This is a genomic window from Pseudomonas sp. 1D4 (assembly GCF_001728925.1).
GTDB lineage: Bacteria > Pseudomonadota > Gammaproteobacteria > Pseudomonadales > Pseudomonadaceae > Metapseudomonas > Metapseudomonas otitidis.
Genome location: NZ_LXJQ01000023.1, coordinates 1 through 86,608 on the forward strand (window position 1 = coordinate 1; position 86,608 = coordinate 86,608).

84 protein-coding genes, 2 tRNA genes and 3 pseudogenes are annotated in these 86,608 nt (G+C 65.6%); 52 read left to right on the forward strand and 37 right to left on the reverse strand.

The features are described from left to right. Positions 1–267 precede the first annotated feature (267 nt). Together typA and thiI are read right to left on the reverse strand one after the other, a co-directional pair. Positions 268–2,085 carry a translational GTPase TypA gene (gene typA / locus A7D27_RS13365; RefSeq protein ID WP_044405428.1) on the reverse strand — a complete coding sequence of 606 codons (1,818 nt, stop codon included), beginning with the start codon at positions 2,083–2,085 and terminating at the stop codon, positions 268–270. A gap of 129 nt (positions 2,086–2,214) precedes the next feature. After that, complete coding sequence (thiI, locus tag A7D27_RS13370) at positions 2,215–3,669, reverse strand: tRNA uracil 4-sulfurtransferase ThiI (protein WP_069559946.1); 1,455 nt, start codon at positions 3,667–3,669, stop codon at positions 2,215–2,217. Between the two features lie 331 nt (positions 3,670–4,000). Here thiI and glnA point away from each other — a divergent pair, with 331 nt between their 5' ends. The 5 genes from glnA to ntrC all read left to right on the forward strand — a co-directional run bounded on the left by glnA (position 4,001) and on the right by ntrC (position 9,477). After that, complete coding sequence (gene glnA / locus A7D27_RS13375; protein WP_044405511.1) at positions 4,001–5,404, forward strand: glutamate--ammonia ligase; 1,404 nt, start codon at positions 4,001–4,003, stop codon at positions 5,402–5,404. A 198-nt stretch (positions 5,405–5,602) separates the two neighbouring features. Then, positions 5,603–6,142, forward strand: coding sequence for a DUF4124 domain-containing protein (locus A7D27_RS13380; protein WP_069565172.1), 540 nt, complete (start codon positions 5,603–5,605; stop codon positions 6,140–6,142). 9 nt (positions 6,143–6,151) lie between these two features. Then, positions 6,152–6,769, forward strand: a complete 618-nt coding sequence (locus tag A7D27_RS13385) for a DUF4124 domain-containing protein (RefSeq protein WP_069565173.1) — start codon at positions 6,152–6,154, stop codon at positions 6,767–6,769. Positions 6,770–6,958: 189 nt separating this feature from the next. After that, on the forward strand, positions 6,959–8,044 hold the full coding sequence (gene glnL, locus A7D27_RS13390; RefSeq protein ID WP_069565174.1) for a nitrogen regulation protein NR(II): 1,086 nt from the start codon (positions 6,959–6,961) through the stop codon (positions 8,042–8,044). Then, complete coding sequence (gene ntrC / locus A7D27_RS13395) at positions 8,041–9,477, forward strand: nitrogen regulation protein NR(I) (protein ID WP_069559950.1); 1,437 nt, start codon at positions 8,041–8,043, stop codon at positions 9,475–9,477. Before glnL ends, ntrC begins: the two co-directional genes overlap by 4 nt. A gap of 615 nt (positions 9,478–10,092) precedes the next feature. On the opposite strand, the gene A7D27_RS13400 is transcribed toward ntrC, so the two are convergent. Continuing rightward, positions 10,093–10,467, reverse strand: coding sequence for a hypothetical protein (locus A7D27_RS13400; RefSeq protein ID WP_240920368.1), 375 nt, complete (start codon positions 10,465–10,467; stop codon positions 10,093–10,095). Positions 10,468–10,531: 64 nt separating this feature from the next. Between A7D27_RS13400 and A7D27_RS13405 the strand changes: the two genes are divergently transcribed. Continuing rightward, positions 10,532–10,993: a tRNA (cytidine(34)-2'-O)-methyltransferase gene (locus tag A7D27_RS13405; RefSeq protein ID WP_069559952.1), complete on the forward strand. Its 462-nt coding sequence runs from the start codon at positions 10,532–10,534 to the stop codon at positions 10,991–10,993. A 66-nt stretch (positions 10,994–11,059) separates the two neighbouring features. On the opposite strand, the gene secB is transcribed toward A7D27_RS13405, so the two are convergent. From secB to A7D27_RS13420, 3 genes are read right to left on the reverse strand one after another with little or no spacing between them, the layout of a single operon-like run. Further along, positions 11,060–11,530 (reverse strand): protein-export chaperone SecB, encoded by a 471-nt coding sequence (gene secB, locus A7D27_RS13410; RefSeq protein ID WP_044405414.1) that lies wholly within the window; start codon positions 11,528–11,530, stop codon positions 11,060–11,062. 36 nt (positions 11,531–11,566) lie between these two features. Next, positions 11,567–11,821, reverse strand: coding sequence for a glutaredoxin 3 (gene grxC, locus A7D27_RS13415; protein ID WP_044405413.1), 255 nt, complete (start codon positions 11,819–11,821; stop codon positions 11,567–11,569). 1 nt (position 11,822) lies between these two features. Continuing rightward, the gene (locus A7D27_RS13420) at positions 11,823–12,236 is read right to left on the reverse strand and encodes a rhodanese-like domain-containing protein (RefSeq protein ID WP_069559953.1); all 414 of its coding nucleotides are present in this window, start codon (positions 12,234–12,236) and stop codon (positions 11,823–11,825) included. A gap of 143 nt (positions 12,237–12,379) precedes the next feature. Between A7D27_RS13420 and gpmI the strand changes: the two genes are divergently transcribed. The 5 genes from gpmI (at position 12,380) to A7D27_RS13445 (ending at position 19,207) form a co-directional block, all read left to right on the forward strand. Further along, entirely contained in the window at positions 12,380–13,915 is a 1,536-nt protein-coding gene (gene gpmI / locus A7D27_RS13425; RefSeq protein WP_069565175.1) for a 2,3-bisphosphoglycerate-independent phosphoglycerate mutase, read from the forward strand. 126 nt (positions 13,916–14,041) lie between these two features. After that, the gene (locus A7D27_RS13430) at positions 14,042–15,304 is read left to right on the forward strand and encodes a murein hydrolase activator EnvC (RefSeq protein ID WP_069559955.1); all 1,263 of its coding nucleotides are present in this window, start codon (positions 14,042–14,044) and stop codon (positions 15,302–15,304) included. Between the two features lie 31 nt (positions 15,305–15,335). Continuing rightward, on the forward strand, positions 15,336–16,670 hold the full coding sequence (locus tag A7D27_RS13435; protein WP_069559956.1) for a S41 family peptidase: 1,335 nt from the start codon (positions 15,336–15,338) through the stop codon (positions 16,668–16,670). Between the two features lies 1 nt (position 16,671). Further along, positions 16,672–17,646 (forward strand): divergent polysaccharide deacetylase family protein, encoded by a 975-nt coding sequence (locus A7D27_RS13440; RefSeq protein WP_083265628.1) that lies wholly within the window; start codon positions 16,672–16,674, stop codon positions 17,644–17,646. Positions 17,647–17,710: 64 nt separating this feature from the next. Beyond that, positions 17,711–19,207 carry a hypothetical protein gene (locus A7D27_RS13445; protein ID WP_069565176.1) on the forward strand — a complete coding sequence of 499 codons (1,497 nt, stop codon included), beginning with the start codon at positions 17,711–17,713 and terminating at the stop codon, positions 19,205–19,207. Between the two features lie 49 nt (positions 19,208–19,256). Here the strand turns inward: A7D27_RS13445 and A7D27_RS13450 are convergent, their stop codons facing one another. The 8 genes from A7D27_RS13450 to A7D27_RS13485 all read right to left on the reverse strand — a co-directional run bounded on the left by A7D27_RS13450 (position 19,257) and on the right by A7D27_RS13485 (position 25,916). Then, positions 19,257–20,012: an ABC transporter substrate-binding protein gene (locus A7D27_RS13450; protein WP_069565177.1), complete on the reverse strand. Its 756-nt coding sequence runs from the start codon at positions 20,010–20,012 to the stop codon at positions 19,257–19,259. A gap of 134 nt (positions 20,013–20,146) precedes the next feature. Next, positions 20,147–20,902, reverse strand: a complete 756-nt coding sequence (locus A7D27_RS13455; RefSeq protein WP_069559959.1) for an ABC transporter substrate-binding protein — start codon at positions 20,900–20,902, stop codon at positions 20,147–20,149. A gap of 133 nt (positions 20,903–21,035) precedes the next feature. Beyond that, positions 21,036–21,806, reverse strand: coding sequence for an imidazole glycerol phosphate synthase subunit HisF (hisF, locus tag A7D27_RS13460; protein ID WP_044405405.1), 771 nt, complete (start codon positions 21,804–21,806; stop codon positions 21,036–21,038). Between the two features lie 48 nt (positions 21,807–21,854). Beyond that, positions 21,855–22,592 (reverse strand): 1-(5-phosphoribosyl)-5-[(5-phosphoribosylamino)methylideneamino]imidazole-4-carboxamide isomerase, encoded by a 738-nt coding sequence (gene hisA / locus A7D27_RS13465; protein WP_016495212.1) that lies wholly within the window; start codon positions 22,590–22,592, stop codon positions 21,855–21,857. 40 nt (positions 22,593–22,632) lie between these two features. Next, on the reverse strand, positions 22,633–22,890 hold the full coding sequence (locus A7D27_RS13470; protein ID WP_044405403.1) for a DUF2164 domain-containing protein: 258 nt from the start codon (positions 22,888–22,890) through the stop codon (positions 22,633–22,635). 4 nt (positions 22,891–22,894) lie between these two features. Next, positions 22,895–23,533, reverse strand: coding sequence for an imidazole glycerol phosphate synthase subunit HisH (gene hisH / locus A7D27_RS13475; RefSeq protein WP_069565178.1), 639 nt, complete (start codon positions 23,531–23,533; stop codon positions 22,895–22,897). Beyond that, a complete protein-coding gene (gene hisB, locus A7D27_RS13480) occupies positions 23,533–24,126 on the reverse strand; it encodes an imidazoleglycerol-phosphate dehydratase HisB (RefSeq protein ID WP_069559962.1) in 594 nt (197 codons plus the stop codon). The genes hisH and hisB overlap by 1 nt, the downstream gene beginning before the upstream one ends. A 131-nt stretch (positions 24,127–24,257) precedes the next feature. Continuing rightward, positions 24,258–25,916 (reverse strand): OFA family MFS transporter, encoded by a 1,659-nt coding sequence (locus tag A7D27_RS13485; protein ID WP_069559963.1) that lies wholly within the window; start codon positions 25,914–25,916, stop codon positions 24,258–24,260. A 170-nt stretch (positions 25,917–26,086) separates the two neighbouring features. Here A7D27_RS13485 and A7D27_RS13490 point away from each other — a divergent pair, with 170 nt between their 5' ends. Further along, positions 26,087–26,488: an acetyl-CoA sensor PanZ family protein gene (locus tag A7D27_RS13490; RefSeq protein WP_069565179.1), complete on the forward strand. Its 402-nt coding sequence runs from the start codon at positions 26,087–26,089 to the stop codon at positions 26,486–26,488. On the opposite strand, the gene A7D27_RS28945 is transcribed toward A7D27_RS13490, so the two are convergent. Next, entirely contained in the window at positions 26,485–27,699 is a 1,215-nt protein-coding gene (locus A7D27_RS28945; protein ID WP_069565180.1) for a sterol desaturase family protein, read from the reverse strand. The genes A7D27_RS13490 and A7D27_RS28945 overlap by 4 nt on opposite strands. Before the next feature lie 195 nt (positions 27,700–27,894). On the opposite strand from A7D27_RS28945, the gene A7D27_RS13500 reads away from it, so the two are divergent. The 6 genes and pseudogenes from A7D27_RS13500 to A7D27_RS29125 all read left to right on the forward strand — a co-directional run bounded on the left by A7D27_RS13500 (position 27,895) and on the right by A7D27_RS29125 (position 32,495). Next, on the forward strand, positions 27,895–30,105 hold the full coding sequence (locus A7D27_RS13500) for an AsmA family protein (RefSeq protein WP_069565181.1): 2,211 nt from the start codon (positions 27,895–27,897) through the stop codon (positions 30,103–30,105). Further along, entirely contained in the window at positions 30,102–31,169 is a 1,068-nt protein-coding gene (gene mutY / locus A7D27_RS13505; protein WP_069565182.1) for an A/G-specific adenine glycosylase, read from the forward strand. Before A7D27_RS13500 ends, mutY begins: the two co-directional genes overlap by 4 nt. Beyond that, the gene (locus A7D27_RS13510) at positions 31,166–31,438 is read left to right on the forward strand and encodes an oxidative damage protection protein (RefSeq protein ID WP_069565183.1); all 273 of its coding nucleotides are present in this window, start codon (positions 31,166–31,168) and stop codon (positions 31,436–31,438) included. The genes mutY and A7D27_RS13510 overlap by 4 nt, the downstream gene beginning before the upstream one ends. Positions 31,439–31,515: 77 nt before the next feature. Further along, a tRNA-Phe gene (locus tag A7D27_RS13515) sits at positions 31,516–31,591 on the forward strand. A 204-nt stretch (positions 31,592–31,795) separates the two neighbouring features. After that, a pseudogene (locus tag A7D27_RS13520) lies at positions 31,796–32,302 on the forward strand (thermostable hemolysin); the annotation flags it as partial. A gap of 94 nt (positions 32,303–32,396) precedes the next feature. Beyond that, positions 32,397–32,495 carry a hypothetical protein gene (locus A7D27_RS29125; RefSeq protein WP_338148800.1) on the forward strand — a complete coding sequence of 33 codons (99 nt, stop codon included), beginning with the start codon at positions 32,397–32,399 and terminating at the stop codon, positions 32,493–32,495. Positions 32,496–32,501: 6 nt separating this feature from the next. Here A7D27_RS29125 and A7D27_RS13525 read toward each other — a convergent pair whose 3' ends face one another. The 4 genes from A7D27_RS13525 to A7D27_RS13540 are packed head-to-tail and all read right to left on the reverse strand — an operon-like array spanning position 32,502 to position 38,552. Beyond that, positions 32,502–33,686 carry a hybrid sensor histidine kinase/response regulator gene (locus tag A7D27_RS13525; protein WP_069565185.1) on the reverse strand — a complete coding sequence of 395 codons (1,185 nt, stop codon included), beginning with the start codon at positions 33,684–33,686 and terminating at the stop codon, positions 32,502–32,504. After that, on the reverse strand, positions 33,676–34,260 hold the full coding sequence (locus A7D27_RS13530) for a chemotaxis protein CheB (RefSeq protein ID WP_069559979.1): 585 nt from the start codon (positions 34,258–34,260) through the stop codon (positions 33,676–33,678). Before A7D27_RS13530 ends, A7D27_RS13525 begins: the two co-directional genes overlap by 11 nt. Beyond that, positions 34,257–35,075, reverse strand: coding sequence for a protein-glutamate O-methyltransferase CheR (locus A7D27_RS13535; RefSeq protein WP_044405374.1), 819 nt, complete (start codon positions 35,073–35,075; stop codon positions 34,257–34,259). The genes A7D27_RS13530 and A7D27_RS13535 overlap by 4 nt, the downstream gene beginning before the upstream one ends. Beyond that, complete coding sequence (locus A7D27_RS13540) at positions 35,076–38,552, reverse strand: response regulator (protein ID WP_069565186.1); 3,477 nt, start codon at positions 38,550–38,552, stop codon at positions 35,076–35,078. A gap of 342 nt (positions 38,553–38,894) precedes the next feature. On the opposite strand from A7D27_RS13540, the gene A7D27_RS13545 reads away from it, so the two are divergent. From A7D27_RS13545 to trfA, 11 genes are all read left to right on the forward strand, one after another. Further along, complete coding sequence (locus A7D27_RS13545; RefSeq protein ID WP_256557166.1) at positions 38,895–39,302, forward strand: response regulator; 408 nt, start codon at positions 38,895–38,897, stop codon at positions 39,300–39,302. 239 nt (positions 39,303–39,541) lie between these two features. Next, complete coding sequence (locus tag A7D27_RS13550; RefSeq protein ID WP_044405371.1) at positions 39,542–40,315, forward strand: ABC transporter ATP-binding protein; 774 nt, start codon at positions 39,542–39,544, stop codon at positions 40,313–40,315. Positions 40,316–40,333: 18 nt separating this feature from the next. After that, positions 40,334–41,086 (forward strand): ABC transporter substrate-binding protein, encoded by a 753-nt coding sequence (locus A7D27_RS13555; RefSeq protein WP_069559982.1) that lies wholly within the window; start codon positions 40,334–40,336, stop codon positions 41,084–41,086. A gap of 56 nt (positions 41,087–41,142) precedes the next feature. After that, positions 41,143–41,838, forward strand: coding sequence for an ABC transporter permease (locus A7D27_RS13560; protein ID WP_069559983.1), 696 nt, complete (start codon positions 41,143–41,145; stop codon positions 41,836–41,838). Further along, the gene (locus A7D27_RS13565) at positions 41,835–42,524 is read left to right on the forward strand and encodes an ABC transporter permease (protein ID WP_069559984.1); all 690 of its coding nucleotides are present in this window, start codon (positions 41,835–41,837) and stop codon (positions 42,522–42,524) included. The genes A7D27_RS13560 and A7D27_RS13565 overlap by 4 nt, the downstream gene beginning before the upstream one ends. Before the next feature lie 69 nt (positions 42,525–42,593). Next, positions 42,594–43,853, forward strand: coding sequence for a methyltransferase (locus tag A7D27_RS13570; RefSeq protein WP_069565187.1), 1,260 nt, complete (start codon positions 42,594–42,596; stop codon positions 43,851–43,853). Between the two features lie 234 nt (positions 43,854–44,087). Continuing rightward, positions 44,088–44,163: transfer RNA gene (locus A7D27_RS13575), tRNA-Thr, on the forward strand. Between the two features lie 168 nt (positions 44,164–44,331). Further along, positions 44,332–45,549: a tyrosine-type recombinase/integrase gene (locus A7D27_RS13580; protein ID WP_069565188.1), complete on the forward strand. Its 1,218-nt coding sequence runs from the start codon at positions 44,332–44,334 to the stop codon at positions 45,547–45,549. Continuing rightward, complete coding sequence (locus A7D27_RS27865; protein WP_139134094.1) at positions 45,546–46,280, forward strand: hypothetical protein; 735 nt, start codon at positions 45,546–45,548, stop codon at positions 46,278–46,280. The genes A7D27_RS13580 and A7D27_RS27865 overlap by 4 nt, the downstream gene beginning before the upstream one ends. A gap of 131 nt (positions 46,281–46,411) precedes the next feature. Continuing rightward, a complete protein-coding gene (locus A7D27_RS27200) occupies positions 46,412–46,615 on the forward strand; it encodes an AlpA family transcriptional regulator (protein WP_083265630.1) in 204 nt (67 codons plus the stop codon). A gap of 14 nt (positions 46,616–46,629) precedes the next feature. Beyond that, positions 46,630–47,496, forward strand: coding sequence for a plasmid replication initiator TrfA (gene trfA / locus A7D27_RS27205; protein ID WP_240923016.1), 867 nt, complete (start codon positions 46,630–46,632; stop codon positions 47,494–47,496). 278 nt (positions 47,497–47,774) lie between these two features. On the opposite strand, the gene A7D27_RS13585 is transcribed toward trfA, so the two are convergent. Continuing rightward, positions 47,775–48,203, reverse strand: a complete 429-nt coding sequence (locus tag A7D27_RS13585; protein ID WP_069565189.1) for a hypothetical protein — start codon at positions 48,201–48,203, stop codon at positions 47,775–47,777. 96 nt (positions 48,204–48,299) lie between these two features. Then, positions 48,300–49,223 carry a phage integrase N-terminal domain-containing protein gene (locus tag A7D27_RS13590; RefSeq protein ID WP_069565190.1) on the reverse strand — a complete coding sequence of 308 codons (924 nt, stop codon included), beginning with the start codon at positions 49,221–49,223 and terminating at the stop codon, positions 48,300–48,302. 978 nt (positions 49,224–50,201) lie between these two features. On the opposite strand from A7D27_RS13590, the gene A7D27_RS13595 reads away from it, so the two are divergent. The 4 genes from A7D27_RS13595 (at position 50,202) to A7D27_RS13610 (ending at position 54,156) form a co-directional block, all read left to right on the forward strand. Beyond that, the gene (locus A7D27_RS13595; RefSeq protein ID WP_069565191.1) at positions 50,202–50,525 is read left to right on the forward strand and encodes a hypothetical protein; all 324 of its coding nucleotides are present in this window, start codon (positions 50,202–50,204) and stop codon (positions 50,523–50,525) included. Next, positions 50,525–52,441, forward strand: a complete 1,917-nt coding sequence (locus tag A7D27_RS13600) for a hypothetical protein (RefSeq protein WP_069565192.1) — start codon at positions 50,525–50,527, stop codon at positions 52,439–52,441. The genes A7D27_RS13595 and A7D27_RS13600 overlap by 1 nt, the downstream gene beginning before the upstream one ends. 604 nt (positions 52,442–53,045) lie before the next feature. Then, on the forward strand, positions 53,046–53,267 hold the full coding sequence (locus A7D27_RS13605) for a hypothetical protein (RefSeq protein ID WP_069565193.1): 222 nt from the start codon (positions 53,046–53,048) through the stop codon (positions 53,265–53,267). Positions 53,268–53,340: 73 nt separating this feature from the next. After that, positions 53,341–54,156, forward strand: coding sequence for a hypothetical protein (locus A7D27_RS13610; RefSeq protein ID WP_069565194.1), 816 nt, complete (start codon positions 53,341–53,343; stop codon positions 54,154–54,156). Positions 54,157–54,216: 60 nt separating this feature from the next. Here the strand turns inward: A7D27_RS13610 and A7D27_RS28745 are convergent, their stop codons facing one another. From A7D27_RS28745 to A7D27_RS13620, 4 genes are all read right to left on the reverse strand, one after another. Further along, positions 54,217–54,339 (reverse strand): hypothetical protein, encoded by a 123-nt coding sequence (locus A7D27_RS28745; protein ID WP_256557167.1) that lies wholly within the window; start codon positions 54,337–54,339, stop codon positions 54,217–54,219. 305 nt (positions 54,340–54,644) lie between these two features. Then, positions 54,645–54,854 carry a hypothetical protein gene (locus A7D27_RS28750; RefSeq protein ID WP_083265633.1) on the reverse strand — a complete coding sequence of 70 codons (210 nt, stop codon included), beginning with the start codon at positions 54,852–54,854 and terminating at the stop codon, positions 54,645–54,647. 40 nt (positions 54,855–54,894) lie between these two features. Further along, positions 54,895–55,191: a hypothetical protein gene (locus A7D27_RS13615; protein WP_069565195.1), complete on the reverse strand. Its 297-nt coding sequence runs from the start codon at positions 55,189–55,191 to the stop codon at positions 54,895–54,897. Between the two features lie 33 nt (positions 55,192–55,224). Next, positions 55,225–55,509, reverse strand: coding sequence for a hypothetical protein (locus A7D27_RS13620; protein ID WP_069565196.1), 285 nt, complete (start codon positions 55,507–55,509; stop codon positions 55,225–55,227). A gap of 284 nt (positions 55,510–55,793) precedes the next feature. Between A7D27_RS13620 and A7D27_RS13625 the strand changes: the two genes are divergently transcribed. Next, a complete protein-coding gene (locus A7D27_RS13625; RefSeq protein ID WP_069565197.1) occupies positions 55,794–56,315 on the forward strand; it encodes a hypothetical protein in 522 nt (173 codons plus the stop codon). A gap of 63 nt (positions 56,316–56,378) precedes the next feature. Here A7D27_RS13625 and A7D27_RS13630 read toward each other — a convergent pair whose 3' ends face one another. Both A7D27_RS13630 and A7D27_RS13635 read right to left on the reverse strand, forming a co-directional pair. Further along, positions 56,379–56,699, reverse strand: coding sequence for a type II toxin-antitoxin system YafQ family toxin (locus tag A7D27_RS13630; RefSeq protein ID WP_069565198.1), 321 nt, complete (start codon positions 56,697–56,699; stop codon positions 56,379–56,381). Then, positions 56,626–56,955: a type II toxin-antitoxin system RelB/DinJ family antitoxin gene (locus A7D27_RS13635; RefSeq protein WP_069565199.1), complete on the reverse strand. Its 330-nt coding sequence runs from the start codon at positions 56,953–56,955 to the stop codon at positions 56,626–56,628. Before A7D27_RS13635 ends, A7D27_RS13630 begins: the two co-directional genes overlap by 74 nt. A gap of 451 nt (positions 56,956–57,406) precedes the next feature. On the opposite strand from A7D27_RS13635, the gene rfbB reads away from it, so the two are divergent. The 6 genes from rfbB to dctD are packed head-to-tail and all read left to right on the forward strand — an operon-like array spanning position 57,407 to position 63,980. Further along, positions 57,407–58,471, forward strand: a complete 1,065-nt coding sequence (gene rfbB / locus A7D27_RS13640; RefSeq protein ID WP_069565200.1) for a dTDP-glucose 4,6-dehydratase — start codon at positions 57,407–57,409, stop codon at positions 58,469–58,471. After that, entirely contained in the window at positions 58,468–59,340 is an 873-nt protein-coding gene (gene rfbA / locus A7D27_RS13645) for a glucose-1-phosphate thymidylyltransferase RfbA (RefSeq protein ID WP_069565201.1), read from the forward strand. The genes rfbB and rfbA overlap by 4 nt, the downstream gene beginning before the upstream one ends. Further along, entirely contained in the window at positions 59,337–59,882 is a 546-nt protein-coding gene (gene rfbC, locus A7D27_RS13650) for a dTDP-4-dehydrorhamnose 3,5-epimerase (RefSeq protein ID WP_069565202.1), read from the forward strand. The genes rfbA and rfbC overlap by 4 nt, the downstream gene beginning before the upstream one ends. Beyond that, the gene (gene rfbD, locus A7D27_RS13655; RefSeq protein ID WP_069565203.1) at positions 59,879–60,745 is read left to right on the forward strand and encodes a dTDP-4-dehydrorhamnose reductase; all 867 of its coding nucleotides are present in this window, start codon (positions 59,879–59,881) and stop codon (positions 60,743–60,745) included. The genes rfbC and rfbD overlap by 4 nt, the downstream gene beginning before the upstream one ends. Before the next feature lie 47 nt (positions 60,746–60,792). Beyond that, positions 60,793–62,607, forward strand: coding sequence for a sensor histidine kinase (locus A7D27_RS13660; protein WP_069565204.1), 1,815 nt, complete (start codon positions 60,793–60,795; stop codon positions 62,605–62,607). Then, positions 62,604–63,980 carry a two-component system response regulator DctD gene (gene dctD, locus A7D27_RS13665; RefSeq protein ID WP_069565205.1) on the forward strand — a complete coding sequence of 459 codons (1,377 nt, stop codon included), beginning with the start codon at positions 62,604–62,606 and terminating at the stop codon, positions 63,978–63,980. Before A7D27_RS13660 ends, dctD begins: the two co-directional genes overlap by 4 nt. A gap of 270 nt (positions 63,981–64,250) precedes the next feature. Here the strand turns inward: dctD and A7D27_RS13670 are convergent, their stop codons facing one another. Beyond that, entirely contained in the window at positions 64,251–64,616 is a 366-nt protein-coding gene (locus tag A7D27_RS13670) for a DUF5064 family protein (RefSeq protein WP_069565206.1), read from the reverse strand. A 372-nt stretch (positions 64,617–64,988) separates the two neighbouring features. On the opposite strand from A7D27_RS13670, the gene arcD reads away from it, so the two are divergent. The 5 genes from arcD to A7D27_RS13695 all read left to right on the forward strand — a co-directional run bounded on the left by arcD (position 64,989) and on the right by A7D27_RS13695 (position 72,066). Then, positions 64,989–66,416 (forward strand): arginine-ornithine antiporter, encoded by a 1,428-nt coding sequence (gene arcD / locus A7D27_RS13675; protein WP_069559993.1) that lies wholly within the window; start codon positions 64,989–64,991, stop codon positions 66,414–66,416. Positions 66,417–66,434: 18 nt separating this feature from the next. Then, on the forward strand, positions 66,435–67,685 hold the full coding sequence (gene arcA, locus A7D27_RS13680; RefSeq protein WP_069559994.1) for an arginine deiminase: 1,251 nt from the start codon (positions 66,435–66,437) through the stop codon (positions 67,683–67,685). A gap of 101 nt (positions 67,686–67,786) precedes the next feature. Next, positions 67,787–68,797, forward strand: coding sequence for an ornithine carbamoyltransferase (locus A7D27_RS13685; protein ID WP_069565207.1), 1,011 nt, complete (start codon positions 67,787–67,789; stop codon positions 68,795–68,797). Between the two features lie 184 nt (positions 68,798–68,981). After that, entirely contained in the window at positions 68,982–69,908 is a 927-nt protein-coding gene (arcC, locus tag A7D27_RS13690) for a carbamate kinase (RefSeq protein WP_044405343.1), read from the forward strand. 253 nt (positions 69,909–70,161) lie between these two features. Next, positions 70,162–72,066, forward strand: a complete 1,905-nt coding sequence (locus tag A7D27_RS13695) for a beta-ketoacyl synthase (protein WP_069565208.1) — start codon at positions 70,162–70,164, stop codon at positions 72,064–72,066. A 60-nt stretch (positions 72,067–72,126) separates the two neighbouring features. Here A7D27_RS13695 and cysQ read toward each other — a convergent pair whose 3' ends face one another. Together cysQ and nudE are read right to left on the reverse strand one after the other, a co-directional pair. Further along, positions 72,127–72,948, reverse strand: a complete 822-nt coding sequence (cysQ, locus tag A7D27_RS13700) for a 3'(2'),5'-bisphosphate nucleotidase CysQ (protein ID WP_069565209.1) — start codon at positions 72,946–72,948, stop codon at positions 72,127–72,129. Continuing rightward, positions 72,945–73,511 carry an ADP compounds hydrolase NudE gene (nudE, locus tag A7D27_RS13705; RefSeq protein ID WP_069559999.1) on the reverse strand — a complete coding sequence of 189 codons (567 nt, stop codon included), beginning with the start codon at positions 73,509–73,511 and terminating at the stop codon, positions 72,945–72,947. The genes cysQ and nudE overlap by 4 nt, the downstream gene beginning before the upstream one ends. 130 nt (positions 73,512–73,641) lie before the next feature. On the opposite strand from nudE, the gene yrfG reads away from it, so the two are divergent. From yrfG to A7D27_RS13735, 6 genes are all read left to right on the forward strand, one after another. Next, positions 73,642–74,304, forward strand: a complete 663-nt coding sequence (gene yrfG, locus A7D27_RS13710) for a GMP/IMP nucleotidase (protein WP_069565210.1) — start codon at positions 73,642–73,644, stop codon at positions 74,302–74,304. An 11-nt stretch (positions 74,305–74,315) separates the two neighbouring features. After that, positions 74,316–75,203 carry a LysR family transcriptional regulator gene (locus A7D27_RS13715; protein WP_069560001.1) on the forward strand — a complete coding sequence of 296 codons (888 nt, stop codon included), beginning with the start codon at positions 74,316–74,318 and terminating at the stop codon, positions 75,201–75,203. 129 nt (positions 75,204–75,332) lie between these two features. Continuing rightward, positions 75,333–76,181: a formate dehydrogenase accessory sulfurtransferase FdhD gene (gene fdhD, locus A7D27_RS13720; RefSeq protein ID WP_069565211.1), complete on the forward strand. Its 849-nt coding sequence runs from the start codon at positions 75,333–75,335 to the stop codon at positions 76,179–76,181. After that, the gene (locus A7D27_RS13725; RefSeq protein ID WP_069565212.1) at positions 76,178–78,499 is read left to right on the forward strand and encodes an FdhF/YdeP family oxidoreductase; all 2,322 of its coding nucleotides are present in this window, start codon (positions 76,178–76,180) and stop codon (positions 78,497–78,499) included. The genes fdhD and A7D27_RS13725 overlap by 4 nt, the downstream gene beginning before the upstream one ends. A gap of 99 nt (positions 78,500–78,598) precedes the next feature. After that, a complete protein-coding gene (locus A7D27_RS13730; RefSeq protein WP_069565213.1) occupies positions 78,599–79,306 on the forward strand; it encodes a nucleotidyltransferase family protein in 708 nt (235 codons plus the stop codon). Then, entirely contained in the window at positions 79,282–80,154 is an 873-nt protein-coding gene (locus A7D27_RS13735; protein ID WP_069565214.1) for an ABC transporter substrate-binding protein, read from the forward strand. The genes A7D27_RS13730 and A7D27_RS13735 overlap by 25 nt, the downstream gene beginning before the upstream one ends. A 20-nt stretch (positions 80,155–80,174) precedes the next feature. Here the strand turns inward: A7D27_RS13735 and sstT are convergent, their stop codons facing one another. The 5 genes and pseudogenes from sstT to A7D27_RS13760 form a co-directional block, all read right to left on the reverse strand. After that, the gene (sstT, locus tag A7D27_RS13740) at positions 80,175–81,422 is read right to left on the reverse strand and encodes a serine/threonine transporter SstT (RefSeq protein WP_069565215.1); all 1,248 of its coding nucleotides are present in this window, start codon (positions 81,420–81,422) and stop codon (positions 80,175–80,177) included. Between the two features lie 307 nt (positions 81,423–81,729). After that, positions 81,730–82,167: a thioesterase family protein gene (locus A7D27_RS13745; RefSeq protein ID WP_069560006.1), complete on the reverse strand. Its 438-nt coding sequence runs from the start codon at positions 82,165–82,167 to the stop codon at positions 81,730–81,732. Positions 82,168–82,178: 11 nt separating this feature from the next. Continuing rightward, positions 82,179–83,345 (reverse strand): iron-containing alcohol dehydrogenase, encoded by a 1,167-nt coding sequence (locus A7D27_RS13750; RefSeq protein ID WP_069565216.1) that lies wholly within the window; start codon positions 83,343–83,345, stop codon positions 82,179–82,181. A gap of 116 nt (positions 83,346–83,461) precedes the next feature. Further along, positions 83,462–83,581, reverse strand: a pseudogene (locus A7D27_RS27215) (acyl-CoA dehydrogenase N-terminal domain-containing protein); the annotation flags it as partial. A gap of 1 nt (position 83,582) precedes the next feature. Continuing rightward, a complete protein-coding gene (locus A7D27_RS13760) occupies positions 83,583–84,821 on the reverse strand; it encodes a 3-hydroxyacyl-CoA dehydrogenase (RefSeq protein ID WP_069560009.1) in 1,239 nt (412 codons plus the stop codon). Between the two features lie 110 nt (positions 84,822–84,931). Between A7D27_RS13760 and A7D27_RS13765 the strand changes: the two genes are divergently transcribed. Then, positions 84,932–85,831: a LysR family transcriptional regulator gene (locus A7D27_RS13765; RefSeq protein ID WP_069565220.1), complete on the forward strand. Its 900-nt coding sequence runs from the start codon at positions 84,932–84,934 to the stop codon at positions 85,829–85,831. A 60-nt stretch (positions 85,832–85,891) separates the two neighbouring features. Here the strand turns inward: A7D27_RS13765 and rmf are convergent, their stop codons facing one another. Both rmf and A7D27_RS28350 read right to left on the reverse strand, forming a co-directional pair. Beyond that, positions 85,892–86,107 carry a ribosome modulation factor gene (gene rmf, locus A7D27_RS13770; RefSeq protein ID WP_069565218.1) on the reverse strand — a complete coding sequence of 72 codons (216 nt, stop codon included), beginning with the start codon at positions 86,105–86,107 and terminating at the stop codon, positions 85,892–85,894. 175 nt (positions 86,108–86,282) lie between these two features. Continuing rightward, a pseudogene (locus tag A7D27_RS28350) lies at positions 86,283–86,608 on the reverse strand (hypothetical protein); the annotation flags it as partial.

Genomic DNA, 86,608 nt, shown 5'->3' on the forward strand with positions numbered 1-86,608 from the left:
GGGGGACGGCACCACGGGATCGGCAGCGAAGGCAACCTGCAAGGGCCACCAACATCCCCACAAGAAGGGAAATAATGTCCAACTCCGCACGCCGTGCCGCTCCTGAACGATTGAATGATCGAGAGCGGCAATGAAAACAGCAGGCAAAGTGCCGGCAAACAGCACGACGTCCGAGCAGACCTATGGAAATTTCCGTATCTGGCAGCCGATAACAAAAAGCCCCCGCCGGATCGCTCCGGCGGGGGCTTTTCAGTCACTGACCGAGGGTCAGACCTTGCTGCGCTCGTAGCGCTTGCGGTCGTTCTCGTTCAGCATTTTCTTGCGCAGGCGGATGGACTTCGGCGTCACTTCCACCAGCTCGTCGTCGGCGATGAATTCCAGCGCCTGTTCCAGGGTGAACTTGATCGGCGGAACCAGGGCGATGACTTCGTCCTTGCCGGAAGCGCGCATGTTGTCGAGCTTCTTGCCCTTGGTGGGGTTGATCACCAGGTCGTTGTCACGGCTGTTGATGCCGCACAGCTGGCCTTCGTAGATCTCGTCGCCGGGGGCGAGGAACAGCTTGCCGCGGCTCTGCAGGGTTTCCAGCGAGTAGGTCAGGGCGGTGCCGGTGGCCATGGAGACCAGTACGCCGTTCTGACGGTTGGTGACTTCGCCGGCCTTGATCGGGCCGTAGTGGCTGAAGGTCGAGGTCAGGATGCCGGTGCCCGAGGTCAGGGTCAGGAAGTTGTTGCGGAAGCCGATCAGGCCGCGTGCCGGGATGGTGTACTCCAGGCGGACGCGACCCTTGCCGTCGGGGATCATGTTGGTCAGATCGCCCTTGCGCAGGCCCATCTGCTCCATCACCGAGCCCTGGTGCTGCTCTTCGATGTCGATGGTGACGTTCTCGTAGGGCTCCTGCTTCTCGCCGTCCTTCTCGATGATCACCACTTCCGGACGGCCTACGCCCATCTCGAAGCCTTCACGGCGCATGGTTTCGATCAGTACGGACAGGTGCAGCTCACCACGACCGGAGACCTTGAACTTCTCGGCGGAGTCGCCCGCTTCGACGCGCAGGGCGACGTTGTGCAGCAGCTCCTTCTCCAGACGGTCCTTGATGTTGCGGCTGGTGACGAACTTGCCTTCCTTGCCGGCGAAGGGCGAGTCGTTGACCTGGAAGGTCATGCTCACGGTGGGCTGGTCGACGGTCAGCGGCGGCAGGGCTTCGACGTTCTGCGGGTCGCACAGGGTGTCGGAGATGAACAGTTCGTCCATGCCGCTGACGCAGACGATGTCACCGGCTTCGGCTTCGGCGACTTCGACGCGCTGCAGGCCGGAGTGACCCATGATCTTCAGCACGCGGCCGTTGCGCTTGCTGCCATCGTCGCTGACGGCCACCACCGGGGTGTTGGTCTTGATCTTGCCGCGGGCGATGCGGCCGATGCCGATCACGCCGAGGAAGCTGTTGTAGTCCAGCTGGGAGATCTGCATCTGGAACGGGCCTTCGGTGTCCACCACCGGGGCCGGGACGTGGTCGATGATCGCCTGGAACAGGGCGTCCATGTTGTCGTCCATCTTCTCGTGGTCGAGGCCGGCGATGCCGTTCAGGGCGCTGGCGTAGACGATCGGGAAGTCGAGTTGCTCGTCGGTGGCGCCGAGGTTGTCGAACAGGTCGAAGATCTGGTCGATGACCCAGTCAGGACGAGCGCCCGGACGGTCGATCTTGTTGACCACGACGATCGGACGCAGGCCGGCCTTGAAGGCTTTCTGGGTCACGAAGCGGGTCTGCGGCATGGGGCCGTCCTGGGCGTCGACCACCAGCAGCACGGAGTCCACCATGGACATCACGCGCTCCACCTCGCCACCGAAGTCGGCGTGGCCGGGGGTGTCGACGATGTTGATGTTGTAGCCGTTCCACTTGATGGCGGTGTTCTTCGCCAGGATGGTGATGCCGCGCTCTTTCTCCTGGTCGTTGGAGTCCATCACGCGCTCGGATTCCGCTTCTTTGCGGTCGAGGGTGCCGGAGAGCTTCAGCAGTTTGTCTACCAGGGTGGTCTTGCCATGGTCGACGTGGGCGATGATGGCGATGTTGCGCAGTTTTTCGATCACGGGTGTATCTCGATCAGGGGATTCGGTGTGCCGCTGAGTCTAGGCGGCCTGTATGAAGATCAGTCGATTCGGCGCGGCCGCCGGTCGGGGGGGCGGTGACGGATGCTGCCGCCGTAGAGCCCGGGCTGTTTAAGCCGGGCGATAAACGCGCACATTCGTATGCCCCTCGCTGAGCAGGTGGTGGGCATGGAGGCGGCTCATGACGCCCTTGTCGCAGTACAGGAGGTACTGACGGTTGGCGTCCAGGTCCTTGAAGCGGCTGTTGATCGCGTAGAAGGGCAGCGTTTGCACGTCGATGCCTTCCAGCGCCAGGGGTTCGTCTTCCTGGGCATCGGGGTGGCGGATGTCGAGGACGATCTGCCCCGGCAGGGCCTCGCGCACTTCCTCCACCTGCAGGTCCTGACCCATCTCGTCGATCACGCGGTCGATGGCCACCAGGCGGGCGCGCTCCAGGGCGCGCTCCAGCACGGCCATGTCGAACTGCTCTTCCTCGTGCTCGATGCGGCCCGGCTTGGCGCGGGTGGTGGGGTTCACCGAGATCACGCCGCAGTATTCGGGCATGTGCTTGGCGAACTCGGCGGTGCCGATGCGGGTGGCGGTGTCGATGATGTCCTGCTTGTGGCTGGCGATCAGCGGGCGCAGCACCAGCATGTCGGTGGCCGAGTCGATCACCGAGAGGTTGGGCAGGGTCTGGCTGGACACCTGGGAGATGGCCTCGCCTGTCACCAGGGCGTCGATGTGCAGCTTCTTCGCCATGTGGGTGGCGGCGCGCAGCATCATGCGCTTGAGCACCACGCCCATCTGGCTGTTGTCGACCTTGCCGAGGATCTCGCCGACCACTTCCTCGAAGGGCACGCTGATGAACAGCACGCGCTGGGAACGCCCGTACTTCTCCCACAGGTAGTGGGCCACTTCCATCACACCCACTTCATGGGCACGGCCGCCGAGGTTGAAGAAGCAGAAGTGGGTCATCAGGCCGCGGCGCATCATCTGGAAGGCGGCGACGGTGGAGTCGAACCCGCCGGACATCAGCACCAGGGTCTGCTCCAGCGAGCCCAGCGGGTAGCCGCCGAGGCCTTCGTGCTGGTGGTGGATGACGAACAGGCGCTGATCGCGCACTTCCATCCGCACTTCCACTTCCGGGTTCTTCAGCGAGATGCCGGCGGCACCGCACTCGCGACGCAGGCGGCTGCCGACGTGGCGCTCCAGTTCCATGGAACTGAAGCTGTGCTTGCCGGCACGCTTGCAGCGCACGGCGAAGATCTTGCCGGGCAGCTGGTCGGCGTAGTGCAGCTTGCACTTCTCGAAGACGTCGTCGAAATCACCCAGCGGGTATTCGTTGATTTCCAGGAAATGGGTGATGCCCGGCGTGCAGCTCAGGCGCTCGATCATCTCGGCCAGCAGCTTGGGCTCGGTGCACTGGGTCACCAGCTCCAGGTTGTCCCAGACGCCGGTCACCTCGACATCCGGGTCGAGGTCGCGCAGCACGGACCGGATGTTCTTCGCGAGCTGGCGGATGAAGTGCTTGCGCACCGGCCGGCTCTTGATGGTGATTTCTGGGAAGACCTTGATGATGAGTTTCATGGAAAAACTGCGCCCGCAAAGGCGACGGAAAAAGAGGGGCGCGGATTATAGCGGAAATTGTTCAAGCTTTGACCAAAATCAATCACGCACCATAACAGCGCACCAATAGGGTGCATTCGACGCGAAACCAGCACGTTAATGGTGCGCAAAACTGTGCACAAACCGGCCGCAGTCCCCGCCCCGCCTGAGCTGCGCGGCTCCGGCCCATTCCTGGGCACTGGCACGCAAATTGCTCCCTTGTGAGGCAGGTCGCCCTGGCGGACTATCCCGCCCCGGCTTCACCTTTATTGGGGGTCGCATGAATGCCGCCCTCATCCACCTGGAGGACAACATGTCGAAGTCGCTTCAACTGATTAAAGAACACGACGTGAAGTGGATTGATCTGCGCTTCACCGACACCAAAGGCAAGCAGCAGCACGTGACCATGCCGGCCCGTGACGCCGACGACGATTTCTTCGAGCACGGCAAGATGTTCGACGGTTCGTCCATCGCCGGCTGGAAAGGTATCGAAGCCTCCGACATGATCCTGCTGCCGGATGACAGCACCGCCGTCCTGGACCCCTTCACCGAAGAGCCGACCCTGATCCTGGTCTGCGACATCATCGAGCCGAGCACCATGCAAGGCTACGACCGCGACCCGCGCGCCATCGCCCGTCGCGCCGAGGAATACCTGAAGTCCACCGGTATCGGTGACACCGTATTCGTCGGTCCGGAGCCCGAGTTCTTCATCTTCGACGAAGTGAAGTTCAAGTCCGACATCTCCGGCTCCATGTTCAAGATCTTCTCCGAGCAGGCTTCCTGGAACACCGACGCCGACATCGAAGGCGGCAACAAGGGCCACCGTCCGGGCGTGAAGGGCGGCTACTTCCCGGTACCGCCGGTCGACCACGACCACGAAATCCGTACCGCCATGTGCAACGCCCTGGAAGAAATGGGCCTGGTGGTCGAAGTTCACCACCACGAAGTGGCCACCGCCGGCCAGAACGAGATCGGTGTGAAGTTCAACACCCTCGTTGCCAAGGCTGACGAAGTCCAGACCCTGAAGTACTGCGTGCACAACGTCGCCGACGCCTACGGCAAGACCGTGACCTTCATGCCGAAGCCGCTGTACGGCGACAACGGCTCGGGCATGCACGTTCACATGTCCATCTCCAAGGATGGCAAGAACACCTTCGCTGGCGAAGGCTATGCCGGCCTGTCCGATACCGCCCTGTACTTCATCGGCGGCATCATCAAGCACGGCAAGGCGCTGAACGGCTTCACCAACCCGTCCACCAACTCCTACAAGCGTCTGGTGCCCGGCTTCGAAGCCCCGGTCATGCTGGCCTACTCCGCCCGCAACCGTTCCGCCTCGATCCGCATCCCGTACGTCAACAGCCCGAAAGCCCGCCGCATCGAAGCGCGCTTCCCGGACCCGGCTGCCAACCCCTACCTGTGCTTCGCAGCCCTGCTGATGGCCGGCCTGGACGGCATCCAGAACAAGATCCACCCCGGCGATGCCGCCGACAAGAACCTGTACGACCTGCCGCCGGAAGAGGCGAAAGAGATCCCGCAGGTCTGCGGCAGCCTGAAGGAAGCCCTGGAAGAGCTGGACAAGGGCCGTGCCTTCCTGACCAAGGGCGGCGTGTTCTCCGACGACTTCATCGATGCCTACATCGAGCTGAAGAGCGAAGAAGAGATCAAGGTGCGCACCTTCGTGCACCCGCTGGAATACGACCTGTACTACAGCGTCTGATCCAGTCGCCTGCCCAGGCAGCGTGCCGCACCAGCGGCACGTTTCGAGAGGCCTCCTTCGGGAGGCCTTTTTTTCATCCCCGCAACCCCGTTCCCGGCCCGGGTTTTCAGCGACACCGCACAGCACCGGCAGCCCGAACTTGCCAGCATCGCCTACCGGTGCAAGGCTTAGCGCCATTCCCACCCGGAGAGACCGGCCATGCGCCCCATGCTCGCCTGCCTGCTGCTGACGCTCGCCCTGCCCGCCAGCGCGCAGATCTACAAGTACACCGACGCCAACGGCCACACCGTGTTCACCAACCAGCCGCCGGAAGGGGGCAAGGTCGAAACCGTCGAGCTACCGCCCACCAACACCGTCGAAGCCCAGAAGCCCATCGCCCCGCCGCCGGCCGAACCGGAGAAGAAGGTCAGCGCCGCCTACGAGCAACTGAGCCTGGTGTTGCCCAGCGACGAAGCCCTGCGTGCCAACAACGGCTCGTTCACCCTCGATGTGCGCATCAAGCCGCGCCTGCAGCCCGGCCACAGCCTGCGCCTGGTAATGGATGGCCAGCCCTACGGCAGCCCGGCCAATGTCCCGCGCCTGCAGGTCACCAATGCCAGCCGTGGCGAGCACAGCGTGTCCGTTCAGGTGCTGCAAGGCGAGAAGGTGGTGCAGCAGAGCGAAACCCAGACCTTCACCCTGCAGCGGGTCGATACCAACAGCCCGGCCATGCGCCCGAAACCCACGCCGAGAACCTAGCCACAACCCATGCGCACGCTTCTGTTCTGCCTGCTTCTCGCCAGCCTGCCCGCCGTCGCCCAGGTCTACACCTACGTCGACGAGGAGGGGAACCGCGTCTTCACCGACCAGCCCAAGCCCGGCAATGCCAAGCGCATCGAACTGGCGCCCTCCAATGCCATGACCCCGCAGCGCGGCGCGCCGCTGGTGGCACCGCCCGCCCCCATCCCCCGGGAGCAGGGCTACCAGGTGCTGCGCATCCTGATCCCAGAGCCTGACGCCACCATCAGCGGCGACGGCAGCCTGATCGTCACCGCCACCAGCGACCCGGTGCTGCGCGATGGCCACAACTACCGCCTGCTACTCGACGGCAACGTCCAGGGCGAGCCCGGCCGCAGCCCGGTCTTCCCGCTCAGCAACCTGGACCGGGGCACCCACCAGTTGGCGGTGGAAATCATCGACCCGCAGGGCCGCGTGGTGGAGCGCACCCCCAACCAGCCTGTTCACGTCAAACGCATCTCCCTCGACCAGAAGCGCCGCGTGAACCCCTGCAAGAAAGCCGACTGGGGCGTGCGCCCCGAATGCCCGCTGAAGGACAAGCCGAAGGAGCCGGACAAGGGCATCATCGGCATCCTGCCCTTCCTCTGATCGCGACTCGCACCATTTCGGTGCGAGAAGGCGCACCACTTTCTATACTCTCCCCATTTTGGTTCGCCCACTGCGCCCCGGCATGCGCCGTCGCGTGGCCGGGCCCCGTTGTGGGCGGCATTCCGCGCGTCTTTTCAGGGCTTGGTTTGCTTCTTGCATTTTCCCGCGCATCGCCGAGATGACCGACCCATGACCATCAACGACGCCCTGCACCGACTGCTGCTCGACAACCTGACCACCGCGGTGATCCTGCTCAACGCCGACCTGCGCCTTGAGTACATGAACCCGGCGGCGGAGATGCTCCTGGCCGTCAGCGGCCAACGCAGCCACGGCCAGTTCATCAGCGAGCTGTTCACCGAATCCCCCGAAGCCCTGGCGTCCCTGCGCCAGGCCGTGGAACAGGCCCACCCCTTCACCAAGCGCGAGGCCATGCTGACCTCGCTCTCCGGGCAGACCATCACCGTGGACTACGCGGTGACACCCATCCTCAGCAAGGGCGAAACCCTGCTGCTGCTGGAAGTGCACCCCCGCGACCGCCTGCTGCGCATCACCAAGGAAGAGGCTCAGCTCTCCAAGCAGGAGACCACCAAGTTGCTGGTGCGCGGCCTCGCCCACGAGATCAAGAACCCCCTGGGCGGCATCCGTGGCGCTGCCCAGTTGCTGGCCCGGGAGCTGCCCGAGGAAAGCCTGAAGGACTACACCAACGTCATCATCGAAGAGGCCGACCGGCTGCGAAACCTGGTGGACCGCATGCTCGGCTCTAACAAGCTGCCGCAGTTGGCCATGACCAACGTCCACGAAGTGCTGGAGCGCGTCTGCAGCCTGGTGGAGGCCGAGAGCCAGGGCGGCGTCAACCTGGTGCGCGACTACGACCCGAGCATCCCGGACGTGTTCATCGACAAGGAGCAGATGATCCAGGCCGTGCTCAATATCGTGCGCAACGCCATGCAGGCGCTGTCCGGCCAGAACGACCTGCGCCTGGGCCGCATCACCCTGCGCACCCGCACCCTGCGCCAGTTCACCATCGGCCACACCCGCCATCGTCTGGTGGCCAAGGTGGAGATCATCGACAACGGCCCGGGCATCCCCCCCGAGCTGCAGGACACCATCTTCTACCCCATGGTCAGCGGGCGCCCGGACGGCACCGGCCTCGGCCTGGCCATCGCCCAGAACATCATCAGCCAGCACCAGGGCCTGATCGAGTGTGAGAGCCACCCCGGCCACACCGTCTTCTCGCTCTTCCTGCCGCTGGAACAAGGAGCCGCATCCTCATGACCCGAAGTGAAACCGTCTGGATCGTCGACGACGACCGCTCCATCCGCTGGGTGCTGGAAAAGGCCCTGCAGCAGGAAGGCATGACCACCCAGAGCTTCGACAGCGCCGACAGCGTGCTCAGCCGCCTGACCCGGCAGCAGCCGGACGTGATCATCTCCGACATCCGCATGCCCGGAGCCAGTGGCCTGGACCTGCTTGCACGCATCCGCGAGATGCACCCGCGCCTGCCGGTGATCATCATGACCGCCCATTCCGACCTGGACAGCGCGGTGGCCTCCTACCAGGGCGGCGCCTTCGAGTACCTGCCCAAGCCGTTCGACGTCGACGAGGCCGTCTCTCTGGTCAAGCGCGCCTTCCAGCACGCCCAGGAACAGCAGAACCTGGTGGCCCCGGCCAACCAGCCACGCACCCCGGAAATCATCGGCGAAGCACCGGCGATGCAGGAGGTGTTCCGCGCCATCGGCCGCCTCAGCCACTCCAACATCACCGTGCTGATCAATGGCGAATCCGGTACCGGCAAGGAGCTGGTGGCCCACGCGCTGCACCGCCACAGCCCACGCGCCGCCTCACCCTTCATCGCCCTGAACATGGCGGCGATCCCCAAGGACCTGATGGAATCCGAACTGTTCGGCCATGAAAAAGGCGCCTTCACCGGCGCGGCCAACCAGCGTCGCGGCCGCTTCGAGCAGGCCGACGGCGGCACCCTGTTCCTCGACGAGATCGGCGACATGCCCGCCGACACCCAGACCCGCCTGCTGCGGGTGCTGGCCGATGGCGAGTTCTACCGCGTGGGCGGCCATACCCCGGTGAAGGTGGACGTGCGCATCATCGCCGCCACCCACCAGAACCTGGAAAACCTGGTGCAGGCCGGCAAGTTCCGCGAGGACCTGTTCCACCGCCTCAACGTCATCCGCATCCACATCCCTCGGCTGTCCGACCGCCGCGAGGACATCCCCGCGCTGGCCCGCCACTTCCTTGCCCGCGCGGCGCAGGAACTGGCCGTGGAGCCCAAGCTGCTCAAACCGGAGACCGAGGAATACCTGAAGAACCTGCCCTGGCCGGGCAACGTGCGCCAACTGGAGAACACCTGCCGCTGGATCACCGTGATGGCCTCGGGCCGCGAAGTGCATGTCGACGACCTGCCGCCGGAACTGCTGATCCAGCCCCAGGACGCCGCCCCGGTCACCAACTGGGAGCAGGCCCTGCGCCAGTGGGCCGACCAGGCCCTGGGCCGCGGCCAGTCCAGCCTGCTGGACACCGCCGTACCCGCGTTCGAGCGGATCATGATCGAGACTGCCCTGAAGCACACCGCCGGCCGCCGACGCGACGCCGCCGTGCTGCTGGGTTGGGGGCGCAACACCCTGACCCGCAAGATCAAGGAACTGGGCATGAAAGTGGACGGTGCCGACGAGGACGACGACGGCGACGCCTGACCCCTCCCCGCCCTCCAAGGCCGCCTGCGGGCGGCCTTTTCATTGGCAATCGCTCTGCAGCAGGTCTTTCAGCGCAGCACGCCCCTGCCCCGCACCTGTGCAACGCTTCGATCAGATGCCCCAGCCCTGTGCCGAAGCGCCTACCCGTCAGAGCCCCTTCCCCCCTCCGCAGACGCGCTGCCTGAAAGGCTGCAGACCGCTTATTCACTGGCTTGCAGCGTTATCCACAGCCGACAGAACCACGCCTGAACGCAACTTGGCACAGCCTCTGCATTGACCCTGATACGTACAGTTTCAGGGGCCCCTGGTACAGGCAGGCCGGGAAGCCCCCTCTTTATATGCACCACCCGCTGCCCAGTTCGCGTCGAGCCCCGCTCCGCGACCAAACAGCGGCGAACCCTTTCGGGGGCCCAGGTACAGGCAGGCCGGGGATTCCCCTTTCTTACAACCGCTCGCCGCCGTCGCCCCAGGCACGGCAACGGGCAAGACCCTTTCGGGGACCCTGGTACAGGCAGGCTGGGGAATCCCCTTTCTTGCAACGCTCCAGCCACGCACCGTGGCGAGCAGCCTTCAGGGGCTTCGGGTACAGGCAGGCCCGGAGCCCTTTTCTTTTTCCTACCCTTCGTGCAGGTCGATGGACAGGCGCCACTGGCCGTCCACCCAAGCCCCCTGCCACTCGCCCTTCAACGGGCGCGTGGCCACGAAGTGCAGCACTGCCCCGGCGGGCGTCTTCTGCAGTCGCCAGTTCACCGGTCGGCCTGCCAGTTGCAGACGGCCCTGGGTCGCCTCGACACGCGCATCGAACACGAAAGCCAACGCGCCATCGCGGTGCTCGGCGGTCTGCTGGGGCGCCCGATTGAACCACAACACCAGCCGGTCTCCCTGCGCCTCGACGCGCTCCAACTGGGTCACCTCCGGCTTGAACGCGCGGCCAAGCGTCAACCCCAGCAGCAAGCCGAGAATTGCCAGCGAACCAATGAAGCGCGGCAACAGACGCCTACGGATATCCGTTTCAGCGCTAGAATGCCGCCCTGTTTCGGGCTCGGGGCCTTGCATGTTCCACGTCATCCTCTTTCAACCGGAAATCCCGCCAAACACGGGCAACATTATCAGGCTGTGTGCCAACTCGGGCTGCGACCTGCACCTGATCGAGCCCCTGGGCTTCGAGCTGGACGACAAGCGCCTACGCCGTGCCGGGCTGGACTACCACGAGTACGCCACCCTGCGGCGTCATCCCGACCTGGACAGCTGCCTGACCAGCCTTGGCCATCCCCGGGTGTTCGCCTTCACCACCAAGGGCAGCCGGCTGTTCCACGATGTCGCCTTCGAGAAGGGCGACGCATTTCTCTTCGGCCCGGAGAGCCGCGGCCTGCCGGACGAGGTGCGCAACGCGCTGCCCGAATCCCAGCGCCTGCGCCTGCCGATGCGCCCGGGCTGCCGCAGCCTGAACCTGTCCAACAGCGTCGCCGTGGCGGTCTACGAGGCCTGGCGCCAGCACGGCTTCTGCCTGGACTAACGCCAGGTCGATCACCGCCAACGAAAAAGCGCCCCGAGGGGCGCTTTTCCATGGAGCCGGAACGGCTCAGGCCTGGGCTTCACCACCCTGGATACGCGCCATTTCCTGGGCGTACAGGGCATCGAAGTTGACCGGGGAGAGCATCAGCGCCGGGAAGGAGCCGCGCACCACCAGGCTGTCCAGGGTTTCGCGAGCGTAGGGGAACAGGATGTTCGGGCAGAAGGCGCCCAGGGTGTGGCTCATGGAGGCCGCATCCAGGCCCTTGATCAGGAAGATGCCGGCCTGCTGCACTTCCGCGATGAAGGCGGTTTCCTCGCCGTTCTTCACGGTCACGGACAGGGTCAGCACGACTTCGTAGAAGTCGCCGTCCAGGTTCTTCTGGCGGGTGTTCAGGTCCAGCGCGACGCTGGGGGACCACTCCTGGCGGAAGATCTCGGGGCTCTTGGGGGCCTCGAAGGACAGGTCACGCACGTAGATGCGCTGCAGGGAGAATTGCGGTGCGGCTTCCTGGGAAGCGCCGTTTGCTTGTTCAGTCATTTGGCAGAACCTTCTTGTTCGTCCGTTACCGGAGGGTCAAGCCTCGAGCAGGGCATCCAGCTTCCCGGCCCGCTCCAGGGCATAGAGGTCGTCACAGCCGCCCACATGGGTCGGGCCGATCCAGATCTGGGGCACCGAGGTGCGGCCCGCCTTGCGGGTCATCTCGGCGCGTACATCGGGCTTCCCGTCCACCTTGATCTCTTCGTACTGGACGCCCTTGCTCTGCAGCAACTGCTTGGCTCGCATGCAGTAGGGGCACCAGTCGCTGGAATAGATGACGACGTTCGGCATTTCACTTCACCAGGGGCAGGTTTTCGCCGCGCCAGCTGCCGATACCGCCGGACAGCTTGAGCGCATTGAAACCGGCCTTCTTCAGGTCACGGCAAACGGTGCCAGCGTGCTGGCCCATGGTATCGACCACGATGATGGCCTTGTCCTTGTGCTTTTCCAGCTCGGCCATGCGGGCGGCGAGCTTCTCGAAGGGGATGTTCAGGGCGTCGACGATGTGGCCGGCGCCGAAGTCCTTCACCGAGCGCACGTCCAGCACCAGGCCCTCGCCGGAGTTGACCAGCGCGGTCAGCTCGCGGGGGCTGACGGCACGACCGCTGCGGCGCAGTTCATGGACGATCAGCAACACCAGCAGGACGACGAAGATAGCGCTCAGCACATAGTGGTTAGTGGCAAATTCAATCAGGTGGGCAAGCATCGACGGGTCCCGGGGCGGTAAAATGCCGGCCAGTATACACAGCGCCACAGGTCCACCAAACCCCGGCCAGCGGTGACGTACAAGGAACTTGTACGTAAAATGCCGCTCCCTTTTTGCTCACGCCCCCTTGCGAGTCGGACGCCATGACAGCCACGCCCAAACCCCTGGTCCTGATCATCCTGGACGGCTTCGGTCACAGTGACAGCCCGGACTACAACGCCATCCACGCCGCCCGCACCCCGGTCTACGACCACCTGCGCGCGACCCAGCCCAACGGGCTGATCTCCGGCTCCGGCATGGACGTGGGCCTGCCCGACGGGCAGATGGGCAACTCCGAGGTGGGCCACATGAACCTGGGCGCCGGCCGCGTCGTGTACCAGGACTTCACCCGCGTCACCAAGGCCATCCGCGACGGCGAGTTCTTCACCAACCCGGAGATCGTCGACGCCGTGGACAAGGCCGTCGCCGCCGGCAAGGCCGTGCACTTCATGGGCCTGCTTTCCGACGGCGGCGTGCACAGCCACCAGGACCACCTGGTCGCCATGGCTGAACTGGCCGCCCAACGCGGCGCCGAGCAGATCTACCTGCACGCCTTCCTCGACGGCCGCGACACCCCGCCCAAGAGCGCCCAGCCCTCCATCGAGCTGCTCGACGCCGCCTTCTCCCGCCTCGGCAAGGGTCGTATCGCCAGCCTGATCGGCCGCTACTACGCCATGGACCGCGACAACCGCTGGGACCGCGTCGAAGCCGCCTACAACCTGATCACCGAAGGCCGTGGCGAGTTCGCCGCCGCCACCGCCGCCGAAGGCCTGGCCGCCGCCTATGAGCGCGGCGAGAGCGACGAGTTCGTCAAGGCCACCACCATCGGCGCGCCGGTGCGGGTGGAAGACGGCGATGCCGTGGTGTTCATGAACTTCCGCGCCGACCGCGCCCGCGAGCTGTCCCGCGCCTTCGTCGAGCCCGGCTTCAAGGAATTCGCCCGCGCCCGCGAAATCGCTCTGGCCGGCTACGTGATGCTGACCCAGTACGCCGCCAGCATCCCGGCCCCCAGCGCGTTCAAGCCCGAATCCCTGAACAACGTGCTCGGCGAATACCTGGCCAACAACGGCAAGACCCAGCTGCGCATCGCCGAGACCGAGAAGTACGCCCACGTCACCTTCTTCTTCTCCGGCGGCCGCGAAGAGCCGTTCGCCGGCGAAGAGCGCATCCTGATCCCTTCGCCCAAGGTCGCCACCTACGACCTGCAGCCGGAGATGAGCGCCCCCGAGGTGACCGACCGCATCGTCGACGCCATCGAGCAGCAACGCTACGACGTGATCATCGTCAACTACGCCAACGGCGACATGGTCGGCCACACCGGCGTGTTCGAAGCCGCGGTCAAGGCCGTCGAGTGCCTGGACACCTGCCTGGGCCGCATCACCGCCGCCCTCGACAAGGTCGGCGGCGAAGCGCTGATCACCGCCGACCACGGCAACGTCGAGCAGATGGAAGACGAAGCCACCGGCCAAGCCCACACCGCACACACCTGTGAGCCGGTGCCCTTCATCTACTACGGCAAGCGCCCCGCCCGCATCCGCGAAGGTGGCGTCCTCGCCGACGTGGCACCCACCGTGCTGACCCTGATGGGCCTGCCGGTGCCGCCCGAGATGACCGGCACCCCGATCGTCGAGCTGAAATGACCCCGGGGCCGACCGCCGGCCCCTCGGATTGGTCCGAATGCCCCGGTGCGCAGGCCCCGGGGCGTTTTTTTTACAGAGCGTGACGGGCATACTAGGCCGGTCCTCCCGCCTGGTGACGCACCCCTCATGTTCCGCGCCTTCACGTTCCTCCTCTGCGCCTGCCTCCTGGCACCGGCCTTCGCCGACGAACGCGCCCAGACCCAGCAACAGCTGGACCAGGCCGCCAAGGACGTCGCCGAGCTGAAGAAGCTGCTCAAGCAGCTGCAGGAGGAGAAATCCGGTGTCCAGGCCGACCTGAAGAAGACCGAGTCCGACATGGGCCAGCTGGAGAAGCAGGTCAAGGAACTCCAGCAGGAGCTGGACAAGGGCGAAGGCGAGATCAAGCGCCTGGATCAGGAGAAAAAAAAACTCCAGGGCGCGCGCGCTGAACAGCAGCGGCTGATCGGCATCCAGGCCCGCGCTGCCTACCAGAGCGGTCAGCAGGAGTACCTCAAGCTGCTGCTCAACCAGCAGAACCCCGAGAAGTTCGCCCGCACCCTCACCTACTACGACTACCTCAGCCAGGCGCGCATGGAGCAACTGGCCACGTTCAACGAGACCCTGCGCCAGCTGGCCAACGTAGAACGCGACATCGCCACCCAGCAGGCCGCCCTCGTCGAGCAGAAAAGCGCACTGGACAGCCGCCGTGAGCAGCTCGCCGGCCTGCGCAAGGAACGCCAGCTGGCCCTGGCCAAGCTCAACCGAGACGTCAGCGACCGCGACCGCAAGCTCAAGGCCCGCCAACAGGAACAGGCCGAACTCGGCCGCGTGCTCAAGACCATCGAGGAAACCCTGGCCCGCCAGGCCCGCGAAGCCGAGGAAGCGCGCAAGCGCGAACTGGCCGAGCGCCAGCGCCAGGAAGAGGCCCTCAAGCGCAGCCCCGGCACCCCGCCGCGCACCGTCGAAGGCCCGCTGGTCTCCAGCATCGGCACCTCCTACGGTGGCCCGTTTTCCAGCGCCCGGGGCAAGCTGCCCTGGCCGGTGAATGGCCGTCTGGTGGCGAGATTTGGAACTCCGCGCGGCGAAGACGAACGAACCAAGTGGGACGGCGTGCTCATCGGAGCGGCCGCCGGCAGCCAGGTGCGCGCCATCCATGGCGGGCGCGTGGTGTTCGCCGATTGGTTGCGCGGCGCCGGGCTGCTGGTCATCCTCGACCACGGCAACGGCTACCTGAGCCTGTATGGCCACAACCAGAGCCTGTTGAAGAACGCCGGCGACGTCGTCAAAGCCGGTGAGTCCATCGCCACCGTCGGCACCACCGGCGGCCAGGACACACCCGCGCTGTATTTCGCCATCCGCCAGCAGGGGCGCCCCAGCGACCCCACGCAGTGGTGCCGAGCGCAAGGATAAGCGCCACCCAATCCCGTAGGAGTTGATACGCATGCCGCATCTGTCCCGCCTTACCCCCCTGGCCATGGCCCTGGCGCTGCTCGTGGGCTCGCCCCTCATCCACGCCGCCCAGGAGTCCAAAGCCGCCGAGTCCGCTGCAGCCGCAACGGCCACGGCCTCCGGCAAGGCGCCCCTGCCCCTCGACGAGCTGCGCACCTTCGCCGAGGTGCTCGACCGTATCAAATCGGCCTATGTCGAGCCGGTGGACGACAAGACCCTGCTGGAGAACGCCATCAAGGGCATGCTCAGCAACCTCGACCCGCACTCCGCCTACCTCGAGCCCGAGGCCTTCCAGGAACTGCAGGAAAGCACCAGCGGTGAATTCGGCGGCCTGGGCATCGAAGTGGGCACCGAGGACGGCTTCATCAAGGTCGTCTCGCCCATCGACGACACCCCTGCCTCCAAGGCCGGCATCCAGCCGGGCGACCTGATCGTCAAGATCGACGGCCAGCCCACCAAGGGCCTGTCGATGATGGAAGCCGTGGACAAGATGCGCGGCAAGGCCGGCAGCCCCATCGTCCTGACCCTGGTACGCGAGGGCGGCCAGCCCTTCGACGTCGAGCTCAAGCGCGCGGTGATCAAGGTCAAGAGCGTCAAGAGCCAGTTGCTGGACAAGAACTACGGCTACATCCGCATCACCCAGTTCCAGGTCAACACCGGCGAGGAAGTGGGCAAGGCTCTGGCCAAACTGCGCAAGGACAACGGCGACAAGAAGCTCGCCGGCCTCGTGCTGGACCTGCGCAACAACCCCGGCGGCGTGCTCCAGGCGGCCGTGGAAGTGGCGGACCACTTCCTCACCAAGGGCCTGATCGTCTACACCAAAGGCCGCATCGCCAACTCCGAGCTGCGCTTCTCCGCCGACCCGGCCGACGCCAGCGAAGGCGTGCCGCTGGTGGTGCTGATCAACGGCGGCAGCGCCTCGGCGGCGGAGATCGTCGCCGGCGCCCTGCAGGATCAGAAGCGTGGCGTGCTGATGGGCACCGACAGCTTCGGCAAGGGCTCGGTGCAAACCGTGCTGCCGCTGAACAACGACCGCGCCCTGAAGCTCACCACCGCGCTCTACTTCACCCCCAACGGCCGCTCCATCCAGGCCCAGGGCATCGTCCCGGACGTGGAAGTGGCACGCGCCAAGGTGACCCGCGAGCAGGACACCGAGAACTTCAAGGAAGCGGACCTGGCCGGCCACCTCGGCAACGGCAACGGCGGTGCCGACCGCCCCAGCTCCAGCAAGGGCAAGGCCGCCGCCGCGCGCCCGCAGGACGACGACTTCCAACTGAACCAGGCCCTCAACCTGCTCAAAGGGCTCAACGTCACCCGCGGAGAGTAGGATGCGCCGTCGTGCCTGGCTGCTTGCGCTGCTGTTCGCCGCGCCGGCGGCCGAGGCCCGCGAGCCGTTGCCACCCCTGCCCCGGCTGCCCCTGGCGACGGAGCAGGCACCGGCGGTCCAGCCGGATCCGATCAGGCCGGGCCCGCTGGTCCTCACCCCACGCGCACCCGCTGGCGGTGCCTCACCGGCGCCCGACCACACCCCTGCCCCGGGCCACACACAACCCGCGCCGCCTGCGGTACCTCCCTCGGCCAAACCCACCGCACCGGCCAGCCAGCCACGCCCCCGCCTGGCGCTGATCATCGACGACCTGGGGCAGACCCCCGAACGCGACCGCCGCGTCCTCGCCCTGCCGGCCACCGTCGCCCTGGCGATCATCCCCGAAACACCTCACGCCACCGACCTGGCCCGGCGCGCCCATGACGCCCGCCGCACGGTGATGCTGCACCTGCCGATGGACCCCGCCGGCGGCCCCTTCGCCTGGCACCCCGACCTGCCGGAGGCCGAGCTGGCCCGGCGGCTGGATGCGGCCTTCGCCGCCGTGCCCTACAGCCAGGGCGTGAACAACCACATGGGCAGCCGCATGACCGCCCAGCCCGAGGCCATGGCCTGGCTGATGAGGCGCCTGCAGGCCGACCACCGCTTCTTCGTCGACAGCCGCACCAGTGCGGCCACCGTCGCCGCTGCCGAAGCGCAGAAGGCTGGGCTTGCCAGTCTCTCCCGGGATGTGTTCCTCGATGACGACCAGCACCCCGAGGCCATCGCCCGGCAGTTCGAGGCCGCCCTCAGCCTGGCGCGCAAGCAGGGCACCGCCGTGATGATCGGCCACCCTCACCCGGCCACCCTCGCCCTGCTCGAACGCGAACTGCCACGCCTGGCAGAGCGCGGTTTCGAGCTGGTGAGCGTGCCGCAGATGATCGCCCTGCGCAGCAACCGCGCCATGGCCGCCCACGGCAAGGGCGGCCAGTACCGCTAGCCGGCCTGTGCGAGCGCACGCCTGGGCTATAGGCTGGACGCCCCACCCTGAACGGAAGCCCGCCATGCCCCTTCGCCGCCCTCTCATCGTTCCGCTCGCCGCCGTGGCCCTTGCTGCCGTGGTGCCCCTCGGTTTCATCTGGATCATCACCAGCGCCAAGCTGGAACTGGGCGGGGCTAGCCCCGACGAGGCTGTGGTCGGCAGCGTCGAGCGCATCGGGCAACGCGCCATGGAGCAGTACTGCACCGGCGTCGTGGCCACTCCGCGTAACACCTGGCTGGTGGGGCGCATGGAAGGCGACAGCTCCGAGGGCGAAGCGGTCGGCCAGGACCTCGGCCTGCTGATCCGTGGCGAGAAAAAAACCGACGATGAGGAAGAGCACTCCTTTGCCCCTTTCTCCAGCGGTTTCACCCAGGAAGCCCAGGCCACCTACCTGTCGCGGCTGGATGACCAGGGCCGCTTCGTCCAGGTCGCCCACCTGGACGAGACCGCCTGCCTGGTGGCCAACGCCGACGGCAGCAGCCTGTTCCTGCTGACCGGCGTGGACCGCCCCGGCAAGGACCCGCTGGAGGGACTCCAGCAGACCGTGGTGCTGCGCAGCGACGACCAGGGCGCCAGTTGGCAGGTGCTGCCGGACGGCTTCTTCCCCGAGGCCGACGATCTGGCCTGGTCCCTCAAGCCCTACTTCCACGATGCCGACCAGGTCTGGGCCTGGGCCACCCTGCCGCAGAGCGCCACCCCCAGCGCCGGGTACGGCTACGAGCCCGACACCACCGTCGACAACCGTGCCGGCCTCTACTACTCCCCGGATCGCGGGCGCACCCGCCAGGCCCTGGCCGCTTCGGAGAACCTGCTGGTGAGCCTGGACGAGATCCGCAAACGCGCGCCCGCCGACGCCGAGTGGGGCGACAGCGCCGGGACCTTCGGCACCATCACCCCGCACGTCTGGCAATACGACGACGACCATGCGGCGCTGTGGATCGGGCAGTCCTTCCTCTATGGCAAGCCGGGTGGCGACTACCTCGACACACCGCTGTTCGTCACCACCCGCGCGGAGCTGGTCCGCGAAGGCGGGCAATGGCGCATCGGCCCGCTGAAGCGGGATACCGGCGTGCTGGTGGAGCACCTGGTAGGCACCGGCCAAGGCCAGGTGTACGGCGTGATCAGCCGGGAGGGCACGCACGCCACGGAAGTGGCCGAATGGCAGCGGGAGAGCGCCAGTTGGCAGGTCAACGGGGAATTACCCTCACCCTTCTGGCCGCTTCAGGCCTTCACCGGACTGAGGCTGTTCCTGGCGGGGGATGGCGTGCTGCTGGCCAATACCGACAGTCGCTACCACGTACCCCAGTGGCTGTCGCTCAAGAAGAACGGCGAGTCGTCGCGCATCTCGGCGGATGCAGTGTTCTATTCCCGCGACGGCGGCCGCTCCTGGTCGCGCCTGGCCATCGCCGGCTACCTGGGCGTGCTCGGGCTGGACCGCAATCAGGACCAGGTGTTCTGGGCCGATGGCAATTGGTACGACAGCGACGACCGGCGCATCTATCGCTACGGCCTGAAATGAAACACAGCCGGCGCCCCCTTATGGGGGGCCGGCTGCGAGGGGCGGGGGCTCAGAGGTAGTTCTTGGTCGCTTCTTCAACGAAGCCTTCGGCGCGCATCTGGTCCAGGGCCTTCTGCAGTCGCTCGATCACCTCGTCGGGGGTGTCCTTGTTGAAGGCCAGGTACAGCTCGACTTCATTGAAACGCAGCACGGTCTGCAGGCCGGTCACGCCCTCCTGCTTGGCCAGGTAACGGCCTACCGGGTCGGTGGTGGCCCATAGGTCGATCTGGCCCTTTTCCAGCTTCTTCACGTTCTCCTGGTCACGCAGGGCGTTCTGCGGGCTCAGGCCCTGGGTCTCCAGGTATTGGCTGACAGCGTCGTTCTTGTAGGCACCGATGCGGTACTGCCCGGCGCTCTTGAGGTCCTTCACGCTCAGCGTGCTGCCCGGAGCAGCCAGCAACACCCAGCCACTCTTGGCCAGCGGGCCGACCCACTTGAACTGCGGCTTGCGCTCTTCGGTGTAGGTGGTGGAGAACAGGCCGTAGTTGGGCTTCTCCTGGGTCAGGCGGTAGAGGCGGTCCCACGGGAAGCGCAGGGTCAGGTTGTAGGAGATGCCGGCGCGCTTGAACATCTCGCGGACGATATCGGTGCTGATGCCGTCGATGCCGTCGTCACGGGCGAAGTTCTTGTCGTCGACCGCCATGTTGAAGGGCGGGAAGTTCTCGGTGAGCAAGACCACCTTGTAGTCGGCCGGCAGCTCGGCGCGAACCGCCAGGGAGAGGGTGATCAGGCCGAGGGCCAGAAGAGGTCTGAATAGCTTGTGCATCGTTCTACCGCTCGCGTTGGTGTTGTGATTATGGCCAGCGGCATCCCTGCGTGGGCACGGTCCCACAGACGTTCACTCAGCCCGTCCCGCCATCCAATGGCAAGCGACCGGCTTCAGGGCCGGTCGCGAGGTTCTTACAGGTAGCTGTTGATGGTCTTGTCCACGAAGCCTTCGCTGCGCAGTTGCTCCAGGGCGTCCTGGAGCTTCTTGACCACCTCGTCCGGCACGTTCTTGTTCAGCGCCAGGTAGAGCGGGGTCTGGTTGAAACGCAGCACGGTCTTCAGACCGGTGATGCCTTCCTGCTTGGCCAGGTAGCGGCCAGCGGGGTCGCCGGTGGCCCAGAGGTCGATCTGGCCCTTCTCCAGCTTCTTGGCGTTTTCCTGGTCGCGCAGGGAGGTCAGTGCCTCGATGCCCTTCTCGGTCAGGGCCTGATGGATGGCATCGCCCTTGTAGGCGCCAACCTTGTACTGCTTGGCCTGCTCCAGGCTAGTGACGCTGATGGTGCTGTCGCCACGGGCCAGCAGGACCCAGTCGTCCGGGCCGATGGGGCCGACCCACTTGAAGGCGGCCTCGCGCTCCGGCAGGCGGGCGGTGACGAAGATGCCGTAGTCGGCCTTCTCCTGCGCCAGCTTGTAGATGCGGTCCCAGGGGAAGCGCAGGGTCATGTTGTACTTGACCCCGGCGCGCTTGAACATTTCCTGCACGATGTCGACGGCAATCCCGTCGATGTTGTCTTCCTGGGCGAAGTTCTTCCCGTTGATCGCCATGTTGTAAGGCGGGAAGTTCTCCGTCAGGAGCACCACCGTGTAGTTCTCGTCCACTTCGGCGCGAACGGTCCCGGCCAGCACCAGGAGAGTGCTCGCCAGGGCGAGCAGGAGGCGTTTCGACATATGCAACTACCTTGTAAGGAGGATGGGTAAAACCAACGGGCCTGACCCGGGTACAGGTTATCGGCCTCGGCTGCCCAGGCTGCGAACCGGATCACGGTTGCAGCCAAAGCATAAATGAAGGCAAGAATCGTGCTCAGCGCACCACGATGCCCCGGCTGGCCAAGTAGGCCTTTGCCTCCGGAACAGTGTATTCGCCGAAATGGAAAATGCTCGCGGCCAGCACCGCATCGGCCTTGCCGTCGAGGATGCCGGCGGCCAGGTGCTCGAGATTGCCGACCCCGCCGGAGGCGATCACCGGGATACGCACACGCTCGCTGATGGCGCGGGTAACGCCCAGGTCGTAACCGCTCTTCACGCCGTCCTGGTCCATGCTGGTCAGGAGGATTTCCCCGGCACCCAGCTCTTCCATCTTCGCCGCCCAGGCCACTGCATCCAGCCCGGTGGGCTTGCGACCGCCGTGGGTGAAGATTTCCCAGCGCGGCGTCTCGCCCGGCGCGGAGACCCGCTTGGCGTCGATGGCGACGACGATGCACTGAGAGCCGAAACGCGAGGCCGCCTCGCCGACGAACTCGGGGTTGAACACCGCGGCGGTGTTGATGGAAACCTTGTCGGCACCGGCGTTGAGCAGGTTGCGGATGTCCTGCACGGTGCGCACGCCGCCGCCCACGGTGAGCGGGATGAACACCTGGCTGGCCATGCGCTCGACGGTGTGCAGGGTGGTGTCGCGGCCATCGACGCTGGCGGTGATGTCGAGGAAGGTGATCTCGTCGGCCCCCTGCTCGTCGTAGCGGCGGGCGATCTCCACCGGGTCACCGGCGTCGCGGATATTCTCGAACTTGACGCCCTTCACCACGCGGCCGTTGTCCACGTCGAGGCAGGGGATGATGCGTTTAGCCAAAGCCATACAGGAACCCTCTGGTGCCGGCTGCGCCGCGCGCGCCGTTGCGCGTGATTAACCCTTGTAGCTGTCGCAGAAGGCCTGGGCCTCGGCGACGTCCAGGGTGCCTTCGTAGATGGCGCGACCGGTGATGGCACCGATGATGCCGGGCGCCTTGGCGGCCAGCAGCTTCTCGATGTCGCCCAGGTTGTGGATGCCGCCGGAGGCGATCACCGGGATGCGGCTGGCAGCGGCCAGGGCCGCCGTGGCCTCGACGTTGCAGCCCTGCATCATCCCGTCCTTGGCGATGTCGGTGTAGACGATGGCGGAGACGCCATCGGCCTCGAAGCGGCGGGCCAGGTCCACGGCCTGCACGCTGCTCACCTCGGCCCAGCCGTCGGTGGCGACGAACCCGTCCTTGGCGTCCAGGCCGACGATCACCTTGCCGGGGAAGGCCTTGCAGGCCTCGGTGACAAACTCGGGCTCCTTCACCGCCTTGGTGCCGATGATCACGTAGCTCACGCCGGCCTTGACGTAGTGCTCGATGGTTTCCAGGGAGCGGATGCCGCCGCCGATCTGGATCGGCAGGTTCGGGTAGCGCTTGGCGATGGCGGTGACCACCTCGCCGTTCACCGGCTTGCCTTCGAAGGCGCCGTTGAGGTCCACCAGGTGCAGGCGGCGGCAGCCCCCTTCCACCCACTTGGCGGCCATGCTCACCGGGTCGTCGGAGAACACCGTGGAGTCTTCCATGCGGCCCTGGCGCAGGCGCACGCAGGCACCGTCCTTCAGATCGATAGCGGGGATAATCAGCATCGGTTCAACCTGTTCGAAGTCAGTGGAGTCGGCGGTGCGCTCAGGCTTTCTCGAGCGCCCACAAGTCGCTCTCGATGCTGTCGAACCTGTCTTTCAGGTGCGCCTGCACGTCGGAGATCGCCTTGTTGTAGAAATGCGGAGCGAATTCGCGGGCGAAGAAGTCCAGGACTTCCTCGGCCTCGAAGGAACCCAGCTCCAGTTCGAAGCGGTCGGCCATGAAACGCTTGATGGCCAGTACGGCGTCCTGGGTCTGGGTCGCGTCGAGTTGCAGGCTGGGGGCCTTCTTCCCGCGGCTCATGGGCTTACCAGCGGCCGTCCCAGGCGGCGAAGTTCTGCAGCAACTGCAGGCCGTGGGTGTGGCTCTTCTCCGGGTGGAACTGCACGGCGAAGCGCGAGCCCTCGGCCAGCGCGGCGGCGAAGTCCTTGCCGTAATGGCCGCGACCGACCACCTGCTTGGGGTTGCCGGCCTCGATGTAGTAGCTGTGCACGAAATAGAAGCGCGCCAGGTCCGGGATGTTGTGCCAGAGCGGGTGGGCCACGCTCTGCTGCACCTCGTTCCAGCCCATGTGCGGCACCTTAAGCGGCTCGCCGGCTTCGGCCAGGTCCTTGCCGAAGAAGCGCACCTGGCCCGGGAACAGGCCGATGCAGTCGACCCCGTCGTTCTCCTCGCTGTGTTCCAGCAGCGCCTGCATGCCGACGCAGATGCCGAGGAACGGGCGGTCCTTGCTGACCTCGGCCACCAGGCTGTCGAAGCCCAGGCGGCGGATCTCGGCCATGCAATCGCGGATCGCCCCCACGCCGGGGAACACCACGCGGTCCGCCTCGCGGATCACGCTGGCCTCACGGGTGACCAGCACCCGACCGGCGCCGACGTGTTCCAGAGCCTTGGCAACCGAGTGCAGGTTGCCCATGCCGTAATCGATGACTGCGACGGTCTGCATCAGAGCACGCCCTTGGTAGACGGCATCTGGCCGGCCATGCGCGGGTCAAGCTCGATGGCCATGCGCAGGGCGCGGCCGAAGGCCTTGAAGACGGTCTCGATCTGGTGGTGGGTGTTGTGGCCACGCAGGGTGTCGATGTGCAGGGTCACCAGAGCGTGGTTGACGAACCCCTGGAAGAACTCCTGGAACAGGTCCACATCGAAGCCGCCGACGGTGGCACGGGTGAAGGGGACGTGCATCTGCAGGCCGGGGCGGCCGGAGAAGTCGATGACCACGCGGGACAGCGCCTCGTCCAGCGGGACATAGGCATGGCCGTAGCGGACGATGCCCTTCTTGTCGCCGATGGCCTGGGCGAAGGCCTGGCCGACGGTGATGCCGACGTCTTCCACGGTGTGGTGGTCGTCGATGTGCAGATCACCCTTGCACTCGATGTCGAGGTCGATCAGGCCATGGCGGGCGATCTGGTCGAGCATGTGCTCGAGGAAGGGCACGCCGATGTCGAAGCGGGCCTTGCCAGTGCCGTCCAGGTTGATCGAGACCTTGACCTGGGTCTCCAGAGTGTTGCGCTCAACGGATGCCTTACGTTCGGCCATCACCAACTCCGCAAAATCATTGGGCGAAAGGGGCGACATTATAGGCCGAGTTTTCCACAGGCTTGAAGCCGATCGGCGGAGGAAGCCGGGCGATGCCGGCAAGACGCCGATATCGCCCGGTGCAGGGACGATCAGCCGAACAGCGCGGCGGTCTTCTGCAGGGTGATCCACACACCCCAGGCCAGCGGCAGGCCGACGGCCAGCCAGGCGGCGATCACCAGCGGGCGGCTGGACGGGTCGGCCGACCACTCCAGCACCTGGGCGCCCTGGCTGGCGTCATGACCGATGGCGCGCTCGGCGGCCAGCTCGGCGTCGGTCATGAAGTACTTCGGCGCCACCGGGCGCACCAGCAGGTTGCACAGGAAGCCCAGCACCAACAGGCCAGCGAGGATGTACAGGGTGATGTCATACGCCGCAGCGCGCTCGACCCCCACGCTCAACTGGTACTCGCGGATGTAGTTCACCAGCACCGGGCCGAGGATGCCGGCGAAGGCCCAGGCGGTCAGCAGGCGGCCGTGGATGGCGCCGACCATCTGGGTGCCGAACAGGTCCGCCAGGTAGGCCGGCACGGTGGCGAAGCCACCGCCGTACATGGACAGGATCAGGCAGAAGCAGAAGACGAAGAACGCCACGCTGCCCAGGTGGCCGGTCCAGGGCACCAGTGCGTAGAGCAGGAAGCCCAGGGCGAAGAACACGAAGTAGGTCGCCTTGCGGCCGATCAGGTCGGAGAAGGACGCCCAGAAGAAGCGACCACCGATGTTGAACAGACTCAGCAAGCCGGTGAAGCCGGCCGCGATGGCGGCGATCTGCGCCAACTGCGAGGCGTCCAGCTCATTGAAACTCAGGTGGTTGCCGATCAGCTTGCCGCCGAACACTTCCTGCAGCAGGGGCGAGGCCATGCCGATGATGCCGATGCCGGCAGAGACGTTCAGGCACAGCACGGCCCAGACCAGCCAGAACTGCGGGGTCTTCCATGCGGTGTTCACGTGGACGTGGCCCTTGGTGATCATCGCGTTGCTGGCCTTCTTCACCGGCGCGGTCCAGCCCTCGGGCTTCCAGCCGGTCGGCGGCACGCGGTACGCCAGGGCACCGCCCACCATGAAGATGAAATAGACCACCGCCATCACCACGAAGCTCTGCCACACGCCCACGGACTCAGCCGAGGCGAAGTGGTTCATCAGCTCGGCCGCCAGCGGAGCGCCGACCATGGCGCCACCGCCGAAGCCCATGATGGCCATGCCGGTCGCCATGCCGCGCTTGTCCGGGAACCACTTGATCAGCGTCGAGACGGGCGAGATGTAGCCCAGGCCCAGGCCGATGCCGCCAATCACCCCCAGGCCGATCCACATCAGCCAGATCTGGTGGATGTAGACGCCGAAGGCCGAGATCAGCAGGCCACCGCACCAGCAGAAGGCCGAGACCAGACCAGCTTTGCGCGGGCCGGCATGTTCCAGCCAGCCACCCCAGATGGCGGCCGAGCAGCCGAGAAAGATGAAGAACAGGGTGTAGATCCAGCCCAGCATGGAGATCGGCCAGTCACAGTCGCTGGCGAACACCTGGGCGATGAAGCCCATCTCCGGGGAGCAGGCCACCGGCGCGGTGATGCCGATGGCCTTGGACAGCGGCAGCCAGAACACCGAGAAGCCATAGGCCATGCCGATGCACAGGTGAATGGCCAGGGCAGCCGGCGGCACCAGCCAGCGGTTGAAGCCCGGTCGGGCGATGGTGCGTTCCTTGGAAAGGAACGCGGGCCGGGCGGCATCGCCGCCCAAGCTCAGGGTACTGCTCATTGTGTCGTTATCCTGTTTTTTTGATATGCACGCAGGTGGGTCGGGCGGTGCGCACAGTCTCCCCACGCACCGCCCAAAAACTCACACGAGCAGGCGAAATAATCCCACGATGATTCAGCCTGCGGCGCGTATTATCCGGACCCCACCCCCTGGCCTCAATAAGGACACCCATGCCTGTCATCGTCGAACGCCCCGCCCAGCTCAGCGAACAGGACCGTACCGACCTGGGCCGCATCTACGCCGACGCCCCGGCCTGGCTGCTGCCGCCCTACGCCGACGCCGGAGACCTGGTGGCACAGGGCCTGGCAGAGGGCAGGCTGCTGACCGGCCGCTTCAACGACCGCCTGCTGGGCGCCGCCCTGCTGCGCTGCGAAAACGACGCCTGGCGGATCTCCCACCTGTGCATACGCAGCGTCACCCGCCGCCGAGGCGTGGCCCGTCGGCTGCTGGACGAGGCCACCCGGCTGGCCCGCGAGGCCGGCTGCGAACTGCGCCTGCAGGGCCCCCAGGACCATCTGGAAGCCCAGGCCCTGGCCGCCCGGCTGCACCTGCCCCTCGACCCAGCCGGCTAGGCCGGCACCACCAACGGACGCTCCCGCAGCAGCCAGCCGAGCCAGAGCAAACTGGCCAGGTGGAACCCCGCCAGCACCCAGCCGACCCAGGCCGGGCCGCCCGCCCACAGCGCCCAGCCCATCGCCAGAGCGGCCAGCCCCATCTGCCGCGTGCCCTCCAGCCGGGGTGCCAGACGCTGCCCGTCGAACAGCAGCCCCAGGCTTACGCAGCCCCAGAGGATCGCCAGCACCAGCAGCCAGGGCTCCCAGGCCAGGGCCTGGCGCACGCTGAGCAGAAACGCCAGCGCCAGCAGGTTGATCGCCAGGAACTGCGCCAGCGCATACCCCGTCAGGCTCGCCCCGTGGCGCGGTTCATGGCGGGGCTCGTCCATCGACGGCCAGGGATGCTGGCGCACGTCCGCCGGGCGCCAGCCGGTGGGCATCCACCACAGCCGCAGCTTGTCCCACCAGGAACGGGTCGCCCGCGCATCGGCCCACAGCAGGCGCCACCAGCTGAACTGCAGGCGCAGCGGGTCGAAGGTGCGCACCGGCGTGGTCACCCCGTACACCACCGGCTCGTCCTCCTCCTGCCAGGTGCCGAACAGCCGGTCCCAGAGGATGAACACCCCACCGTGGTTACGGTCGATGTAGCGCGGGTTCTGCCCGTGGTGCACCCGGTGCAGGGACGGCGTCACCAGCACCTTCTCCAGCCAGCCGAGGCGGCCGATGTGCTGGCTGTGGATCCAGAACTGGTAGGCCAACTGCACCCCGAGCAGCACCAGGAACAGCGGCAACGGCAGCCCCAGCAGCGCCAGGGGCAGGTAGAAGGGCCAATCGAAGGCGGTCTGGAACGCCCCCTTGCGCAGCGCCGTCGACAGGTTGAAATCCTCGCTGGAGTGGTGCGGCTGGTGCGCACCCCACAGCAGGTTGTAGCGGTGCAGGGTGCGATGCGCCCAATAGAAGCAGAAGTCCACCGCCACGAAGCCCCCCAGCCACACCCAGGGCGAGGTGGGGTCCAGCTCCAGCAGGCGCGCGTGCTCATAGAGCCAGGCGTAGGGCAGCACCAGCAGCAGGCGCAGCGGCCCCTCCAGCAACACCCGCAGCACGGCGGTGTTGACGCTGGTAGCCGCGTCGGCCAGGCGGTAGGTGGAGCGCCCGCTGTACCGCTCGTAGGCCAACTCCAGCAGGATCAGCAGGATGTACAGCGGAAAAGCCAGCACCGCCACGCTCATGGCGCATCTCCCGTTCTTGTCGTTGTGCAGCGCAGCCTAGACCAGCCGCCGTACCCGTCACGCGACGGCACGCGCCAGTGCAGCGGGCCGCAGGCGCCAGTCCGGTGAACCGTCGCCGCGTTTGGCCATCAAACAGCACAACCGCTGGCGCTATACTCGCGCCCCTCCCCCGGCACTCATCACAAGGACTCGTCCATGAAATCCATCGGCAAACTCCTGGGCCTGCTGCTCCTCGGGCTGTTGCTGATCATCGTGGCCCTGGGCTTCGCCCTGACCCACCTGTTCGATCCCAACGACTACAAGGATGAAATCCGCCAGATCGCCCGCGACAAGGCCAACCTCGAGCTGGACCTCAAGGGCGACATCGGCTGGAGCCTGTTCCCCTGGCTCGGCCTGGAGCTGCACGACACCACCCTGGCCAGCGCCGCCAGCCCCGACAAACCCTTCGCCAACCTGGCCCTGCTCGGCCTCTCCGTGCGCGTCATGCCGCTGCTGCGCAAGGAAGTGCAGATGAGCGACATCCGCGTCGAAGGCCTCAACCTGACCCTGGCCCGTGACGAGAAAGGCCGTGGCAACTGGGAAGACATCGGCCGCCCGGCCCAGGCCGCCAGCACGCCTGCACCAGCCGCCGAAGGCGCCCCCGCAGCGGCGGAACAGCCCAAGCCCGCCGGCAACGAGCGCCCACTGAAGCTGGACATCGACAGCCTCACCGTCAGCAACGCCCGCGTGGACTACACCGACGCCAAGACCGGCCAGCAGTACACCGCCGAAGGCATCGAACTGAGCACCGGCGCCATCCGCGAAGGCGCCGCCATCCCCTTCAAGCTCAGCGCCTTCTTCGGCACCAACCAGCCGGTGCTGCGCGCCAAGAGCGAACTCACCGCCAGCCTGCGCTTCGACCGCGCCCTCAAGCGCTACCAACTGGAAGACGCCAAGCTCGCCGGCGAAGCCTCGGGCGAGCCGTTCAAGGGCAAGACCCTCACCTTCAGCGCCCAGGGCCAGTTGCTGGCCGACCTCGGTGCCAACATCGCCGAGTGGAACGGCCTCAAGCTCTCTGCCAACCAACTGCGCGCCCTGGGTGAACTGAAGGTCCACGGTCTGGACAAGACCCCGCGCCTGGAAGGCGGCCTGTCCATCGCCCAGCTCGACTTGCGTGAATTCCTCAGCGGCCTCGGCGTCGAACTGCCGGCCATGCAGGACGCAAACACCCTCAAGCACTTCGAGCTGGTCACCCAGCTCAAGGGCAGCCCCCGCGACATCGCCCTGGAACAACTGACCCTCAAGCTCGACGACAGCAGCTTCAGCGGCCGCCTGGCGGTGGCCGACATCGAGCGCCAGGCCCTGCGTGCCCAGCTCAAGGCCGACAAGCTCGACCTCGACCGCTACCTGCCGCCGAAGAAGAAGGACGACGCCAGCGCCCGCCAGGCCGAAATCCAGGGCACCGTCGCCAGTGCCGGCCAGGGCACCACCCCGCTGCCCGAGAAACCCACCCAGCAGGCCTGGAGCGAAGCCCCGCTGCTGCCCATCGACAGCCTGCGCAAGCTCGACCTGGAGGCCGACCTGGCCTTCGGCCAACTGACGCTGGACAAGCTGCCGATCACCGACGCCCGCCTCAAGGCCCGCGGCAAGGCCGGCCAGATCACCCTGGAGCAACTGCGCGGCGGCCTCTATGGCGGCGAGTTCGACGCCAGCGCCCAGCTCGACGTGCGCAGCGACGTGCCCCAGCTCAGCGCCCGCAAGCGCATCAGCCACGTGCCGGTGGAGAAGATCCTCAAGGCCCTCGAGCAGAAGCCGCCGGTTCGCGGCGCCCTGGACCTCAACGCCGACCTGCGCACCCGTGGCAACAGCGAAAAGGCCTGGATCGACGCCCTCAACGGCACCGCCAGCTTCGTCCTCAACGACGGCGCCCTGCTCGACGCCAACCTGGAGCAGCAGCTCTGCCAGGGCATCGCCCTGCTCAATCGCAAGACCCTGAGCACCCAGTACGAAGGCAAGGAAACCCCCTTCAAGGAACTGCGCGGCAGCCTCACCGTCACCAACGGCGTAGCCAGCAACCCCGATCTCAAGGCGCGCATCCCCGGCCTGACCCTCAACGGCAATGGCGACGTCGACCTGCGCGTGCTGGGCATGGACTACCGCGCCGGCATCGTCATCGAAGGCGACAAGGGCGCCATGGCCGACCCGGCCTGCCAGGTCAATGAGCGCTATGTCGGCCTGGAATGGCCGCTGCTCTGCCGCGGCCCGCTGGAGATCGGCGCCAAGGCCTGCCGCCTGGACAAGGACGGCATCGGCAAGATCGCCGCCAAGCTGGCCGGCGACAAGCTCAGCGAGAAGCTCGAAGAGAAGCTCGGTGACAAGGTCAGCCCGGAACTCAAGGACGCACTGAAGGGGCTGTTCAAACGATGACACCCGAGCAGTTCTCCAGCGCCGTACTCGCCTGGTACGACCTCCACGGCCGCCACGACCTGCCCTGGCAACAGGGCATCACCCCGTACCGGGTATGGGTCTCGGAAATCATGCTGCAGCAGACCCAGGTCAACACCGTGCTCGGCTACTTCGACCGCTTCATGGCCGCCCTGCCCACCGTGCGCGACCTGGCCGAAGCCCCCGAGGACGAAGTGCTGCACCTGTGGACCGGGCTCGGCTACTACACCCGCGCACGCAACCTGCAGAAGACCGCAAAGATCGTCATGGAACGCCACGGCGGCGAATTCCCCCGCGACGTCGAGCAGCTCGCCGAGCTGCCCGGCATCGGCCGTTCCACTGCCGGCGCCATCGCCAGCCTGTCCATGGGCCTGCGCGCCCCGATCCTCGACGGCAACGTCAAACGTGTCCTGGCCCGCTACGTCGCCCAGGAGGGCTACCCCGGCGAGCCCAAGGTGGCCAGGCAACTGTGGGCCGTCGCCGAGCGCTTCACCCCCCTTGAGCGGGTCAATCACTACACCCAGGCGATGATGGACCTGGGCGCCACCCTCTGCACCCGCAGCAAGCCGAGCTGCCTGCTCTGCCCCCTGCGCGAAGGCTGCCAGGCCCACCTGCTGGGGCTGGAGATCCGCTACCCGGTGCCCAAGCCACGCAAGGCCCTGCCGCAGAAGCGCACCCTGATGCCGATCCTGGCCAACCGCGACGGCGCCATCCTGCTCTACCGGCGCCCCTCCAGCGGCCTCTGGGGCGGCCTGTGGAGCCTGCCCGAGCTGGACCACCTCGACGCCCTCGCCCCCCTCGCCACGCAGCACGCCCTGCAGCTCGGCCAGGCCCGCGAGCTGCCCGGCCTGACCCACACCTTCAGCCACTTCCAGCTCGCCATCGAACCCTGGCTGGTGCCCGTCGAGGGCAGCCACCGCGAAATGGCCGATGCCGACTGGCTCTGGTATAACCTCGCCACCCCGCCGCGCCTGGGCCTGGCCGCTCCGGTCAAGAAGCTGCTCAAGCGCGCCGCCGACGTATTGAATGCAGGAGATTCGCCATGACCCGTACCGTCCAGTGCCGCAAGTACCACAAGGAACTGCCCGGCCTCGACAAACCGCCCTACCCCGGCGCCAAGGGCGAAGACATCTTCAACAACGTCTCGAAGAAAGCCTGGGAAGAGTGGCAGAAGCACCAGACCATGCTGATCAACGAGCGTCGCCTGAACATGATGAACGCCGAGGATCGCAAGTTCCTCCAGGCCGAGATGGACAAGTTCCTCTCCGGCGAGGAATACGCCCAGGCCGAAGGCTATGTCCCCCCGAGCGCGTAAGCGCCCGTAAAGGCTGAAAAAATTTTTCAGGACACGCTTGACTCCCCCCTTCGAAATCCGTTTAATAGCGCCCCGTTGCCCAGGTAGCTCAGTTGGTAGAGCAGGGGATTGAAAATCCCCGTGTCGGCGGTTCGATTCCGTCCCTGGGCACCACCATTCAGTTCCAGGTGGTGCCAAGCATCATCAGGAACACACAGAAAACCGGCCCTAGCGCCGGTTTTTTGTTGCCTGCGTTTTGGCCGGGCAACCCATTCCCCGCCCTCGAAAAAACTTTTTCCAGCCTTAAGCCACCTTAAGACTGCCTTCAGAATCCCTGCCGATACTGCGCACCATCCAACGAACCGATGGGTGCGCCACATGACTGAGCTGGAATGGAATGCCCTGTTCCCCCTTCACTTCGGGTTGGGCGAGCGCCGCTACAGCCTGACCCTGCACCAGGCCGACGACCCGGCCCGTGCCGAACTGGAAGCCTTCGTCCACGACCGTTTCGAGCAGGCCCACGATGCCGACGTGCACCACTTCCTGCCCGAGCTGCTGGCCCTGCGTGACGCCACCGGCCAACTGACCGCCGTGGCCGGCATGCGCGTCGCCGCCAGCGGGCCGCTGTTTCTCGAGCGCTACCTGGATGCGTCCCTGGAGCAATCCGTGGCCCAGGCCGTCGGCCGCCCGATCGACCGCGTCGAACTGGTTGAGGTGGGCAACCTCAGCTCGCTCAACGCCGGCAACGCTCGCCTGATCATCATCGCCGTCACCTGGTTGCTGGCCGCCCGCGACCTGCGCTGGGTCTCCTTCACCGGGGCCGCCGGGCTGATCAACAGCTTCCGCCGCCTCGGCCTGGAGCCGGTGCAACTGGCCGAAGCCGACCCGGAGCGCCTGGGTGGCGACGGCGCCAACTGGGGCAGCTACTACGCCCTGCAGCCACGGCGCCGGCCTCGGCCTACCCATCGTGGCGATGATCATGGAGCGCCTGGGCGGCAGCGCCCGCCTGCACAACAAGCCGGAAGGCGGCCTGGTAGCGACCCTGCACCTGCCCCTGGCGCGGCCGCTGGCGGCCTGAACCGCCTCAGGCAGTCGGCAGCAGCAGGCTGAAGGTGGAACCCACCCCCGGCGTGCTGCACAGCTCGATGCGGCCGCCGTGGGCGAGCATGATCTGCTCGGAAATGAACAACCCCAGCCCCAGCCCCGCCACCTTGTCGGCGCCGCCGGCCCGTTCGAACTGCTGGAAGATGCGCTTCTGGTCCTCGGCGCAGATGCCGATGCCCTGGTCGCGCACCGCCACCCGCGCCCATTCGCCATCACGCCGCACCACCACCTGCACCGGGTTGCCGGTGCCGTAGCGCAGGGCGTTGCTGAACAGGTTGCTGACCACCTGTTCGATGCGGAAGGCATCCCACACGCCGGTGACGCCGTCCTCCACCTGCAGGTCCAGCGCGCAGTCGGCGGCCTCCATCTGCGCGGCGAAGTTCTCCGCCACATGGCGCACCAGTTGCCCCAGCTCGCAGGGCTCGGGGCGGATGGAGAGTTTGCCGGTGCGGATGCGGGAGACGTCGAGCATGTCCTCAATCAGCCGGACCAGGCTGCGGATCTGCCGTTCGTCCCGGTCGAACAGGGTGCGCAGGCGGGCCTCGGTGAACACCGCGACGTTGCCTTTGGCCAGGTGGTTCTGACGCAGCTGGGTGTCGAGCATCAGGCCGTTGAGCGGGGTGCGCAGCTCGTGGGAGACGATGGACATGAAGTCGTCGCGCATCTGCACCGCGCGCTGCAGCTCGGCCTGGGTGGCGCGCAGCTCGGCCAGCAGGGTGTCCTGCTCGCGGCGCGCCGCCTCCAGGGCGTCCAGTTGCTGGGCCATCAGCTTGCGCTGGCGGTTCAGTTCGACGAACACCGCCACCTTGCTGCGCACGGCGTGGGCGTCCAGCGGCTTGTAGAGGAAGTCCACCGCGCCGCTCTCGTAGCCCTTGAAGGCGTAGTTCAGCTCGCGGCCGGCGGCGCTGACGAAGACGATGGGGATGTGCTTGGTCTTCTCCGTGCCGCGCATCAGCTCGGCCAGCTCGAAGCCGTTCATGCCCGGCATCTGCACGTCGAGGATGGCCAGGGCGAACTCGTGCTCCAGCAGCAGGGCCAGGGCCTCATCGGCGGAGGCGGCCTGGTGCACCTCGCGGCCGTCCTCCTTGATCAGGGCTTCCAGGGCCAGCAGGTTCTCCGGCAGGTCGTCGACGATCAGCAGCTTGCTTGGTGGATTACTCGGCATGGGATGGGTCCAGTCGTGCCAGGAGGTCGCGGATGCCCCGCAACGGGAGGATGTGGTCGGGATGGTGGGTGGCCAGCGCGGCCTCGGGCATGGTCGGCACCTGGGCGTCGTGCGGGTCCTGCACGACGCTGAGGCCGCCCTGTTGCTGGATGTAGGCCAGCCCGCGGGCACCGTCTTCGTTGGCGCCGGTCAGCAGCACCCCCACCAGGCGCTCGCCGTAGCAGTCGGCGGCGGACTCGAAGAGGATGTCGATGGAAGGCCGGGAGAAGTGCAGCGGCTCCTCGCGGCTGAGGGAGAAGCTGGCGTCACGCTCGATGGAGAGGTGGTAGCCCGGCGGGGCGACGTAGAGGGTGCCGGGGGCCAGGCTCTCCTTGTCCCGGGCCTCGCGCACGCGCACCGCCAGGCGCCGGGCGAACAGGTCGGCCAGCAGGCTCTCGCGCCCTTCGGGCAGGTGCAGCACGCAGGCCAGGGTGAGCGGGTAGCCCGCCGGCAGCCCGGCGAACACCTGCAGCAGGGCCTCCACCCCTCCGGCGGAGGCGCCCACCACCACGGCCGTGCGCTGGGGCCCGTTCATAGCTTGCGGAACACCCGTTCCGGGCGGTTGAGGGCCTCGAAGTGGCCGGCGTAGGCGGAGAAGTCGAGGCTCTCCTTGCTGCCCAGGCCGAGGAAGCCGCGGTGGCAGAGCGATTCGTGGAACAGGCCGAGGGCGCGGTCCTGCAGCTGCTTGTTGAAGTAGATGAGCACGTTGCGGCAGGAGATCAGTTGGGTCTCGGAGAACACGCTGTCGGTGGCCAGGCTGTGGTCGGCGAAGGTCACGTTCTCGCGCAGCAGCTTGTCGAACAGGGCGCCGTCGTAGGCGGCGGTGTAGTAGTCCGACAGCGAACCCTGGCCGCCGGCCAGGCGGTAGTTCTCGCTGTACTTGCGCATGTCGTCGAGGGCGTAGATGCCGCGCCGGGCCTTCTCCAGGGAGCGCGGGTTGATGTCGGTGGCGTAGATCAGGGTGCGCTCCAGCAGCCCTTCCTCGTGCAGCAGGATGGCCATGGAGTGCACCTCCTCGCCGGTGCTGCAGCCGGCAATCCACACCTTGAGTGAGGGGTAGGTGCGCAGGATGGGCACCACTTCCTGGCGCAGGGCGAGGTAGTAGGAGGGGTCGCGGAACATCTCGCTGACCGGGATCGTCAGGTACTGCAGCAGCTCGTGGAAGGCCTGCGGGTCGTGGATGATGCGCTCCTGCAGGGCCGAGATGGTGGCGCAGTCGAACTGCCGCAGGGCGTAGAGCACCCGGCGCTTGAGGGAAGCGCCCGAGTAGTCGCGGAAGTCGTAGCTGTACTTGAGGTAGATCGCCTCGATGAGCAGGCGCAGCTCGATTTCCTGGGTGCGGTCGGCCATCTAGATGCGCTCCAGACGCGGTAGCCAGACACGGATCAGCGAGAACAGGCGATCCAGGTCGATGGGTTTGGCCAGGTAGTCGTTGGCGCCGGCGCGGATGCACAGGTCCTGGTCGTCCTTCATCGCCTTGGCGGTGACGGCGATGATCGGCAGCTTGGCCCAGCGTGGCTGCTGGCGGATGCGCCGGGTGGCTTCGTAGCCATCCATCTCCGGCATCATCACGTCCATCAGCACCAGATCGATATCCTCCACGGCTTCGAGCTTGTCCAGCGCCTCACGTCCGTTGCGAGCGATTTCCACCCGCGCGCCCTTCTGTTCCAGGGCGCTGGTGAGGGCGAAGATGTTGCGCACGTCGTCGTCCACCAGCAGGACGCGCCGCTCTTCGAACACACGGTCGCGGCTGCGGGCGGTCTTGAGCATCTTCTGCCGTTCGCTGGAGAGTTCCGACTCGACCTTGTGCAGGAACAGGGTGACCTCGTCCAGCAGGCGCTCCGGCGAGCGCGCGCCCTTGATGATGATGGAGCGGGAGTACTTGAGCAGCTCGGCCTCTTCGTCCCGGGAGAGGTTGCGCCCGGTGTAGACGATCACCGGCGGGAAGGAGCAGATGTCCTCGCTGCCCATGCGCCGCAGCAGCTCGTTGCCCTGCATGTCGGGCAGTTTGAGGTCGATGATCATGCAGTCGAACAGGGTGCTGCGCAGCAGCTCCAGGGCCTGTTCGCCGAACTCGACGGCGGTGATCTGGATGTCGTCGTCGCCGATCAGCCGGGCGATGCTGTCGCGCTGCAGGGCGTCGTCCTCCACCAGCAGCACGCGCTTGACCTTCTGGGTGAGCTTGGCTTCGAGGCGGGCGAACACCGCCTTGAGCTGCTCGCGGGTGGTGGGCTTGACCGCGTAGCCCACCGCGCCCAGGTGCAGCGCGGCCTCGCTGAGGTCCTCCACCGAGATGACGTGCACGGGGATGTGGCGGGTGCGGGGCGTGTCCTTGAGGCGCTGCAGCACCGAGAGGCCCGGCTCGTCGGGCAGGCGCATGTCCAGCAGGATGGCGTCCGGTGCATGGCGCTCGGCGAGGTGGAAGCCTTCATCAGCGCCATGGGCCACCAGGCAGCGATAGCCCAGTTCGTGGGCGAGGTCGTAGAGAATCCGGGCGAACTTGGGCTCGTCCTCGATCACCAGTACGCAGCGCTCATCCGACGGAGCCTGGTCACGGTCGTCCGCGAAGGTGGGGATCGGCGCGTGGGTGGCCGGGGCCAGGGGGGCAGCCAAGGCCGGGCGGGCTGCCGGCGGCGGCGCACTGGGCTTCGGCGCTGGCGGCGCGTCGGCCGGCGTCCAGTGTTCCGGCAGCACCAGGGTGAACAGGCTGCCCCGGCCCGGCTCGCTGCTGGCCTGGATGCTGCCGCCAAGCAGTTGCGCCAGGTCACGGGAGATGGACAGGCCCAGGCCGGTGCCGCCATAGCGGCGGTTGGTGGTGCCATCGGCCTGGCGGAAGGCCTCGAAGATCAGGTCCAACTGGTCGGCGCGGATGCCGATGCCGCTGTCGCGCACGGCGAAGGCGATGCCCGCCGGCACCCGCTCGACCCGCAGGGACACGGCGCCCTGGTCGGTGAACTTGATGGCGTTGGACAGCAGGTTCTTGATGATCTGCTCCACCCGTTGCCGGTCGGTGCAGATCCGCTCGGGCACGTCGTCGGCCACCTCGACGCTGAAGGCCAGGGCCTTCTGCTCGGCCAGCGGGGTGAAGAGCTCACGCAGGCCCTCCACCAGGCGCCGCACCGGGGCGTTTTCGGCGCGCAGGTCGAGCTTGCCGGCCTCGACCTTGGAGATGTCGAGGATGTCGTTGATCAGGTTGAGCAGGTCGTTGCCGGCGGAATAGATGGACTCGGCGAACTTGACCTGCTCGTCGTTGAGGTTGCCCTCGGGGTTGTCCGCCAGCAGGCGGGCAAGGATCAGCGAGCTGTTCAGCGGGGTGCGCAGCTCATGGGACATGTTGGCGAGGAATTCGGACTTGTAGCGGCTGGCGCGCTGCAGCTCTTCTGCACGGGCCTCCAGCTCCAGGCGGGCCCGCTGCAGGGCGGAGTTCTTGTCGTCCAGGTCATCACGCTGGGCGGCCATTTCCTGGGCTTGCTCGGCCAGGCGCTCGTTGGTCTGTTCCAGTTCGGCCTGCTGGGTCTCCAGATGGGCCTGGGACTCGCGCAGCACGCGGGACTGTTCTTCCAGCTCCTCGTTGGCGGTCTTCAGCTCTTCCTGCTGCACCTGCAGCTCCTCGTTGAGCTGCTGGGTCTCGCTCAGCACTTCCTGCAGGCGCTGGCGGTAGCGGGATGCGTCCATGGCGGTGCCGAGGTTGCCGGCGATCAGTGGCATCAGCGCCTGGTCACGGGGGGACAGGCGCCGCAGGAAGCCCAGTTCCAGCACGCCGTTGACCACCCCGTCGCTGTGGGTGGGCACCAGCAGCACGCCTTCGGCGTCGGTCTGGCCGAGGCTGGTGGCGACCCTGAGGTAGCCGGCGGGCAGCTCGTCGAGGGCCATCACGCGGTTCTCCAGGGCCGCCTGCCCCACCAGGCTTTCACCGGGCATGAGCCGATCGGGCGCCTGGTCGTCACGCTCCAGGCCGTAGCTGGCGACGCGCCGCAGGGTGCCACCCTCTTCCCGCAGGTACAGGGCACCCACGGCCATGCCCAGGTAGGCAGCGAGGAACTCCAGGGCGTTGCGCCCGATCACCGGCAGCGACTGCTGGCCGAGCAGGCGCTCGGACAGGGCCGCCTGGCCATCCCCCAGCCAGCGCTGCTGGGTGAGGTGCTCGCTGTGGGCACGCTGCCGGGCCAAGGACTCGCCGTAGGTGGCGGACAGGGTCACCAGCTCGCGACGACCGAAGTAGGCCAGGGCACCGGCAAAGGCGAGGCTGAACAGCAGGTAGAGGCTGATGGTGAGGATGGCTGTGGAGTTGGCCTTTTCATTGCGTTCGTGGCGCAGCTGCCGCTCCATGTTGATGAAGGTGCGGTACTGCTCGCGGATGGCGTCCACCAGTTCCTTGCCGCGGCCTTCGCTGACGGTGTCGGAGACGTTCTCGCCGTTCTGCTTGCGGCTGATCATCTCGGTGGCGAAGCGGTCCCACTCACCCTGCAGGGCTTCGATGGAGCGCACCCGCTGGACCTGTGCGGGGTTGTCCGCCACCAGCTCGCGCAACCCTTCCATGGCGGCCTCGATATGCGGTCGGGATTGCTCATAAGGCTGCAGGAAGGCCGCATTGCCACTGATCAGGTAGCCGCGCATGCCGGACTCCTGGTCGACCGACAGGCGCAGGCCGTCGTTGGCGTTGCTGATCACACGGTCGGTGTGCTCGACCCAACTGAGGACGTAGAGCAGGTAGGAGATGAGGACCACGAACAGGGCGGCCCCGGCGACACCCACCCCCAGCGGCAACGCAACGTTGCGCGCGAGGATGCGGCGGAAACGCGTCTCGTCTGTCAGATCATTGGTCATCTGGCTTCCCTGGCTTAGTGCCGAAAATCACCGATATGAAGGGGAAAACTGCGGGACCGGCATGGTAATGCGAGTGTTTGCATTAACCAATCGAATCCTGGGCCGCCAATGGCTGGCGCATTATCGCTTCGCTTGGAACACTTTTAGCGTGGGAAAGGTTCACATAAATTGTGGGAATTTTTTCTCCCAGTGTTCTTCTAAACTGCGGTACCTCATCGCGCACTGTCCGGGTGCCCTGCGCACCGATGCGGCGCGAACCCTGGAGGTGGAGCGGCACACGCCGTGCACCGTCACCCAGCCCGGCGCCGGCAAGCGCCCGTCATGACCCCCTCGGAGGTTTCCTTGCCCACAGAAGAACGACACGCCGATGCCCTCGGGCAGCGCACCCGGCCCCTGGCACGCGTGCTGGTGGTGGAGGACGCCGAGGTGGTGCGCATGCTCACCGTGGAAGTCCTGGAGGAGCTGGGCTTCGAGGCACTGGAAGCCGGCGACGCGGCCCAGGCCCTGGCTCTGCTGGAGCACCAGCCGGTGGACCTGCTGCTCACCGACGTGGGCCTGCCCGGCATGAACGGCCAGGAGCTGGCAGAGCGGGCCTGCACCCTGCACCCGGCATTGCGCGTGCTGTTTGCCACCGGCTACGCCGAGTCGATCCGCCCGGACCCTACCCGCGCCGACCGCCAGGGCGTGATCGCCAAGCCCTTCGGCCTCGAGGAGCTACGCGAAAAGGTCAGCGCCCTGCTCGCCCGCTGACCGCGAGGGCCCGGCACTGGAATTGCCAGGCGTTTGCGCGTAGGGTGCGCCGCACCCGCTTTCCGGGCCCTGTCTTGCGTTCGCGCGACAAACGCCTGCAACGATGCGACAAGCCGGTGAAACCGTCCGGTCACGCCCCGGAAGCGCCCTTGGCGCCCCCTGGGGCCTATGCTAGGTTGCCCCCTCGCCAGGAAGGCCGATCGCAGCCGGAGCGCATCCGAACAATAAGAGGAACCCCCATGGCCGAGGCCACGCCCGCGCTAGAAATCCGCGACCTGCACAAACGCTACGGCGAGCTGGAGGTGCTGAAGGGCATTTCCCTGACCGCCCGCGACGGTGACGTCATTTCCATCCTCGGTTCCTCCGGGTCCGGCAAGTCCACCTTCCTGCGCTGCATCAACCTGCTGGAGAACCCGCACAAGGGCCAGATCATCGTGGCCGGCGAGGAACTCAAGCTGAAGGCCGCCCGCTCCGGCGAACTGGTGGCCGCCGACAACCGCCAGATCAATCGCCTGCGCAGCGAGATCGGCTTCGTCTTCCAGAACTTCAACCTCTGGCCGCACATGACGGTCCTCGACAACATCATCGAGGCCCCGCGCCGCGTGCTCGGCCAGAGCAAGGCCGAAGCCACCGAGGTGGCCGAGGCACTGCTGGCCAAGGTCGGCATCGCCGACAAGCGCCACGCCTACCCCGCCCAGCTCTCCGGCGGCCAGCAGCAACGCGCGGCCATCGCGCGGACGCTGGCAATGCAGCCTAAAGTGATCCTGTTCGACGAGCCCACCTCGGCCCTGGACCCCGAGATGGTACAAGAAGTGCTTAACGTGATCCGCGCACTCGCCGAAGAGGGCCGGACCATGCTGCTGGTGACCCACGAGATGAACTTCGCCCGCCAGGTGTCCACCGAGGTGGTCTTCCTCCACCAGGGCCTGGTGGAAGAACAGGGCCCGCCGCAGCAGGTGTTCGAAAACCCGACCTCGGCGCGTTGCAAACAATTCATGTCCAGCAATCGCTAAAACACGGAGCAAGTACGCATGAAGAACTACAAGAAGATCCTGCTGGCCGCTGCCGCCACCCTGGCCTTCGGCACCCACGCCGTGGCTGCCGACAAGCTGAGAATCGGCACCGAAGGCGCCTACCCGCCCTTCAACCTGATCGACGCCAGCGGCAAGGTCGGTGGCTTCGACATCGAGGTCGCCCAGGCCCTGTGCGCCAAGATGAAAGTCGAGTGCGACGTGGTCACCTCCGACTGGGACGGCATCATCCCGGCCCTGAATGCCAAGAAATTCGACTTCCTCGCCGCCTCGATGTCCATCACCGAGGAGCGCAAGCAGGCCGTCGACTTCACCGATCCCTACTACACCAACAAGCTGCAGTTCATCGCCCCCAAGGACGCTGACTTCAAGACCGACAAGGCCAGCCTGAAAGGCAAGGTCATCGGTGCCCAGCGCGCCACCATCGCCGGCACCTGGCTGGAAGACAACATGGCCGACGTGGTCGACATCAAGCTCTACGACACCCAGGAGAACGCCTACCTCGACCTGGCCTCCGGGCGCGTCGACGGCGTGCTGGCCGACAAGTTCGTGAACTGGGAATGGCTCAAGAGCGACGCCGGCAAGGGCTTCGAATTCAAGGGCGAGCCGGTGTTCGACAACGACAAGATCGCCATCGCCGTGCGCAAGGGCGACCCCCTGCGCGAGAAGCTGAACGCGGCCCTGAAGGAAATCGTCGCGGACGGCACCTACAAGAAGATCAACGACAAGTACTTCCCCTTCAGCATCTATTGATGCCCGCCTGACCGGCGCCGCCCACGCGGCGCCGGTCCCCAGCAGTAGCCTTGCAGATGAACCTCGACCTCCACGGATTCGGCCCCGCCCTGGCGGCCGGCACCCTCATGACCATCAAGCTGGCGCTCTGCGCGCTGTCGCTCGGTCTGGTGCTGGGTCTGCTCGGTGCGCTGGCCAAGACTTCCCCCAAGAAGCCGCTGCAGTGGCTTGGCGGGACCTACTCCACCATCGTGCGCGGTGTGCCCGAGCTGCTCTGGGTGCTGCTGATCTACTTCGGCACCGTGAACCTCATGCGCGCCATCGGCGAGAAGATCGGCGTGCCAGGCCTGGAACTGTCCGCCTTCGCCGCCGGCACCATCGCCCTCGGCCTGTGCTTCGGCGCCTACGCCACCGAGGTGTTCCGCGGCGCCATCCTGGCGATCCCCAAGGGGCACCGTGAGGCCGGCCTTGCACTGGGCCTGTCCAACGGTCGCATCCTCTGGCGCCTGATCCTGCCGCAGATGTGGCGCATCGCCCTGCCGGGCCTGGGCAACCTGTTCATGATCCTGATGAAGGACACCGCGCTGGTCTCGGTGATCGGCCTCGAGGAAATCATGCGTCGCTCGCAGATCGCCGTGACCGCCAGCAAGGAGCCCTTCACCTTCTACCTGGTGGCGGCCTTCATCTACCTGGGCCTGACCGTCCTCGCCATGATCGGCATGCACTGGCTGGAAAAACGCGCCGGGCGCGGCTTCAAGAGGAGCGCGGCATGAACTGGGACGTGATCATCAAGTACCTGCCGCGCCTGTTCGAAGGGGCGTTGCTGACCCTGGAGCTGGTGGCCATCGCCGTGATCGCCGGGCTGATCCTGGCACTGCCCATGGGCATCGCACGCGCCTCCCGCCACTGGTATGTGCGCGCCCTGCCCTACGGCTACATCTTCTTCTTCCGCGGCACGCCGCTGCTGGTGCAACTGTTCCTCGTCTACTACGGGCTGGCGCAGTTCGAGGCGGTACGCCACAGCGACCTGTGGCAGTACCTGCGCAGCCCGTTCTGGTGTGCCGTGATCACCATGACCCTGCACACCGCCGCCTACATCGCCGAGATCATCCGCGGCGCCATCCAGGCCATCCCGCCGGGTGAGATCGAGGCGGCGCGGGCACTGGGCATGTCCCAGGCCAAGACGCTGGTGCACATCATCCTGCCGCGTGCTGCGCGGATCGGCCTGCCGGCCTACAGCAACGAAGTGATCCTGATGCTCAAGGCCAGTGCCCTGGCCAGCACGGTGACCCTGCTGGAACTCACCGGCATGGCGCGCACCATCATCGCCCGCACCTACCTGCCGGTGGAGATCTTCTTCGCCGCCGGGATGTTCTACCTGGTGATCGCCTTCCTGCTGGTACGCGGCTTCCGCCTGCTGGAAAAATGGCTGCGGGTCGACGCCTGCCAAGGCCGCTGACCCTGACCGCCGCTCCCGCCCGGGAGCGGCGTATACTCCGGCACCCCGACACCACACACGTCCTCCCAGATGCCTCATCCCGCCCCGCTCCAGGGCGCCGAACTGCTGGAACGCTTCCAGGCGCTCGACCGTTTCCTCGTCGACGGGCAGCGCTTCTGGCAACCCGAGCCCTTCACCGAGCCCGTCCTGCCTTGGGAATCCGAGCTTCCCGAACTCGCGGCCTGGCTGCGCAGCCGGACACTGGAGCAGGCCGAAGCCGCACATGGCGATCTGGACCTGCCCGACGCCCCGACGCCCTTCGCCGGTCTGGCCGCTACAACGCGCAGCCTGACCGCACTGCCGCCGCTGGACAGCCTGGGCAACGGCGAATGGCCGGCCAGGCTGGAGCTGGATGTGCCCGGGCGCAAGTGGCAGCAGATCCGCGCCTTCGCCGATCACCTCACCTTCCAGCGCCAACCCCGGCACTGGCTGGACTGGTGCGCCGGCAAGGGCCACCTCGGCCGCGCCCTGGCCTGGCGCCACGGCGAACTCACAGCACTGGAGCTGGACCCACAGCTGGTGGAAGACGGGCAACGCCTGAGTGATCGCCTACCGATAAAGGCCCGGCACCGCCAGCAGGACGTGCTGGCACACGACACGGGCCATTGCCTGGCCCCGGAACACACCACCGTCGCCCTGCATGCCTGCGGCGACCTGCACGTGCGCCTCATGCAGTTGGCCAGCCAGGCCGGCTGCCAACAGCTCGCCATTGCCCCCTGCTGCTACAACCGGATTGCCAGCGAGGCCTACGCCCCGCTCTCCGCCGCCGCGCGGACCAGCACACTCCACCTGGACCGCCGGGACCTGCGCCTGGTGCAGAGCGAGACCGTCACCGCAGGCGCGCGCGTCCGCCGCCAGCGCGACCGTTCCATGGCCCGCCGCCTGGCCTTCGACCACCTGCAGCGGCAACTGCGCGGCAGCGACACCTACCTGCCCACGCCATCCCTGCCTGTGGCCTGGCTGAACAAGCCGTTCGACCGGTATTGCCATGACCTGGCAGCCCTTCGCGCGCTCACCATCACCACGGAGCCGGACTGGGCAGCGCTGGAAGCCCTCGGCTGGCAACGCCTGGCCCAGGTGCGCAACCTGGAGTTGCTGCGGGCCCTCTACCGGCGACCCCTGGAATGCTGGCTGCTGCTGGACCGGGCGCTGTATCTGGAAGAGCAGGGCTACCGGGTCAAGGCCGGCCCCTTCTGCGCCCACCGCCTGACCCCGCGCAACCTGATGCTCCTGGCCGAACGCGAAAAATTGCCCACAGAACCTGTGGATAACTCTGTTGATGCTTTCTGAGAAACCCCCCGAAACGCTTTCAAACCGCCACGCCAGCCGAGCCGCTCACTTTCTGGCCAAGTCGACAAAACGCTGGTGAGACAGCCACTTGCTGCACTTCTGCGAACAGCGTCACAGGCTCGCTGCACGATCGTCCCAGCTTCATGCCTTTTGTGCATAAGCATCGGCCGACATCACACCCTCCCATCAAGGGTGGTTTACTCGGCCCAGCCAATCGCTATAATGGCGCCCCTCGCCGGTATAGCTCAGCAGGTAGAGCAACTGACTTGTAATCAGTAGGTCCCGGGTTCGATTCCTGGTGCCGGCACCATCTAAACGCTTCATGCAGTGCCAAGCAGTGTCATGAACGCCCCAGGAAGCCCGCCTAGTGCGGGCTTTCTGTTTCATGCGGTGCCATCAAGTGCCATCCAAGCGCTTGCCATTTGAGTACCCACACAAGTACCTTTGATTGGTTCAAAAATCTTTGGGTACTCGATTGATGCCACTGACCGTCCTGCAGGTGAAGAACGCCGCGCCACGCGACAAGGATTACGGCCTTGCCGATGGAGGCGGATTATTTCTGTGGATTCGTGCCGCTGGAGGAAAATCCTGGCGATTCCGCTTCCGCCTGGACGGTAAGCAGTCCCACATTTCCCTAGGCACCTTCGACAAGGTGACACTGGCACAAGCCCGCCAGCTGGCCTCTGAGGCACGCCAACTCGTAGCACAAGGCAAACATCCAGGGCTTGAACGTGAGACCAAAAGAGCGCAGGCGGCAATAGCCCGAGCTAATACCTTCAAGACGCTAGCGCTGGAATGGCATCAACACAAAGCACCTCGATGGTCGGCGGGATACTCCAGCGACGTTTTGGAAGCCTTCGAGCGGGACATCTTCCCCCAAGTGGGAAGCCTGCCCCTCGCCACCATCAAGCCAATGCAGTGGCTGCACGTCTTCCGCAGGATCGAGGCACGGGGAGCGCTTGAGGTCCTGCGCAAGACTCGCCAGCGTTGCCAAGAGGTGTACCGCTATGCAATCGCTACTGGCCGTGCTGAATACAACCCCATAGCGGATGTTGGTGGCGCATTACAGACGCCCACCTCAAAACACTATCCGTTCTTACCCATTACAGAGCTTCCGGAGCTGTTGCGCTCCATCCAGGCCTGCCCAGGTAACGACATCGTCAAGATCGCCACTCGCCTTTTGATTCTGACGGGGGTGCGAACGGCTGAGCTGAGGGGGGCTCCTTGGTCGGAGTTTGACCTTGATAAGGCGCTCTGGCTGATCCCTGCTGCGCGCATGAAGATGCGTCGCGCTCACCTGATCCCACTCTCCAAGCAGGCGGTGGCGGCAATCCGTGAGCTGGAAAGCATTACTGGTGGCTACACGCTCGCGTTTCCTGGCCGTATCGATCCGGCAAAGCCCATGAGCGAGGCCGCGATCAACCAACTGCTGAAGCGCTCTGGCTACGACGGGCGTGCCACAGGTCATGGATTCCGCCACACGATGTCCACCACTTTGCACGAGCAGGGATATCCCAGCGAGTGGGTCGAAACCCAGTTGGCGCATGTGGACAAGAACAGCATTCGCGGCACCTACAACCATGCCCAATATCTGGAGGGGCGGCGAGAGATGCTTCAGTGGTATGCCGATCACTTGGATGCTCTGCCATGCAGCAGCACTGGAAATTCCATCGCAGCGGGGGAGAAAGACGCATGAATGATGATGTGATGCGCCTGTCTGATTTGGTGCCGGAATACGCTCGCTACTACAAGGTTAGTTCTAAAGAAGCTGCGCATGATCTGCATGAAGTCATTCGAGAGCTACATATGGAGTACAGTGAGATCCAGAAAAACAAACTGTCGCCGAACGATATATTTTGGGTCGGGAAAACGGGATTACCACTAAGGTCAACCAGAATTTACAACCTTAGCTTTGAAGGGCTTAGCAAATACTTTGATTCAATTCGAAATCCTCTACCCGGCCTCGACAACAGTCTCGTAGAGTGTTTCTGTGCGAGCGATGCTGACTTCAAAAAAATCCCAGCAAGCACGATATACGCATCAAAACAATCCCTTAGCGAGCGGATGCTTAGTGTAGGATTTGAAAGGTCTGATTTCCTATTAGATAGCAGCTCAACTTCACAACCTGAAACTGGCCACGACGAAGAATCATTTAAGACCATCGAACTTAACTACATCAGTTTAATTATTAATGGACTGATCGAGCTAATCAAAGAGGTCGACAAAGCTCATACAGATAAGCCTCTCAAACCAGAAGCCAGGGAGCGAGCGGAAAAAATTAAACTTCGCGCCTCACAACTTCACTCACAGCGTAAGAACTCTGACCCAAGTCCGTCAATTCAAAATCTGGCAGACGCTGCCGGCGTGAAAATACCGAGAAGCGTGCAGACCATTAGAAAGTACATGGGAAGATCATCTTCTCAATGACTCAGGTAGATTTTCATAGGGTGTGACTATTTTTGGTATTTCCTAGAGAAAAAGGTAATTACCATGACTCCTAGCTTGAGGTGCTATTGAATCCCTAGCCATCCAATCCGGTCCCAAGGAGTGCCGTCCAGATGGCTAGCCAACCTGCCACCCCCCTGCTGCTTCGCCTTCCCAGTGTCTGTGCGCTGGTGGGGCTGAGCAAATCTCAAATATATCGAATGATTCGGGCGGGCGAGTTCCCTGTGGGTATTTCGCTCGGCGCGAACTCTGTGGCATGGCCTGCCGAGCAGGTGCATGCCTGGGTTGCAGAAAAAATAAGCACATCTTCTCGTTAACGATGTCTGCAAATATGCCACTCCCTAGTCGCATTTTTGACAGATTAGAAGAAAACCGAAAGCGCTCTCGCACTAAATCGCAAGAGGTTGAGGTCGAGAATTTTCGTAGCTTACTGCCGAGCTGGCCAGACTCAGTTCGGCGCACCCCGAACGTTGCTCTTCGTTCAGCACTGTTTGGAGCAGTCAGCAAGGGATACCGCCCATACTTTGAGCGAGTAAAGATTAACGCTCTTGGCGGAATCAGCATAACTTATACAGGAGCCCTACTTGACCAGGGTGACTTGGATGTCTGGGAAACTGTACTGCACTTGGCTCGAACGCAAGAACTAGGATCAGAGTGTCGGGTAACTGCCTACCGACTGTTAAAAGAACTTGGCAAAACCGATACAGGAAAGAACCGAGCGATCTTAGATCGGCACCTCAGCAGGATGAGTGCGACCGCTTTACAAGTTCGGGTAGGCGAGCATTCGTATGAGGGCAGCCTGATTCACGAGGTCTACCGTGATCATGAGACGCGGACTTATGTCATTCGATTGAACCCCAATCTCCGCGTCCTGTTTCTTGCTGACCAGTTCACTGATGTGGATTGGGCTGTGCGGCAAGAGTTACATGGACGACCGCTTGCGCAATGGCTGCATGGATTCTATGCGTCGCACGCAAGACCATACGATCTGAGGATCGAAACTTTACATCGGCTATGTGGAAGCCGAGCTACCTCCTTATCTGACTTCAAAAAAGACTTGCGCCGGGCACTGGACTCTGTGGAAGAAGCACGCGACGCAGCAGGGCAGCCTTTTAGGTATTCAATAGAGGGGAGCCTGGTACGAGTCAAAACCACTCCTAGCCCATCTCAGCGGCGGCACCTGACCAGTAAGCGCTGATACCGTTCCAGCACCCCCGTGATGCCGTTCTAGCACCCCCGACTACCGTTCCAGCACTCCGGCGATACCGTTCCAGCACCCCTGCAGATACCGTTCCAGCACCCCTGCAGATACCGTTCCTGCACTCCAAACATGAGGCATTGATATCGGCCTGCAGCCCAGAAGGAATCTGCTGTGCAGGGATTTTTGCTAGAGCCAGTAATCTGTTTTTAATCATATTTAATCGCTAGCTGTCTGGCTGCGAACGCCTAGCGGCTTTAATCGCATGCTGCTCGGGTCTAATTTACGGCGGTGGTACGCTCTGCCCGAAGGGCATATCTCACCGCCGCAGCTGTTTCATCGGTGCCGGCCGCCCAGGACTCCATCAGTACGTTTAGCTGATCGATCCTGTTCTGCATGGACTTGCCGCGCTCTTGGGCCCTAGCCATAGCGCCCAGAGCCTCATCACGATCTTGATCAGCAATGGAGAGAATTCCCCGGAGATTGTCCATCTCGTAGTGATGGTTTCTTTCTGTCGCGGCCAGCTTCTCCAGATGTTGTTGTTCGACTACCTCCGCTTCATCACGGTGCTCCCGAAGCAGGGCCTTTTGTCGAGCCACACTGGCCTCCAGTGTGGCCTCAATCCGCAATCTCGCTTTTTTCCCTTCGATAAGCAGTAGCACCAGTAGAGCATTCGCTATCAGGAGCGCGCCGATCACGAACAGCAAGCAACTGCTGATCCAGCTGGGGTCAATGTTCGGATTCAAAATAGGTACACCTCGGCATCCTAAGTTTGAAAAAATAATTTCCAGGAGACACCATCCTCATCGCCCGAGGTAGTGCGTTGACACGTCCTCACGGGAATGCCCCAGCTCTTCGACAACCGCTAGGCGTGCAAAGCGATCCAGCTCCCAGTTCTGGGCTCTGAGATTCCCTCCCTCAACAGGGGAGCGACTACCCGAATAGTGGGCATAGCGCTCGTTGGCGAACGCATGACGCAGACCATGTGAAGTCACGCCAAGCTGAGCTTTGGTCAGCCCTGCCTTGGCAACAATTCGGCTGTAGTGTCCAAGCGCCTGTTTCAACGACTTGCCTGGATCGGCGGTGCTGGCCGTACGGCGATCAGCAAAGGTTTTAGCTCGGTCAATCAGCTCTCGCCGTTCTGGTGTATCAATAGGCACCGTACGATCCCTGCCGCCTTTTGTGCCGATGCTGACGGCCAGATAGCCGCCCTTGTCCGCCAGATGAGGGCGCAGCATGATCGACTCTTTGACCCGGAGACCAAACCGAAGCTGCAGCTCCACCTGGAGTGCGACACGTTCATCCAGGGCGCGTAGGTCATCGAGCTTTTTCGTAACGCTCACGCCATTTGCCTCCCACCCCTTGTCCTGGGTGTTAATCGACGTTCTGGCGGCCTCATGATTCGGGAAATAGCGCTCAGCGCTCTCAACCATGCCCTCCTTGCCAATCCAGGAGGCAAATGTCCTCAGGGTGGAAAGGCGATTCTGCAGAGTCGAGGAGGAAAGCCCCTTGCTCAGCCAGTGTTTGGTCAGCGCTTCTACATGGCGACCTTTTAGCTGCCTGACATTGTCCAGCTTGTAACCCATTTCTCTCAGGTCAGTGAACGCCTGGTAGAGGACTGTCGAGCGCTTGTGCTGCGTCTCGTGACTGGCAACTGTCCCGTCTGATGCCTTGATACCGTTGTGCTCCTTGAGCACAGATGCCAGTGAGGATTTCCAGCCGGCCATAACTGCTCCTGGTGTCTCTGATGGAGGGAAGTGCGCGTATGGAGATACGTGAAAGCGAACTTGCTGCCTTGAGCACCATCTCTGGCACACAGGACACCCCTGGAGGGGCGGACAACCCAATTTGGGCTCCGGCCAGCCTGCTGGGCTGGTTTTGCATCGCCGGCAAGGCCTTGCGGTCTGGCTAACCCTGCCGCGTCATCATCGGGCCGCGAGCAATGCTCAGAGCGTGCAGCGATGAAGAGCGCGTTGAGGCTCCAGTAACGCAAGCCCGCACCTAGATGCGGCTACTACGGTTTCGCAACGTGCGCTCCAGGACTCCAATCCTCCTGGCCGTTACGTGGTATGTGCCAGCGAGACGAGTGCGGTTTGCACCCATACTCACTGTCTGCCCCCGCTGGCAGACCACACCCTAGGCGGGAAGCGCTTGGCGCTCTGTGTGGATCATCATCACTACATCCCGCTCGATCCGAGATCCCAGGCCGAGCGTTTGAACCACCTCCATCGTTGATTGGAATCAATCCGTCCAACGACCCATGGGCGTTGGACGGACGCCCTTGGTCTGTAGTTGCGGGCCAGGCTGATGACAGCCTCAACCCGCGTTGACCCTCTCACTTCTGCGATGACGCAGTGAGATCGAGGGCGGTTGCTCCAGAGAATCAAGCAAACCCTTAGCACGAGACTCGTTCGCGAGTTTCGCCCTACCGGGCTCATCAGTCGTGCGCGAAAAATTCCTTCACCTGCTGTGATCATTTTTCGAGAAGCCCCGAGCCCAGTTCAACCGAACCCGGTGTAGTTGCATGCACCCACTCTCTTTTCTGGCCTGCGGCTCAGAAAAGAGAGTGGGTGCCACGGCTCACCAATGCCTCAATTCCAAACAGGCGAAATGGGGAGTTGATGCAAGTGCGTGTGGTTCAGTGGAGGTGGGGGGATGGTGGCCGTTAGGCTCGGTGGGTGTGAGCCAATTGGGGGGAACCCGCTATGAAAATCGACAAAATTTCCACCGGACTGGACTGGCTGCTTCAGAGGTTGCCTAGAGCGTCACTGTGGACATTCCGCACCGCTGCGGTGTTGCTCGCTATTGGAATGATTCATATCGCCGCCGCAGCCATGATTGACGGCTACACAGCTAGAGTTCTGGAGCAATACGCACGAGCAGAGGCTGAGCGCTCGATCCTCGCCCTACCACTAGGCCATATCCTGGGCAGTGTGGGGGTGATCATGTTGTGGCTGTGGGTGCCTATGATTCTGACCCGCCTCCTCCTCGGTCTGCGTGCGCGCCTATGGCGTCGGGCAGGTCAGTGATGAGCACTGCGACGGCAGAAAATTTCGCGGGATTCAACTGGGTTTTTGCGCTGTGGGATAGCGCTGCATTAACGATCATTGCTGCCACCGAGCCGGTGTTTATGGTGCTACACCAGTTCAGTACGGCACTAATAGTTGTGGTGGGTTTTGCGTGGTGTTTTTTGATTGCCCTGCGGGTTCGCGAGGGAATTGCTGGTGTCCTGGCTGGCGGGCTTCTGATTTTCGCGTTGGTGCTGCCGTATCTCATGAAGCCTGCGGCGGTCCAGCTCCCCAGCGGCGCCACTGTGCAGATGGTGGAGGCTCAGGCGCTGACGCTAAAATTTGTCATGTCGGCGCACAGAATTTTCCAGTCTCTTATTGAGCCGGTGCTGAATACGCACTCGGCGGCAGGGACAATCGTGCCGGCTCAGGCTGCGATTGACGATATCGTTGGGCGATCGGCAGACGTGTTTGCCGGCAGTGATCTGGCTCAGCTCATACGCGACTACAACGCCAGCTGTGTTCCCCACACCAACAATCTGACTGGACCAGAGCGTGCCACCAAGATCGAGGCCCTGCATTCCATTGGATTGCTCGGCGGGGGCGGATTGGGCATTCCAGATCAGGAAATTAACCTGATTTCCCAGGCGCGTACGGCTCTCTCTTCTTCCTGGACATTTGTGTCCGGTGGCTGGGCCACGTATTTCCTGGGAGGCGGGGAAGCCCGCAAAGGATTGGAGCGGGTGTTGGATCAACGAGCCATGCAGACCAGGCGTGAGGAAGGCCTGCGTATGCTCGAACACGTCGGACCGTTCATGGGAGGACGCTACAAGCTCCCGGCGCAGGACTTTTGGGCCGCTAAATTCTCAGGCAAATCGGAGGCTCAGCCTACGTACTTGCCGATCAGCCTGATACCTAGCCAGAAACCTGTCGTGGTCGCCCCCGCCGAATTCGAGGAAATCCATTTTCAGCCCTCCAGCTGCGTCGAGGCCTATCGGGTGGCCCAGCTCGGAGCTGAGCAGGCCTACCAAGCGCTGCGCGAGTCGGGTGAGGTCATCGCGGGTGGCCAGCGCGTTAGTGCAGAGGTTGGTGCGGTTAGTACGGCGGTTGCCTGGCAGCGGTTTATGGCTCGGTCGCTACAGCACACAACCGACCTTTCGGCTGAGGGAAGTGAGGTAGCCGGGGGCATTCTGGCCAGCGCTCAAATGTTCAAAAATTTCAAAGGCTGGCTCGATCTGCAGACGCTTCTACCTGGGTACGTAATTTTGGCGGCTTGGGTTTTCTGGATTGTTCTGTTACTTGCGCCGTTGTTCCTGCTACTAGTTCCGTTGCGGGGAGGGCAGATAATCGCTCAGTGGCTGGCACTTCTATTGCTGCCTGTGGTTGGGGTGATGGTGGCCCAGATTGTGAATTTTGGGGCGTCCATGGTCATGGCGGCTGTAGCGGTTGGTCAGGCCGGCGCTGCCAGCGGGTGGACGGGGGCAGGAGCTGACTACGACGCGTTGCGCGGGATGATGACGGGACTGGCTACAGGCGTCCTTGGTTTCGCAACGTGGATCACCGGCAGCATGCTAGGCGTTTCACTGAGCGGGTTGGCCGGGAGTTTGTCGGGGGCAGTTGCGACAGCCAGTGAGGCGGGTGCCTTCGTATCTAAGGCTGTTGGGATGGCCATGCTGGTAGGGCGTCTGGGCCGAATGGGAGGCGCAGCCAATATGAGCCGGCGTAGACCAGGTAGCGAGTCAGGCGGGCAGACCGCTTCTCGAAATTCTGCTGGTGTCGCAGGTACTAGCAGGGCTCCATCGGCAACCCGTATAGTTATGACGCAGTTCACTCCTGCAAGCTCTCGAACCAGGAGGCTAGGTGGAGCGAACGCAAAGGGGGCGCCGTCGCTTAATCCGCCCAAGAAGCCAACGCCACCTACCACACCTACTATCTAGTTTCGGGCAAGAGGGACGGCGCCGACCGTCCTGGTGCCGGCGATGACGCCACATTAGTGGGGCACGCCGGCACGGCCCAACCCCTACCCAGAAAAACTCATAAAACCCTCAGCAACCCCACGTTTTCCTGTAGCAGGCATTAGCGCCGCCGAGGAATAGCGCTGTCGAATTCTGCATTCCCACTGACCCAGCGCTGAGTATGCGCCGTCAAACCGTTGCAGCCCCCTAAGCCTGCTCTCCCCGGCCACTGACAAGCCCACAAAAACCACTGAGAAATAACCGTCATTCATCGCCGCGTAGTGGCGCTTCTTCCGGGTGCCACGGCCATTCCCCTAGGTATCGCTTCGGCGCCCTCAATTCCCAGTACGGGAACCGACGATTTTTCCTGACTGCTCGATGACACGCGTCTCCCTCGGGGTAGCGTTCCAGCTGTCATGAGCAGAGGTTTTCGTTATGGGAAGGTTGCTGGTGGGTTTTATGTGTTTTGGTGGGGGTTTCTGGCTGGGCTCTTATCGAGTGCTACCGCTGTGGGCTATCGGCCTACTGATCTTTTTGGCGGCTGGCCTGTTGGGCGTGGTGGAGTGGCTGGAACAACGGGAGGGGCATGACGATGATGCAGGCTGACCTGGATGAATTGATGGTTGTCAGCTGCCTATTCCCTGGCATGCAGTGGGCAGCCTCCGAGACGCGACCTGTGCTCATCGGTAGAGACGGAAACATTCTGCGTCTGTACTGGATGCCGTTGCTGCTATGGCTGGATGAATGTTGCGCCTTGCTTTTCATTGAGCAGCTCAACCGCAAGGGTGTACGTCAGCTTAATGAATGATGGCAAAATGACGCCAATTTGCAGATGCAAATTACAGCCTACCGAAAGGCAATAGAAATCAATGGAAGGACATATGCGTACGCTATTTAAGTTTGCGGCAATCATTATTGCCGGCTCGTTTCTCGTAGGCTGCGGCGATGAGGACTACACGGGCGCCTATCGGTTACACGCGCCCAATGATCTGACCTTTGTTCTCACAATCCGAGGGGATGACGCGGATATCTTTGTGGAAAAAGGGCGGGAAGCCCGGATCAAACCCTTGGGCAGGATGAAGGTGTCAGTTAAAGGCGAGAAGCTGTTTCTTGATGACGTAAACAGCGATGAACGATGGGTTATGACACGCAACGTGGACGAGAGAAGTCTCGATTGCTTGAACTGCGAAGCACTTAATCTCAAGGATACCGTGCACTGGAAGTATGACCCCCAAGGGCCATATGACCTGGAGCAGCTTTTGAAGGAGCAGGCCCGCAAGGATGAGGAGGCCCGTAATGCTGCACTGGAAAAGGTACAGAAGGAAGCCTTGGAGCAGGCACGCAGAAAATCAGAGGCCGCGAAACTGACACCTTATGAAGGCGATTGGGTCTATCAACGCACCACGAAGCATGATCCGTTGACCATCATGGGCATCTGGCGTGAGAAACAGATCAGGGTCTGGTCGTTCAAGTTCGAAAGTATGGATCGCCTGGGGTATGAGACTCCAGGGTTCGGGGTAACAGATGCCGGCTTGAAGATCGGCGCAGGCCCCGACGCGCACCTCTACACCCTCAGCGCAGATAAAAAGGTACTGACCTGCATGGACTGCAGTAAGCCGGTGCGTTGGGCCAAGGCGGACCCCAAAAAGGATCTCAGTGATCGTCACTACGCCCGTAAGATGGCTGGCAACCCGTGACGCCCTGACAGCAACCTGCCTTGAGAGCGGCGAGTGCCCAATGGCACTCGCCGGTCGTCGCTAGATCAATCCAAACCACAGTGGCAGATGGGGGAGTTGCAGCAGCGCCACCATGACGATGGTGGCTCCCCAAGCCCCCTCCAGTTTCCATTCCCACTTCAGCTCAATCCGTACTTTCTTCATCGTTTCTCTCCTGATCTTTATCACGGTGAATGGCGTTGGTGCCGTCCGTGCGTTGGCCATGTTCTGGTGCGTTTGCGCGTGCCAGAAGCTGCCCTTTCCAAAAAAACATGCCACCGGAAAAACCCAAGTGGTGTGTTGAGGATGATGAAGAGGTGATCGAAATGGCGCTCTATCTGGGCCCTGTAGCGGGCCGCGCTACAACCTGCGGAAAGGCGAAGTACCTTTTTTCCGTGCCACCAGCCCGAGGTCGAGCTGCGCTGTGTTTTTTCGCGGAAGCGAAAAACCAGGATGACAGTCCCTGCGGCTTACAGCTCGACGCTGAACTCTCGAATCCCAATCCCGGAAGCGAAGCGTTCCACGGCGGTCAGGCTAGCCCAGAGGCGCACCGGTTCACGCCGCGAGCGCACGGGCAGCCAGGTGGCGCCGAGGCGGGTGGCCAGCGTCCAGCCTTCCCCGCCCGGCCCACGTGTGACCTGGAACTCTCGGGCGGCGCCGGTCTCGATCAGCGCTTGCAGGGTGTCCTGGTCGATGGCTTTACACGTGATTGAGCCGCGCTTATAGCAGCGGAGTATGGGCGCGCCACTGCCGCCAGAGTGCCTCGAACGTGTCGCCATAACCCAATTCATCTGGGTATGCCCGGTTATGAGCGACCCAGGTGATCAGGCGCAGGCTGTCGGCGACCAGCGCGTCATCGATGGCCCAAAAACTGGTGGGATCGAACCCACCGCTTTCGCAGGTGTTGAGCCATGCCAACAGCAGGTCGGCAACGTGGCGGCTTTGGTCGGTATCGCCCTGGGCGACAACGAGCAGGCGTTCAAGGGCGGCGCGGGTATCCAGGTCCATCGTGGCCATCAGGTACCTCTGTTCTATGGGGTTGGGTAAGCACTACAGCCCCAAGTCGGCAGAGTCGGCGATGAAGCTCAGCCAACCGCCTGCTTCGCTCTGTTCGCCCTGCTTGATCTCACCGCGTAGCGCCAGACCATTAGGCATAGCCACGGTCACATGGGTTGCGTCGGTGGGGCCATTCAGGTTTCCGTCAAAGTGCAGTACCGACAAACCGCCGCCAGCGCCTTGCAGGCGAATAGGCATAGCTGGGTTCTCGATCCGTACAGGGTCGCGGCCGCAATATTCGGCGCTAATGGTCACATCGGCAGGGCCTTGGTAGGACATGGGTGAGTTCCTTTTCGAGAGAGGCACAGGGACTGCGTAAAGCCAGCAGTACCATCGATGGTACGCCGAGAGGTAAGGTTCTGGCAGCCAGGACGCAGCAAAAAGCCCACCGAAGTGGGCTTGTCTGCGGGGGTCTATTTACCAATGGCTCCGTTATGCGCAGCGCGTGACGGTCATGCCCAGGGGCCTCCACGCCACCCATTCCACCACATGAGCAACAGGAGGGCGACGACGCTGATGGCGCGAAGTACTATCGGCGCATCTGAAATTGCAATGGAATAGATATGGAAAGTCTCGGAAGCCTCCCGCCAGGCTGGCTGCTGTGGTTAGCAGGGCTAGTGCTCGCTTTCTGGAAATGGAAATGGCTCTTTAAACCCGCTAAGTGGCTCTACACGCGACTCATGCCGCCTAAGCGATTCGAAGTGTCCTATGAAGCGCTGGAGGGGGCCAATGCGGCGTTCAGAGAGATGCAAAGCCAAGATATGCGGGGGCACGGGATACCCCTTATCCACTTCTATACCGTGGACATTTCAACCCACGATTCACCCATCTCTATTAAGAAGGTGTGGGTTTGTACGGTATCAGGCGAAGAGTTCAAAGCGTGGCGCCTAGGGCACGAGTTTAAGGAGCCTGACGAGAAGGTTCGCATCGAGAGCCAGGCCATCAAGTCATTTCACATACAGGCCCCGTACAACAAGCAGCCTGACACTGTCGCCACGATCCACGTCCAGTACAATGGCAAGGTGAAAATCATCCACCTTCTGAACCTTTGGGGTAGGTTCAAACTGGCGCTAGGCTTGGGTTAGCGCGTTCGATGGAAGGCATTTTCGGGGCTACATCACGACGCATCGTGGTGCCTCTGGACTTCCCTATTTGAACAGCTCGGCATGGCTGCCCAGCTCGACGAAAATGACGTCCTCTTTTGTCACCTGGTAGATCAGAAGGAAGTCTCCGCGGATATGGCATTCGCGGTAGCCGGCCCAGTCGCCGGTCAGCTCGTGATCCAGGTATTCCTTCGGCAGAGGCTCGCCCATCCAGAGGAGCGTCATCACCTCGCGCAGCTCATGCATGTCATGCCGGCCTGCGCGGTTGTAACGCTCCCAGGATTTCTTGAACTCAGGCGTGCGGTCGGTGCGCTTGGGCAGCGCTGCCCGCTTTTCGTTTGCCGGCTTTGGGGACTTCTTGGCCATCTAGATCCTTAAACAGCTCGTCAATCGAATCGAACCGACTACGGATCTCGCGCGCCTGGGCCAGAGCTCGGGCGGTTTTCTCCGAAGGCACCCGCACCTCGAAGGGCAGGCCTTGAGTTGCCACGACCTGACGGAGGAAAAGGCGCATCGCGTCGCTGACGCTCAAGCCACAGGCCTTGAGAATGTCCGTGGCGTGTTCCTTCAAGTCCTCCTCGATGCGGCAACGCACGTCGGTGGTTTTCAGTACGGCAGCCATGGTATCACCTCTTCAGAAAATGTAGCTACGTTGTGGTAACGCATATACGATAGTAAACACCTGCTCAAATTTGATCAAGCAGATGCTATACGGCCTGACTAGCGGCTGCTTGCTATGCAATGGAGAAACCGGAGAGGGAGAGAAGTCTCGCGTGTTCAGCTCGGTACTGGTCATCCATTTTCGTGGCGGGGAGAGTGATTAGTACCTTTTTGAGTGCCTTTTATTTTTTTGGAACCTGTTGTGCCCTTAATTTTAAAGGCTTTGCTGGCTTAGATTTTGTTCCTGGTGCCGCACCATCTTTGAAAGCCTCGCTATTGCGGGGCTTTTTGCTTTCTGTGCGCTGCAGTGAGTACGCATCTCCAAATACGAATACCAGAAGCAACGTCAGCGTCTGGTCCTGCCACAGCACATGGGGTAAAACGCCTAATCGAGCCATCACTGGATCATTGCCATGCGTATTCTGGTCACCGGCGGAGCCGGCTTCATCGGTTCGGCTCTCGTCCGTTACCTGCTGAACGAGACGGAGCATGAGGTCCTCAACCTCGACAAGCTGACCTACGCCGGCAACCTGGAATCACTGGCCAGCATCGAAGGTCATCCCCGTTACCGCTTTCTCAAGGCCGACATCGCCGACAGCGAAGCCGTGGGCGCTGCCCTGGCGCAGTTCCAGCCGCACGCCATCATGCACCTAGCTGCGGAGTCCCATGTGGACCGTTCCATCGATGGCCCGGCGGCCTTCATACAGACCAATATCGTCGGCACCTATGCCCTGCTGGAAAGCACCCGCGCCTACTGGTCGTCCCTGAACACCGAGCGCAAGGCGGCCTTCCGCTTCCACCACATTTCCACCGACGAGGTGTATGGCGATCTGCATGGCGTGGACGATCTGTTCACCGAGAGCACGCCCTACGCCCCCAGCTCGCCCTACTCCGCCAGCAAGGCCGCATCCGACCACCTGGTCCGTGCCTGGCACCGTACCTACGGCCTGCCGGTGCTGCTGACCAACTGCTCGAACAACTACGGCCCCTATCACTTCCCCGAGAAGCTGATCCCGCTGATGATCCTCAACGCCCTCGAAGGCAAGCCGCTGCCGGTCTATGGCGATGGCCTGCAGGTGCGCGACTGGCTGTTCGTCGAGGATCACGCCCGCGCCCTGGTGGAGGTGGTGACCCGTGGCCAGGTGGGCGAGACCTACAACATCGGTGGCCACAACGAGCAGAAGAACATCGAGGTGGTGCGCGGCATCTGCGCACTGCTGGAAGAACTGGCCCCGGCCAAGCCCGCCGGCATCGCCCGTTTCGAGGACCTGATCACCCACGTCAAGGACCGCCCGGGTCATGACCTGCGCTACGCCATCGACGCCGGCAAGATCGAGCGGGAACTGGGCTGGACCCCCCAGGAAACCTTCCACAGCGGCCTGCGCAAGACCGTGCAGTGGTACCTCGACAATCTGGAGTGGTGCCGCCACGTACAGGACGGCAGCTACCAACGCGAACGGCTGGGAGCCCACGCATGAAAGGCATCATCCTCGCGGGGGGCTCCGGCACCCGCCTGCACCCCATCACCCTCGGCGTGTCCAAGCAGCTGCTGCCGATCTACGACAAGCCGATGATCTACTACCCCCTCTCGGTGCTGATGCTCGCCGGCATCCGCGAAATCCTGATCATCTCCACCCCTCAGGACCTGCCGCAGTATCGAAACCTGCTGGGCGATGGCAGCCCATTCGGTGTTCACTTCAGCTACGCCGAACAGCCCTCGCCGGATGGCCTGGCCCAGGCCTTCCTGATCGGCGAAGACTTCATCGGCGGCGACTCGGTGTGCCTGATCCTCGGTGACAACATCTTCCACGGCCAGCACTTCACCGAAAAGCTCAAGCGCGCCGTGCAAGGCGCAAAGGGCGCGACCATCTTCGGCTACTGGGTGAAGGACGCGGAGCGTTTTGGGGTCATCGAATTTGATGATGACGGCCAGGCCCTCTCGATCGAGGAGAAGCCCGCCAAGCCCAAGTCCAGTTATGCCGTTACCGGGTTGTACTTCTACGACAATGATGTGATCCGAATCGCCAAGGCGGTGAAACCCTCGGCACGCGGCGAGTTGGAGATCACCGATGTCAACAACGCCTACCTCGCACGCGGCGATCTGCGTGTCGAAAAACTCGGCCGAGGCTTCGCCTGGCTCGATACAGGTACCCACGACAGCCTTCTCGACGCATCCCAGTATGTAAGGACCATCGAAGACCGACAGGGGCTCAAGGTGGCCTGCCTGGAGGAAATCGCGTTCCTGAACGGCTGGATCGACAAGTCAATGTTGCTGAAGCGGGCTGAAGCGTTCGGTAAGACCGGCTACGGCCATTACCTTTACCGATTGGTAGGCGAACACCTGTGAACGTCCTTTCTACCGACCTGCCGGACGTACTGATCCTCGAACCCCGCGTGTTCGGTGACGAGCGCGGCTTCTTCATGGAAAGCTTCAACGCCCGCACCTTCGAAGCGGGCACCGGCCTCCAGCGGGTGTTCGTCCAGGACAACCATTCCCGCTCACAGAAGGGTGTGCTGCGCGGCCTGCATTACCAACTGCAGCAGCCCCAGGGCAAGCTGGTGCGGGTCACCGCTGGCGAGGTGCTCGACGTCGCTGTCGACATCCGCCGCAGCTCGCCCACCTTCGGTCGCTGGGTCGGTGTGCATATCTCTGCCGAGAACAAGCGTCAGCTCTGGGTTCCAGAGGGTTTCGCCCACGGTTTCGTGGTGCTCAGCGAGTTCGCCGAGTTCCTCTACAAGACCACCGACTACTACGCCCCGGCCCATGAGCGCTGCATTCGCTGGGACGACCCGACCCTCGCCATCGACTGGCAACTGAGCGAAGCCCCCCAGCTCTCCGCCAAGGACCAGGCCGGCGTGCGCCTGGAAGACGCCGAGGTGTTCCCGTGAAGATCCTCGTCACCGGCCACAGCGGCCAGGTCGCCCGTGAACTGGCGCTGGCCCTCGCCGGCCAGAGTGAACTGCTGATCCTGGGCCGCGACCGCCTCGACCTTGCCGACAGCGAGGCCATCCGCCGGCGGGTCCGTGCCGAGCGTCCCAAGCTGATCATCAACGCCGCCGCCCACACCGCCGTGGATCAGGCCGAGAGCGAGCCCGAGGCCGCCTTCGCCCTCAACGCCACCGCACCCGGCGTGCTGGCCGAAGAGGCTGCAGCCCTGGGTGCGCCGCTGATCCACTACTCCACCGACTACGTCTTCGATGGCCGCAAGACCGCGCCCTACACCGAGGACGACCTGCCCAACCCGCTGGGCGTCTACGGCCGCAGCAAACTGGCCGGGGAAGAGGCGATCCGCGCGGTGGGCGGTGCACACCTGATCCTGCGCACCAGTTGGGTCTATTCCCTGCACGGGCGCAACTTCCTGCTCACCATGCAGCGCCTGCTGCCGGAGCGCGAACAGCTGAACGTGGTGGACGACCAGGTCGGCGCGCCCACCTGGGCCGGCGACATCGCCACCGCCACCGCTGCACTGATCCAGCGCTGGCAACAAGGCCGCCAGGCCTGGGGCACCTACCACTTCACGGCCGGCGGCGAGACCTCCTGGTTCGGCTTCGCCAGCGCCATCGCCGAGACGCTGAAAGCCCAAGGCAAACCCTGCGCCCGCCTGGAGCCCATCCCCAGCAGCGCCTACCCGACGCCCGCCCAACGGCCGCTCAACTCGCGGCTGGACGGCAGCAAGCTGCGGCGCGACTGGGACGTCGCCCTGCCCGAATGGCGCCAGGGGCTGGAGGCGTGCCTGCGCCACCCTCGCTGAGCGCGCCGGTGTCATAATGCGCGCCACCCCGGGCGCATCCTGACACCATGACCGCGAACACCCTCCCCTACCGACCCCGCTGGCGCAGCCTCGTGCTGCTGGCACTGGTGCTCGCCCCCCTGCTCTGGCCCGCGCACCACCTGGCCGACCGCTACTACAACCGCACCCTGGCCGAGCAGAACCGGCAGACCCTCGACCTCTATGTCGCCAACCTGCTGGGCACCCTGCGCCGTTTCGAAGTGCTGCCACCGATCCTCGCCGACCTGCCGGCCCTGCGCGAGCAGCTCGCCGCCCCGCAGGACCCGGCCCGCCTGGACGCCGCCAACCGCCTGCTGAGTGAGGTGCGCGAGGAAACCGGGGCCGACGTCATCTACCTGATGAACCCCGAAGGCCGCACCCTCAGCTCTTCCAACTGGGACAAGGCCGACAGCTTCGTCGGCCGCGACTTCTCCTTCCGCCCCTACTTCCGCGAAGCCCTGCAGGGCCGCCAGGGGCGCTTCTTCGGCCTCGGCACCACCTCCGGCAAGCGCGGCTACTTCTACGCCAGCCCGGTGCTGGAGCAGGGCCGGGTGATCGGCATCCTGGTGGTCAAGGTCGACCTGGACGACGCCGAGTCCCTCTGGGGCAACACCCCCGAGCAACTGATGGTCACCGACGGCAACGGCGTCGCCATCATCACCTCCCGCCCCCAGTGGCGCTTCCACGCCACCCGCGAGCTGGACGCCGCCGAGCGCGCCGCCATCGCCGCCAACCAGCCCTACCCGACCCAGGTGCCCGAGCCCCTGCGCCTGCGCAGTCAGGACTGGATCACCCAGAGCCGCGAGCTGCAGGAAACCGGCTGGACCGTCAGCATCCTCGCCCCGCGCCTGCTGATCGACCGCCAGGTACGCACCACCGACGCCATCGTCGCCGCCACCCTGCTCGCCCTGCTGCTGCTCATCGGCCTGATGATGCAGCGCCGCCGGCACTACCTCGACCGCATCGCCCTCGACGCCCGCGCCCGCCAGGAGCTGGAGGCCCGCGTGCAGGAACGCACCCGCGACCTGGAGGCCTTGAACAACCGCCTCAAGGACGAAGTGCTCGAACGCGAACAGGCCCAGCAGGAACTGGTGCGCGCCCAGGACGAACTGGTGCAGTCCGGCAAGCTCACCGCCCTCGGCACCATGTCCGCCAGCATCAGCCACGAGCTCAACCAGCCCCTGGCGGCCATCCGCAGCTACGCCGACAACGCCGTGGTGCTGCTCGACCACCAACGCCACGACGACGCCCGCGCCAACCTCAACCTGATCAGCGAGCTGACCGGGCGCATGGCCTCGATCATCGCCCACCTGCGCGCCTTCGCCCGGCGCGACCGCCACGCCCCCGAGAGCGTCGCCCTGCAGCCGGCGGTGGACGACGCCCTCGCCCTGCTGGCCAAGCGCCGCCGTGCCATGGACGTGGAGCTGATCCGCGACCTGCCCGAGGCCCAGCTCTGGGTCCAGGCCGGCGAAACCCGCCTGCGCCAGGTGCTCGGCAACCTCCTGGCCAACGCCCTCGACGCCCTGGGCGAAAAACCCCAGCCGCGGCGCATCTGGATCAGCACCGCCGCCCCCGAACCCGGCATCGTCGAACTGCACCTGCGGGACAACGGCCCCGGCTTCAGCGCCGAGGCCCTGCAGCGCGCCCGTGAACCCTTCTTCACCACCAAGACCAGCGCCCAGGGCCTGGGACTCGGCCTGGCCATCTGCGACAGCCTCATGCGCGCCCTGGGTGGCGAGCTGCTGTTCGACAACCACCCCGAAGGGGGCGCCCTGCTGACCCTGCGCCTGCGCACCGCCGTACCTGGCGCCAACCCCCTGTCGCCCGAGGACATCGCCCCATGACCGTACCCCTCGACCCCACCGTCCAGGTCCTGCTGATCGACGACGACCCGCACCTGCGCCAGGCCCTCAGCCAGACCCTCGACCTGGCCGGGCTCAAGGTCGCCAGCCTGGGGGATGCCAAGGGCGTCGCTGACGCACTCGACCCCGACTGGCCCGGCGTGGTGGTCAGCGACATCCGCATGCCCGGCATCGACGGCCTGGAGTTGCTGCGCCAGCTCCACGCCCGCGACCCACAGTTGCCGGTGCTGCTGATCACCGGCCACGGCGACGTGCCCCTGGCGGTGCAGGCCATGCGCGCCGGCGCCTACGACTTCCTGGAGAAGCCCTTCGCCAGCGACGACCTGCTGGACAGCGTGCGCCGTGCCCTCGACCTGCGCCGCCTGGTGCTGGAGAACCGCAGCCTGCGCCTGGCCCTCTCCGACCGGCAGCAGCTCAGTGCCCGCATCATCGGCCAGTCCGCCGCCAGCCAGCGCCTGCGCGAACAGGTCGGCGCCCTCGCCGCCACCCAGGCCGACGTGCTGATCCTCGGCGAGACCGGGGCCGGCAAGGAGGTGGTCGCCCGCGCCCTGCACGACCTGTCCAGCCGGCGCGACGGCCCCTTCGTCGCCATCAACGCCGGCGCCCTGGCCGAATCGGTGGTGGAAAGCGAGCTGTTCGGCCATGAGCAAGGCGCCTTCACCGGCGCCACCAAGCGCCGCATCGGCAAGTTCGAATACGCCAACGGCGGCACGCTGTTCCTCGACGAGATCGAGAGCATGAGCCCCGACGTCCAGGTCAAGCTGCTGCGCCTGCTGCAGGAACGGGTGGTGGAGCGCCTCGGCGCCAACCAGTTGATCCCGCTGGACATCCGCATCATCGCCGCCACCAAGGAAGACCTGCGCCAGGCCGCCGACCAGGGCCGCTTCCGCGCCGACCTCTACTATCGCCTCAACGTCGCCAGCCTGCGCCTCCCACCGCTGCGCGAGCGCGGCGAGGACATCCTCCTGCTGTTCCGCCACTTCGCCGAAGCCGCCTCGGCCCGCCACGGCGGCCAGCCGCGCCCGCTGGACGCCGGCCAGCGCGCCACCCTGCTGGCCCACAACTGGCCGGGCAACGTGCGCGAGCTGCAGAACGCCGCCGAACGCTTCGCCCTGGGCCTGGACCTGGCGCTGGACAACAGCGCGCCGGAGGTGCCCCTCGGCGGAGGCGGCCTCAGCGAACAGGTGGAAGCCTTCGAAAAAGCCCTGATCCAGGCCGAGCTGGCCAACCCCCACAGCTCCATGCGCAGCCTGGCAGAAGCCCTCGGCCTGCCGCGCAAGACCCTCTCGGACAAGCTGCGCAAGCACAACCTGGCCTTCATCGGCGGAAATCCGAACGACGACGGCGAGGGCTAGGCGGAAAACCGCCCAGCGTCACACGCGCTCTCCAGCCACAGGGCACGCCGGGCAAGGGCTTCAGCCATGGAATGGGCCTGGCACAGCCCTTGCTCATCAGCCCCCGCCCGGCACGCGCCGGGCCTGGGCACCCGCCAGCGGCAGGTGCCCGCCCGCAGCGGTCACAAGCCGCCAGCGGGTCACTCCCTCGATCGGCTGCCCTGCAGCCAGGCGCCGGGCCACCCGCCCGCCGTCATCGGTGAAGAGCCCGGCCACCCGCCGGGCTCTTCGTCACCCCTCCCGCTCCCGCAGGAATCGTTCCAGGTCCACCGGCGTTCCCGGTGCCGCGTGCAACTGCGCGCGCAGGTCATCGAACACCCGCACGTAGTCCCGATGATGGGCCAGGGGCTCGAGCGCGCCCGATGCCAGGCCGTGCCGTCGCAAGCAGCGGCAGGCGCGGTGGAGAAAGTTGTAGGCAACGTCGCGGTGCAGGCGGAAGCGGTCATGGAAGGGCCGCCCGCTGACCTCGCCGGCCAGGTCGAAGTGCACATAGGGGCCGTCATCGTCCTGACGCAGTGCATAGTCCAGGTCGAAGCGATAAGCCGGGTACATGCCCAGCGGCTCGCTGCGGATATCCAGGTGTCCGGGGCGGAACATCATTCACCTCCACCGATGTCGAGAAGCCCGGGGGGCCCTGTCCCTGGGCCGGCTTATAGCGGGACGTGATTACCGCCTGATTGCGCTATTCCCTTCGGCAGAAAAGCGAAACCGCCAGCCTGCTCCTTCACCGTTCCCCGCAACTTGAATTGAAATCAAAACCGTCTAGCTTGAACCGGACGCTGCTCCAGGGAAGGTCAAAAGCCCCGCCAATCGAGGCTCATAGCCCTCCCTGGAAAGCTGTCGAGCTGCTCAGGTTTCTGTCGGAAATTGTTCCTCGCACATCGTTAGCTGGCTATTGACCCACGTCATCACTCTTCCATGAAAGGAAGAGCCAACTACGCACAGTTCCTACTCGAATGGAGGTGCAAGATGTCAGACTCCACGCACAAACTCCGACTCGGCGCGCTCGTCGCCCTGGTGGTCGGTTCCATGATCGGCGGCGGGATCTTCTCCCTGCCCCAGAACATGGCAGCCAGTGCAGATGCCGGCGCAATCCTCATCGGCTGGGCGATCACCGCCGTCGGCATGCTGACCCTGGCGTTCGTCTTCCAGACCCTGGCCAACCGCAAGCCCAACCTCGACGGCGGCGTCTACGCCTACGCCAAGGCCGGGTTCGGTGACTACATGGGCTTCTCCTCGGCCTGGGGCTACTGGATCAGCGCCTGGCTGGGCAACGTCGGCTACTTCGTTCTGCTGTTCAGCACCCTCGGCTACTTCTTCCCGATCTTCGGCGAGGGCAACACGCCCGCGGCCATCGTCGGCGCCTCAGTGGTGCTCTGGGCCGTGCATTTCCTGGTGCTGCGCGGCATCCGGGAGGCGGCCTTCATCAACCTCGTGACCACCATCGCCAAGGTGGTGCCGCTGTTCCTGTTCATCCTCATCTGCCTGTTCGCCTTCAAGCTGGACATCTTCACCGCTGACATCTGGGGCACCAAGAACCCCGAGCTGGGCAGCGTGATGAACCAGGTGCGCAACATGATGCTGGTCACCGTCTGGGTGTTCATCGGCATCGAAGGCGCGAGCATCTTCTCCGCCCGCGCCGAGAAGCGCAGCGACGTCGGCAAGGCCACCATCCTCGGCTTCGTCATCGTGCTGCTGTTGCTGGTGCTGGTGAACGTACTGTCCCTCGGCATCATGACCCAGCCGGAACTGGCCCAACTGAAGAACCCCTCCATGGCCGCCGTGCTGGAGCATGTGGTGGGGCACTGGGGCGCGGTGCTGATCAGCGTCGGCCTGGTGGTCTCGCTGGTAGGGGCGCTGCTGTCCTGGGTGCTGCTGTGTGCGGAGATCCTCTTCGCCGCCGCGAAGGACCACACCATGCCGGAGTTCCTACGTCGCGAGAACGCCAACCACGTCCCCGCCAACGCACTCTGGCTGACCAACGCCATGGTGCAGTTGTTCCTCATCGTCACGCTGTTCAACAACAGCACCTACCTGTCGCTGATCTACCTGGCCACCTCGATGATCCTGGTGCCGTACTTCTGGTCCGCCGCCTACGCCGTGCTGCTGCCGCTGCGGGGCGAGACCTACGAGCAGGACGCCAGCGAGCGCGGCAAGGACCTGGCCATCGCCGGCCTCGCCCTGATCTACGCCACCTGGCTGCTGTACGCCGGCGGCGTGAAGTACCTGCTGCTCTCGGCGCTGCTCTACGCCCCCGGCGCCATCCTCTTCGCCAAGGCCAAGCATGAACTCGGCCAACCGGTATTCACCCCTGTCGAGAAGCTGATCTTCGCCGCCGTCGTCATCGGCGCGCTGGTAGCGGCCTATGGCCTCTACGACGGCTTCCTGACCCTCTGATCCGCAAGGAGACCTGCCATGTCCAACGTCAAACTCGGCGTCCACTCCGAAGCCGGCAAACTGCACAAAGTGATGGTCTGCTCCCCCGGCCTCGCCCACATGCGGCTGACCCCGAACAACTGCGACGAACTGCTGTTCGACGATGTCATCTGGGTCAACCAGGCCAAGCGCGACCACTTCGACTTCGTCACCAAGATGCGCGAGCGCGGCATCGAAGTGCTGGAGATGCACAACCTGCTCACCGACATCGTGCAGAACCCCGAGGCCCTGAAGTGGATCCTCGACCGCAAGATCACCCCCGACCAGGTCGGCGTCGGCCTGGTCAACGAAGTGCGCGCCTGGCTCGAAGAGCAGGAGCCGCGCAAGCTCGCCGAATACCTGATCGGCGGCGTCGCCGGCTCCGACCTGCCGGACAGCGAAGGGGTCAGCGCGATCAAGATGTACCGCGACTACCTGGGCCACTCCAGCTTCATCCTGCCGCCGCTGCCCAACACCCAGTTCACCCGCGACACCACCTGCTGGATCTACGGCGGCGTCACGCTCAACCCCATGTACTGGCCGGCGCGACGTCAGGAAACCCTGCTGACCACCGCCATCTACAAGTTCCACCCGCAGTTCACCGGCGCCGACTTCGAAGTCTGGTACGGCGACCCGGACAAGGACCACGGCATGGCCACCCTCGAAGGCGGCGACGTGATGCCCATCGGCAACGGCGTGGTGCTCATCGGCATGGGCGAGCGCACCTCGCGCCAGGCCATCGGCCAACTGGCACAGTCGCTGTTCAGCAAGGGTGCGGTGCAGAAGATCATCGTCGCCGGCCTGCCCAAGTCCCGCGCCGCCATGCACCTGGACACCGTGTTCACCTTCTGCGACCGCGACCTGGTGACCATCTTCCCGGAAGTGGTGCGCGAGATCGTGCCCTTCGTCCTGCGCCCGGACGAGAGCCGCCCCTACGGCATCGACATCCGCCGCGAAGAGAAGCACTTCGTCGACGTGGTCGCCGAATCCCTCGGCCTCAAGCAACTGCGCGTGGTGCAGACCGGCGGTGACAGCTTCGAAGCCGAACGCGAGCAATGGGACGACGGCAACAACGTGGTCTGCCTGGAGCCCGGCGTGGTCATCGGCTACGACCGCAACACCTACACCAACACCCAACTGCGCAAGGCGGGTGTCGAGGTGGTCACCATCAGTGCCAGCGAACTCGGCCGCGGCCGCGGCGGTGGCCACTGCATGACCTGCCCGATCCTGCGCGACCCGATCGACTACTGAGACCCGGCGGCGGCCGTCACCCACGGCCGCCTCCGCCCCGCCGACGCCACGAGCAGTACAGGCGAGGCCCTTCTTCCGACCTGCCCACAAGGAGCACGACCATGGCCTTCAACATGCACAACCGCAACCTGCTGAGCCTGATGCACCACAGCACCCGCGAGCTGCGCTACCTGCTGGACCTCTCCCGCGACCTCAAGCGCGCCAAGTACACCGGCACCGAGCAGCAGCACCTCAAGCGCAAGAACATCGCGCTGATCTTCGAGAAGACCTCCACCCGCACCCGCTGCGCCTTCGAGGTCGCCGCCTATGACCAGGGCGCCAACGTCACCTACATCGACCCCAACTCCTCGCAGATCGGCCACAAGGAGAGCATGAAGGACACCGCCCGGGTGCTCGGCCGCATGTACGACGCCATCGAGTACCGCGGCTTCCATCAGGACATCGTCGAAGAACTGGCCACCTACGCCGGCGTGCCGGTGTTCAACGGCCTCACCGACGAGTACCACCCGACCCAGATGCTCGCCGACGTGCTGACCATGCGCGAGCACAGCGACAAGCCCCTGCACGACATCCGCTACGCCTACCTGGGCGACGCCCGCAACAACATGGGCAACTCCCTGCTGCTGATCGGCGCCAAGCTCGGCATGGACGTGCGCATCGCCGCACCGAAAGCCCTCTGGCCCAGCGATGAACACGTCGCCGCGTGCAAGAAGTTCGCCGAGGAAAGCGGCGCCCGCATCACCCTCACCGAAGACCCGAAGGAAGCGGTGAAGTGCGTGGACTTCGTCCACACCGACGTGTGGGTCTCCATGGGCGAGCCGGTGGAAGCCTGGGGCGAGCGCATCAAGGAGCTGCTGCCCTACCAGGTGAACATGGACATCATGAAAGCCACCGGTAACCCCCGGGCCAAGTTCATGCACTGCCTGCCAGCCTTCCACAACAGCGATACCAAGGTCGGCAAGCAGATCGCCGAGCAGTACCCGCACCTGAAGAACGGCATCGAAGTCACCGAGGACGTCTTCGAGTCCCCCTACAACATCGCCTTCGAGCAGGCGGAAAACCGCATGCACACCATCAAGGCGATTCTCGTCGCGACCCTCGCCGACATCTGATTCCAGTTCGCCACAGGGGCGCTGGCTTTGTCGGCCGCACTGCGCGGCTCCTCACCGAACCGAGGTACGGGTCGTCGCTGCTCGCTTGCCTTCGCGCCCTCATCCCCTGCGGCTTCCCGGAATCCGAGTGATCAGGAGACGGAGCGGAAAACCGCTCCCTCTCCCCTGCAACAGGAGAACAATCATGCGAATAGTCATCGCGTTGGGCGGCAACGCCCTGCTGCGCCGAGGCGAAGCCATGACCGCCGACAACCAGCGGGACAACGTCCGCGTCGCCTGCGAGCAGATCGCCAAGGTCGCCCCCGGCAACGAACTGGTGATCGCCCACGGCAACGGCCCGCAAGTGGGCCTGCTGGCCCTCCAGGGCGCCGCCTACGACGCCGCCAACCCCTACCCGCTGGACGTGCTCGGGGCCGAGACCGAGGGCATGATCGGCTACATGATCGAACAGGAGCTGGGCAACCTGCTCCCGGTCGAAGTGCCCTTCGCCACCCTGCTCACCCAGGTGGAAGTGGACCCGGCCGACCCCGCCTTCCAGCACCCCAGCAAGCCCATCGGCCCGGTCTACCCCCGCGAGGACGCCGAACGCCTGGCCGCTGAAAAAGGCTGGGCCATCGCTCCTGACGGCGACAAGTTCCGCCGCGTGGTCGCCAGCCCCAGGCCCAAGCAGATCTTCGAGATCCGCCCGATCAAGTGGCTGCTGGAGAAAGGCTCGGTGGTCATCTGCGCCGGCGGCGGCGGCATCCCCACGATGTACGAGAACGGCAAGCTCAAGGGCGTCGAAGCGGTCATCGACAAGGACCTCTGCTCCGCCCTGCTGGCCCGCCAACTGGAGAGCGACCTGCTGGTGATCGCCACCGACGTGGACGCCGCCTACGTCGACTGGGGCAAGCCCACGCAGAAGGCCATCGCCCAGGCCCACCCCGACGAACTGGAGCGCCTCGGCTTCGCCGCCGGCTCCATGGGGCCCAAGGTCCAGGCCGCCTGCGAGTTCGCCCGCGAGACCGGCCGTCCTGCGGTGATCGGTGCCCTGAAGGACATCGAAGCCATCGCCCGGGGCCAGGCCGGCACCCGCGTCAGCACCGCCACCCCCGGCCTCAGCTACCGCTGAAGCCCAGGCCCGGCGCACCCTCGCGGGCCGCCGGGCGCCTCATCTGCCGGCAGCACCGGCCGCCCTCCAAGTGACTCGACGGTCATAGACCGCGTCAGGTATGGCATTCGGTTCGTACGAGCTGCCACCCGGTCCGTGACCGGGCCCCGACCTCGCACCCCTGGCCAGCCGCCCCTGCGGTCTCCTTGGCCCGTCTTCACCGCGTCGTCACCGGGCCCTGCCACGCCATGGTCATTTGAGGAGTGTTCCAGTCATGTCCCGACTTCCGGTCATCGTTGGTTTTGGCGGCTACAACGCGGCAGGACGCAGTTCCTTCCACCACGGTTTCCGCCGCACCGTGATCGAGAGCCTCGATGCCGCCACCCGCCAGGAAACCCTGGCCGGCCTCGCCGTGATGACCAAGCTGGTGACCGTGGTCGACGGCCAGTACCTGGACGCCGACGGCAAGCCCCTGGACCTGCCCGCCATCGAAGCCCGCTACGGCGAGCGCGTGCTGGCCTCCACCCTGGTGCGCCGCATCGAGAAGAGCGTCCTCGACGTGGACGCCGCGCCCTGGCAGAAAAGCATCGGCGTGACCCCCGAGGACGGCGCCCGCATCACCTTCATCACCTCGCGCAAGCAACTGCCCGAGCCCCTGCCGACCAGCTGGAGCGTGGAAACCCTGGACAGCGGCGAGGTGCGCGTCACCCTCGGCGGCACCAGCGAATTCAAGGTCGAGAGCTTCCGCGCGCTGCCAGTGAAATCCGCCGGCCAACTGCCCAGCGGCTTCGAGCCCGGCGAGCTGTACAACTCCCGCTTCCACCCCCGCGGCCTGCAACTGTCGGTGGTGGCCGCCACCGACGCCATCCGCTCCATCGGCCTGCCCTGGCAGCAGATCGTCGATCAGGTGCAGCCCGACGAGATCGCCGTGTTCTCCGGCAGCATCATGAGCCAGCTCGACGAAAACGGCTTCGGCGGCCTCATGCAGTCGCGCCTCAAGGGCGGCCGCGTCACCGCCAAGCAGTTGCCCCTGGGCCTGAACACCATGCCCGCCGACTTCATCAACGCCTACGTGCTGGGCAGCGTCGGCACCACCGGCAGCGTCACCGGCGCCTGCGCCACCTTCCTCTACAACCTGCAGAAGGCCATCGAGCAGATCACCAGCGGCCACGCCCGCGTCGCCCTGGTGGGCAACGCCGAAGCACCGATCAACCAGGAATGCATCGACGGCTACGGCGCCATGGGCGCCCTGGCCACCGAAGACGGCCTGCGCCAGGTCGGCGGCCGCGACGACGTGGACTTCCGCCGCGCCAGCCGCCCGTTCGGCGAGAACTGCGGCTTCACCCTGGCCGAATCCAGCCAGTACGTGGTGCTGATGGATGACGAACTGGCCCTGCAGCTGGGCGCCGACATCCACGGTGCCGTCACTGACGTGTTCATCAACGCCGACGGTTTCAAGAAGTCCATCTCCGCACCCGGCCCGGGCAACTACCTGACCCTGGCCAAGGCCGTGGCCAGCGCCACCCAACTGTTCGGCAGCGACGCCGTGCGCCAGCGCAGCTTCGTCCACGCCCACGGCTCCAGCACCCCGGCCAACCGCGTCACCGAATCCGAACTGCTGGACCGCATTGCCGGCGCCTTCGGCATCGACAACTGGCCGCTGACCGCCGTGAAGGCCTTCGTCGGCCACTCCCTCGCCGCCGCCAGCGGCGACCAGTTGATCTCCGCCCTCGGCACCTTCCGCTACGGCATCCTGCCGGGCATCAAGACCATCGACCGGGTCGCCGACGACGTCCACCAGCAGCGCCTGGCCATCCCCCTGGCCGACCAGCGCGACCGGGCGAACCTGGACATCTGCTTCATCAACTCCAAGGGCTTCGGCGGCAACAACGCCACCGGCGTGGTGATCAGCCCGCGCCTGGCCGAGCGCATGCTGCACAAGCGCCACGGCGCCGATGCCTTCGCCGCCTACCTGGACAAGCGCGAGGCCACCCGCGCCGCCGCCCGCGACTACGACGCCCGCGCCCTGATGGGCGAGCTGGACATCATCTACAACTTCGGCAACGACCTGATCGACGACCGCGAGCTGGAAGTCTCCCCCGACGGCGTGAAGGTCCCCGGCTTCGCCCGCCCGCTGCTCTACGCCCGCGACGAACGCTTCAGCGACATGCTCGACTGATCCGGACTGGTTGAGCGGGGTGGGCGGAAGCGGAAACACCGCCCGGCCCGGGGAGCTGGCTCACGCCAGCTCGCGGGCCAGCGCCAGCAGCTCGCCGCGCCATGCGGCCTGTACCGGCAGGGCCAGGAAAGAGGGATTGAGAAAGGACTCCCGCGCCCCATAGCCCAGCGGCGCACCCGCCAGGTCCAGCACCTCGCCACCGGCCCCTTCCAGCACGCCCTGAGCCGCCGCCGTGTCCCACTGGGACGTCGGCGCCAGGCGCGGGTAGCAATCCGCCGCACCCTCGGCCAGCAGGCAGAACTTCAGGGAGCTGCCGATGTTGGCCAACGACAGTTCGCCGAAACGCTCGCCGAGCCCAGCCAGCAGGCGCTCCTGGGCCAGGCTGGAGTGGCGCTTGCTGGCCACCAGGGTGAAGGCCCCGACCGGCTGCGCGCGCACGCGGATGGCCTGGGCCGCACCGCCGGCATCCTGCTGCCAGGCCCCCAGGCCGGCGCCACCGTAGTAGCGACGACCGCTGGCCGGGATGCCGACCACGCCGAACACCACGCGACCCTGTTCGATCAGCGCGACGTTGACGGTGAATTCGTCGGACCCGGCGATGAACTCCTTGGTGCCGTCCAGCGGGTCCACCAGCCACCAGCGCTGCCACCCCGCACGGGTTTCCAGCGGGATGTCAGCGGCCTCTTCCGAGAGCACCGGGATGTCCGGCGCCAGCGCCGTCAGGCCCTCCACCAGCACGCGGTGGGCGGCCAGATCGGCGGCGGTGACGGGGGAGGCATCGGCCTTCTCCTCAACGGCCAGTTCGGCACGCCAGAACGGCAGGATGGCGTGACCGGCGCGGTCCACCAGATCGAGGACAGCGGGCAGCAAAGGGTGGCTCATGCAGGGAATTCTCCACGGCGGGTCAACAGGTCTCGGGCAAGGTACAGCGCCGCCAGGGCGCGCCCCTCGCTGAATTGCGGGTGTTCGTTGAGGGTGATGAGGTCATGCAGGCTGGCCTGCTCCACCCGCATCGGCTCGGGCTCGTCGCCCGGCAGGCGCTCCTCGTAGAGGTCGCGGGCCAGCACCACCTGGATCTTCTGGCTCATGTAGCCGGGGGACAGGGACAGCTCGGTGAGCAGCTCCAGGCGGCGGGCGCCGAAGCCCGCCTCTTCCTTCAGTTCGCGGTTGGCGGCCTCCAGCACGTCCTCGCCGGGTTCCACCAGTCCCTTGGGCAGGGACAACTGGTAGTCGTCGGTGCCGGCGCAGTACTCCTCCACCAGCAACACATGCTCAGGATCGGGCAGCGCCACCACCATCACCGCGCCATAGCCGGAGCCCTTGCCCACCAGGCGTTCATAGGTGCGTTCCACGCCGTTGGCGAAGCGCAACTGGAGCTCCTCGACACTGAACAGGCGGCTGCTGGCAACGATCTCGCGGGCCAGCACGGTGGGCTTCTGACGCATGACGAACTCCTGGTTGGGACCGGCGGGTTATCATACCCCGGCTTTTCCGATTGTCCGTGTCGGAGATTGCACCCTGACGACCGTACAGGGCGCCCCCACGGCCACCACCCTCGACCCAGCCCGGACACCCATGCCCACCCTCAACTGGCCCGCCATCGACACCGTGCTGCTGGACATGGACGGCACGCTGCTCGACCTGCACTTCGACAACCACTTCTGGCTCGACTACCTGCCCCAGCGCTATGCCGAGCACCACGGCATCAGCCGCGCACTGGCGGACGCCGAGCTGGTGCCGCTGTTCCGTCAGCACGCCGGGCAACTGAACTGGTACTGCACCGACTTCTGGAGCCGCGAGCTGGGCCTGTCGATCCGCGACCTCAAGCGCGAAGTGGCGCACCTGATCGCCCTGCGCCCGGACGCCGACCTGTTCCTCGCCACCCTGCGCCGCGCCGGCAAGCGCGTGGTGCTGATCACCAACGCCCACCGCGACTCCCTCTCGCTGAAGATGGAGCGGGTCGAGCTGGCGCCCTGGTTCGACCGCATGATCAGCTCCCACGACTACGGCTACCCCAAGGAAGACCCGCAGTTCTGGCAGGCCCTGCAGGCCGACTGCCCGTTCGACCCGGCCCGCGCGCTGTTCATCGACGACAGCCTGCCGATCCTGCGTGCCGCCGGCGCCCATGGCGTCGCCCACCTGCTGGCCGTGCGCCGCCCCGACAGCCAGGGCGCCGACAAGGACACCGAGGAATTCGGCGCGGTGGACGACTACCGCCAGCTCTGCACCGGCCTCTGAGGACCGCCGGCATGGACATCAAGCAGCTCAAGTTCCTCGTCGCCCTGGATGAGACGCGCCACTTCGGCCAGGCCGCCGCGCGCTGCCACATCACCCAGCCGACCCTGTCCATGCGCCTGCGCAAGCTGGAGGAGGAGCTGGGCCTGGAGCTGGTCCAGCGTGGCCAGCGCTTCGAAGGCTTCACCGAGGCCGGCCAGCGCGTGCTCGCCTGGGCCCGCACCCTGCTCGCCGCCCACGACGGCCTGCAGGCCGAGGCCGCCGCCTGCCGCGGGCAACTGGTCGGCACCCTGCGCCTGGGGCTGGTGCCCCTGGCCGGCTACGACCCCATGGGGCTGATCCGCGCCTTCGCCGAACGCCACCCCAACCTGCGCTTCCAGCTCTTCGCCCTCAGCTCCGAGCAGATCCTCGAACGCCTGGCGAGCAACCAGCTCGACCTCGGCCTCTGCTACCTGGACCGCCTCGACCGCGAACACTTCGAGTACCTGGAGATCGCCGACACCCGCATGGGCCTGCTGCACGACCGTCGCCACTTCCCCTTCAGCGACACCGCCCTGACCTGGGAACAGTTGGCCACCCTGCCCCTGGGCCTGCTCTCCGGCAGCATGCATTTCCGCCAGTCCATCGACCACGGCTTCCGCAGCCGGGGCCTGACGCCCCGCCCGCGCCTGGAGACGGACGCCGTGCACCAGTTGCTGCAGGCCGTCAGCGCCGGCCTGTGCTGCGCCATCATGCCGTTGGCCAGCGGCCTCGACGCCCTCGCCGAGCACCTGGCGCTGACACCCATCGAGCAGGCCAATACCCTTGCCCCCTTCGGGCTCATCCAGCGCCGTGGACTGCCCCGTTCCACCCTCGCCGACACCTGCTTCAGCGAAGCCCGGGACCTTCTGGCAAGCGCCTGAGCCCGAGCCAGAGGCGCGCAAACCTGACCGATAGACGACGTCGATCACAGCATCGGGCAAAGCGATTAGACGGCGCCCCCCGACCGGCCTAGGCTGCCTGAGTCAATCCGCCGCAGGGGAGACCCCGCCATGCCCCGTCGCGCCGCCCGCCGTCCGTTCAGCGCCGTCGAGCCACCGCCACCGCCCACCGATTACCAGTACCTGGAACTGGGTGGCAGCGCACAGCCCGGCGAGGCCGCCCTGGCCGAGGAAAGCGCCCTGGCCATTGCCTACAACGGCATCAGCCACGCCGTAATGATGGTCTCGCCGCGCAACATCGAGGACTTCGTCGTCGGCTTCAGCCTCAGCGCCGGCATCATCGGCAGCCTCGACGACCTCTACGACATCCAGGTCAGCGGCGCCGGCGAAGCACTGCGCGCCGAAGTGGAGATCGCCAGCCGCGCCTTCTGGGCCCTCAAGGACCAGCGCCGCCAACTGGCCGGCAACACCGGCTGCGGCCTGTGCGGCGTCGAGGCCCTGGAGCAGGCGCTGCCCAACCTCGACGTGCTCGCCCGCAGCCCGCTGCCGCCCCTGGACCACCTCGCCGACCTGCGCCAGCGCATCGCCGACCAGCAGGACCTGGCCCGGCGCAGCGGCGCCCTGCACGCCGCCCTGTTCGTCGACGGCAGCGGCACCCTGGCCCTGTGCCGCGAAGACATCGGCCGCCACAACGCCCTCGACAAGCTAATCGGCGCCCTGCTGCAAAGCGGGCAGGACCCGCGCGCCGGCTTCGCCGTGGTCACCAGCCGCTGCAGCCTGGAACTGATCCACAAGGCCGTGCGCGCCGGGCTGTCCACCCTGGTCAGCCTGTCCGCACCCACCGCCCTGACCGTGCAATGGGCCCGCCGCCACCGCCTCAACCTCATCCACCTGCCCCACCACAGCGCACCCCGGGTCTACAGCCCGGCGCCGCGCCACGAGAACGACACTCCGCAATGAGCCTGCAACCCGTGCAACCCCGCTACAAACCCTACCGTGGCGCCGCCGCCGGCTGGGGCGCGCTGAAGAGCGTCACGCGCTTCTGGCTGGACAGCAAACAGCCGTTCAAGAACCTGCGTGCCCTGCTCAAGACCAACCAGAACGGCGGCTTCGACTGCCCCGGCTGCGCCTGGGGCGACTCCCCCGAAGACGGCCGCGTGAAGTTCTGCGAGAACGGCGCCAAGGCCGTGAACTGGGAAGCCACCAAGCGCGGCGTGGACCGCACCTTCTTCGCCCGCTACAGCGTCAGCCAACTGCGCGAACAGAGCGACTACTGGCTCGAATACCAGGGCCGCCTCACCGAGCCGATGCGCTACGACCGCGACAGCGACCACTACGTGCCCATCGACTGGGACGCCGCCTTCGCCCTCGTCGCCAGCCACCTCAAGCGCCTGCCCGACCCGAACCAGGCCGAGTTCTACACCTCCGGCCGGGCCAGCAACGAAGCCGCCTTCCTCTACCAGTTGTTCGTCCGCGCCTACGGCACCAACAACTTCCCCGACTGCTCGAACATGTGCCACGAAGCCAGCGGCGTCGCCCTCGGCCAGAGCGTCGGCATCGGCAAGGGCACCGTGACCTTCGGCGATTTCGAGCACGCCGACGCCATCTTCGTCTTCGGCCAGAACCCCGGCACCAACCACCCGCGCATGCTCGAACCGCTGCGCGAAGCGGTGAAACGCGGCGCCCAGGTGGTCTGCTTCAACCCGCTCAAGGAGCGCGGCCTGGAACGCTTCCAGCATCCCCAGCACGCCCTGGAGATGCTCACCAACGGCTCCGCCCCGCTGAACACCGCCTTCTTCCGCCCCGCCCTGGGCGGCGACATGGCCGCCATCCGCGGCATCGCCAAGTTCCTCCTGCAGTGGGAGCGCGAAGCCCAGGCCAAGGGCGAGCCGGCGGTGTTCGACCACGCCTTCATCGCCGAGCACACCGACGGCCTCGACGCCTACCTGGCCGAGCTGGACACCACCGACTGGGCCCACATCGAGGCGCAGTCCGGCCTCGCCAAGGCCGAGATCGAGCAGGCGGCGCTGATGTACCGCCGCGCCGACCGCGTCATCGTCTGCTGGGCCATGGGCCTCACCCAGCACCACCACTCGGTGCCGACCCTGCAGGAGCTGGTCAACCTGCAACTGCTGCGCGGCAACATCGGCCACCCCGGCGCCGGCCTGTGCCCGGTGCGCGGCCACAGCAACGTGCAGGGCGACCGCACCATGGGCATCAACGACCGCCCGCCGGCGGCCCTGCTGGACGCCATCGAGCAGCGCTTCCGCTTCAAGGTCCCGCGGGAGAACGGCCACAACACCGTGGAAGCCATCAACGCCATGCTCGAAGGCCGCGCCAAGGTCTTCATCGGCCTCGGCGGCAACTTCGCCCAGGCCACCCCGGACAGCCCGCGCACCCACCAGGCGCTGATGAACTGCGACCTCACCGTGCAGATCAGCACCAAGCTCAACCGCAGCCACCTCACCACCGGCCGCGACGCGCTGATCCTGCCGTGCCTGGGTCGCACCGACATCGACGAACAGGCCCACGGCCCGCAGGCGGTGACGGTGGAGGACTCCTTCAGCATGATCCACGCCTCCTACGGCCAACTGGCCCCGCTGTCGAAGCAGATGCGCTCGGAGCCGTCCATCGTCGCCGGCATCGCCAAGGCCACCCTGGGTGACCACCCGGTGGAGTGGGACGCCCTGGTGGCCAACTACGACCGCATCCGCGACCTGATCGCCGAAACCATCCCCGGCTTCCACGACTTCAACCAGCGGGTGAAGAACCCGGGTGGCTTCCACCTCGGCAACTCCGCGGCGGACCGCACCTGGAAGACCGCCACCGGCAAGGCCAACTTCAAGGCCCATGCCCTGCCGGCCACCCTGCTGCACGAGCGTGTGCGCGCCACCGGCCAGCAGCCGGACCTGATCCTCCAGACCCTGCGTTCCCACGACCAGTACAACACCACCATCTACGGCCTCGACGACCGCTACCGGGGCGTGCGTGGCCAGCGCCACGTGGTGTTCGCCAACGCAGCCGACATCGACCGCCTGGGTTACCAGCCGGGGCAGAAAGTGGACATGGTGTCGCTGTGGGACGACGGCGTGGAGCGCAAGGTGGAAGGCTTCACCCTGCTGGCCTTCGACATCCCCGCCGGGCAGGCCGCCGCCTACTACCCGGAGACCAACCCGCTGGTGCCGCTGGACAGCCACGGCGTGGGCAGCCACACCCCCACCTCCAAGTTCGTGGCCATCCGCCTGCAACCGAGCCGGGAAGGCAACCGCATCCTGTGAGGCGCCGCCGGCCCCCGGCGGCAACGCCCTCGGCCGCCATCGCGGCGAGCGCCACCACCCCGGCCGTGGCTGGTGCCCGCGCAAGCACAGGCACCACCATTGACCGCGGATGATCGACCGCAACCGCCGGCCCTGACCCGGGCCGGCACCTACCTGCACCTGCAGCGCTGGATACGGGCGGACGCCCAGCGCCTGCTGGCCCTGCGCTGCCTGGCCAGCCTCGGCCTGAAGGACGCCTGGCTGGCTGCCGGCTTCGTCCGCAACCTCGCCTGGGACCAGTTGCACGGCTACCGGCATCCCACCCCGCTCAACGACATCGACCTGATCCACTTCGACCCCGACCAACCCGACGCCGAAGCCGACGCGCGCATCGAGGCGCACCTGCGCCAGCAGGCCGGGCACCTGCGCTGGTCGGTGAAGAACCAGGCACGCATGCACCTGCGCAACGGCGACGCCCCCTACCACGACAGCTGCGACGCCATGGCCCGCTGGCCCGAAGTGGAAACCGCCATCGGCGTGCGCCTGCGCCCCGGTGGCGACCTGGAGTTCCGCTCGCCCTTCCCCCAGCACGGCCTGCTGCGACTACGACTGACCCCCAACCCCCGGCACCCGAAACCCCACCTGCTGGCCGAGCGCGCCCGCGCAAAAGGCTGGCTCGAACACTGGCCCGCCCTGGTACTCAGACAGGCCGATGACCCCCAAGCGCGCAGCGCCGCCCCGAAGCCTGTAACCTTGCCCCCTTACTGTGCTGGTGCCTGTTCGCTGACTGCCGTGGAACCGTCATGGGTCCTGTCCGCCACCCCCTGATCCTGCTGTTGTGCTGCCTGTTGCTGCTGCCTGCCCTGCCCGCCCGAGCGGAACGCCTGCTGCGCGTCTGCCAATACCACGGCGCGAACTACGCCTACCGCATCGAGCTGGCCAACCTGATCCTCGCGCGCACCGCCGACCGCTACGGTGCCGCCCGCATCGCCCCCGGGGATGAGCGCCCCGACCCGTCCCAGGAGCGCTGCCTGGCGCTGCTGCGCGAAGGCCAGGTGGACCTCGCCTACGTACCGCCCAATGCCGAGCGCCTGACCACCCTGAACATGCTGCCGGTGGACATGCACGCCGGCATGCTCGGCTACCGGGTGCTGATCATCCGCCGCGACCGCCAGGCCGACTTCGCTGGGGTTCAGGAGGTCGACGGGCTGCGCAGGCACACCGGCGGCTTCGGCAGCCAGTGGAGCGACTTCCCGCTCTTCGCACGCAACCGCCTGCCGGTGCTGGGCATGGCCAACGCCGGCAGCCTGCTGCCGATGCTGGAGCAGCGTCGCTTCGACTACTTCCACCGCGCCTTGAGCGAAGCCTGGCTGGAGGTGCAGGGACACCCGGACCTGATGGTCGAGCCGCACCTGGCCCTGCGTTACGCCATGCCGGTGTACTTCGCCTTCAACCGGGGGGATGCCGAACTGGCCCGGCGCTTTGCCGAAGGCTTCAAGCAGGTGCGCGAAGACGGCAGCTTCCGCGTGCTGTTCCAGCGCCACTACGGGCACCTGAATGGCCTGGCACGGCTCGGCGAGCGGCGGATCATCGAACTGGAGAGCGGCCTGCCGGCAACGGATGCCAGCCTCTGGCTGGACCCGCCGACGGCGGACGGGAAAGACGGCACGCCCTGAGTGCGGGCGTGCCGGGGGGATCAGCCGGCGTTGCCGACCTGGGCCGGATCGCGCACGTCACCCTTGGCCATGCAGGCCGCGGCGGTGAACAGCACGTCGGTGGAGGAGTTCAGCGCGGTCTCGGCGGCGTCCTGCAGGATGCCGATGATGAAGCCCACGGCCACCACCTGCATCGCCACGTCGCTGGGGATGCCGAACAGGCTGCACGCCAGCGGGATCAGCAGCAGCGAACCACCGGCCACGCCCGAAGCGCCGCATGCGCAGACGGCTGCCACCACGCTGAGCAGGATGGCGGTGGGGATGTCCACGGCGATGCCCAGGGTGTGCACCGCCGCCAGGGTCAGCACGGTGATGGTGATGGCCGCGCCGGCCATGTTGATGGTCGCGCCCAGGGGGATCGACACCGAGTAGGTGTCCTCGTGCAGGCCGAGCTTGTCGCACAGTTGCAGGTTCACCGGGATGTTGGCCGCCGAGCTGCGGGTGAAGAACGCGGTGATGCCGCTCTCGCGCAGGCAGGCCAGTACCAGCGGGAAGGGGTTGCGGCGGATCTTCCAGTAAACGATCAGCGGGTTCACCACGAAGGCCACGAACAGCATGCAGCCGACCAGCACCACCAGCAGGTGGGCATAGTCCGCCAGCACCGTCAGGCCGTTGGTCGCCAGGGTCGAAGCCACCAGGCCGAAGATGCCCAGCGGAGCGAAGGCGATCACCACGCGGACGATCAGCGACACGCCGTGGGACAGGTCGCTGAACACCGCGCGGGTGGTCTCGCTGCCCTGGCGGATGGCGATGCCCAGGCCCACGGCCCAGACCAGGATGCCGATGAAGTTGGCCTCCATCAGCGCCTTGACCGGGTTGGCCACCGCGCTGGAGAGCAGGCTCAGCAGCACCTCGGAGATGTTCCCGGGCGGGGCCAGCTCGGTGGCGGCGGCGCTCAGGTGCAGGGTCGAGGGGAACAGGCTGGAGGCCAGCACCGCCACAACGGCAGCAGAGAAGGTGCCGATCAGGTAGAGGAACAGGATCGGGCGGATGTGGGTGCGCTCACCGGGCTTGTGGTTGCCGATGGCGGCGATCACCAGGACGAACACCAGCACCGGTGCCACGGCCTTCAGGGCGGTGACGAACAGGGTGCCGAGCAGGCCGACGGCCGCAGCCGCTTCGGGCTCGAACACCGCCAGGAGAACGCCGGCCACCAGCCCGACGAGGATGCGCGTGACCAGGCTGGTGCCCTTCAGGCGCTGGAGGATGGAGCGGTTGGCTTGGGACATGGCAGGTTCACAGACAGGGGTCGCCGCAGCGACCGTACCAATGGACCCCCCTGCACTTCACCGGCCTTCACGGGGAAAAAATCCCTCGGGCCGCAGGGTCTTGTCGCCCTGCAGTCGGTGGAAGCGCAGCGGATTTGGCTGCGCATTCTGCGTGCTCGCGGCGCTTTAGGGTAGAGCGACCGGTCGGCGCACCCCGCAGGATGTCGCCATTCCGGCTGTTTAGGGTCGATCTGGTGAAAAAAGCGCCGGCAAACGGAGGCGCCGTAGCCCGGGCTTCAGCCCGGGAAGGGTCCTGCCGACGCCGTGGTCAGCCCGCCACCAGCAGTTCCGCCAGGGCCGCGCGCAGGCGCTCGGGGATCGGCACCGGGCGATTGCTGGTGCGGTCGACGAAGACGTGGACGAAGCGTCCGGCGGCGCAGGCATCGTCTTCGCCGGCCTTGAAGATGGCCAGCTCGTACTGCACCGAGCTGTTGCCCAGCTTGCCGACCCGCAGACCCACCTCGATGCGCTCGGGGAAGGCGATGGAGGCGAAGTAGTCGCAGGCGGAGCTGACCACGAAGCCGACGACGTCGCCGTCGTGGATGTCCAGCCCACCCATTTCGATCAGGTAGGTGTTCACCGCCGTGTCGAAGAAGCCGTAGTAGACGACGTTGTTCACATGGCCGTAGACGTCGTTGTCGTGCCAGCGGGTGGTGATCGGCTGGAAGTGGCGGTAGTCGCTGCGCAGGTGCTGGGGTTGGTTCATCACGCTTCGTCTCAGTAGGCGGCTTGGTAGATCGCCAGCGCATCGCGCTCGCTGACATCGCGCGGATTATTCACCAGCAGGCGCTGTTGCAACATGGCGTCCTTCGCCAGTTGCGGCAGCATGGCCTCGGCCACGCCGGCATCACGCAGGCGCGTGGGCAGGCCGCTGCGCTCGCTGCAGTCGGCCAGCTCGACGATGAGCTGCTCGGTGAGGTGCAGCGCGTTGCCCGGCTGCAGCTTGCGACCCAGCACCAGCGGCGCCAGTTCGGCGTAGAGCGGCGCGGCCACCTCGGCGTTGAAGCCCAGCACGTGGGGCAGCACCAGCGCATTCGAGAGCCCGTGGGGGATGTGGTAGTGCCCGCCCAGGGGATAGGCCAGGGCGTGCACCGCTGCCACCGGGGCGTTGGCGAAGGCCTGCCCGGCCAGGCAGGCGCCCAGCAGCATGGCCTGGCGCGCCTCGCGGTTGCGGCCGTTGTGCACCGCCTCGTCGAGGTGGGCGCAGAGCAGGCGCAGGGCCTCGCGGGCGAGCAGGTCGGACAGCGGGTTCTTCTTGTGGCGGCTGGTGTAGGCCTCGATGGCGTGGACCATGGCGTCGATGCCGGTGGCGGCGGTGACGGCTGCGGGCAGGCCGAGGGTGAGGTCGGCGTCCAGCAGCGCCAGGTCCGGCAGCAGCAGCGGCGACACCACGCCCAGCTTGGTGGTCTCGCCGGTGGTGACGATGGCGATGGGGGTGACTTCCGAGCCGGTGCCGGCGGTGGTCGGCACCTGGATCAGCGGCAGGCGCCGGCCCCGGGCGTTGCCGACGCCGTAGAGGTCCTGGAGCCCCTGCCCGCACGCCGGGTGGGCCAGCAGCGCCACCAGCTTGGCTACGTCCATGGAGCTGCCGCCGCCGAAGCCGATCACCAGTTCGGCGCGCAGAGCCTTCGCCTGGTCCACCGCCTGCAGCACCACCGCCTCCGGCGGGTCGGCCTGCACCTGGTCGAACACCTCCACCGCCAGGCCGGCGGCGGCGGCGAAGCCCGGCAGGATCGGGTCAAGCAGGTTCAGGCGGGTGATGCCCGGGTCGGTGACGATCAGTACGCGCCGGGCCTCGCGCTCGCGGCACAGCTCAGCGAGGCGGGTGGCGGAGCCGGATTCGCAGAGAATCTGCGCGGTGGTGGCAAAGCTGAAGGGCTGCATGGGGCGTCCTCTTGTTGTTGTGTGGCCCGGGCTCAGAAGGCGAAGTGCGCCTCCGGCAACGCCATCAGGCAGTCGGCGCCGCCGAGCAACGCCTCGCGGTGGCCGCTGTCCCGTGGCAGCACGCCGTCGATCAGCTCGCGGTCCAGGCCGTTGCCCAGCCGTTCGCAATGGCCGGCGGCGTCGAACAGTTCATGGAGCACGAAGCGCATGTCGCGCAGGGGGGCGGTGTAGCTCATCTCAAGCCTCCAGGCAGCAGTCGGCGAAGCCCCGGCCTTCGGCGGCCAGGCGCTGGATCAGGGCGGCGGGCTGCCAGTGCAGACCGTGGCGGCCGGCGAGGTACTCCAGGCGCTCGCGCAGGGCCTCCAGACCCTGGCCGTCGGCCCAGCTCATGGGGCCGCCCTTGTCGGCAGGGAAGCCGTAGCCGTTGAGGTAGACGGTGTCGATGTCGGCGCTGGAGGCGGCGATGCCTTCTTCGAGGATCTTCGCGCCCTCGTTGACCAGCGCCAACAGGCAGCGCTCGAGGATTTCCTCCTGGCCGATGGCCCGGCGCTGGAAGCCAAGCTGCTCGGAGACGGCCAGCACCAGGGCATCCACTTCCGGGTCGTGCTCGGCCTGGCGGCTGCCTTCGGCGTAGCGGTAGTAGCCCATGCGTGACTTCTGGCCGAAGCGGCCAAGGGCGCAGAGGCGGTTGTCCACCTGCACCGCCGGGTCGTCCTGGCCCTTGCCGGCCAGTTCGCGGGCGCGCCATTCGAGGTCGATGCCGACCACGTCGTACATGCGGAACGGGCCCATGGCGAAGCCGAAGGCTTGCAGGGCAGCGTCGACCTGGTGGGGGAAGGCGCCTTCCAGCAGCATCATCCGCGCCTCGCGGACGTAGGCGTGGAGCATGCGGTTGCCGATGAAGCCGTCGCAGTTGCCGGCGACGACGCTGACCTTGCCCATGCGTTTGCCCAGCTCCAGGGCAGCGTCCAGCACCGGCTGGGCGGTCCTGGCGCCACGCACGATCTCCAGCAGCCTCATGATGTGCGCCGGGCTGAAGAAGTGCAGGCCGAGGACCTGCTCGGGGCGGGCGGTGACGGCGGCGATGGCGTCGATGTCCAGCGCCGAGGTGTTGCTGGCGAGGATGGCCGAGGGCTTCAGCCGGGCGTCCAGCGCGCGGAAGATCTGCTGCTTGAGGTCGAGGTTCTCGTAGACCGCTTCGATCACCAGGTCCACCTCGGCCAGGTCGTCGTAGCCCTGCACCGGCTGGATGCGCGCGCGGCGGGCGGCGGCCTCGGCTTCGTCGATGCGGCCCTGGCGCACGTTGTGGGCGTAGGTGTCGGCCACCACGCCCAGCCCCTGTTCGAGCATCTGCGGGTTGCTGTCCAGCCAGCGCACGGGAATGCCGGCGCTGGCCAGGCTCATGACGATGCCGCGGCCCATGGTGCCGGCGCCGATCACGGCGGCGTGCTGGATGTCGTAGGGGGTGCGGGTCATTGCCTCGTCCTCTTGTTGTTCTGGGTGGGGGAGCTTGAGAGCCGTGGAACACAGTAAGGAAGCCGGTACTATTTTTGAAATTTAGTCTTGTGATAGGCCGCATTCCCGCTGTGAATATTTCCAACTTCGACCTGAACCTGCTGCGGGTGCTCGATGCCCTGCTGCGCGAACGCAGCGTATCCCGCGCGGCGGAACGCCTGGCGCTGAGCCAGCCGGCGGTGAGCAACGCCCTGAACCGCCTGCGGGAGCTGCTCGGCGACCCGCTGCTGACCCGCGTGGGCCGTGGCATGCAGCCCACGGCACGGGCCCTGGCGCTGGAGATGCCGATCCGCGCGGCACTGCGCCAGATCGAGCAGAGCCTGGTGACCGGCGAGGGCTTCGACCCGGCGCGCAGCCAGCAGCGCTTCACCATCGCAGTGACCGACTACGTGGAGCTGATCGCCATGCCCCGGCTGCTGCAGCAACTGGCCCTGGAGGCGCCGGGGCTGCGCATCGCCATCCGCCACCTGACCCCGAGCCTGCCGGCCGAGGCGCTGGACCAGGGCGAGCTGGACCTGGTGCTGGGGCGCTTCGAGCGCATCCCGACACGCTTCCGAGCACGGCGCTGGATGAGCGAGAGCCTGCGCCTCGTGGCCCGCCGCGATCACCCGCAACTGCAGCAGGCGCCGGACCTGGCGACCTTCCTGAGGCTACGCCACCTGTGGGTACATGGGGGCCAGACCAAAGGCATGGTGGATCAGTGGCTGGGGGAGCAGGGTCTGGCGCGGGAGATCGTCTACACCACGCCGAACTACCTGCAGGCGGCCCACATCGTGGCCGGTACCGACCTCACGGTGGTGCTGCCGGCGCGGCTGGCGGCGCACTTCGCGCGGTTGCTGCCGCTCGCGGTGCACCCCCTGCCCTTCGCCCTGGGGCCGTTCCACCTGGACCTGGTGAGCCTGGCCCAGCGCGACTCCGACGCGGCGCTGGGCTGGCTGGTGGAGCAGTTGATGGCGGTCGGCCAGGCCTGAGCGGCCGGCCGAGGGGATGCGGGTCAGGGCCGGTTGGCGGATGCCGTGGCCAGGTGTGCTTCAGGCGATGCGCGGCGGGCGCTGCAGTTGATACTGGTCGTGGCCATCGTCCCAGCCGGCCTCCCAGGCCGCTGCAAGAACGTCCGCCGCATAGGGTTGCGGGTAGATGGGCTGGCCGGTGAGACCGGCCATGTAGCCCTGCTGGTAGGCCTTGTTCAGGTCTTCCAGGCTCCACAGCGGCGGAGCGGGCTCTTGATCGTGATCGGGCGGCGCCATGACGCAGGCTCGCAGAAGGGTTCAGGGACCATGCTAGCCGTCGGCTTTCCGGCATGGTTGGCCACTTATCCCGCCTGGAGCCCCTGCTTGTCGGTTTTGTGACGCGGCGCTCGCTCCATTGGCTGACAGATGCGCCTGGCGGAATGAGCCGCCCAGGGCAAGGCACCAGGAGGGCTCATACCGGCCCCACCTGCGCGGCCAGCTCCGCCTCACGGGCCTGGATGGCGGCTTCCAGGTCCGGGGAGCGCTTAGCCCACTGCTCAGGCGGCAGCGGCTGGGACCACTCGACGATGGCGGGATCGGTGAAGTCGGGCGGAGGCGTCAGCTTCTTCCGCTCGATTGCATAAATCAGCAAGACGTTGAACAGGAACAGCCCGCACAGGCCATCCCACAGCAACGCCCGGACCCAACCCTTGGTCTTGCCCACTTCGATCACATCGAAGATGTAGCTGGCGATGATCCCCCGCTTGTTTTCAAAGCGAGACAGCCTGTCCGGCACCA

What these genes read in the sequence shown, in the direction of transcription:
- glnL (WP_069565174.1), top strand. Translation starts at nt 6,959, where the DNA reads ATGACCATCAACGACGCCCTGCACCGACTGCTGCTCGACAACCTGACC.
- A7D27_RS13580 (WP_069565188.1), top strand. Translation starts at nt 44,332, where the DNA reads ATGCCACTGACCGTCCTGCAGGTGAAGAACGCCGCGCCACGCGACAAG.
- hisH (WP_069565178.1), bottom strand. Translation starts at nt 23,533, where the DNA reads ATGCAGACCGTCGCAGTCATCGATTACGGCATGGGCAACCTGCACTCG.
- A7D27_RS13630 (WP_069565198.1), bottom strand. Translation starts at nt 56,699, where the DNA reads ATGGCCAAGAAGTCCCCAAAGCCGGCAAACGAAAAGCGGGCAGCGCTG.
- A7D27_RS13600 (WP_069565192.1), top strand. Translation starts at nt 50,525, where the DNA reads ATGAGCACTGCGACGGCAGAAAATTTCGCGGGATTCAACTGGGTTTTT.
- A7D27_RS13745 (WP_069560006.1), bottom strand. Translation starts at nt 82,167, where the DNA reads ATGAACCAACCCCAGCACCTGCGCAGCGACTACCGCCACTTCCAGCCG.
- hisA (WP_016495212.1), bottom strand. Translation starts at nt 22,592, where the DNA reads ATGCTGATTATCCCCGCTATCGATCTGAAGGACGGTGCCTGCGTGCGC.
- A7D27_RS13430 (WP_069559955.1), top strand. Translation starts at nt 14,042, where the DNA reads ATGTTCCGCGCCTTCACGTTCCTCCTCTGCGCCTGCCTCCTGGCACCG.
- A7D27_RS13610 (WP_069565194.1), top strand. Translation starts at nt 53,341, where the DNA reads ATGCGTACGCTATTTAAGTTTGCGGCAATCATTATTGCCGGCTCGTTT.
- A7D27_RS13595 (WP_069565191.1), top strand. Translation starts at nt 50,202, where the DNA reads ATGAAAATCGACAAAATTTCCACCGGACTGGACTGGCTGCTTCAGAGG.
- A7D27_RS13490 (WP_069565179.1), top strand. Translation starts at nt 26,087, where the DNA reads ATGCCTGTCATCGTCGAACGCCCCGCCCAGCTCAGCGAACAGGACCGT.
- glnA (WP_044405511.1), top strand. Translation starts at nt 4,001, where the DNA reads ATGTCGAAGTCGCTTCAACTGATTAAAGAACACGACGTGAAGTGGATT.
- A7D27_RS13715 (WP_069560001.1), top strand. Translation starts at nt 74,316, where the DNA reads ATGGACATCAAGCAGCTCAAGTTCCTCGTCGCCCTGGATGAGACGCGC.
- hisF (WP_044405405.1), bottom strand. Translation starts at nt 21,806, where the DNA reads ATGGCTTTGGCTAAACGCATCATCCCCTGCCTCGACGTGGACAACGGC.
- A7D27_RS27200 (WP_083265630.1), top strand. Translation starts at nt 46,412, where the DNA reads ATGGCTAGCCAACCTGCCACCCCCCTGCTGCTTCGCCTTCCCAGTGTC.
- A7D27_RS13470 (WP_044405403.1), bottom strand. Translation starts at nt 22,890, where the DNA reads ATGAGCCGCGGGAAGAAGGCCCCCAGCCTGCAACTCGACGCGACCCAG.
- A7D27_RS13620 (WP_069565196.1), bottom strand. Translation starts at nt 55,509, where the DNA reads ATGTCCTACCAAGGCCCTGCCGATGTGACCATTAGCGCCGAATATTGC.
- A7D27_RS28945 (WP_069565180.1), bottom strand. Translation starts at nt 27,699, where the DNA reads ATGAGCGTGGCGGTGCTGGCTTTTCCGCTGTACATCCTGCTGATCCTG.
- A7D27_RS13660 (WP_069565204.1), top strand. Translation starts at nt 60,793, where the DNA reads ATGACCGCGAACACCCTCCCCTACCGACCCCGCTGGCGCAGCCTCGTG.
- A7D27_RS13420 (WP_069559953.1), bottom strand. Translation starts at nt 12,236, where the DNA reads ATGCTTGCCCACCTGATTGAATTTGCCACTAACCACTATGTGCTGAGC.
- mutY (WP_069565182.1), top strand. Translation starts at nt 30,102, where the DNA reads ATGACACCCGAGCAGTTCTCCAGCGCCGTACTCGCCTGGTACGACCTC.
- A7D27_RS13450 (WP_069565177.1), bottom strand. Translation starts at nt 20,012, where the DNA reads ATGCACAAGCTATTCAGACCTCTTCTGGCCCTCGGCCTGATCACCCTC.
- sstT (WP_069565215.1), bottom strand. Translation starts at nt 81,422, where the DNA reads ATGTCCCAAGCCAACCGCTCCATCCTCCAGCGCCTGAAGGGCACCAGC.
- A7D27_RS13405 (WP_069559952.1), top strand. Translation starts at nt 10,532, where the DNA reads ATGTTCCACGTCATCCTCTTTCAACCGGAAATCCCGCCAAACACGGGC.
- A7D27_RS13555 (WP_069559982.1), top strand. Translation starts at nt 40,334, where the DNA reads ATGAAGAACTACAAGAAGATCCTGCTGGCCGCTGCCGCCACCCTGGCC.
- A7D27_RS13725 (WP_069565212.1), top strand. Translation starts at nt 76,178, where the DNA reads ATGAGCCTGCAACCCGTGCAACCCCGCTACAAACCCTACCGTGGCGCC.
- A7D27_RS13735 (WP_069565214.1), top strand. Translation starts at nt 79,282, where the DNA reads ATGGGTCCTGTCCGCCACCCCCTGATCCTGCTGTTGTGCTGCCTGTTG.
- A7D27_RS13435 (WP_069559956.1), top strand. Translation starts at nt 15,336, where the DNA reads ATGCCGCATCTGTCCCGCCTTACCCCCCTGGCCATGGCCCTGGCGCTG.
- secB (WP_044405414.1), bottom strand. Translation starts at nt 11,530, where the DNA reads ATGACTGAACAAGCAAACGGCGCTTCCCAGGAAGCCGCACCGCAATTC.
- arcA (WP_069559994.1), top strand. Translation starts at nt 66,435, where the DNA reads ATGTCCAACGTCAAACTCGGCGTCCACTCCGAAGCCGGCAAACTGCAC.
- A7D27_RS27865 (WP_139134094.1), top strand. Translation starts at nt 45,546, where the DNA reads ATGAATGATGATGTGATGCGCCTGTCTGATTTGGTGCCGGAATACGCT.
- A7D27_RS13380 (WP_069565172.1), top strand. Translation starts at nt 5,603, where the DNA reads ATGCGCCCCATGCTCGCCTGCCTGCTGCTGACGCTCGCCCTGCCCGCC.
- A7D27_RS13750 (WP_069565216.1), bottom strand. Translation starts at nt 83,345, where the DNA reads ATGCAGCCCTTCAGCTTTGCCACCACCGCGCAGATTCTCTGCGAATCC.
- A7D27_RS13445 (WP_069565176.1), top strand. Translation starts at nt 17,711, where the DNA reads ATGCCCCTTCGCCGCCCTCTCATCGTTCCGCTCGCCGCCGTGGCCCTT.
- A7D27_RS13530 (WP_069559979.1), bottom strand. Translation starts at nt 34,260, where the DNA reads ATGAACGGGCCCCAGCGCACGGCCGTGGTGGTGGGCGCCTCCGCCGGA.
- A7D27_RS13455 (WP_069559959.1), bottom strand. Translation starts at nt 20,902, where the DNA reads ATGTCGAAACGCCTCCTGCTCGCCCTGGCGAGCACTCTCCTGGTGCTG.
- grxC (WP_044405413.1), bottom strand. Translation starts at nt 11,821, where the DNA reads ATGCCGAACGTCGTCATCTATTCCAGCGACTGGTGCCCCTACTGCATG.
- A7D27_RS13625 (WP_069565197.1), top strand. Translation starts at nt 55,794, where the DNA reads ATGGAAAGTCTCGGAAGCCTCCCGCCAGGCTGGCTGCTGTGGTTAGCA.
- rfbA (WP_069565201.1), top strand. Translation starts at nt 58,468, where the DNA reads ATGAAAGGCATCATCCTCGCGGGGGGCTCCGGCACCCGCCTGCACCCC.
- A7D27_RS13635 (WP_069565199.1), bottom strand. Translation starts at nt 56,955, where the DNA reads ATGGCTGCCGTACTGAAAACCACCGACGTGCGTTGCCGCATCGAGGAG.
- arcC (WP_044405343.1), top strand. Translation starts at nt 68,982, where the DNA reads ATGCGAATAGTCATCGCGTTGGGCGGCAACGCCCTGCTGCGCCGAGGC.
- A7D27_RS13615 (WP_069565195.1), bottom strand. Translation starts at nt 55,191, where the DNA reads ATGGCCACGATGGACCTGGATACCCGCGCCGCCCTTGAACGCCTGCTC.
- ntrC (WP_069559950.1), top strand. Translation starts at nt 8,041, where the DNA reads ATGACCCGAAGTGAAACCGTCTGGATCGTCGACGACGACCGCTCCATC.
- A7D27_RS13535 (WP_044405374.1), bottom strand. Translation starts at nt 35,075, where the DNA reads ATGGCCGACCGCACCCAGGAAATCGAGCTGCGCCTGCTCATCGAGGCG.
- yrfG (WP_069565210.1), top strand. Translation starts at nt 73,642, where the DNA reads ATGCCCACCCTCAACTGGCCCGCCATCGACACCGTGCTGCTGGACATG.
- A7D27_RS13440 (WP_083265628.1), top strand. Translation starts at nt 16,672, where the DNA reads ATGCGCCGTCGTGCCTGGCTGCTTGCGCTGCTGTTCGCCGCGCCGGCG.
- A7D27_RS13525 (WP_069565185.1), bottom strand. Translation starts at nt 33,686, where the DNA reads ATGCCGAGTAATCCACCAAGCAAGCTGCTGATCGTCGACGACCTGCCG.
- arcD (WP_069559993.1), top strand. Translation starts at nt 64,989, where the DNA reads ATGTCAGACTCCACGCACAAACTCCGACTCGGCGCGCTCGTCGCCCTG.
- A7D27_RS13565 (WP_069559984.1), top strand. Translation starts at nt 41,835, where the DNA reads ATGAACTGGGACGTGATCATCAAGTACCTGCCGCGCCTGTTCGAAGGG.
- A7D27_RS13590 (WP_069565190.1), bottom strand. Translation starts at nt 49,223, where the DNA reads ATGGCCGGCTGGAAATCCTCACTGGCATCTGTGCTCAAGGAGCACAAC.
- A7D27_RS13670 (WP_069565206.1), bottom strand. Translation starts at nt 64,616, where the DNA reads ATGTTCCGCCCCGGACACCTGGATATCCGCAGCGAGCCGCTGGGCATG.
- trfA (WP_240923016.1), top strand. Translation starts at nt 46,630, where the DNA reads ATGCCACTCCCTAGTCGCATTTTTGACAGATTAGAAGAAAACCGAAAG.
- rfbB (WP_069565200.1), top strand. Translation starts at nt 57,407, where the DNA reads ATGCGTATTCTGGTCACCGGCGGAGCCGGCTTCATCGGTTCGGCTCTC.
- A7D27_RS13695 (WP_069565208.1), top strand. Translation starts at nt 70,162, where the DNA reads ATGTCCCGACTTCCGGTCATCGTTGGTTTTGGCGGCTACAACGCGGCA.
- A7D27_RS13510 (WP_069565183.1), top strand. Translation starts at nt 31,166, where the DNA reads ATGACCCGTACCGTCCAGTGCCGCAAGTACCACAAGGAACTGCCCGGC.
- fdhD (WP_069565211.1), top strand. Translation starts at nt 75,333, where the DNA reads ATGCCCCGTCGCGCCGCCCGCCGTCCGTTCAGCGCCGTCGAGCCACCG.
- dctD (WP_069565205.1), top strand. Translation starts at nt 62,604, where the DNA reads ATGACCGTACCCCTCGACCCCACCGTCCAGGTCCTGCTGATCGACGAC.
- A7D27_RS13560 (WP_069559983.1), top strand. Translation starts at nt 41,143, where the DNA reads ATGAACCTCGACCTCCACGGATTCGGCCCCGCCCTGGCGGCCGGCACC.
- A7D27_RS13760 (WP_069560009.1), bottom strand. Translation starts at nt 84,821, where the DNA reads ATGACCCGCACCCCCTACGACATCCAGCACGCCGCCGTGATCGGCGCC.
- gpmI (WP_069565175.1), top strand. Translation starts at nt 12,380, where the DNA reads ATGACAGCCACGCCCAAACCCCTGGTCCTGATCATCCTGGACGGCTTC.
- A7D27_RS29125 (WP_338148800.1), top strand. Translation starts at nt 32,397, where the DNA reads ATGGAGCGCCTGGGCGGCAGCGCCCGCCTGCACAACAAGCCGGAAGGC.
- A7D27_RS13550 (WP_044405371.1), top strand. Translation starts at nt 39,542, where the DNA reads ATGGCCGAGGCCACGCCCGCGCTAGAAATCCGCGACCTGCACAAACGC.
- cysQ (WP_069565209.1), bottom strand. Translation starts at nt 72,948, where the DNA reads ATGAGCCACCCTTTGCTGCCCGCTGTCCTCGATCTGGTGGACCGCGCC.
- A7D27_RS28745 (WP_256557167.1), bottom strand. Translation starts at nt 54,339, where the DNA reads ATGAAGAAAGTACGGATTGAGCTGAAGTGGGAATGGAAACTGGAGGGG.
- A7D27_RS13485 (WP_069559963.1), bottom strand. Translation starts at nt 25,916, where the DNA reads ATGAGCAGTACCCTGAGCTTGGGCGGCGATGCCGCCCGGCCCGCGTTC.
- hisB (WP_069559962.1), bottom strand. Translation starts at nt 24,126, where the DNA reads ATGGCCGAACGTAAGGCATCCGTTGAGCGCAACACTCTGGAGACCCAG.
- A7D27_RS13540 (WP_069565186.1), bottom strand. Translation starts at nt 38,552, where the DNA reads ATGACCAATGATCTGACAGACGAGACGCGTTTCCGCCGCATCCTCGCG.
- A7D27_RS13605 (WP_069565193.1), top strand. Translation starts at nt 53,046, where the DNA reads ATGACGATGATGCAGGCTGACCTGGATGAATTGATGGTTGTCAGCTGC.
- A7D27_RS13385 (WP_069565173.1), top strand. Translation starts at nt 6,152, where the DNA reads ATGCGCACGCTTCTGTTCTGCCTGCTTCTCGCCAGCCTGCCCGCCGTC.
- A7D27_RS13685 (WP_069565207.1), top strand. Translation starts at nt 67,787, where the DNA reads ATGGCCTTCAACATGCACAACCGCAACCTGCTGAGCCTGATGCACCAC.
- thiI (WP_069559946.1), bottom strand. Translation starts at nt 3,669, where the DNA reads ATGAAACTCATCATCAAGGTCTTCCCAGAAATCACCATCAAGAGCCGG.
- nudE (WP_069559999.1), bottom strand. Translation starts at nt 73,511, where the DNA reads ATGCGTCAGAAGCCCACCGTGCTGGCCCGCGAGATCGTTGCCAGCAGC.
- A7D27_RS13500 (WP_069565181.1), top strand. Translation starts at nt 27,895, where the DNA reads ATGAAATCCATCGGCAAACTCCTGGGCCTGCTGCTCCTCGGGCTGTTG.
- rmf (WP_069565218.1), bottom strand. Translation starts at nt 86,107, where the DNA reads ATGGCGCCGCCCGATCACGATCAAGAGCCCGCTCCGCCGCTGTGGAGC.
- A7D27_RS13570 (WP_069565187.1), top strand. Translation starts at nt 42,594, where the DNA reads ATGCCTCATCCCGCCCCGCTCCAGGGCGCCGAACTGCTGGAACGCTTC.